Origin of the sequence: Nocardia sp. NPDC058658 (assembly GCF_042716665.1) — a bacterium.
Classification (GTDB): Bacteria; Actinomycetota; Actinomycetes; order Mycobacteriales; family Mycobacteriaceae; genus Nocardia.
In genome coordinates this window covers 1-114,760 of the sequence record NZ_JBHXRR010000006.1, presented here as the reverse complement: position 1 = coordinate 114,760, position 114,760 = coordinate 1, and the positions used below count along the sequence as shown (strand labels likewise).

Annotated in this window: 100 protein-coding genes (1 of these 100 cut by a window edge); 53 read left to right on the top strand and 47 right to left on the bottom strand. The window is 66.7% G+C overall.

What is annotated here, in order from left to right; genetic code table 11:
• Positions 1 to 808: the 3' portion of a class I SAM-dependent methyltransferase gene (locus ACFWUP_RS12250; protein WP_379233497.1), read on the top strand. 491 nt of this gene lie to the left of the window's left edge; 808 of the gene's 1,299 nt are visible here — the last part of the coding sequence; the start codon falls outside the window, past its left edge; the stop codon is at positions 806 to 808.
• A 14-nt stretch (positions 809 to 822) separates the two neighbouring features.
• Here the strand turns inward: ACFWUP_RS12250 and ACFWUP_RS12245 are convergent, their stop codons facing one another.
• Complete coding sequence (locus ACFWUP_RS12245) at positions 823 to 1,491, bottom strand: Uma2 family endonuclease (RefSeq protein ID WP_379233495.1); 669 nt, start codon at positions 1,489 to 1,491, stop codon at positions 823 to 825.
• A gap of 41 nt (positions 1,492 to 1,532) precedes the next feature.
• On the opposite strand from ACFWUP_RS12245, the gene ACFWUP_RS12240 reads away from it, so the two are divergent.
• The gene (locus ACFWUP_RS12240; RefSeq protein WP_379233493.1) at positions 1,533 to 1,727 is read left to right on the top strand and encodes a hypothetical protein; all 195 of its coding nucleotides are present in this window, start codon (positions 1,533 to 1,535) and stop codon (positions 1,725 to 1,727) included.
• 9 nt (positions 1,728 to 1,736) lie between these two features.
• On the opposite strand, the gene ACFWUP_RS12235 is transcribed toward ACFWUP_RS12240, so the two are convergent.
• Complete coding sequence (locus ACFWUP_RS12235; RefSeq protein ID WP_379233491.1) at positions 1,737 to 2,276, bottom strand: DUF1697 domain-containing protein; 540 nt, start codon at positions 2,274 to 2,276, stop codon at positions 1,737 to 1,739.
• Positions 2,277 to 2,330: 54 nt separating this feature from the next.
• Positions 2,331 to 3,077: an acyltransferase gene (locus tag ACFWUP_RS12230; protein ID WP_379233489.1), complete on the bottom strand. Its 747-nt coding sequence runs from the start codon at positions 3,075 to 3,077 to the stop codon at positions 2,331 to 2,333.
• Between the two features lie 121 nt (positions 3,078 to 3,198).
• Here ACFWUP_RS12230 and ACFWUP_RS12225 point away from each other — a divergent pair, with 121 nt between their 5' ends.
• Entirely contained in the window at positions 3,199 to 4,491 is a 1,293-nt protein-coding gene (locus ACFWUP_RS12225) for a PQQ-binding-like beta-propeller repeat protein (RefSeq protein WP_379233487.1), read from the top strand.
• 75 nt (positions 4,492 to 4,566) lie between these two features.
• Here ACFWUP_RS12225 and ACFWUP_RS12220 read toward each other — a convergent pair whose 3' ends face one another.
• On the bottom strand, positions 4,567 to 5,565 hold the full coding sequence (locus tag ACFWUP_RS12220) for a polysaccharide deacetylase family protein (protein WP_379233485.1): 999 nt from the start codon (positions 5,563 to 5,565) through the stop codon (positions 4,567 to 4,569).
• 213 nt (positions 5,566 to 5,778) lie between these two features.
• Between ACFWUP_RS12220 and ACFWUP_RS12215 the strand changes: the two genes are divergently transcribed.
• The gene (locus tag ACFWUP_RS12215) at positions 5,779 to 7,077 is read left to right on the top strand and encodes a putative glycoside hydrolase (protein WP_379233483.1); all 1,299 of its coding nucleotides are present in this window, start codon (positions 5,779 to 5,781) and stop codon (positions 7,075 to 7,077) included.
• A gap of 29 nt (positions 7,078 to 7,106) precedes the next feature.
• On the opposite strand, the gene zomB is transcribed toward ACFWUP_RS12215, so the two are convergent.
• The 5 genes from zomB to ACFWUP_RS12190 form a co-directional block, all read right to left on the bottom strand.
• A complete protein-coding gene (zomB, locus tag ACFWUP_RS12210; protein WP_379233482.1) occupies positions 7,107 to 8,909 on the bottom strand; it encodes a flagellar motor control protein ZomB in 1,803 nt (600 codons plus the stop codon).
• Positions 8,910 to 9,186: 277 nt separating this feature from the next.
• Positions 9,187 to 9,516 (bottom strand): hypothetical protein, encoded by a 330-nt coding sequence (locus ACFWUP_RS12205; RefSeq protein ID WP_379233480.1) that lies wholly within the window; start codon positions 9,514 to 9,516, stop codon positions 9,187 to 9,189.
• Between the two features lie 117 nt (positions 9,517 to 9,633).
• Positions 9,634 to 10,887 (bottom strand): glycosyltransferase family 4 protein, encoded by a 1,254-nt coding sequence (locus tag ACFWUP_RS12200; RefSeq protein WP_379233478.1) that lies wholly within the window; start codon positions 10,885 to 10,887, stop codon positions 9,634 to 9,636.
• Entirely contained in the window at positions 10,884 to 12,428 is a 1,545-nt protein-coding gene (locus ACFWUP_RS12195; protein WP_379233476.1) for a 1,4-alpha-glucan branching protein domain-containing protein, read from the bottom strand. Before ACFWUP_RS12195 ends, ACFWUP_RS12200 begins: the two co-directional genes overlap by 4 nt.
• The gene (locus tag ACFWUP_RS12190) at positions 12,425 to 13,213 is read right to left on the bottom strand and encodes a class I SAM-dependent methyltransferase (protein ID WP_379233474.1); all 789 of its coding nucleotides are present in this window, start codon (positions 13,211 to 13,213) and stop codon (positions 12,425 to 12,427) included. Before ACFWUP_RS12190 ends, ACFWUP_RS12195 begins: the two co-directional genes overlap by 4 nt.
• Positions 13,214 to 13,401: 188 nt before the next feature.
• On the opposite strand from ACFWUP_RS12190, the gene ACFWUP_RS12185 reads away from it, so the two are divergent.
• The 5 genes from ACFWUP_RS12185 to ACFWUP_RS12165 all read left to right on the top strand — a co-directional run bounded on the left by ACFWUP_RS12185 (position 13,402) and on the right by ACFWUP_RS12165 (position 18,453).
• A complete protein-coding gene (locus ACFWUP_RS12185; RefSeq protein WP_379233472.1) occupies positions 13,402 to 14,187 on the top strand; it encodes an electron transfer flavoprotein subunit beta/FixA family protein in 786 nt (261 codons plus the stop codon).
• Between the two features lie 42 nt (positions 14,188 to 14,229).
• Complete coding sequence (locus tag ACFWUP_RS12180) at positions 14,230 to 15,186, top strand: electron transfer flavoprotein subunit alpha/FixB family protein (RefSeq protein ID WP_379233470.1); 957 nt, start codon at positions 14,230 to 14,232, stop codon at positions 15,184 to 15,186.
• 102 nt (positions 15,187 to 15,288) lie between these two features.
• Positions 15,289 to 15,939, top strand: coding sequence for a Uma2 family endonuclease (locus ACFWUP_RS12175; protein WP_379233468.1), 651 nt, complete (start codon positions 15,289 to 15,291; stop codon positions 15,937 to 15,939).
• 235 nt (positions 15,940 to 16,174) lie between these two features.
• On the top strand, positions 16,175 to 17,431 hold the full coding sequence (locus ACFWUP_RS12170; RefSeq protein WP_379233466.1) for a hypothetical protein: 1,257 nt from the start codon (positions 16,175 to 16,177) through the stop codon (positions 17,429 to 17,431).
• Positions 17,432 to 17,466: 35 nt separating this feature from the next.
• Positions 17,467 to 18,453 carry an aminoglycoside phosphotransferase family protein gene (locus ACFWUP_RS12165; protein WP_379233464.1) on the top strand — a complete coding sequence of 329 codons (987 nt, stop codon included), beginning with the start codon at positions 17,467 to 17,469 and terminating at the stop codon, positions 18,451 to 18,453.
• A gap of 20 nt (positions 18,454 to 18,473) precedes the next feature.
• On the opposite strand, the gene ACFWUP_RS12160 is transcribed toward ACFWUP_RS12165, so the two are convergent.
• A complete protein-coding gene (locus ACFWUP_RS12160) occupies positions 18,474 to 19,328 on the bottom strand; it encodes a LysR family transcriptional regulator (protein ID WP_379233462.1) in 855 nt (284 codons plus the stop codon).
• A gap of 145 nt (positions 19,329 to 19,473) precedes the next feature.
• On the opposite strand from ACFWUP_RS12160, the gene ACFWUP_RS12155 reads away from it, so the two are divergent.
• The 3 genes from ACFWUP_RS12155 to ACFWUP_RS12145 all read left to right on the top strand — a co-directional run bounded on the left by ACFWUP_RS12155 (position 19,474) and on the right by ACFWUP_RS12145 (position 22,878).
• A complete protein-coding gene (locus ACFWUP_RS12155) occupies positions 19,474 to 20,856 on the top strand; it encodes an NAD(P)/FAD-dependent oxidoreductase (protein WP_379233460.1) in 1,383 nt (460 codons plus the stop codon).
• Between the two features lie 245 nt (positions 20,857 to 21,101).
• Complete coding sequence (locus ACFWUP_RS12150) at positions 21,102 to 21,920, top strand: GNAT family N-acetyltransferase (protein WP_379233458.1); 819 nt, start codon at positions 21,102 to 21,104, stop codon at positions 21,918 to 21,920.
• Between the two features lie 46 nt (positions 21,921 to 21,966).
• On the top strand, positions 21,967 to 22,878 hold the full coding sequence (locus ACFWUP_RS12145) for a lysophospholipid acyltransferase family protein (RefSeq protein ID WP_379233457.1): 912 nt from the start codon (positions 21,967 to 21,969) through the stop codon (positions 22,876 to 22,878).
• 148 nt (positions 22,879 to 23,026) lie between these two features.
• Here the strand turns inward: ACFWUP_RS12145 and ACFWUP_RS12140 are convergent, their stop codons facing one another.
• The 8 genes from ACFWUP_RS12140 to ACFWUP_RS12105 form a co-directional block, all read right to left on the bottom strand.
• Entirely contained in the window at positions 23,027 to 23,878 is an 852-nt protein-coding gene (locus ACFWUP_RS12140; RefSeq protein ID WP_379233455.1) for a 3-hydroxybutyryl-CoA dehydrogenase, read from the bottom strand.
• Between the two features lie 163 nt (positions 23,879 to 24,041).
• A complete protein-coding gene (locus ACFWUP_RS12135; protein WP_379233453.1) occupies positions 24,042 to 24,269 on the bottom strand; it encodes a hypothetical protein in 228 nt (75 codons plus the stop codon).
• A 116-nt stretch (positions 24,270 to 24,385) separates the two neighbouring features.
• Positions 24,386 to 25,237 (bottom strand): helix-turn-helix domain-containing protein, encoded by an 852-nt coding sequence (locus ACFWUP_RS12130; RefSeq protein WP_379233451.1) that lies wholly within the window; start codon positions 25,235 to 25,237, stop codon positions 24,386 to 24,388.
• A 112-nt stretch (positions 25,238 to 25,349) separates the two neighbouring features.
• Entirely contained in the window at positions 25,350 to 26,834 is a 1,485-nt protein-coding gene (locus ACFWUP_RS12125; protein ID WP_379233449.1) for an APC family permease, read from the bottom strand.
• A gap of 27 nt (positions 26,835 to 26,861) precedes the next feature.
• Complete coding sequence (locus ACFWUP_RS12120) at positions 26,862 to 27,935, bottom strand: Glu/Leu/Phe/Val dehydrogenase (RefSeq protein WP_379233447.1); 1,074 nt, start codon at positions 27,933 to 27,935, stop codon at positions 26,862 to 26,864.
• A 231-nt stretch (positions 27,936 to 28,166) separates the two neighbouring features.
• On the bottom strand, positions 28,167 to 31,619 hold the full coding sequence (locus ACFWUP_RS12115) for an indolepyruvate ferredoxin oxidoreductase family protein (protein ID WP_379233445.1): 3,453 nt from the start codon (positions 31,617 to 31,619) through the stop codon (positions 28,167 to 28,169).
• Positions 31,620 to 31,806: 187 nt separating this feature from the next.
• On the bottom strand, positions 31,807 to 32,292 hold the full coding sequence (locus tag ACFWUP_RS12110; RefSeq protein ID WP_379233443.1) for an Lrp/AsnC family transcriptional regulator: 486 nt from the start codon (positions 32,290 to 32,292) through the stop codon (positions 31,807 to 31,809).
• Positions 32,293 to 32,446: 154 nt separating this feature from the next.
• The gene (locus ACFWUP_RS12105) at positions 32,447 to 33,568 is read right to left on the bottom strand and encodes an amidohydrolase family protein (protein ID WP_379233441.1); all 1,122 of its coding nucleotides are present in this window, start codon (positions 33,566 to 33,568) and stop codon (positions 32,447 to 32,449) included.
• Positions 33,569 to 33,751: 183 nt separating this feature from the next.
• Between ACFWUP_RS12105 and sigJ the strand changes: the two genes are divergently transcribed.
• Complete coding sequence (gene sigJ, locus ACFWUP_RS12100; RefSeq protein WP_379233439.1) at positions 33,752 to 34,672, top strand: RNA polymerase sigma factor SigJ; 921 nt, start codon at positions 33,752 to 33,754, stop codon at positions 34,670 to 34,672.
• Positions 34,662 to 34,847: a hypothetical protein gene (locus ACFWUP_RS12095; RefSeq protein WP_379233437.1), complete on the top strand. Its 186-nt coding sequence runs from the start codon at positions 34,662 to 34,664 to the stop codon at positions 34,845 to 34,847. Before sigJ ends, ACFWUP_RS12095 begins: the two co-directional genes overlap by 11 nt.
• A gap of 4 nt (positions 34,848 to 34,851) precedes the next feature.
• On the opposite strand, the gene ACFWUP_RS12090 is transcribed toward ACFWUP_RS12095, so the two are convergent.
• Positions 34,852 to 35,430 (bottom strand): dihydrofolate reductase family protein, encoded by a 579-nt coding sequence (locus tag ACFWUP_RS12090; protein ID WP_379233435.1) that lies wholly within the window; start codon positions 35,428 to 35,430, stop codon positions 34,852 to 34,854.
• A gap of 128 nt (positions 35,431 to 35,558) precedes the next feature.
• On the opposite strand from ACFWUP_RS12090, the gene ACFWUP_RS12085 reads away from it, so the two are divergent.
• From ACFWUP_RS12085 to ACFWUP_RS12060, 6 genes are all read left to right on the top strand, one after another.
• Positions 35,559 to 36,374 (top strand): type II CAAX prenyl endopeptidase Rce1 family protein, encoded by an 816-nt coding sequence (locus tag ACFWUP_RS12085; protein WP_379233433.1) that lies wholly within the window; start codon positions 35,559 to 35,561, stop codon positions 36,372 to 36,374.
• Positions 36,375 to 36,538: 164 nt separating this feature from the next.
• Positions 36,539 to 37,762 (top strand): cysteine desulfurase family protein, encoded by a 1,224-nt coding sequence (locus ACFWUP_RS12080; protein ID WP_379233431.1) that lies wholly within the window; start codon positions 36,539 to 36,541, stop codon positions 37,760 to 37,762.
• Positions 37,759 to 38,874: a tRNA 2-thiouridine(34) synthase MnmA gene (gene mnmA, locus ACFWUP_RS12075; protein ID WP_379233429.1), complete on the top strand. Its 1,116-nt coding sequence runs from the start codon at positions 37,759 to 37,761 to the stop codon at positions 38,872 to 38,874. Before ACFWUP_RS12080 ends, mnmA begins: the two co-directional genes overlap by 4 nt.
• 199 nt (positions 38,875 to 39,073) lie before the next feature.
• Entirely contained in the window at positions 39,074 to 40,132 is a 1,059-nt protein-coding gene (locus ACFWUP_RS12070; RefSeq protein ID WP_379233427.1) for a methionine synthase, read from the top strand.
• A 144-nt stretch (positions 40,133 to 40,276) separates the two neighbouring features.
• Positions 40,277 to 42,352, top strand: a complete 2,076-nt coding sequence (ligA, locus tag ACFWUP_RS12065) for an NAD-dependent DNA ligase LigA (RefSeq protein WP_379233798.1) — start codon at positions 40,277 to 40,279, stop codon at positions 42,350 to 42,352.
• Between the two features lie 88 nt (positions 42,353 to 42,440).
• On the top strand, positions 42,441 to 44,192 hold the full coding sequence (locus ACFWUP_RS12060; RefSeq protein ID WP_379233425.1) for a protein kinase: 1,752 nt from the start codon (positions 42,441 to 42,443) through the stop codon (positions 44,190 to 44,192).
• Positions 44,193 to 44,207: 15 nt separating this feature from the next.
• On the opposite strand, the gene ACFWUP_RS12055 is transcribed toward ACFWUP_RS12060, so the two are convergent.
• Positions 44,208 to 44,561, bottom strand: a complete 354-nt coding sequence (locus tag ACFWUP_RS12055; RefSeq protein WP_379233423.1) for a hypothetical protein — start codon at positions 44,559 to 44,561, stop codon at positions 44,208 to 44,210.
• Positions 44,562 to 44,888: 327 nt separating this feature from the next.
• Between ACFWUP_RS12055 and ACFWUP_RS12050 the strand changes: the two genes are divergently transcribed.
• From ACFWUP_RS12050 to ACFWUP_RS12040, 3 genes are all read left to right on the top strand, one after another.
• Positions 44,889 to 46,064 carry an ATP/GTP-binding protein gene (locus ACFWUP_RS12050; protein ID WP_379233422.1) on the top strand — a complete coding sequence of 392 codons (1,176 nt, stop codon included), beginning with the start codon at positions 44,889 to 44,891 and terminating at the stop codon, positions 46,062 to 46,064.
• Between the two features lie 262 nt (positions 46,065 to 46,326).
• Complete coding sequence (locus tag ACFWUP_RS12045; RefSeq protein ID WP_379233420.1) at positions 46,327 to 46,671, top strand: hypothetical protein; 345 nt, start codon at positions 46,327 to 46,329, stop codon at positions 46,669 to 46,671.
• A 93-nt stretch (positions 46,672 to 46,764) separates the two neighbouring features.
• Positions 46,765 to 47,280, top strand: a complete 516-nt coding sequence (locus ACFWUP_RS12040; RefSeq protein WP_379233418.1) for a GNAT family N-acetyltransferase — start codon at positions 46,765 to 46,767, stop codon at positions 47,278 to 47,280.
• 36 nt (positions 47,281 to 47,316) lie between these two features.
• Here ACFWUP_RS12040 and ACFWUP_RS12035 read toward each other — a convergent pair whose 3' ends face one another.
• A complete protein-coding gene (locus ACFWUP_RS12035) occupies positions 47,317 to 47,967 on the bottom strand; it encodes an amino acid-binding protein (protein WP_379233416.1) in 651 nt (216 codons plus the stop codon).
• Between the two features lie 236 nt (positions 47,968 to 48,203).
• On the opposite strand from ACFWUP_RS12035, the gene gatC reads away from it, so the two are divergent.
• The 3 genes from gatC to ACFWUP_RS12020 all read left to right on the top strand — a co-directional run bounded on the left by gatC (position 48,204) and on the right by ACFWUP_RS12020 (position 51,880).
• Positions 48,204 to 48,497, top strand: coding sequence for an Asp-tRNA(Asn)/Glu-tRNA(Gln) amidotransferase subunit GatC (gene gatC / locus ACFWUP_RS12030; protein ID WP_379233414.1), 294 nt, complete (start codon positions 48,204 to 48,206; stop codon positions 48,495 to 48,497).
• A 151-nt stretch (positions 48,498 to 48,648) separates the two neighbouring features.
• Complete coding sequence (gatA, locus tag ACFWUP_RS12025) at positions 48,649 to 50,067, top strand: Asp-tRNA(Asn)/Glu-tRNA(Gln) amidotransferase subunit GatA (RefSeq protein WP_379233796.1); 1,419 nt, start codon at positions 48,649 to 48,651, stop codon at positions 50,065 to 50,067.
• Positions 50,068 to 50,251: 184 nt separating this feature from the next.
• The gene (locus ACFWUP_RS12020) at positions 50,252 to 51,880 is read left to right on the top strand and encodes a hypothetical protein (RefSeq protein WP_379233412.1); all 1,629 of its coding nucleotides are present in this window, start codon (positions 50,252 to 50,254) and stop codon (positions 51,878 to 51,880) included.
• A 51-nt stretch (positions 51,881 to 51,931) separates the two neighbouring features.
• Here the strand turns inward: ACFWUP_RS12020 and ACFWUP_RS12015 are convergent, their stop codons facing one another.
• Positions 51,932 to 52,366 carry an SRPBCC family protein gene (locus ACFWUP_RS12015; protein WP_379233410.1) on the bottom strand — a complete coding sequence of 145 codons (435 nt, stop codon included), beginning with the start codon at positions 52,364 to 52,366 and terminating at the stop codon, positions 51,932 to 51,934.
• Positions 52,367 to 52,406: 40 nt separating this feature from the next.
• Positions 52,407 to 53,162, bottom strand: a complete 756-nt coding sequence (locus ACFWUP_RS12010; RefSeq protein ID WP_379233408.1) for a hypothetical protein — start codon at positions 53,160 to 53,162, stop codon at positions 52,407 to 52,409.
• A gap of 167 nt (positions 53,163 to 53,329) precedes the next feature.
• On the opposite strand from ACFWUP_RS12010, the gene ACFWUP_RS12005 reads away from it, so the two are divergent.
• Positions 53,330 to 54,493: a sensor histidine kinase gene (locus tag ACFWUP_RS12005; protein WP_379233406.1), complete on the top strand. Its 1,164-nt coding sequence runs from the start codon at positions 53,330 to 53,332 to the stop codon at positions 54,491 to 54,493.
• Positions 54,494 to 54,722: 229 nt separating this feature from the next.
• The gene (locus tag ACFWUP_RS12000) at positions 54,723 to 55,388 is read left to right on the top strand and encodes a response regulator (protein WP_379233404.1); all 666 of its coding nucleotides are present in this window, start codon (positions 54,723 to 54,725) and stop codon (positions 55,386 to 55,388) included.
• Between the two features lie 10 nt (positions 55,389 to 55,398).
• Here ACFWUP_RS12000 and ACFWUP_RS11995 read toward each other — a convergent pair whose 3' ends face one another.
• Positions 55,399 to 56,295: a hypothetical protein gene (locus tag ACFWUP_RS11995; protein ID WP_379233402.1), complete on the bottom strand. Its 897-nt coding sequence runs from the start codon at positions 56,293 to 56,295 to the stop codon at positions 55,399 to 55,401.
• Between the two features lie 154 nt (positions 56,296 to 56,449).
• On the opposite strand from ACFWUP_RS11995, the gene ACFWUP_RS11990 reads away from it, so the two are divergent.
• Entirely contained in the window at positions 56,450 to 58,855 is a 2,406-nt protein-coding gene (locus tag ACFWUP_RS11990) for a protein kinase (protein ID WP_379233400.1), read from the top strand.
• Between the two features lie 276 nt (positions 58,856 to 59,131).
• On the opposite strand, the gene ACFWUP_RS11985 is transcribed toward ACFWUP_RS11990, so the two are convergent.
• Genes ACFWUP_RS11985 through ACFWUP_RS11975 form a run of 3 tightly spaced genes read right to left on the bottom strand, consistent with a single transcriptional unit; the run spans position 59,132 to position 62,695 of the window.
• The gene (locus tag ACFWUP_RS11985; RefSeq protein WP_379233398.1) at positions 59,132 to 61,624 is read right to left on the bottom strand and encodes an FtsX-like permease family protein; all 2,493 of its coding nucleotides are present in this window, start codon (positions 61,622 to 61,624) and stop codon (positions 59,132 to 59,134) included.
• Positions 61,621 to 62,343 (bottom strand): ABC transporter ATP-binding protein, encoded by a 723-nt coding sequence (locus tag ACFWUP_RS11980; RefSeq protein WP_379233396.1) that lies wholly within the window; start codon positions 62,341 to 62,343, stop codon positions 61,621 to 61,623. The genes ACFWUP_RS11985 and ACFWUP_RS11980 overlap by 4 nt, the downstream gene beginning before the upstream one ends.
• A gap of 28 nt (positions 62,344 to 62,371) precedes the next feature.
• Positions 62,372 to 62,695, bottom strand: coding sequence for a hypothetical protein (locus ACFWUP_RS11975; protein WP_379233394.1), 324 nt, complete (start codon positions 62,693 to 62,695; stop codon positions 62,372 to 62,374).
• Positions 62,696 to 62,851: 156 nt separating this feature from the next.
• On the opposite strand from ACFWUP_RS11975, the gene ACFWUP_RS11970 reads away from it, so the two are divergent.
• The 3 genes from ACFWUP_RS11970 to ACFWUP_RS11960 are packed head-to-tail and all read left to right on the top strand — an operon-like array spanning position 62,852 to position 68,041.
• Positions 62,852 to 64,171, top strand: a complete 1,320-nt coding sequence (locus tag ACFWUP_RS11970; RefSeq protein WP_379233392.1) for a sensor histidine kinase — start codon at positions 62,852 to 62,854, stop codon at positions 64,169 to 64,171.
• Entirely contained in the window at positions 64,168 to 64,857 is a 690-nt protein-coding gene (locus ACFWUP_RS11965; protein WP_379233390.1) for a response regulator, read from the top strand. The genes ACFWUP_RS11970 and ACFWUP_RS11965 overlap by 4 nt, the downstream gene beginning before the upstream one ends.
• A 43-nt stretch (positions 64,858 to 64,900) precedes the next feature.
• Complete coding sequence (locus tag ACFWUP_RS11960; RefSeq protein ID WP_379233388.1) at positions 64,901 to 68,041, top strand: protein kinase; 3,141 nt, start codon at positions 64,901 to 64,903, stop codon at positions 68,039 to 68,041.
• A 46-nt stretch (positions 68,042 to 68,087) separates the two neighbouring features.
• Here the strand turns inward: ACFWUP_RS11960 and ACFWUP_RS11955 are convergent, their stop codons facing one another.
• The 3 genes from ACFWUP_RS11955 to ACFWUP_RS11945 are packed head-to-tail and all read right to left on the bottom strand — an operon-like array spanning position 68,088 to position 71,611.
• A complete protein-coding gene (locus ACFWUP_RS11955) occupies positions 68,088 to 68,588 on the bottom strand; it encodes an NADPH-dependent FMN reductase (protein ID WP_379233386.1) in 501 nt (166 codons plus the stop codon).
• A gap of 12 nt (positions 68,589 to 68,600) precedes the next feature.
• On the bottom strand, positions 68,601 to 69,266 hold the full coding sequence (locus tag ACFWUP_RS11950; RefSeq protein ID WP_379233384.1) for a hypothetical protein: 666 nt from the start codon (positions 69,264 to 69,266) through the stop codon (positions 68,601 to 68,603).
• Between the two features lie 20 nt (positions 69,267 to 69,286).
• Entirely contained in the window at positions 69,287 to 71,611 is a 2,325-nt protein-coding gene (locus ACFWUP_RS11945; protein WP_379233382.1) for an FdhF/YdeP family oxidoreductase, read from the bottom strand.
• A 298-nt stretch (positions 71,612 to 71,909) separates the two neighbouring features.
• On the opposite strand from ACFWUP_RS11945, the gene ACFWUP_RS11940 reads away from it, so the two are divergent.
• From ACFWUP_RS11940 to gatB, 8 genes are all read left to right on the top strand, one after another.
• Positions 71,910 to 73,148, top strand: coding sequence for an FUSC family protein (locus tag ACFWUP_RS11940; RefSeq protein WP_379233380.1), 1,239 nt, complete (start codon positions 71,910 to 71,912; stop codon positions 73,146 to 73,148).
• 11 nt (positions 73,149 to 73,159) lie between these two features.
• The gene (locus tag ACFWUP_RS11935; protein ID WP_379233378.1) at positions 73,160 to 74,071 is read left to right on the top strand and encodes a LysR family transcriptional regulator; all 912 of its coding nucleotides are present in this window, start codon (positions 73,160 to 73,162) and stop codon (positions 74,069 to 74,071) included.
• Positions 74,072 to 74,117: 46 nt separating this feature from the next.
• Positions 74,118 to 74,753 carry a DUF1345 domain-containing protein gene (locus ACFWUP_RS11930; RefSeq protein WP_379233376.1) on the top strand — a complete coding sequence of 212 codons (636 nt, stop codon included), beginning with the start codon at positions 74,118 to 74,120 and terminating at the stop codon, positions 74,751 to 74,753.
• A gap of 77 nt (positions 74,754 to 74,830) precedes the next feature.
• Entirely contained in the window at positions 74,831 to 75,640 is an 810-nt protein-coding gene (fdhD, locus tag ACFWUP_RS11925) for a formate dehydrogenase accessory sulfurtransferase FdhD (RefSeq protein WP_379233375.1), read from the top strand.
• Between the two features lie 108 nt (positions 75,641 to 75,748).
• On the top strand, positions 75,749 to 76,633 hold the full coding sequence (locus ACFWUP_RS11920; protein ID WP_379233373.1) for a hypothetical protein: 885 nt from the start codon (positions 75,749 to 75,751) through the stop codon (positions 76,631 to 76,633).
• Between the two features lie 28 nt (positions 76,634 to 76,661).
• On the top strand, positions 76,662 to 77,696 hold the full coding sequence (locus ACFWUP_RS11915) for an ATP-dependent 6-phosphofructokinase (protein ID WP_379233371.1): 1,035 nt from the start codon (positions 76,662 to 76,664) through the stop codon (positions 77,694 to 77,696).
• A gap of 50 nt (positions 77,697 to 77,746) precedes the next feature.
• Complete coding sequence (locus ACFWUP_RS11910) at positions 77,747 to 79,123, top strand: alpha/beta hydrolase family protein (protein ID WP_379233369.1); 1,377 nt, start codon at positions 77,747 to 77,749, stop codon at positions 79,121 to 79,123.
• Between the two features lie 45 nt (positions 79,124 to 79,168).
• Positions 79,169 to 80,674, top strand: a complete 1,506-nt coding sequence (gene gatB / locus ACFWUP_RS11905) for an Asp-tRNA(Asn)/Glu-tRNA(Gln) amidotransferase subunit GatB (protein ID WP_379233367.1) — start codon at positions 79,169 to 79,171, stop codon at positions 80,672 to 80,674.
• A 92-nt stretch (positions 80,675 to 80,766) separates the two neighbouring features.
• On the opposite strand, the gene ACFWUP_RS11900 is transcribed toward gatB, so the two are convergent.
• Entirely contained in the window at positions 80,767 to 81,888 is a 1,122-nt protein-coding gene (locus ACFWUP_RS11900; protein ID WP_379233365.1) for a PQQ-dependent sugar dehydrogenase, read from the bottom strand.
• A 111-nt stretch (positions 81,889 to 81,999) separates the two neighbouring features.
• On the opposite strand from ACFWUP_RS11900, the gene ACFWUP_RS11895 reads away from it, so the two are divergent.
• Positions 82,000 to 82,848: a DoxX family protein gene (locus ACFWUP_RS11895; RefSeq protein WP_379233363.1), complete on the top strand. Its 849-nt coding sequence runs from the start codon at positions 82,000 to 82,002 to the stop codon at positions 82,846 to 82,848.
• Positions 82,849 to 82,958: 110 nt separating this feature from the next.
• Here ACFWUP_RS11895 and ACFWUP_RS11890 read toward each other — a convergent pair whose 3' ends face one another.
• A complete protein-coding gene (locus ACFWUP_RS11890) occupies positions 82,959 to 83,462 on the bottom strand; it encodes a MarR family winged helix-turn-helix transcriptional regulator (RefSeq protein WP_379233362.1) in 504 nt (167 codons plus the stop codon).
• A gap of 73 nt (positions 83,463 to 83,535) precedes the next feature.
• On the opposite strand from ACFWUP_RS11890, the gene ACFWUP_RS11885 reads away from it, so the two are divergent.
• Entirely contained in the window at positions 83,536 to 85,152 is a 1,617-nt protein-coding gene (locus ACFWUP_RS11885; RefSeq protein WP_379233360.1) for a DHA2 family efflux MFS transporter permease subunit, read from the top strand.
• A 57-nt stretch (positions 85,153 to 85,209) separates the two neighbouring features.
• Here ACFWUP_RS11885 and ACFWUP_RS11880 read toward each other — a convergent pair whose 3' ends face one another.
• The 3 genes from ACFWUP_RS11880 to ACFWUP_RS11870 all read right to left on the bottom strand — a co-directional run bounded on the left by ACFWUP_RS11880 (position 85,210) and on the right by ACFWUP_RS11870 (position 89,586).
• Positions 85,210 to 86,442, bottom strand: coding sequence for an esterase/lipase family protein (locus tag ACFWUP_RS11880; protein ID WP_379233358.1), 1,233 nt, complete (start codon positions 86,440 to 86,442; stop codon positions 85,210 to 85,212).
• Between the two features lie 263 nt (positions 86,443 to 86,705).
• Entirely contained in the window at positions 86,706 to 88,547 is a 1,842-nt protein-coding gene (gene ilvD, locus ACFWUP_RS11875; RefSeq protein ID WP_379233356.1) for a dihydroxy-acid dehydratase, read from the bottom strand.
• Positions 88,548 to 88,845: 298 nt separating this feature from the next.
• Positions 88,846 to 89,586, bottom strand: coding sequence for a PH domain-containing protein (locus ACFWUP_RS11870; protein ID WP_379233354.1), 741 nt, complete (start codon positions 89,584 to 89,586; stop codon positions 88,846 to 88,848).
• A 315-nt stretch (positions 89,587 to 89,901) separates the two neighbouring features.
• Between ACFWUP_RS11870 and ACFWUP_RS11865 the strand changes: the two genes are divergently transcribed.
• The 3 genes from ACFWUP_RS11865 to ilvC all read left to right on the top strand — a co-directional run bounded on the left by ACFWUP_RS11865 (position 89,902) and on the right by ilvC (position 93,407).
• On the top strand, positions 89,902 to 91,830 hold the full coding sequence (locus ACFWUP_RS11865) for an acetolactate synthase large subunit (protein WP_379233352.1): 1,929 nt from the start codon (positions 89,902 to 89,904) through the stop codon (positions 91,828 to 91,830).
• Positions 91,827 to 92,330: an acetolactate synthase small subunit gene (gene ilvN, locus ACFWUP_RS11860; protein ID WP_019048314.1), complete on the top strand. Its 504-nt coding sequence runs from the start codon at positions 91,827 to 91,829 to the stop codon at positions 92,328 to 92,330. Before ACFWUP_RS11865 ends, ilvN begins: the two co-directional genes overlap by 4 nt.
• A gap of 75 nt (positions 92,331 to 92,405) precedes the next feature.
• Entirely contained in the window at positions 92,406 to 93,407 is a 1,002-nt protein-coding gene (gene ilvC, locus ACFWUP_RS11855; protein ID WP_379233794.1) for a ketol-acid reductoisomerase, read from the top strand.
• An 81-nt stretch (positions 93,408 to 93,488) separates the two neighbouring features.
• Here ilvC and ACFWUP_RS11850 read toward each other — a convergent pair whose 3' ends face one another.
• Positions 93,489 to 94,097, bottom strand: a complete 609-nt coding sequence (locus tag ACFWUP_RS11850) for an RloB family protein (protein ID WP_379233350.1) — start codon at positions 94,095 to 94,097, stop codon at positions 93,489 to 93,491.
• Entirely contained in the window at positions 94,090 to 95,310 is a 1,221-nt protein-coding gene (locus ACFWUP_RS11845; RefSeq protein ID WP_379233348.1) for an ATP/GTP-binding protein, read from the bottom strand. The genes ACFWUP_RS11850 and ACFWUP_RS11845 overlap by 8 nt, the downstream gene beginning before the upstream one ends.
• A gap of 215 nt (positions 95,311 to 95,525) precedes the next feature.
• Between ACFWUP_RS11845 and ACFWUP_RS11840 the strand changes: the two genes are divergently transcribed.
• On the top strand, positions 95,526 to 96,884 hold the full coding sequence (locus tag ACFWUP_RS11840) for a DUF2252 domain-containing protein (protein WP_379233347.1): 1,359 nt from the start codon (positions 95,526 to 95,528) through the stop codon (positions 96,882 to 96,884).
• Here the strand turns inward: ACFWUP_RS11840 and ACFWUP_RS11835 are convergent.
• Positions 96,854 to 97,513 (bottom strand): hypothetical protein, encoded by a 660-nt coding sequence (locus tag ACFWUP_RS11835; RefSeq protein ID WP_379233345.1) that lies wholly within the window; start codon positions 97,511 to 97,513, stop codon positions 96,854 to 96,856. The two genes, ACFWUP_RS11840 and ACFWUP_RS11835, sit on opposite strands and share 31 nt — an antisense overlap.
• Before the next feature lie 109 nt (positions 97,514 to 97,622).
• Between ACFWUP_RS11835 and ACFWUP_RS11830 the strand changes: the two genes are divergently transcribed.
• From ACFWUP_RS11830 to ACFWUP_RS11820, 3 genes are read left to right on the top strand one after another with little or no spacing between them, the layout of a single operon-like run.
• Positions 97,623 to 98,426 carry a TetR/AcrR family transcriptional regulator gene (locus ACFWUP_RS11830; protein ID WP_379233343.1) on the top strand — a complete coding sequence of 268 codons (804 nt, stop codon included), beginning with the start codon at positions 97,623 to 97,625 and terminating at the stop codon, positions 98,424 to 98,426.
• Between the two features lie 23 nt (positions 98,427 to 98,449).
• Positions 98,450 to 99,334 carry an AAA family ATPase gene (locus ACFWUP_RS11825; RefSeq protein ID WP_379233341.1) on the top strand — a complete coding sequence of 295 codons (885 nt, stop codon included), beginning with the start codon at positions 98,450 to 98,452 and terminating at the stop codon, positions 99,332 to 99,334.
• 31 nt (positions 99,335 to 99,365) lie between these two features.
• The gene (locus ACFWUP_RS11820; RefSeq protein ID WP_379233339.1) at positions 99,366 to 100,754 is read left to right on the top strand and encodes a VWA domain-containing protein; all 1,389 of its coding nucleotides are present in this window, start codon (positions 99,366 to 99,368) and stop codon (positions 100,752 to 100,754) included.
• Between the two features lie 91 nt (positions 100,755 to 100,845).
• Here the strand turns inward: ACFWUP_RS11820 and ACFWUP_RS11815 are convergent, their stop codons facing one another.
• From ACFWUP_RS11815 to ACFWUP_RS11805, 3 genes are all read right to left on the bottom strand, one after another.
• On the bottom strand, positions 100,846 to 101,520 hold the full coding sequence (locus ACFWUP_RS11815) for a hypothetical protein (RefSeq protein ID WP_379233337.1): 675 nt from the start codon (positions 101,518 to 101,520) through the stop codon (positions 100,846 to 100,848).
• A 126-nt stretch (positions 101,521 to 101,646) separates the two neighbouring features.
• On the bottom strand, positions 101,647 to 102,084 hold the full coding sequence (locus ACFWUP_RS11810) for a nitroreductase family deazaflavin-dependent oxidoreductase (protein WP_379233335.1): 438 nt from the start codon (positions 102,082 to 102,084) through the stop codon (positions 101,647 to 101,649).
• Between the two features lie 29 nt (positions 102,085 to 102,113).
• Positions 102,114 to 102,569 (bottom strand): carboxymuconolactone decarboxylase family protein, encoded by a 456-nt coding sequence (locus ACFWUP_RS11805; RefSeq protein ID WP_379233334.1) that lies wholly within the window; start codon positions 102,567 to 102,569, stop codon positions 102,114 to 102,116.
• Between the two features lie 164 nt (positions 102,570 to 102,733).
• On the opposite strand from ACFWUP_RS11805, the gene ACFWUP_RS11800 reads away from it, so the two are divergent.
• Positions 102,734 to 105,214: a tetratricopeptide repeat protein gene (locus tag ACFWUP_RS11800; RefSeq protein WP_379233333.1), complete on the top strand. Its 2,481-nt coding sequence runs from the start codon at positions 102,734 to 102,736 to the stop codon at positions 105,212 to 105,214.
• Positions 105,215 to 105,270: 56 nt separating this feature from the next.
• Here ACFWUP_RS11800 and ACFWUP_RS11795 read toward each other — a convergent pair whose 3' ends face one another.
• A complete protein-coding gene (locus tag ACFWUP_RS11795; protein ID WP_379233332.1) occupies positions 105,271 to 105,795 on the bottom strand; it encodes a DinB family protein in 525 nt (174 codons plus the stop codon).
• A gap of 60 nt (positions 105,796 to 105,855) precedes the next feature.
• Here ACFWUP_RS11795 and ACFWUP_RS11790 point away from each other — a divergent pair, with 60 nt between their 5' ends.
• Positions 105,856 to 106,818 carry a helix-turn-helix transcriptional regulator gene (locus tag ACFWUP_RS11790; RefSeq protein WP_379233331.1) on the top strand — a complete coding sequence of 321 codons (963 nt, stop codon included), beginning with the start codon at positions 105,856 to 105,858 and terminating at the stop codon, positions 106,816 to 106,818.
• 23 nt (positions 106,819 to 106,841) lie between these two features.
• On the opposite strand, the gene ACFWUP_RS11785 is transcribed toward ACFWUP_RS11790, so the two are convergent.
• Positions 106,842 to 107,060 (bottom strand): hypothetical protein, encoded by a 219-nt coding sequence (locus tag ACFWUP_RS11785; protein WP_379233330.1) that lies wholly within the window; start codon positions 107,058 to 107,060, stop codon positions 106,842 to 106,844.
• Positions 107,061 to 107,944: 884 nt separating this feature from the next.
• Here ACFWUP_RS11785 and ACFWUP_RS11780 point away from each other — a divergent pair.
• Positions 107,945 to 108,322 carry a hypothetical protein gene (locus tag ACFWUP_RS11780; protein ID WP_379233329.1) on the top strand — a complete coding sequence of 126 codons (378 nt, stop codon included), beginning with the start codon at positions 107,945 to 107,947 and terminating at the stop codon, positions 108,320 to 108,322.
• Here ACFWUP_RS11780 and ACFWUP_RS11775 read toward each other — a convergent pair.
• Positions 108,319 to 109,590, bottom strand: coding sequence for a hypothetical protein (locus tag ACFWUP_RS11775; protein WP_379233328.1), 1,272 nt, complete (start codon positions 109,588 to 109,590; stop codon positions 108,319 to 108,321). The genes ACFWUP_RS11780 and ACFWUP_RS11775 overlap by 4 nt on opposite strands.
• Entirely contained in the window at positions 109,587 to 109,802 is a 216-nt protein-coding gene (locus ACFWUP_RS11770) for a hypothetical protein (RefSeq protein ID WP_379233327.1), read from the bottom strand. The genes ACFWUP_RS11775 and ACFWUP_RS11770 overlap by 4 nt, the downstream gene beginning before the upstream one ends.
• Before the next feature lie 1,688 nt (positions 109,803 to 111,490).
• Between ACFWUP_RS11770 and ACFWUP_RS11765 the strand changes: the two genes are divergently transcribed.
• Positions 111,491 to 112,570: an HNH endonuclease gene (locus tag ACFWUP_RS11765; RefSeq protein WP_379233326.1), complete on the top strand. Its 1,080-nt coding sequence runs from the start codon at positions 111,491 to 111,493 to the stop codon at positions 112,568 to 112,570.
• On the opposite strand, the gene ACFWUP_RS11760 is transcribed toward ACFWUP_RS11765, so the two are convergent.
• Both ACFWUP_RS11760 and ACFWUP_RS11755 read right to left on the bottom strand, forming a co-directional pair.
• Positions 112,528 to 113,583 (bottom strand): DNA cytosine methyltransferase, encoded by a 1,056-nt coding sequence (locus ACFWUP_RS11760; protein ID WP_379233325.1) that lies wholly within the window; start codon positions 113,581 to 113,583, stop codon positions 112,528 to 112,530. The two genes, ACFWUP_RS11765 and ACFWUP_RS11760, sit on opposite strands and share 43 nt — an antisense overlap.
• A gap of 988 nt (positions 113,584 to 114,571) precedes the next feature.
• Positions 114,572 to 114,760 (bottom strand): transposase family protein (locus ACFWUP_RS11755; RefSeq protein WP_379233324.1); only part of this gene is annotated, 189 nt, incomplete at its 5' end.

The following is a 114,760-nucleotide window of genomic DNA, read 5'->3' as shown; positions in this document are numbered from 1 at the left end:
CGAACCCACCGCCGGGCGCGATGCGTTCGACCGCCTGCGAGTCGGCCACCGAAACATCGTGCTGGCCAAGGCCGATGCCCTCACCCCGACCACCCGCGACACCGTGATCATCGCCGATCCCGCGCGCCGAGCAGCCGGCCGCCGCACCTACGACCCCGCGAAACTCCAACCCCCACTTCCGGATCTGCTCGCCGCCTACGCGGGCCGCGACATCGCCGTGAAATCTGCCCCCGGCCTGGATTTCGACCGTCTCGCCTGGGACGGCGAAGTCGAAATCGTCTCCCTCGACGGCGCCGTCCGCGAAGCCTGCCTCTGGTCCCCCGGCCTCACCACCCCCGCCGTCACCCGCCGCGCCACCGTTCTCGACTCCCGAGGCACCACAACAACTCTCACCGACGCCGCCCCCGACGACATCCCCGACCTCCCCCCGGGAGACTGGATCATCGACCCCGACGGAGCCGTAGTCCGAGCAGGCCTGGTCCGCCACTACGCCGCCAAACACGGCCTTTGGCAACTGGATCCCCGCATCGCCTACCTCACCGGCAACATCGTCCCCGCCGGCACCCGCGGCTTCCACATCGAAGACCGCTTCGAACTTCGAGAGAAAACCCTGCGCCAGGAACTCACCCGACGCGACTGCGGTGCGCTCGAGATTCTCATCCGCGGCGTCGACATTGACCCCGACGCACTACGCAAAAAACTCAAGCTACGCGGCACCCGCCCCTACAGCTTGGTCATCACCCGAATCGGCCGAACCGCAACAGTTTTCCTGTGTACCGCCCACGCGGCACAACCGACGATCCACTGACTGTTGCTGCGGTGTCAGAACGCCAGTTCTGTCCAGGGAATGTCGATCGGGAAAGGATGCGCGGTCTGCACGCCGGGGTGTTCATCGGCGAGCCATTCACCGGTCAGGATGTAGTTCGCCTTCCGCAACGGCGTAACCCCTTGGGGGAGATGGACTTCGTCGGTCGAGAGGGCGTAGGCGCGGACAACGGCGACGCGGCGCGGGTTCGGTGCGAGTTCGGCTTCCCAGTACCAGGGGATGCCACCTTCGGCGTAGCGGCGCTTCTTCGCTTCGATCGCTTTGGGTGTGTTCGCGGGGGACAGGACTTCGCCGGCGAGCAGTACATCATCAGCGTGGACCCAGTCGAATTCGTCGCGTAGGCAGCGGAAGATCATGAAATCCGGCGTGAGAAAGCTGGACCTGTCCGGCCGGAAGAAGACGTTCGTCTCCAGATCGACCTGCCAACAGACATCGGGATCGGCGGCCATGTGCGCGCGGGCCCGCCGCTCCAGCGCATTGGTGAATCGGCGACTGTACCGCTGGTGCTCAGCCGGCCCGTGCCGCAACATCACCTCGTCGGCGATCCACACCGGCACGCCGTCGCGGAGCTCGATCCGTTCGGCGATCTCCGCGGGCAACTGCTCGAGCTCGTCCCACGTCATGGTCGCGGGAAGCTCTGGGCGCTGAACACGCGGCGTCGACATGATCCAATGCTAGCCAGCCGAGCTGACAGAAAAGGTGTGCGATGACGGAATCGGAATTTCCCAGGGGGATCGGCAAGGTGGCCACCCGCGAGCTGACCTCGCACGGTTACACCACCTATTCCCACCTGACCGAGGTCAGTGCGAAGCAACTGCTGGCCATCCACGGCATCGGGCCCAAATCCATCCGCATCCTCGGCGAGGAGCTGGCGGCGCGTGGCCTCGCCTTTGCCGACTGAGCCGACGCCCTAACCTTCCATCTTCTTCACGACCCGCTGCACTGTGAGCCAGGTGCGGGTGGTGATGTCCTTGCCGTAGGTCTTTTCCAGGCTCGCCATGAAGTCGGGGGTTTTGCCGGAGCTGTTGTCTATGACGGTGAGGAAGGCGCGGGCCCTGCGGTCGTAGCCGATGACTCGGATGAGGGGGTCGTTGTCGAAGGCCTTGGTGTCGGCTTCGCGCATCGTCTTCTTGAAGAAGGTGACGGTGAGGTAGGAGCCGCGTTCGTGGGGGAGGCCTTCGAAGGGGTCGCGGTCGAGGAGGGCGCGCAGTTCGGGGTGGCTGCGGATGATGGTGCCGCCGGGGATGCCGAGTTCGGTGTTGAGTGCCTGCTGGATGCGGGCTTCCAGGTCGGCGGGGTCGTCGGCTGTGCGGAAGACGACGTTGCCGCTACTGAGTACCGAGGCGACCTTCTCGAAGCCGAGCCCCTCGAACACCCCGCGCAGTTTCTCGTTGCGCATGTTCGGGTTGGACGGCATGATCCCGCGCAGCAGCGCCGCATAGCTCTCCACGCTGCCGACCGTACCGACCGCCACCGACAGAAACCATCGTCGGCGGCAGCCGTGTCAGGACTTGGCGGCGGCGTTCTTCTTCCGCTCGATATCGGCCAGTGCCGCCATGTACGCCGCACGCTCCTCGGCGCTCGCATCCCAGGCGACCTTGCGGTTCTTCACGACCTTGGCAGGCGCGCCGACCGCGATGCTGTAGTCGGGTACATCCCCACGTACCACCGCGTGCGCGCCGAGCACGCACCCACGGCCCACCCTGGTGTCGCGGAGCACGGTCACCTTGGCGGCGATCCAGGTGTCGGGACCGATGCGGACCGGGCTCTTCACGATGCCCTGGTCCTTGATGGGCATGTTGATGTCGTCCATGCGGTGGTCGAAGTCGCAGATATAGCACCAGTCGGCGACCAGCGTGGACTCGCCGATCTCGATGTCGAGGTAGGTGTTGACGACGTTGTCCTTGCCGAACACCACCTTGTCGCCGATGCGCAGCGAGCCCTCGTGGCAGCGCAGGGCGTTGCCGTCGCCGATGTGGACCCAGCGTCCGATTTCCATGCGGGCGAATTCCGGGGTCGCGTGGATCTCCACATTGCGGCCGAGGAAGACCATTCCGCGCAGCACGATATGCGGGTTGGCCAGGCGGAACTTGGCCAAACGGTAGTAACGCACCAGGTACCAGGGGGTGTAGGCGCGGTTGGCGAGCACCCAGCGCAGCGAATCCCCGGTCAGGAATCGGGCCTGCTGCGGATCGCGGCGGCGTGAACCACGCCAGCGCGCGCTCAACGGCGCGCCCCACATGCTCGTCACGAACTAGTCTCCCGTCATGATCCGCCGGGCCAGCCCCGAGGATTCGGTCATCGGGTACACAGAGTACTTTCGCAAGGCACACTTACCGTGCCATACCCCGACTAAACAGGGAGATCAGCAGGTGCGAACTCGGACTCGCGTCGTCGCCTCGCTCGCTGCCGCCGGTGTGGTGGCGCTGGCCGGGTGCGGCACGGATGTGGACGACATCACCGTCGGGGCCGGAAAAGGTTGGCCCGCAACGCATCACGGCGGCACCAATGCGAGCAACAGCCCGGTGACGGGTGCGGACTCGGTGTCGTTGAGCTGGTCACGTCCGGTGGGTGGACCGATCGCCCAGCCGTTGACGATCGGCGCCGAAGGCCAGATGTTCGTCACCACCAGCACCGGCAACTGTGCGATCTTCTCGTTCCAGATGCTCACCGGCCGCAAACGCTTCTGCAACCCGCTCGGACCGTCGACGATCGACGCGCCGACCGTGATCGACGGGGTCACCAATGTCTACGTCGGTGACGACGGCGCGGTGAACTCCTTCAACTACCTCGGTCAGCCGCGCTGGCGCACGCCCGTTGCGGGTGTGCCGGTGGCGATCCAGTTCACCGGTGACGGCAATGTGCTGACGGTGACCCAGTCCGGCCAGGTCGACGTGCTCAGCCGCCAGACCGGTGGTCGTGAGGTGCCGACGGTGCAGTTGCTCGGCGAACCCGATTTCCTGCAGTACCCCGGCCTCACCCGCCCCGCTTCCGGTGACGGACTCGACGACTGCCAGGTCGGCGGGCCGCGCTGCGCCGTCGCCAATACCACCGCCGTCGACCCGTCGACCGGTCGTTTCTTCGTCACCGTCTGGGAGCCGGGCAAGCCCGCCGCCGCATTGCGCGCGATGCGCTACGCCGACGGCACCGTGACCCAGGAGTGGAACGCCGAGATCCTCACCGGCGGCAGCGCGACCAGCCCCGCCCTCTCCGCGGACGGCGACACCGTCTACATCGGCGACAACAGCAAGCGCCTGATCGCCCTGAATGCCGCCGACGGTGCTACCCGCTGGGTTCAGCCCCTGTCCTGGGCGCCCCGTGGCGGCATCTCCGTCTCCGGTGACCTGATCATCCCCGCGGGCGATGACGGTTACCTGACCGCCCTGCGTGACAGTAATGACAAGGCCGAAATCGTCTGGGAGCGAAAGGATCTCGCGCTCCGTGGCGCCCCTGCGCAAACCGCGGGCGATATCGGCTACACCGTTGCCGCGATCGGCGCCGGCCTCAACCTCATCACCTTCGACACGACCAACGGCAACACCATCGACTCCGATCCGCTGCCCGCCGCCACGGGAACCACCACGGGCACCTCGATCGGCCCCGAAGGTGAAGTCGTCGTCGCCACTCGCCTCGGCGAGATCTTCGCCTTCACGCCGGACGTCTGACGGGCGACAGCGCTCCTCGGACGGACTGACCTACGGGGTCGCGACAGCGCCGGATGGCCGCAGTGGAGGGTGGCGTCAGTACGGGTTGGCGCGGTCCAGCCAGTGTGCGTTGACTTCCGTCGCGTGCCGGCTGGGGAACGAGATGCGCGTCGGGTCGCCGTCGGCGGTGTAGCGCTGGTCGGGGTTGGCGGCGAGCCAGTCGAGCCAATGGGCCGAATCGAACGGGACCGCACCCCGGCCGGATCGGATGCGTGGCACTGCGCCGGGGTCGACCTTCCCGTACGGGCTGGGGGCCGGGTTGGAGCCCACCAGCATCACGGCGTCGAAGCGGTAGGACGTGCCGTCCCAGCTGCCCGCCGAGGCCAGCGTTTTGTCGCGGGGGTAGACGCCGAGCGGTAATGCCATGGTGCGCACGGTGATTCCGGCCGTGGTGACCGCGCGGATGTTCTGTACCAGTTCGCGTTGCACGCCGTCGGCGTCCAGGCTCGCGAGATTCGCGTGATCGGCTGTGTGCGCGCCGATTTCGTGACCGTTCGCCACCAGCCACGGTAGTGCGCGCGGGTCGCCGCCGAAGGGGTCGTTGTTGACGTAGAAGGTGGCCACCGGTCGGAAGTCCGGGTAGCGGGTGTCGAACTCGGCGAGAATGCCCGCAGCGCTGTCCGGTGCCACCGCGCCGGAATCGGTGAAGCTGAGTTGGCTGCGGGTGGAATCGTCGAAGGTGAGGACGACCGGGTGGGTACCTGCGGGTACATCCAGGTCGCCCGAAATGTATTGCGCGGCAGTCACCGGACGGTAGCCCTCGCGGTACAGCCGTTCCAGTTCGTCCCGGAATTCCTGTGGGGTCTGGTCGTATTCGCCTGCCGGGTCAGCTGCGATCTGGTGATACATCAGGACCGGGACGAATCCGAGTTCGTTGGCGGCGATCTCGGCCGGGTTCGGCAGTGCCGGTTTCGTTGTCGTCGCGGCGGGTGGTTCGGGCGGAGCAGGTGGGGATGTTGCCGTGCAGGCGGTGAGCGTTGCCGCGACCAAGAGCGCAGGGACGAGCCGGATCATCGAGTTCGAGCAGCCCGCCATCGGGCCAATATAACGCGCCCGCAAAGGTTTTCTCTTGATCTTGTCGATAACCGGCGACCGTGCGGGAACTGCGGGATAGTGGGCCCGACAACGGTAGTGGAAGTTGGTGTGGACGAGGTGAAGCTTTACGGGTCCGATAGGCGCGACTCGGCCGATGACGACCATCTCCGGGCGTTGGTTTTGCGGCTCCTGTCGGTCGATCGACGGCGATGGGTGGCAATCGCCGCCGGTGCCGTACTCGCAGTGGTGATGGCGGCGCTGTTGGCCGGATTCGCGCTGGGTAGATCCGCCGAGGTGGCTGCGGTGGACACCGTGCCGCTGACACTGCGGGTGACACCGCCTGAACCGGCCCGTTCGTATCGTGCGCCGATTGTGGTGCGGGGCAACGCTGTCGACGCGGTACGAGTCTCGATCGGCCCGACGACGGTATCCACCGGCCCGGACGGGGCCTTCGAGATCTCGGTGCCGTGGGCGCCCGCCGTCGAGGTCGTCGCGGTGGATGCCGCGGGCAATCAGAGCAGCAGCATCGTCGTCGCGGGAGTCGACCTGCCGCGGATGCGGGCCGTGCACGTCACCGCCCATGCTTGGTCACATGAAGGCTTGCGTGAAGCCGTTCTCGATCTCGCTCGCGAAGGTCGCATCGATACCGTGCAGCTCGATATCAAAGACGAGGACGGCGTCGTCGGCTACGACTCGCAGGTACCTCTCGCACGCGAATCCGGCGCGGCCACCGCAATTTACGATGCCAGCGCGGCCCTCGGACAGTTGCACGACATGGGTCTGCAGGTCGTCGGCCGTATCGTCGCGTTCCGCGATCCGACACTCGCCGACTGGGCCTGGCACAACGGTCGTCCCGACTGGGTTGTCCAAAACCCTTCCGGCCAGCCCTATTCCAGCCACTACGGCCCGATCGCCTTCACCAACTTCGCCAATCCACAAGTGCGGCAATACAACATCGATCTCGCGGTAGAAGCCGCACAGCTCGGCTTCGACGGCGTCATGTTCGACTACGTCCGCCGCCCCGACGGCAGCCTGACCAGCATGAATTTCGCCGGCCTCACCGGCACCCCCACCGAGGCGGTCGCGGCGTTCCTCGCCCAGAGCCGCTACCCGATTCACCAAGCAGGCGCACACGTGAGCGCCGCGGTCTACGGCATCGCCTCCACCCGCCCCGACGAAATCGCCCAGAACATCCCCCTGATGTCGCGCAGCGTCGACTTCGTAGCGCCGATGATCTACCCATCCCATTGGGGCCCAGGCGAATACGGCGTAGCCAACCCCAACGCCCAGCCCTACGACATCATCTTCCGCTCCCTACAGGACTTCGTGACGGCCACCGCGGGCACCGGCGCGAAAGTAGCCCCCTGGCTCCAGGACTTCAGCCTCGGCGTCACCTACGGCGACGCCGAACTCCGAGCCCAGATAGACGCCACCCGAGACGCGGGCATCGACAGCTTCTTCCTCTGGAACGCCGCCACCCGCTACCACGGCGGCGGCCTCCAACCTGCCTGACGCCCGTTGCCCACCTGCGGTCGTGGACACTAACTCGGTGTTTCGCCCACACCGCACCGCGCGATCTCGTGCTCCGGCACCCGGTCGATGCGATACGTTGCGTATTCCAGCGATCGTGAGATGTTGCGCAGGAACAGGTCAGCGGTGAGCGGGGCGCGGGTGGCGGCCAGCAGATCCCGCGTCCCGGGGCAACTCAGTGCGGTGCGGATCCGGGCCACCCAGCCTTCGTCGATGAACAGTGGCAGCAGCGGATGTTGGGCTGCCATACCCGCGTCGACGACAGCCCAGTCGGTGTCGAGGTTCTTGTCATGACCGATGCGGGCATCGGGAAACCGGAACGTGTGTGCGGCAAGCGGATACGCCAAACCCATCGGATCGACGACGCGGACCGACAGCGGCGTGTTCATGCCGATCATGCCGAGATTCATGAAGTACACGGTGTGCCCGGCGGCGCCGTCGGGACCGGTTGTCGGCGGCGGGACGACCTGCCAGGTCCACGTCGGCGAGTTGATCAGCAGTCCGCCGTTCGGGTTTCGCGCGATCTCGCTGATCATGGCCCGTATTCGCGGGTAGTCCAGGTAGTCCTCTGCGCGAATGGGGTGTTCGTGCCCGGTGGTCTGGATGTAGTAGAGCCGCTCGTCGGCAATGCCGGTGGGGGTGATCTTGTTGCTGGAGTCGATCGCGGTGACGTCGGCCGCGCACAGCGCCCAGCCGATGGTCACGGCGAAAGTGGCGGGCAGGATCAACTGCGGAATTTTCGAAACAACCGGTACAGCAACGGTTTTCAGTGGAAGGACCATCACCGGCAGTAACAGGCAGAAAAGCGGTGGCAGCAACATGCGGCCGTGCATGAAGTCGCCGCCGACACGGGTTTCGTAGATGGTGAGCAGGATGCCGCTGCCGAGCATGAGAGCGACCACTGCGGCAGGAGATCTCAGCCAACTGCGCAACTCGTGAAGACGTTCGCGCAGAGTGGGTTTCGTACCACAGGTGGTCGCGCTGTTTCGTGGCCACATGACCGTTGCTGCGATACCCAGCGCCATGAGCGGCACCCACAGCCAGTACGGGCCGACCAGATTCCACAGGTACACGAACCCCTGGTGCCATTTCGCACCACCCGCGTCTTTGGCGACCGCCGTATTCGGGTACGGCAGACCGTAATAGCCCATCCGCCAGATCTGGTACGCGACCGGAACACAACCCGCACTCACGACGATCAACACGCGATGGACCCACTGCCGACGTCCAGGATGAGGAGCGCAACAGAGCATCAGCAAGGCTGGCGCCCCGACCAGCGACATCTCCGGCCGGATCAGCGGCGCCAGACCCGCGACGAAAGACAGCACGAAAAGTGTTGTGGGGCGCACTGTCTCGGAACGGCCCCAATGGATCAGTAGCCACCACAGCACTGCCAGCCAGCAGATGACAAGGCTCGACTCCAACCCCGAGGTGGCGTAGTCGCGAGCCGGCGGAACGGCGATGTAGACGATCGCCCCGGCCGGAAGCAGCAACCGGGCACCGCTGCCCTCCCAGAGTCGCGCCGTGCCCGCCATCGCGAACACGACGGCCCCGACCGACAGGATCAGCGCGATGCCGAGCGCCACATATTCCAGCCGTGCCTGCGTCAGCCAGCCGAGAAACCACAGCAGATACGTCCACGCCGTACTGGTGTTCACCTCCACGCGTTCACCGACATTGAAGACCGGACCATTGCCCGCCAACAGGTTGCGCACCGTCCGCAACACGGTCAACCCATCGTCGGCGATCCAACGCCGCTCCCACCCCCCGACGGCGAAAAGCGAAGCGGTGAACAGAATTCCACTGACAAGCACCGCACGCGACAGTCCCCACGATGCCCGTACGCCCCCATTACCCACTGGCGAACCGTAGCGCGCGATCAGGCAAGCGTCTGCCCGCAATCATGGGGTCATCACGAGCGCCGACGCGGCCCTGGCGTCGCGGACCACTCGGCTGTTTTCCTTCGAGCTGACCTCGGCTGGTTTCGGAGCCGCCGGCACCCACTCGCGCAGCGGTTGCACCACCCCGCTGTAGAAGGAGCCGGTGGCCGTGGTGACGTTGGCCGGAGAATCCGGACTACCGCCGACGATGTCAGGCTTTTCCGGAGCGCTGGAACGCGGCCTGGCGGGTTGTGTCCAATGCCGTGCCGATGACGGTCCAGGAGTTACCCTCCGCGTGCGCATCCCGTACCGCATCCCGCAGTTCTGCCTCGGTTTCGGCGACCTTCTTCCGTGCGGCGATGATGCGGCGGAAGTGAGTTGCGTCGGTTGCGTGAGTGGTGGCCGGATCCAGCTGGTCGAGGCCGGTGTCGTCGTGACGGGGCGCAGCATCCGCCTTCGGCGAACGGGGGGCAGGGGTAGGCCGACCAGCCACCCGTCGTGGGGTGCGCTTGGCCGTGGTCTTCTTCTTGGTCGTCGGCATCGCAATCACCTCAGGTAGTCGTGGAACTTTCGTCTCAGCTGGTCTGCGTGGATGATCCGGTTCGGAACTCCGGCCGGAACAGCCACGAGTTCGAGTAGGCGCCCCGCCAGATCGGCGCTACTTCGGATCTCGTTCCGGGAGTGGGCGTTCCACGATGTCGGGGCGGCCGAGGGAGGTGCGGACTCGGCGTTTGGCGACGGTGTAGACCTGGGCGGTTTCGGCGGCTACCACGTCCCAGGCGAAGTCGGCGGTGAGGCGTTCGCGGGCGGTGAAGGCGCGGTCCTGGGCCGTGGCGGGGTCGTCGAGGACGGCGCGGGTGGCGTCGACCAGGCCGTCGATGTCGGCGGGGGCGAAGGAGGCGCCGGTGACGCCGTCGATGACCGCTTCGCCCAAACCGCCTGCGGTGGAGGCGATCAGGGGCACGCCGGCGGCGGCGGCTTCGAGGGCGACGATGCCGAAGGGTTCGTAGCGGCTCGGTAGGACGATGGCGTCGGCGCCGTGCAGCCAGCCGAGGAGTTCGTCGTGGCCGAGGCTGCCGACGAAGTGGACGGCGCGGGCCACGCGGTGGCTGCGGGCGCGTTCACGCAGCCACTCGAACTGGGTGCCGACGCCGGCGACGGTGAGAGTGGTGCCGGGGTGGGCGCGGCGGATGCGGGGGAGGGCGGCGATCGCGTCCTGCACGCCCTTCTCGTATTCGAGGCGGCCCACGTAGAGCAGGCGCGGCGGGCCCGAGCGCGGTGCGCGGGGGCGGAAGGTCCAGGAACCGACGTCGATGCCGTTGCGGATCACCGTGATCGGGGCCAGTTCGGGTCCGTAGAGCCGGTCGACTTCGTCCTGCATGGAGGTCGAGCAGGTGATGAGCTGATCGGATTCGTTGGTCAGCCACCATTCCACCGAGTGGACCTGCTTGTTGACCCGGCCCGACACCCAGCCGCTGTGGCGGCCGGCTTCGGTGGCGTGGATTGTCGAGACGAGCGGCGCGTCGTAGTACTCGGCCAGCGCGATCGAGGGGTGCGCGACGAGCCAGTCGTGCGCGTGCACCACATCAGGTGTCCAGCCTTCGCCCACGCCGGGCTTACCGAGCGCCACCCCGGCCCGCACCATCGCGTGCCCCATCGCGAGGGTCCAGGCGAGCATGTCCTCGCCGAAGTCGAAGCACGGCGGGTCCTCGGCCACCGCGACGACGAGCACGCCGTCGGCGATGTAGGAGTGCGTGGGGTGGGTGACCGAATCGGTCCCCGTCGGCCTGCGTGCCAGCACAACGACCTCGTGACCGGCCGCGGCCAGCTCGACGGCCAGGTGATGCACATGCCGCCCGAGCCCGCCGACCACGACCGGCGGGTACTCCCACGACACCATCAAAATCTTCATCGAATTCCTTCAGCGGCGGCCGACGGGACAGCGGTCGGCAACCGCCGCGCGTCCAGACCAGGGAAGAATCCGTCGGCCGCGTTCCATCCTGCCGCGAGTCGGGCCGCTTTGGCGAACTGGCCAGCGCCGATCGCCTCGGCGAGCTCGCGGACGGCGTGCGCGTGTTCGTGGGCGCGATCGCGGGCGTACCCGGCGGCGGAGTCCTTGCTCACCATGAACGCCCAGTCGCTGGAGACGGTGAGAATCGCCTCGCGCAGCAACTGGTCGGCGACCGGATCGCGCAGGGATCCGTCGCGGCGCACCTTGTCGAGAGTGTCGAGGGCGAGGCGCACGATGTCGGCGTTGAGCTCGACGAGGTCGGAAACCTGGTCGCCCGCCCAGACCCGCCAGTCCTTGCCCGAACCCCACGAGGAGTCGTTGAGCTGCACAGGTTCGCCGACGTAGCCGTTCTCGCGGGCATCGGCGAGGGTGCCCACGTTCACGCCCGCTTCGGGCAGCGCGCGCAGCACCTGCTCGAGCCACTGCGGGCCTTCGTGCCACCAGTGCCCGAACAGTTCGGTGTCGAACGCGGCCACCACGAGCGCGGGCCTGCCGATCCGCGCGGACTCCTCGATCAGCCGGGCCCGGACAGTCTCGACGAAGTCGGCGACGTCGCGGGTGACCGCTTCGGCCGCCAATTCGGGATCGTAAGGGGCCTTGTCAGGTCCGTCGACGGTCTTGCCGGTGACGCGGGAGGGTTTGAGGCCGGTCGCGTGGTCGTAGTGGTGGAAGTCGCGGTAGGCGCTCTGGCCGGGGTAGCCCTGTTTCGGCGACCAGACCCGGTAGCTCACGGCCAGGTCGCGCCCGAAGGCGACCACGTCGGCATCGCGCACAGGCCTGCCGAGGGAGGTGTCACCGCGCAGCGACGGTCCGTCGACCATGAAGTGGGTGATGCCGGCGGCGTCGTAGCCCTGTTCCATGCCGGGGGTGTAGCCGCATTCGGGCGCCCAGATGCCGGTCGGGGTGGTGCCCCAGCGCAGCTGCGCGTCGGCCAGGCCTTCGGTGAGCTGGAACTGGCGCATGCGTGGGTCGAGCAGCGGCTGGAAGGGGTGGGCGAGGGGGCCGCCGAGCAGTTCGATCGCGTCGGCGTCGATCAGCGAACGCCAGACGGGTGAACCGCCGTGCTGCCAGTTCTGTTCGAAATCGGCCAAAGCCGTTGCGGCAAGGCGATGTTCGTGACGGCCGAGCGCAATATTGCCCGACATCGACGCCTCGTCGGCGCGCAACTGCCAGTTGCCCAGCCAGTGATGCATGCCCGCGAGGCAGTGCGGATCGTCGAGCTGGGCGGCGAGCACCGGCGTGATGCCGAGGCTCAACAGGTGTGAACGCCCTTCGGCGGCAAGATTTTTCAGCACCCGGACCAGCGGCAGATACGACGCGGCCCAGGACTGGTAGAGCCATTCCTCGCCGACCGGCCAACGCCCGTGATGGGCGAGCCACGGCAAGTGGGAGTGCAGGACCAGTGTGAACTGGCCCGGCACGGCGGAGCGGGAGTCGGTCAACGCCTTGCCTTTTCGGCGATCGCGACCAGGTCCAGGCTCGCGTCGATATCGCCTTCGCGCAGGTCGAAATCGTGAATGGTCACGGCGGCGACGTCGGCGGTGAGGTCGGCGGGCCACGGCTCACCGGCCAGCGCGCGCTCGATCTGGGCCTCGATGAAGGACCCACCGTGCTTGGCGTCCAAGGCTTTGAGGCTCGCGCCGTGGTGCACGCCCAGCATCTCGGAGACGGTGAACCCGGCGTCGACGAGCAGTTCGGTCAACTCGGCCGCATTGAGTTCGCGAGTGTGGAACGGGTTGAGCGGGGTGTCGCGACCGGGGGAGAAGGTGATCCGATTCGGGGTGCTGATCAGCAGTACGCCGCCGGGACGCAGCACGCGCAGGCACTCGCGCAGGAACTGTCCCTGATCCCAAAGATGTTCGATGACTTGGAAATTCACCACGACATCGACGGATTCGTCATCGAGGGGCAGCGCGGCGAGGTTGCCCTGGATCATCTCCACGCGCGGGTAGCGCGCGCGAACATGGGCGACAGCGCCCTCGTCGTAGTCCAGACCGGTGACGCGCTGCGCGACGCCCGCGATCATGTCCGCGCCGTAGCCCTCGCCCGAGCCCGCCTCGAGCACGACCTTGCCGGTGCAGCGGTCGAGCAAGCGGGCGTAGGCGATCTCGTGCCGACGGAACCAGTAGTTCTCCTCGGCGATGCCGGGCACCGTCCGCTCGCCGGTCAACGGCAGTGGTTCATGTGTGGCGGCCACCGGTGCGGCAGGGATCACAGCCTCGCTCATTGCTCCGAGGTTACTGGTACCGCCGGTCCGCGCAGGAGTCAGGGACCTGTTGCGCAAATAGGTTACCCACGGGTAACTTAGCGTAGGGTAGTGTTCCGAACTGAGCTAGATATCTCACCTGGACGTACGGCGCCAGCTCGTGCGGCCCCACCACACACGTGTCCCCAGAAGGAGGTCGACGAAGACCGATGCCGAACATCGTCGTACTCATCAAGCAGGTCCCCGACACCTGGTCCGAGCGCAAGCTGACCGATGGTGACTACACCCTCGACCGGGAAGCCGCCGACGCGGTCCTCGACGAGATCAACGAGCGCGCCGTCGAGGAAGCGCTGCTGATCAAGGAGGCACAGGGCGGTGAGGTCACCGTGCTGGCCGCCGGTCCCGACCGCGCCAACGAGGCCATCCGCAAGGCGCTGTCCATGGGCGCCGACAAGGCCATCCACATCAACGACCCGGCCATCCACGGCTCCGACGCCGTGCAGACCGCCTACGTGCTGGCCGCCGCTCTCGGCCAGGTCGAGGGCGTCGAACTGGTCATCGCCGGTAACGAGGCCACCGACGGCCGCGCCGGTGCCGTGCCCGCGATCATCGCGGAGTACATCGGCATCCCGCAGCTGACCCACCTGCGCAAGCTCACCGTCGACGGCGACAAGATCACCGGCGAGCGGGAGACCGACGAGGGTGTCTTCAAGCTCGAGGCGTCGCTGCCCGCGATCGTCTCGGTCAACGAGAAGATCAACGAGCCGCGCTTCCCCTCCTTCAAGGGCATCATGGCCGCGAAGAAGAAGGAAGTTCTGGTCTTCACCCTGGCCGATCTGGGCGTCGACCCGGCGACCGTGGGTGTGGCCAACGCCGGCACCCAGGTCACCAGTGCCACCCCGAAGCCGGCTCGCACCGCGGGCGAGAAGATCGCGGACGAGGGCGAGGGCGGCAACCAGATCGCGTCCTACCTCATCGGTCAGAAGATCATCTGATCCGGCACCGAGACTGCTGCGATTTCCGAGGAGAAAGAACTAATGGCTGAAGTACTTGTGCTCGTTGAGCACGCCGACGGTGCTGTCAAGAAGGTCACCACCGAACTGCTCACCGCCGCCCGCGCACTGGGCGAGCCCGCCGCCGTCGTCACCGGCCCGGCCGGCACCGCCGACAAGCTGGCCGCCGCGCTGGCCGCCGCGGGCGCCGAGAAGATCTATGTCGCCGAGTCCGACGACATCGAAGGCTTCCTGGTCACCCCGAAGGTCGACGTGCTCGCCGGTCTGGCCGAGTCCGCCGCACCCGCCGCCGTGATCGTCGCCGCCACCGCCGAGGGCAAGGAGGTGTCGGGCCGCCTTGCCGCGCGCATCGGCTCCGGTCTGCTCGTCGACGTCATCGGCGTCAACGCCGACGGCTCCGCCGTGCACTCCATCTTCGGTGGCGCGTTCACCGTCGAGGCCAAGGCCACCGGCGACCTGCCGGTGATCTCGGTCCGTCCCGGCGCCATCGAGTCCGCTCCGCAGGCCGGTGCAGGCGAGCAGGTCGTCGTCGAGGTTCCGGCGCAGGAAGACGGCGTCGTGAAGGTCGTCTCGCGTGACCCGATCGTCGGTGGCGACCGCCCCGATCTCGCCGAGGCGAGCATCGTTGTCTCCGGTGGTCGCGGTGTCGGTTCCGCCGACAACTTCGCGGTCGTCGAGGCGCTGGCCGACTCGCTGGGTGCCGCTGTCGGCGCCTCGCGTGCCGCCGTCGACTCGGGCTACTACCCGGGCCAGTTCCAGGTGGGCCAGACCGGCAAGACCGTCTCCCCGCAGCTCTACATCGCCCTCGGCATCTCCGGCGCCATCCAGCACCGCGCCGGCATGCAGACCTCGAAGACCATCGTCGCTGTCAACAAGGACGAGGAAGCACCCATCTTCGAGATCGCCGACTACGGCATCGTGGGCGACCTGTTCAACGTCTCCCCGCAGCTGACCGAGGCCGTGAAGTCCCACAAGGGCTGATCTCCTCGCGGTTGAGTTGACCTCGGCCCGCGATTCCTGTTGCCGCTCACGCGCAGGCAGGTTTCGCGGGCCGTTGTCGTTGGTGGCGACTACGATGACGCTATGTCCCTACCCGGTGTCGAGCATCCTGGCCTGCCAGAATTCATGACGTGGGAAGAGTTGGAGCAACTTCCCGAGGACGTCGCTGATCAGATCGAGCTATGGGATGGGCGAGTTGTCTGGGTGCGTCGGGGGCCGGGCGAGCACCAGACAGCGACGCGCCGTCTAACCAACGAACTCGAACGGTGCGCCCGAGATGACATGTCCGCGCATCCCGAACGGTGCTGGCGAGGAAACCTCGAGACGAATGTCTTCTTCGGCCACGCCGGGAAATCCGACTTCGTCACCCCGGACTTTCTCGTGCACCGTTGCCTGCCGCCGGGCGCTGATGTTCGGGCTGGAGAGGTCGTGCTGGTCGGTGAAGTGCTGTCGCCGTCGAACACGCCCGCTGAGATGGAAGCGAAGAAGGCCCGCTACGCGAGCGCGGGAATCCCCTCGTATTGGGAAGTCGACCTGACGCCGGACCTCACCGGCATCGGTGCACTTCGCGTGTACATTCTCGAGGTCGGACACGCCGAACTCCCGCCCGGCGTGCGCCCCCTCCGCAACGCGAATTACCTCCTGGCGGGCGAGTGGACCCCTGACGCGCGCGCGGGAATCTCCTTCCCCTACCCGTTCCCCATCGAAATCCTCTGGCCCGCACTGGACTTCTGAGCAACGTGTCGCCTTGGCCGACGCGGGATCGGTGACGGTCTGATCGTTCTCGCTGCGGAATCGGCATCGGGTACGTCCGGACGGGTTCGAACTCGTCGAGAAGGGGTTCGTCCAGGGATCTTTCGCGGGCACGAGGGCTCGATCGCGGTGGCCGGACCGGCGATCGGCAGATCGCCGAAGTTCGTCCACACGGGTAGCGTGCGAGGCTGCGAGTTGGGGACAGTGAGGAGCGGTTGTGCTGCAGGCGGGGGCTGATTTCGCTGGGTACCAGGTGGAAGGCGTACTGGGGCAGGGCGGGATGGGAACGGTCTACCTCGCCAGGCATCCTCGGCTGCCGCGCAGCGTCGCGCTGAAACTGTTGAATCGCGAGTTCTCGGTCGATCAGGAACTGCAGCGGCGGTTCGAGCGGGAGGCCGATGTTGTCGCGCAGCTGGATCATCCCGAGTATCGTCGGGGTGTTGACTTCACCGCCACCCTCGCCTACGCCTCGCCCGAGCAGCTCTCCGGTGAGATCGTCGACCACCGCAGCGACCAGTACTCCCTGGCCTGCGCGCTGTTCGCGATGCATGCCGGGCACCCGCCCTACACCGCGACCAACCCCGGCCAGGTGGTCGCGGGCCATCTGTCGCAGCCGGTGCCGCGACTCACCACGGTCAGAACGGATCTGCCGCCCGCGGTCGACGGCGTCATCGCCCGCGCGATGGCCAAGCGCCGCGACGAGAGATTCGGCAGCGCAACGGAATTCACTGACGTACTGCGGGATGCGCTCGAGGGAAGGCATGTCGTCGCGCCGACCGTGCGTCAGCCGTGGACCGACCCCGCACACCCCGGGTCCCGGGCTCCGGTGAACACTCGCAGCGGCCATGGACGGACCCCGCCCAGCAGTGGCACAGCTCCGATGGACACCCGCAGCGGTCTGGCCCCTCGGGGTACGTACCGCAGCCCGCCCCGCAGGCGTATGGCTCCGGCGGACAGGCGCAGCCCGGGTGGGGACGCGCGGAATACGGTGTGCCGGTTGGGGACCCGCGGCTGCACCCGATGGCGGCAGGCGGTCCGTGGCAGCAGGCCCCGGTCGGCCGCCGCCTTCTTCGTCGGCATCGTGACATTGCTGTTCAGCCTGTCGACCGCGGCCTTCCTGATCTACGGCATCACCGAGACGCTCGACGAGATCGACCGGGGCAAGGATCCGAGCGGGTCGTTCATCGCGATCGCGATTCTCACGGTCGTCGTCGCGTTCACCGGCAGCGGCGCGGTGTTACTGCTCTGCGCGCGCACCGCCGGTCGTGTCATGTCGATCATCACGGCGGTACTCGTCGGGCTCTTCGCGCGGTTCGGGGTCATCGGGTCCGCGGTGGGCGAGGTCTATGCCGCGACCGCAGCCAGTGCCGCGGTGTTCGTCCTCTCGGCGGCGCTGGTCGGCTTCGCGGCATCATCGTCGACCGGGCGCTGGATCCGGTATCGCAAGGCGGTGCGCGCGAGTCGTCGGCGATGACCGGCGGTATACGCGTTGGTCCGTAGGGTGGGCTGATGTCGTCGGGGTCTGTGCCGGTGGTGTTGCCACCGTCGGTCGAGGAGACGGTTCGCGCGGTGTTCGGTGCGGCCGGGGCGCGGTGGATCGACGCGTTGCCCGAGGTGGTGGCCGGGTTGGCCGCGCGGTGGGGGCTGACGGAGTTCTCCGCGCCGTTCGGTGGCGGAACGCACGCTTATGTGGCGGCCGCGCGGCGCGTGGGCGGGGCATGGGTGGTGTTGAAGGTGCCGATGGTCGACGAGGAGAACGTCGCCGAGGCCACCGCACTGCACAGCTATGGCGGCGACGGTGCGGTGCGGCTGCTCGATTTCGACCCGGACAGCGGTGCGCTGCTGCTCGAATGGGCCCGTCCGGGCACGGAATTGCTCACGCAGCCGGGGTTCCCGAGCCTGGAGGGTCGGCCGGAGAACGCCGACAAGGTGGCGTTCGCCTGCGGGCTGTATCGCCGGCTGCGGCGCGTCCCGTCCGCGGTTCCCGCCGGTTTCCCGGAGCTACCCTCGGCCACCGATATCGCGGCCGGTCTCCGCGCACGGCTGGCCATCCCTGAACCCGCACTGGCCGAGTACATCTCACCGCTGCTAAGAGAACAGGTGGCACGCAAGTGTGCCGAGTTGAGCGAGCCTGCCGGTGAACTGCTGATCGTCAACCGCGACACCCATCTCGGCAATATCGTTGCCGCCGAACGGGAACCGTGGCTGCTGATCGATCCGAAACCCTGCCTCGGCGAGGCGGCCTTCGACGCGGGCTTCCTGATCATGATCCAGGTCCAGACGACTCCCACCCCCGAGCACGCGCGCGCCGTCGTGGTCACGACGGCGCGACATCTCGATGTCCCGGTCGACCGCGCGGGCGCCTGGGCTTTCCTGCGCGCGATCGAGGAGATCGTGTGGTCGGTCGAGGACGGTGACGACGAGACCCTGCCCCTGCACCTGGCGGTCGCGACGGCGCTGGCAGGCGACCCGTGGCGATCCGGCGACCCGAGGTGAACGGCCGGGACCGCCGCCGCTCACGGTCGGTGCAGGGCATCCAGCAGGGTCTGCACGATGGGATTCTCGCGGGCATCCTCGCGCAGGACGGCCGAGACCGGGATGCGTAGGCGGTGGTCGGTGAGGTCGAGGGTGAGTAAGCCCTTGGTGGGGCCTTCGTAGAGGATCGTCCAGGATTCGGGGCGGTTGAGGAGTTCCATGGTGGCGGTGTGGTCGGGGGGGATCGGGGGGCCGAAGGTGGGGCCGGTGGGGAGGTCGGCGAAGGCGGTTCGGATCATGGTGTGCAGGAGCACCTGTTCCTGTTCCGGCGGGAGCAGCAGCGGGTAGGGGCTGAGGTCGGCGAGGGTGACAGCGCCGCGTTCAGCTAGGGGGTGGTTGCTCGAGATCGCGATCACCAGGTCTTCGACCCACAGCTGTTCCACCGCCAGGCCCGGTTGGTCGATGCTGCCGCGGATCAGCGCCAGGTCGCAGTCGCCGTCGGCCACGGCGGTGATCCGCTGACGGAACGGTTTGATCACGTACTCGATCTCGGCGTCGGGATGGGCGGCGCGTGCGGCGGCGATCGCCGATAGGGAGGGCGCCGCGAAAGACATGTTGGCGGCCAAGCGAATTCGCGGTCCGGTGGTGCGCACGGCGGCGCGGATCGCCGATTCCAGGCTCAGCATCTGCTTGGCCAACGGCAGTAGCCGCAGGGTCGCGTCGGTGGGGACGACGGCGCGGGTGGTGCGCTCGAACAGTTGCGCGCCGAGGTCACGTTCGAGTCTCGCGATCTGATGGCTGATCGCGGATTGGGAGATGAAGCAGCGGTTGGCCGCGCGGCTGAAACTGAGCTCCTCGCAGACGGCCACGAAGTAGGCCAACTGTCGAAGTTCCACCAGGTACCTCCCATTGATTAGTTATACAGATAAGAGTCATCTTCATTATGCGCCCAGGCAGTGGAAACATCTACGTTCCGCATCGCGTTTACTCATAGGAAAGGGTTGATTACCGATCTAGAACGCGATCTTGGAGCGAGCGATCATGGAACACACAGATGTCGTCATCGTCGGCTCGGGCTTTGGTGGCCTGGCCGCAGCCAAACAACTGGCGAAGTCACACGTCAGTGTCGTACTGATCTCGAGCACGCCCGAGCACCTGTTCCAGCCGCTGCTGTATCAAGTGGCGACCGGCGTGCTCGCGCCGGAAGAGATCGCGCCGCCGATCAAGAACGTACTGCGCCGCCACCCGGAGATCGACGTCCGCCTCGGCAAGGTCACCGGCATCGACGCCGACAACGCCGTGCTCACCTACGAAACCGCCGAGGGCCCCCGCGAGATCGCCTACGCCTCGCTGATCGCCGCCACCGGCGCCAGCCAGAGCTACTTCGGCCGCGACGACTTCGCCGAGATGACCTACTCGCTCAAGACCATCGACGACGCCCAGCGCCTGCGCGACCAGATCGCCCACGTGTTCGCCCTGGCCGAGAACGCCGACGAGGTGACCAGGCACCGGCTGCTCAGCTTCGTGGTGGTCGGCGCGGGCGCGACCGGTGTCGAGGTCGCGGGCCAGATCAAGGAACTCGCGAAAAGGCACTTCCACCAGCAGGTTTCGGTAACCCTCGTAGAGGGCGCCGGTGAGGTGCTGCCGCCCTTCGGTGGTGGGCTCTCGGAATACGCGAAGCGCTCGCTCGTCGACAGCGGCGTCGAGGTGCTACTCGGCACCTTCGTCACTGACATCGACGAGGGCAAGGTGACGGTCAAGGACAAAGAGGGCATGGAGCGCCGGATCGCTGCCGAAACGGTGGTGTGGTCGGCGGGCGTGCAGGTGGGCGGCTTCGCGACGCTGCTGGCAGAGGCCACCGGCGCCGAGACCGATCGCGCGGGCCGCATCCTGATCAACCCCGACCTGACCGTCGGCGGCCACGCCGACATCTACGCCATCGGCGACATGACCTCGCTCAACGGCTACCCCGGCCAGTCGCCGGTCGCCATGCAGGAGGGTCGCCACGCCGCCGACATCATCCGTCGCAAGAAGGACGCGGGCACGCCGTTCGTCTACTGGGACAAGGGCTCGATGGCGGTGATCAGCCGCTTCAGCGCGGTGGTGAAGCTCAACGAGAAGATCACCTTCAAGGGCACCATCGCGTGGGCGATGTGGTTGGCCGTGCACCTGATGTACCTGGTCGGCTTCCGCAATCGCTTCGCGGCGGTGGCGGGCTGGCTGGTGGCGTTCATCGGCACCGCGCGTCCGGGCTTCGATGAGGCCGAGCGCACCGAGGCCGAGCGCGCGAAGGTCGAGCCGACGAAGGCTGAGCGTTCGAAGGTCGAGCGTCCGAAGGTCGAGCCGGCGAACGCTGAGCCGGCGAAGGTCGAGGCGGCGGATCGTACCGACGCGGCGACCGTCAAGGAGCACGTGCACGCCTGATCCACCCCGCGACGGCCCGCCGAGGAGGCGGGCCGTCGTCGTTTCCGCAACGCTCGAAATACACGCTCGCGAACCGGGTTCCGCGCCGAAAACGGCCGAGTCCCGCCAGAAACCCGCAGGTGAGCGAACGATGGGCAGCGGGTCGGTGAACGCCCGGTGTGACCCCCATCTCGTTCACCGAACGGGCATCGACACGACACCGATGTGTCGCTCCGATGCCAGCTCGGACTGGCTTCATCAGCAGTATGAACATTTCGTCCGTGTTGACCGCCCCGGCGCCGGACTCCGGGGTGGGGAAGTCTCGGTACTCCTTGGTCGTCGCATCCGACGCCGAGCACCGGGAAGCCGCGCAGCGACTGCGCTACCAGGTGTTCGCCTCCGAGCCCGGTTTCCAGATGCCAGAGAACGGCACCGGCCTCGACGCCGACAAGTTCGACGAGCACTGCGACCACCTGCTGGTTCGCGACGAATTCTCCGAACAGTTCGTCGGCTGCTACCGCATGCTGCCCCCGGACAAGGTCGACGCGGCGGGCGGCTACTACACCGCCACCGAGTTCGACCTGACCCAGCTCGATCCCACCGGCAACCGCATCGTCGAGATGGGCCGGGCCTGTGTGGTGCCCGATCACCGCAACGGTTCGGTGCTCACCCTCATGTGGGCGGGCATCCTGCACTACATCCAGCTCACCGGCTACGACTGGGTGATGGGCTGTGTGTCGGTGCCGATGCAGGATTCGCCCGAAGATCCCGCGGGCGTGAACGTGCGCGGCGTGCGTGACCAACTGCTCGGCCGGCACGCGTGTGACCCCGAGCGTCGCGTGCACCCGTACAACCCGGTCGTCGTCGACGGACTCACCCTCGACCAGATGACCCCGCCGAGCCGGCCCAAGATGCCGCCGCTGCTGCGCGGCTACCTGCGCCTGGGCGCCGAGATCTGCGGCGAACCCGCCCACGACCCCGATTTCGCCGTCGCCGACTTCGTCGCGCTGCTCGGCATGGAAACCATCAACACCCGGTACCTGGAGCGGCTGCAGAGCGCGGCCGCCAATTTCGACGGGAAGTAAAACCATGGTGTTCGACGCGCCGCTCGCTACTCACTCTCATTCGTGGATGCCGTCGAGCCCCTGTGGTTCCGGTTGCATCGAGCCGATCGACGAGGTCGGCACCGCAACGATGTTCGCCCGCCTGGCCGGTATCGCCGGTCTGGTACTCAGCTTCCCGGTGGTCACCGTGGCCACCCCGAAATCGCGACGCGAGCAGGTGCAGCGCCGCTACGCCAGGGCGGCACTGCGTTGCCTCGGGATGCGGTTGCGCATCATCGACAACCGCTCGCCCGAGCAGGTATCTGCGGAGGGCTTCGCCGACACGGGCACCCCGGTGATGATCGTGGCCGGGCACATCGGCTGGGCGGATGTGGTGGCGCTGGCCGCGGTGCAGCCGGTCAGCTTCGTGGCCAGGGCCGACATGGTCGAATGGCCGCTGCTGGGCAAGCTGGCCCAGCTCACCAGGGTCATCCCGATCGAGCGGGCGCGGCTGCGTGAACTGCCTGGCGTGGTCGGGCAGGTCGCTGATCGGCTGGCTTCGGGGAACCGGATCGTGGTCTTCCCGGAGGGCACCACCTGGTGCGGCCGGGCCTACGGTTCGATGCGGCCCGCGATGTTCCAGGCGGCCATCGACACGGTGACTCCGGTGCAGCCGGTGCGGTTGCGTTACCTGGACAGTGACGGGATGCCTTGCACCGTACCGGGTTTCGTGGGTGAGGATACCTTCGCCGATTCCGCGAAGCGGGTGCTGCGGAGTAGGGGCATGATCGCCGAGATCGTGCTGGAACCGCTCGAGCATCCCGGACTGGATCGCCGCGATCTGGCTCGGCGCTGTGCGACGGCGGTGCGTGGCACGGATCGGTCCCGTCACGGCGTCGCCGACACCCAGTGGATCGAAGCGGGCAATACCCGCGTGCAGGACCCCTCGATGGGGGAGCAGGAGCCGGTTCGCCGACCGGCCGGGGCTGCCGTCCGGTAGCCATCGACGCAACGGAAAACCGGAGGCCGTGTTCATGGCCTCCGGTTTTGTCGTTATGGGGTGGGGCCCCACGCTGAGCGCCCACTTTTCGCCCGAATGGTCGAAAATCGACGAAAAGTGCGATTAGTGGGCGCTCAGCGTGGTCACATCACTTCGCGTAGTCGTAGAACCCGCGTCCGGTCTTGCGGCCCAGTCGGCCCGCGTCGACCATCCGGCGCAGCAGTGCGGGCGGGGCCAGGTGCGGCTCGGCGAACTCGGCGTACAGCGACTCCGACGCCGCCAGGGCGATGTCGAGGCCGACGGTGTCGAGCAGGGTGAGCGGGCCCATCGGGTAGCCGCAGCCGCCCTTCATGGCCGCGTCGATGTCCTCGGCAGTGGCGTAGCCCGACTCGAGCATGCGGATCGCCGAACACAGGTACGGGATGAGCAGCGCGTTGACGATGAACCCGGAGCGGTCACCGGCCTGCACGGCCATCTTGCCGAGGGTGTTCTTCACGTAGTCGGTGACGGCCTCGGCCGCTTCGGGCGCGGTCACCAGGGTCGAGATGATCTCGACCAGCGGCATCACCGGCACGGGGTTGAAGAAGTGCACGCCGACCACGCGCTCGGGCCGCTCGGTGGCACCGGCCACCTTGATCACGGGGATCGAGGAGGTGTTGGTGGCGAGGATGCCCTCGGGCTTGACGATCTTGTCCAGCTTGCCGAAGATCTCGTACTTGAGCGACTCGATCTCCGGGGCGGCCTCGATCACCAGGTCACGATCGGCGAACTCGTCCATGTCCAGGGTCACGCGCACGCGCGCGAGCACCGCGTCGGCCTCGTCCTGGGTGATCTTGCCCTTGGTGACGGCCCGGCCGATCGAGGTGGCGATCCGGTTCTGCGCCGCCTCGGCGAACTCGGGCTTCGTCTCGAGCACGAGCACCGAGCTGCCCGCCTTGGCGCACACCTCCGCGATCCCCGCGCCCATCGTGCCGCCACCGATTACACCGATCAACTCCACTGGAGTACTCCCAACATCGCATTGCCTGGCTGTTGCGCCGATTATTTCACCCGAGCTGGCACTGAGTGCCACAGGCTGGCGGAACGTGGGATATCGCACCCGGCGCAGCCGAGGGCAGGCGATGCGTCGAAACCGATGCCGTTCGTGGCGGGCGGCGGGCTGGTCAGAAGGTGCAGTCGCCGGGCCGGCCCGCCCAGCCGCCCTTCAAGAAGGCCAGGACCGCGCAGAAGACGTCGGCCGACGTGGAGCCGACCACCGGTGTCACGGCCACCGGCGCGACGGTGATCGATGGCGAAAGAGGCTGCGCCGCAGCGGTGTGCGTGGTGACGAACGGTGACAGCACGACACCGGCCGACAGTGCGCCGACAGTGAGACGAGTGATCAGAGACATCGCGAAATTGCCTTTCTCGCAGGGGTCGGCCCGATGGTGTGGACCGACCGGACAAGCGTCCTGCCTGGAACCGGCGCGGCCAAGCCCACAGAATTGGCTAGCCAAAAATTGACCAGTCAGGCCGACGGAGGCACCGCCTGGCATCGCAGGGTGTGGCGGCGTAGGGCCGATTCGGTCGGTGAACCGGGCTCGACGACCAGGGCTGTGAAGGCCTGGTCGCGGCTTTCACCGGGTTGCATCGTTTCGAGGGCGAGCTCGAGCGGCCCCAGTTCAGGGTGATCCAGGCGCACCCGACGCGGCGGCCAGGTGCCGACCTCGTGCTCGTCCCACAGTGCGCGGAATTCCGCGCTGTGCTCGCGTAGCGAGCTCAGATGGGTGGCCAGCGCCGGGTCCCGGGGGTGGCGACTCCAGGCGATGCGGGTGAAAGCCACCTGACAGCGCGCGATGTCGAGCCAGTCGGCCGCGCAGAACATGGCGCGAAACGGCGAATCGAGAAAGATCAGATGCGTCCAGGTGCGCAGGGCGGGCGGTACGGCGGCGAAGTCGTACAGCACGGTCGCCGTCATCGCATTCCACGCGAGGACATTTCCGTAGCGGCCGGTGATGTAGGCGGGCACCTGGGTGATGGAATTCACCAGGTGCACCAGGTCCGTGCGAACCTCCGTGGGTCCTGAGCACGGCTCGTTGTGCGGCGGATGAACCAGGTTTCCCAGGTATTCGCGTTCATCGTCGGTGAGGCCGAGCGCGGCGGCGACCGCGTCGAGCACCTCGGCGGAGATGTTTCGGCTCTGTCCTTGTTCGAGGCGGACATAGTGCGTGACGCTGACCCCGGCCAACTGCGCGATCTCCTCCCGGCGCAGGCCGGGCACCCGCCGCCGATCGCCGTAGGTGGTCAGGCCGACCGCCTCGGGCCGCAACCGTGCTCGGCGCGACATGAGGAAGCTGGTCAACTCCGAGCGCCCGTCCATCCAGCGATCCTAACCAGCGGATTCGCCTGGCAAATCGTGGCTTTCGTTACGGATCACGCGCGAGGACCGGCGGTCTCGGGGGAGCGCCGGTCCTCGCGCGTGCACTGGACTATCAAACGGGTGTCAGCTCGGGTTCTGTGGGCTGTGTGCGGCCGAGGAGTGAGTGGCGGCGGCCGTAGGCGAAGTAGACGATGACACCGAGTGCCATCCAGATGACGAAGCGGACCCAGGTTTCGATCGAGAGGTTGACCATCAGCCACAGGCAGGCCAGGGCGCCGAGGATGGGGACCACCGGGACGAACGGGACGCGGAAGCCGCGCGGCAGGTCTGGGCGGGTGCGGCGCAGGACCAGTACACCGAGCGACACCAGGACGAAGGCGACCAGAGTGCCGATATTCACCATTTCTTCCAGGGTGCCGAAATCGACGAAGCCGGCCAGCAGGGCGCAGACCACGCCGACGAGCACGGTCAGGCGAACCGGGGTGCCCTTCTTGCCGGTCTTGGCGAGGCCGCGGGGGAGCAGGCCGTCGCGGGCCATGGCGAACAGCACCCGGGTCTGGCCGAGGAACATCACCATGACCACCGTGGACAGTCCGGCGAGGGCGCCGATGGCGATGATGTTCTTCACCCAGGTGTCGCCGTGGATGGCGAAAGCTGTTGCGAGCGTGGCGTTGCCGTCGGCGAGTTCGGTATAGGAGACCATGCCGGTGAGGACCACCGAGACCGCGATGTAGAGCACCGTCACGATCGCCAGCGAGCCCAGGATGCCGCGCGGGATGTCGCGCTGCGGGTTGCGGGTTTCCTCGGCGGTGGTGGCGACCACGTCGAAGCCGATGAAGGCGAAGAACACCAGGCTGGCCGCGGCGAGCAGCCCGTACCAGCCGTAGCTGGTGCCGCCGGAGCCGGTGACGAAGGCGAACAGCGACTGGTGCATTCCTTCGGCCTTCTCCGACGGTTGCGCCGGCGGAATGTAGGGCGTCAGGTTCGACGGCTTGAAGTAGGTCGCGCCGACCACCAGTACCAGCGCGATCACGCCCAGCTTGATCGCGACGGCGATGGCCGAGATCCGCGAGGACAGCTTGGTTCCGGTGGCGAGCAGCACGCCGACCACCGCGATGATCAGCACTGCGCCCCAGTCGAAGGTCACCGACCCGAGGTGCACCACCGGCGCCGACGACCCGAGCACCTCGCCGAGGTATTGCGACCAACCCTTGGCGACCACCGACACCGCGAGCGCGAACTCGAGGATCAGATCCCAGCCGATGATCCAGGCGATCACCTCACCGAAAGTGGCGTAGGCGAAGGTGTAGGCGCTGCCCGCCACCGGCACGGTCGAGGCGAATTCCGCGTAACACAGGGCCGTGAGCCCGCACGCGATCGCCGCGAAGACGAAGGCCAGCGAGACCGCCGGTCCGGCGACGGTGCCCGCGGTGCGCGCGGTGAGGGTGAAGATGCCCGCGCCGATCACCACGGCGACGCCGAAGATCGTCAGGTCTTTGGCCGTCAGATCCTTGCGGAGCTTGGCATCTGGGTCGTCGGTGTCGCGGATCGACTGCTCGACGGATTTCGTGCGGAACAAGCTGCTCTTGATCGCCACTGTTGGTGTCCTCTTCGAAACTCGGGCTCAGAGCGAGCGGGGGATGGCGTCGAGACGGCGCTCGGCGAAACGGTTTGCGGCGGCGCCGGTTCCGATGCCTTCGGCGGCGGCGATGATCTCGCGGCAGCGCTGGTAGATATCGACCACCTCGGCTTCGACCTCGGCCGGTGCGGCGGCGCGCAATTCACCGGCCACCTGGATGAGGCCGCCTGCATTGGCGACGAAGTCGGGCACCCAGGTGATGCCGCGGGCGGCGAGTGCCTGCTCGATGTCGGGCGTGGCGAGTTGGTTGTTGGCCGCGCCGCAGATCAGTTTCGCCTCGATGGTGGCGGCGCTGGCTTCGGTGAGGGTGGCGCCCATGGCGCAGGGGGCGTAGACGTCGACCGGTGCGGTGGCGACCGCCGACAGCAGCCGGACAGCGGGCTGTTCGACGGAGATACGGTGCAGCGCTGCGGAGTTCACATCGGTGACGCAGACCTCGGCGCCGTCGGCCAGCAGCAGTGCGGTGAGCTCGCTGCCCACCTTGCCGACGCCTTCGACGCCGACCGTGCGACCGGCCAGTGTCGGTGCACCCCAGACGGATTCGGCTCCGGCGCGCATCGCGTGGAAGACGCCGAGCGCGGTCAGCCGGGCACTGTCACCACTGCCGCCCGCGCCGACGCTGCGGCCGGTGACGTGGCGGGTGTGCCTGCCGATGACATCGAGGTCGTCGGTGTTGGTGCCCACGTCACCGGCGGTGATGTAGCGGCCGCCGAGGGTTTCGACGAAACGTGCGTAGGCGGCGAGCAGTTCCTCGCTCTTGAGAGTCGCCGGATCGCCGATGATCACGGCCTTGCCGCCGCCGAGGTCGACGCCCGCCGCAGCGGCCTTGTAGGTCATACCCCACGACAGTCGCAGCACGTCCTGCAGGGCGGCGGATTCGTCGGCGTAGGGGTAGAAGCGGGTGCCGCCGAGGGCTGGGCCGAGCGCGGTCGAGTGGATGGCGATGATCGCCTTCAGCCCTGACCTGTCGTCCTCGCAGAACACGACCTGTTCGTGGGCGCGGGCGCTGAGCTCGTGCGATCGTCCGAAGACTCCGGGCTCGGTGTGCGCAACGGTCACTGTCGATTCCTTTCGGGTTACCGCGCACCAGGGTTCTGCCCTGGGGCGCGATAGTGGTGCCGCGGGTTTCGCGGCGGTTCGGTTGTGCCGCTGGTGCGGCGATGTGGCGATACGGCGTTCTGGTTGCGCCACCGATGGTTCGGCAACAGCGCAGTCGGTGGCCGCGACGCGGGTGTGAGGGTTTCGGGCCATCGAGGCGAACTGGTTGTGCCTCAGGATCGGCGCCCTTGGTCAGTAGTCGATGCCGAGATCGCGTAGTCCGGCGCGGTACAGCTCGACGTTGGCGAGTTTGATGTCTTCGTAGCCGCGCACCACGTCGGGCAGTGCGGCGGCTGCGGTGGCGGTGTCGTAGTTCTCGGTGGTCAGGTCATCAGCCAGTCGGCACACCATGGCGGTGTAGTGGGCCAGCAGTTCGCGCTCGACCTTGCGGACGTGGGCGTAGCCGAAGGGGTCGAGTTTGGTACCGCGCAGGACCTTGGCCTTGGCAAGGACCTTCAGCGCCACATGCGATTTCGGCCTGAGCCCGATCTTCTTGTCGCGGCCGAGCGCACGCAGCATCGGTGGATGCAGCTTGTAGGTGAGCTTTTCGCCGCCGGGTACCTGGGCTCGCACATCGGCGAGGAAGTCCGGGTCGACCAGCAGTCGGGCCACCTCGTACTCGTCCTTGTAGGCGGTGAACTTGTACAGCCCGCGCGCCACCGCCTCGCTGAACTCGGTGCGCTCGGTGACGGCACGCTCTGCGGCCCAGACGGATTCGACGGTGTCGATGTAGCGGCGGGCCGCTGCGACGTTCTGGTAGCCGATCAGCTGACCCGCTCGCAGTTCCACGAGCAGACGTACTTCGCCCTCGAAGGTGTTGTGCGCCAGCAGTTCCGATGGCACGACAGGGGTTCGCCGTGCCGGCTTGTTGACCGCTGCGGCGAACGCGGCCGGATCGGCGATGGCGACCCGACCCCAGCGGAAGGCCGCGATGGTGGCGTCCACCGCGACACCGTTGATCCCGATGGCCTCCTCGATCGCGGCGACGGGCAGGCGCAGCCCGCCCGTCTGGACCGCTGCGCCGACGATCAGGAAGTTGGCCGCCGCGGTGTTGCCGAACAAGGTCTTGGCGGCGTCGAGCGCGTCGAAGTGGCTGATCGAATTCGTCGCCGTGGCAAGGCGATCCAGCAGGGTCTCGGTGGCGGGGTAGGCCACCGACTTGTCGTAGACCATGTCGCCGGTCGGGGTCTGGCTCGTCGACGCCACGGCCACGGTGCGGGCCGCGTCGCCGAACTGCAGGTACTTGGGATCGGTGGCGGTGAGCAGGTCCACAGCGAGCAGGCAGTCCGCGCTGCCCGGGGTGAGTCGGTTGGCGGGCTCCAATTGTGTTGCGGCGAAACGCAAGTGGGACAGCACGGGCCCGGCCTTCTGGCTCAGGCCGATCTGATCCAGACTTTCGACCGCGTATCCGGCGCGCAGGGCGGCAGTGGCGAGCACCTGGTTCACCGTCACGATGCCGGTGCCACCGATGCCGGCGATCAGCACGTTCTGCGTGCGCGGCGGTGCTTCCATCGCCGGATCGGCAACGGCGGGCGGCTCGATCATCTTGCGCCGCTGGGGTTTACCCGGATCCACCTCCACCGTCACGAACGACGGGCAGTCGCCGTCCAGGCAGCTGTAGTCGGTGTTGCACGAGGTCTGATCGATGCGGGTCTTGCGCCCGAACTCGGTCTCGACCGGCTGCACCGACAGGCAATTCGACTTGGCGCCGCAATCGCCGCAGCCCTCGCAGACGGCCTCGTTGATCACCACCCGGGTGTTGCGGACCGGCAGCGTCCCGCGCTTGCGCTGCCTGCGGGCGTCGGCGGCGCAGTGCTGGTCGTAGATCAGCACGGTCACGCCCTCGACCTCACGCAGCAGCCGCTGGGCCTCGTCGAGCCGGTCGCGATGCAGGAGCAGCGTGCCCTTGGCCAGCGCGCGCTTGTTGTGCCGCTTCGGTTCGTCGGCGCAGATGATGATCCGCTTGACACCCTCGGTGGTGAGTTTGTGGGTCAGCTGCGCGACGGTGAGCCCGCCCTCCACGTCCTGGGCGCCGGTCATCGCGACGACTTCGTTCCACAGCAGCTTGTAGGTGATGTTCACCCCGGCCGCGACGCAGGCCTGGATCGCCAGCTGCCCGGAGTGGAAGAAGGTGCCGTCGCCGATGTTCTGGAACAGGTGCCCTACATCGGTGAACGGTGCCTGCCCGATCCACTGGCTGCCCTCACCGCCCATCTGGGTGAGCCCGGTGACCGCGCTGTCGGTGCGCCCGGACAGGGTGACCAGGGTGTGGCAGCCGATGCCGCCGCCGCCGATCGAGCCGTCGGGCAGGGCGGTGGAGCGATTGTGCGGGCAGCCGCTGCAGAAATAGGGCGTCCGCTTGGCGGAAAGCACTTCGAGCGAAAGTGCCGGCGGGGCTGCTCGTTTCAGCTCGACGTGCGCACGCAGCACCCGGCGTAGCGGTGCCAGCAGTCGACCCGCGGTGAGTTCGCCGTCGACGGGCATCAGTCGTGCGCCGCGCGCATCCTGCTTGCCGAGCACGCGCGGCGCATCCGGTGTGCCGTAGAGGATTTCGCGAACCTGGGTTTCGATGAACGCGGTCTTGTCCTCGACGACGATCAACTCCTCGAGCCCGCGGGCGAACTCGGTGAGCGTGGTCGCGCCGAGCGGATACGGCATCCCGATGCGCAGCAAGCGAATTCCGGCCCGGTGCATGGCCGCGTCGTCGACACCGAGATCCAGCAATGCCTGGCGGACCGCATCGAAAGTGGTCCCGGTAGCAGCGATTCCGACCTTGGCCTCAGGCGGATCCACCTCGATCACGTCGAGGGCATTGGCCGCGCCGTAAGCGTGCACTATCGCCCAGCGCGGTCCGTAAAGGTCCGCTTCGGCGAGCACGCTGTCGGTCGGCGCCGCCATCGGACGCTGCCGATAGGTGAAAGGCATTCCCTCCCACTGGACTTCGGGCACCGTGACAGCGAGATCGGCCACGCCCGCGCCGACCGTCCACGTCCCGTCGGCCACATCGGCGACGATCTTCAACGCCACGACACAGCCCGAGGCCCGCGACAGCGCGATGCCCTGCATGCCGAGGGTGACGATCTCCTCGGCATTGCGCGGGAACAGCACCGGCACACCCATGGCTGCGAGGGAACGCTCACTCACCGCGGGCACCGTCGATGACTTCGAGGCCGGATCGTCGCCAACCAGCAGCAGCACGCCGCCGCGCGGGTTCACGCCGTACATGTTGGCGTGCCGGATGGCGTCGGTCGCGCGGTCGACGCCGGGGCCTTTGCCGTACCAGACCCCGATCACGCCGTCGTGGGTCGGCCGCCCAGCGGGCAGCTCGGCCTGACTGCCCCAGACCGAGGTGGCGGCGAGTTCCTCGTTGAACCCGGGGACGAAGGTGATGTCGTGCTCGGTGAGCACCGCGGGCATGCCGAGCAGCATCTTGTCCACCCCGCCCAGCGGGCTGCCCTGGTAACCGGAGACGAACGTGGCGACGCGGCGACCGGCGCGGATATCGCGCACGTGCTGTTCGACGAGCAACCGGGCGATGGCCTGGACACCGGTCAGCAGGACCGGGCCCGCGCCGGAGCGATAGCGGTCGGCGAGGTCATAAGGGGCGGCCGGCTGTTGGACGGTCGGACAAGCGACGGTGGTCATGGTGCCTCACCACACTTTCCACAACCCAGGTCGTGAGCTGCGCAACGAAGGAACTTGCTATCGGTGCTGCGCAATGTGCCGGGGAAGGGTGATCTATGTCAACAGTCAGCCGAAAAGTTGATCAGACTGCTCAAAAGTGACCTACGCCACTGGGACGAACGCGTCAATCTGCTCGAGGCGCGGAGACCTACGTCACATCGCGGGTGCTCGTCAGATGTTCGACCAGCGGCAGGCTGCGGTAGCCGATCGGGGTGGCCAGCGCGAGCATGGTCTCGGTGTGTTTCACGCCCTCGATGGCGTGCACCCGCTGGATGATCTCGAGGAGATCCTGCTGTGACTGCGCGGCGATGCGGACCAGCAGGTCGGCGCGGCCGGTGGTGGCGTGCACCTCGAGCACGTGCGGGAATCCGCGCAGTGTCTCGATGATCGGGTCCATCCTGTTCTGATCGAGCTCGATGCCGAGAAACGCGTGCACCGCGAAACCGATCGCCTGCACATCGATATCGGGCGGATAACCCCGTACGGCACCGGAGGCTTCGAGCCGCTTCATCCGCGCCTGCACGGTGTTGCGCGCGACCCCGAGCCGCTGCGCCAGCTCGAGAATCGGCGTTCGCGGATCCCGGGCCAGTTCGGCAAGCAGCGCGGCATCGAGCGCGTCGAACTTGATGGTCATGGATGGATCTTGACACGCCGACCAGACCGGTTACGTCACCGTGAAGTCGGCCTCGGTGCGCAGACCCGCCAGGACGTCGAGATGTGCTGTGCCTCGGCCGTGGTCGCGATCGCCCGGAACAGCGGCAGCGGCCACCGGGCGACCACGGCCGCGGTCACCGGCGAACCTGGCGCACGCCGCGCCGCCACACGTCCGCGATCGCGGAAGTGGCGGTGATATCGGTGGTCGGGTCTCCGTCGACGAGCAGCAGATCCGCCCGCAGGCCCGGTGCGATACGTCCACGATCGGTGAGCCCGAAGCGATCGGCGGTCCTGCTCGTCGCGGCCGTGAGCACTTCCAATGGACTCAACCCGATCTCGTTGAGCAGCAACAGTTCCCTATGCATACTCGCGCCGTGGGCGGGGATGTACGGGTTCGCGTCGGTGCCTGCGAGCAGCGGCACCCCGGCTCGATGCAGTGCCCGCGTCACCCGCATCGCGTCGGCGAACGACCCGGGCACCGCGCAGTCCGCGGTGATCTCACGCTGTCCGGTGACGGCCTCGAAATACACAAGCGTGCTCACCACGAACACGTCCTGCGCGGCGATCCGATCGACCAGATCGCCGGTGTGGGCGGTGAAGTCGGTCCACACGTGGGCCAGCCCGTCGACACCGGCATCGAGTGCGATCGTCACCTCGGCTTCGGTGATCGCGTGCGCGATGACCTGCAATCCCGCGTCATGGGCGTGGGTGGTCAGCGCCCGCGCGGTCTGTGCCGACAGCACCGGCAGGCTCGTGCTGTGCACGCTGCCGTCGTCGATGACGATCTTGAGATAGTCGGCGCCCTCGGCCAGCCTGGCCTGCACGAATTCAGCCGCTTGCTCGGGGCCGGAGATGGTGTCGAACGGCGCGAGACCGAGCGCGGCGATTTCCGGTGAGGCCAGCAGTTGACTCGGATGCCCGCCCGGCGCGTTGGCCAGGGTGCCCGCGCTGCGGAAATCGGCGACATCGTCACGCAGCTTCGCCGCCGTCCGCTGGGCGCTCAATACCGCTGGGAGACAGAACATGTCGAGCTCGGTCGTGACGCCGTAGGTGAGTGCGTCGGCCAGGTCACCGTCGAAGATGTGGGTGTGTGCGTCGATCAGTCCCGGCAGCAGGGTGCGATCGGTCCCGTCGATCTCCACGTCGGCGGGAGCATTGTCGGTGGCGATGATCCTGTCGTCATCGATGAGCACTGTGGTGCGGTCGGTGCGTCGCTCGCCGTCGAAGACGCGGACATTGCTGATTCTGGTGCGCATGAGAGCTCCTGATCGGGACGGGGAAAGGATTTCGTCGACAAGGAGCAAGCGGTGGCGGCGAAATGTGACGTCGCGGTGGTGACTTTGTGGGATGGATCACCCGATCCGGTTCCTTTGTCACACTTGTGTCGCCGCGGCCCTCTTCGTAGAAGCACCATCACCCTGCCGGACCGGAGGACTGCCATGATCGACGACATCGACAACGTGACCGAGACGTTCGTCAGCTACCGCGAGCTGCTGTTCTCGGTGGTCTACAACATGCTCGGCAGCGTCGCCGACACCGAAGACGTCTTGCAAGAGGTGTGGTTGGCATGGCAGGCCCGCGCTCGTGGCGCCGAGCCGATCGACAACGTCCGCGCCTACCTCACCCGGATCGCGGTGAACCAAGCGCTCGCCCGGCGGTCCGCATTGGCCCGGCGCCGGGAAGATTATGTGGGGCAATGGCTTCCGGAGCCGTTGCTCGACAGCGACGCCGCCGCCGATGACGGTGCGGCGAGCGTGGTGCGGACAGAGTCGTCATCGATGGCGATGCTGGTGGTCCTGGAATCGCTGACGCCGCTGGAGCGGGCGGTGTTCGTGCTCAACGAGGTCTTCGCCTACCCGCACACCGAGATCGCCGACATGGTCGACCGCTCACCCGCCGCCGTTCGCCAGATCGCCCATCGCGCCCGCGCCCACGTTCGGGCCCGCAGGCCACACACCCAGGTGGACCCGCGGATCCGCCGGGAGGTCACCGAGCGTTTCGTCGACGCCGCGATGGGCGGAGACCTCGAAAAGCTCCTCGCGGTCCTGGCGCCGGACGTCACCCTCTGGACCGATGGCGGCGGCGCCGGTGCCGCTACCTCCTTGCATCCGGTCCACGGGAGAACCGCTGTTGCCGAGGTGTTCATGTCCGTCGCGGCAGCCGGTCTCGACGGTTACCGGGTGGGCTGGCGCACGGTCAGCGGCGATCCGTGCGCGGTGGTCTTCGACGGTGACGCGCCATTGGCGGTCGTGGTCCTCGACGTCGCCGCCGACGACACCGTGATCGGGGTCTACTCGGTGACCAACCCCGCCAAACTGACCCGGGTGAACGCACGCCGGGACCGGCGGGGTGCGCGGTGATCGCGCAGCCGCTGCTGCCGAACACCTCGACCGGTCCCGCACCGCGGCCCTGCTCGGCAGGTCGGCCACGGTCTTTCCCAGCCACCACGGTGGATTCCTCGACGGCGAATTCGGCTATGCCGGGCAGCCCGCGGCTTTCGCGGTCAGGTTGCGCGAAGTACTCGGCACCGCTTGAGGATTCAGCCGTGCAAGGTCGGTCGGTAGACGAGTTCGAGAATGTTGCCGTCGAGGGTGCGGCTCTCGAGCAGTTCGAGGTCGAAGTCGGCGGCGTCACGGAAAATCGGGTCGGCACCGTTCAGGCCGGTGATCACCGGAAACAGCGTCACCTGCACCCGATCGACGAGCCCGGCGGCCATCAGGGCCCGGTTCATCGACAGGCTGCCGTGGGAGCGCAGCGGTACGTCGGACTCCTGCTTGAGCCGGGCGACGACGTCGACGGCGTCGCCGCGGGCGATGGTGCCGTCCGGCCAGTCGAGCGGGCCGTCGAGGGTGTTCGACACCACCGTGGCCGGGAGGTTGTGCATCCGCGTGACCCAGGGGTCGCGCACCTCCGGCACGTCGTCGGAGGCGAGCATGTCCGCGAACGCCCGATAGGTTCTGGGCCCGAGGACCATTCGCTGCTCCGGCTCGAGCATTCTCAGGCGGTGGTCGAGCAGTTCGGGGCCTTGCTTACCCCAGTACCCACCCCAGTCGCCACCGCTGACGCTGCCGTAGCCGTCGAGGCTGGAAAAGACGTCGAAGGTGTAGGTGGTTGCCATCGGGTGCTCCTCTGTCGTGTGCGGGTACATCTGTGCAGACGAGGTCACACGGGGAAACTCATCGCGCGGCGCTGAGCGAATATTCAGTTATTCTCCGAGTTCGCAGGAACACGAGATCGGAGCCGACCATGCCCCCGACACCACCCGTCGCCGCAGGTACTTCGCTGGGACCGAGTAGCTCACAGGGCTGGGCGGTGCGGGCGTGGAGCCTGCAGCTGATCGCGTACGTGTGCGCGTTCGGGTCATCGATCGTGGTGGCTGTGATCGCGTTGGTGAATCGTCGGATACCGGACCTCGGCGATACGGTGTCGACGCTGTATCAGTGGTCGCAATGGTTGATGTGGCCGATAGCTGCAGTGACGCTGTTCCTGGCGTGGCGGTGGCTGCGGCTCAGCGCGTCCGAACTGGGATTGCATCAGCCGCGACCGGTGCGGTGGGGCTGGGTCGGTGCGATCGCGGCCGCGTTCGCGGCGCAGTGGATCGCGAAAACGCTCACCGGATGGCTGCCCGGAGGGACCGGTACCTCGGCAGGCGAGGAATCGGTCGGCGTCGGCCAGGTGGTGGAGTGGTGCCTGCGGATGGGCGTGGTGGAGGAGACGCTGCTGCTGGCGTTACCCCTGGCGATCATGCACCGCCTACGCATGCCGTGGTGGGCCCAAATTCTCGTCCTGACCGCACTCAGGACACCGTTCCACCTCTACCAAGGCCCCGCGGTAATCGTGGAATGCCTGATCTGGATGGCACTGCTCTACTACACCTACACCAGGGTGAAACTGATCTGGCCGATCATCATCGCCCACATCATCGCCGACCTGTCCATCGCCGTCTTCCCCCTGGCACCCCGCCTGCTCACCACGGTTTTCCTCGCGGTAACCGGTGTAGTGGTGCTGGTGATGTGGTGGCGTGCGAAGACCCCGAGCTGGAACGAGAATTCGTCCGTCTGATCTCGACCTCCGACAGCCTTCGCCAGGCGCATCGCTGAAGGTCTGTCGGAATATCAACGGGGGTCGGCGGGTTGGAAGTCCTGGGCAACTTGTCGAAAAATCGTAGAAGGTAGGGGTGGACCCCGAAGATGACCAGGTCAGCGGTGGGATAGGCTTTGACGGTCATGAAGTCGGCTAATTCGGGTCCGGTCAACGGTGCGCCCAGGACGGTCTACCTCGATCATGCGGCGACCACTCCGATGTTGCCTGCCGCTGTCGAGGCGATGACGGCTGCCCTCGGGGCGGTCGGGAACGCGTCGTCGCTGCACGGGTCGGGTCGGGCGGCACGGCGTTCCCTGGAGGAGGCGCGCGAGTCGATCGCGGCTGATCTGGTGGCGCGGCCGTCGGAAGTGATCTTCACTTCCGGAGGGACCGAGAGCGACAATCTGGCGGTCAAGGGGATCTTCTGGGGGCGGCGGGCGGCTGATCCGCGGCGCACCAGGATCGTGACCAGCGCGGTCGAACATCACGCGGTGCTCGACGCGGTCGAGTGGCTGGAGAAGCACGAAGGCGCGCAGGTGAGCTGGTTGCCTGTCGATGCCGAGGGTGTTGTCTCGCCGCAGGTGCTGCGTGCGGAGTTGGCCGCGCATGCCGACGAGGTGGCGCTGGTCAGTGTGATGTGGGCCAACAACGAGGTCGGGACCATCGAACCGATCATCGAATTGGCCGCTGTCGCACAGGAATTCGATATCCCGATGCACAGCGATGCCATTCAGGCCGTGACGCAGATTCCGATCGATTTCGCCGCCAGTGGACTGGCCGCGCTCAGCGTCGCCGGACACAAGGTGGGCGGTCCGCACGGGATCGGGGTGTTGCTGCTGGGGCGCAACGTGCCGTGTGTGCCGCTGGTGCACGGCGGTGGACACGAGCGCGATCTGCGCTCGGGAACCTCGGATGTGGCCGCGGCGATCGGGCTGGCTGCCGCACTGCGTGACGCCGTCGGCGATCTGCCCGCGCGCGCTGAGCAGTTGCGGGTGCTGCGCGACAAACTGATCACCGGGGTCGAAGCGGCGGTGCCCGACGCGATGCTCAACGGTCCGGCGCAGCGACTACCCGGCAACGCCCACTTCACGTTCCCCGGCTGTGAGGGCGACTCGTTGCTCATGCTGCTCGACGCCGCCGGTGTCGAATGCTCCACCGGCTCGGCCTGCAACGCGGGCGTCGCCTCGCCCAGCCATGTGCTGATCGCGATGGGTGTGCAACCGTGGCAGGCGCGCAGTTCGCTGCGCTTCACCCTCGGTCACACGTCGACCGAGGCCGATGTCGAAACACTGTTGACCGTGCTCCCGCAGGTCATCGATCGGGCCAGGGCCGCAGGCCTGGCCGGCGCTAGAGGAGGTGCCCGATGAGAGTTCTCGCCGCGATGAGTGGTGGTGTCGATTCCGCGGTGGCCGCGGCGCGGGCCGTGGACGCCGGTCACGAGGTGGTCGGGGTGCATCTGGCACTGTCGGCCAACCCTGGCACGTTGCGGACCGGGTCGCGTGGTTGCTGCTCCAAGGAGGACGCGGGCGATGCGCGTCGCGCCGCCGATGTGCTCGGAATCCCGTTCTACGTCTGGGATTTCGCCGATCGGTTCAAGGAAGACGTGATCGACGATTTCGTCGCCGCGTACGCCGCGGGGGAGACCCCGAACCCGTGCCTGCGCTGCAACGAGAAGATCAAGTTCTCCGCGCTGGCCGACCGCGCTGCCGCCCTCGGCTTCGACGCTGTCGTCACCGGGCACTACGCCCGTCTCGAAGAGGGCGTGCTGCGTCGCGCCGTCGACGCCGACAAGGACCAGTCCTATGTGCTGGCGGTGCTCACCGCTGAGCAGCTGGCGCGGGCGATGTTCCCGGTCGGTGACACCCCGAAGCCGCGGATCCGCGAGGAGGCGGCCGAGCGTGGGCTGGCGGTGGCGAACAAGCCCGACAGCCACGACATCTGCTTCATCCCGTCCGGCGATACGCGCGCGTTCCTCGGCGCCAAGATCGGTATCCGCCCCGGCGCCCTTGTCGACTCCGACGGCACGGTGCTCGGTGAGCACGAGGGTGTGCACGGGTTCACCGTCGGCCAGCGCAAGGGGCTCGGGTTGAGCCACACCGCCGCCGATGGCAAGCCGCGCTATGTGACCGGGATCGATCCCGATTCGGGGACGGTCAAGGTCGGTTCGGTCGAAGACCTGCAGGTCGACGTCGTTTCCGCCGACCGGGCGATTTGGACTTCCGGTGTTCGGCCGACGAGTCCTGTCGAGTGCGTCGTGCAGGTTCGCGCGCACGGCGGCACCGCATCGGCAGTGGTCGAGCCTGAGGGTGACGGTTTCGTCGCCCGCCTGGGCGAGCCGCTCACCGGTGTCGCGAAGGGGCAGGCCATCGTGCTGTATCTCCCCGATGCCGACGGTGGCGACACCGTGATCGGCAGTGGAACCATCAACGGCACCGACCGCTCCGAAGCTATCGCGGACGCCGCCGACGCTTCGGCCTGATCGCCTGCGCGGAAGCGTTGCGCGGTGTGCTGGTCAGCGTCTTCTCGGACGACGTTTCGACGTGGTCGGTGTGTGGCCGTCGGGGCGGTGCGGGCAAGATGGCGAAGGCGGGTCCGGGCGTCGCACGGTCCGTGGAGCGTGATGTCCTCACCGGCCAGGTGGACGCTGGCGTGACGACGATTCGAAAGGTGTTGAGCGCGTGACACTCCCGCGAAGCGAGAACTCCCAGGAGCGCGCGTTGCTGGTCGGCGGCATCCCCACCGGCGTCGGCTCGTGGCCCGGCACCGACCCGCTCGAGGCCGCCGCCACGATCATCGGCGAACTCCCGGCCCTTCCGCACCTGGTCGAACTGCCCGAGCGAGGCATCGGCGCCGACATGATCGGCCGGGTCTCCGCCCTGCTGGTCGACCTCCGTTTCGATTCCACCACCCGCGGCTACCGGCTCGCCGACCGCCGGACCAACGTCTCGCGGCGCGCCCGCGACTTCCTGCAAGCCGACCTCGACGCACTCGAAGAGGCGTGGGAGACAGCAGGTTTGGCCGGGACCGGCCACGTGATCAAGATCCAGTCGGCAGGCCCGCTCACCCTCGCCGCGGAAGTCGAACTCCCCGGCGGCCACCGGATCCTGACCGATCATGGTGCGGTGCGCGATCTTTCGGAGTCCCTCGCCGAAGGCCTGTCCCGGCACGCCGCCGAGATCCGCAAACGATTGGGCGCCGAGGTGATCATCCAACTCGACGAACCCCAGATCGACACGGTCCTCGAGGGCGCGCTGCAGGGCCCGAGCATCCTGAACACCATCCGCGCCCTCCCGGAACCGGATGCCTTGCACATCCTCGACACCGTCATCAACGCCCAGTCGGCCCCGGTCCTGTTGCACACCTGCGCATCTCGCCCCCGGCTCACCACGCTGGGTCGTACGGCGGCGGCCGCGATCTCCTTCGATGCCTCGACGATCACCACCGCCGACCTCGACGCCCTCGGCGAGATCATCGACTCGGGCAAGAAGATCGCCCCCGGCCTCACCCCGACCGAACCGCCCGCCGAACCCATCACCTGGCGTGACGTCGCCGAGCCGGCCGCGCGCCTCATGGACCGCCTCGGTTTTCCTCGCACCACGCTGTCCACTCAGGTCCTGGTCACGCCGGCCTGCGGTCTCGCCGCGGCACCGCTGCCGTGGGCTCGCAAGGCTCTCGCGCTCAGCGCCGACGTTGCTCGGGCCTTCACCGAAGACCCCGAGTCGTGGGAACCACGCTGAGCGGTCATTCTTGCGAGAAACGGTAGCGATCGCGACCGATTGTGCGAAGAATGACCGCTCAGCGTGTTTGCCTCCGACGTGCAGTGACGGTCAGGAGCCTCCACTAATCTCGGCAGGGTGAGTGAGAGCGACAGCGCGGTATCCGTGAGTGCCACACCCGAGCAGCGGGTGCGGTGGCAGGAGCTTGCCGACGAGGTGCGCGAGCACCAGTTCCGCTACTACGTGCGGGACGCGCCGATCATCACCGACGGCGAGTTCGACACGTTGCTGCGCGAACTCCAAGCACTCGAGGACACACAGCCGGATCTGCGGACCCCCGATTCGCCCACCCAACTGGTCGGCGGCGGGTTCGCGACCGAGTTCACCGCGGTCGATCACCTCGAGCGAATGCTGTCGCTGGACAATGTGTTCGACTACGACGAGCTGCGCACCTGGGCGAGCCGGGTGGAAGCCGAAACCGGGTCCGACCTGCACTATCTGTGCGAGGTCAAGATCGACGGTGTCGCGCTGAACCTGGTGTACGAGAACGGCAAGCTGGTGCGAGGGGCGACGCGTGGGGACGGGCGAACGGGCGAGGATGTCACCCTCAACGCGCGCACCATCGAAGACATCCCCACCGAGCTCACCCCCACCGCGGAGTTCCCGATTCCGGAACTGCTCGAGGTGCGCGGCGAGGTGTATTTCCGGCTCGAGGATTTCGCGACGCTCAATGCCCAGATCGTCGCCGAGGGCAAACCGCCGTACGCCAATCCGCGCAACACCGCCGCCGGTTCGCTGCGTCAGAAGAATCCCGCGATCACCGCCCAACGCAGGTTGCGGATGATCTGCCACGGCTTCGGCCGCATCGAGGGGTACCGGCCCAGCTCCCAGCACGAGGCATATCGGGCACTCGCCGCGTGGGGGCTGCCGGTTTCGGAGCACACCCGCTTGGTGAAGGGCATCGACGCGGTCGTCGAGCGGGTCGCCTACTGGGGTGAACACCGCCACGACATCGAGCACGAGATCGACGGCCAGGTGATCAAGGTCGACGAGATGGCGTTGCAGCGCCGCCTCGGTTCCACCTCGCGTGCCCCGCGCTGGGCCATCGCCTACAAGTACCCGCCAGAAGAGGCGACGACCACCTTGCTGAATATCGAGGTGAACGTCGGCCGGACCGGTCGGGTGACGCCGTTCGCGGTGATGGCACCGGTCTCGATCGCGGGGTCCACGGTCTCGATGGCCACGCTGCACAACGCGTCCGAGGTGAAGCGCAAAGGTGTGCTGATCGGTGACACCGTCACCATCCGCAAGGCCGGTGATGTGATCCCCGAGGTGCTCGGCCCCGTCGTCGACGCGCGCACCGGCGCCGAACGCGAATTCGTCATGCCGACGCACTGCCCCGCATGCGCCACCGAACTCGCCCCGGCGAAGGAGGGCGACGCCGACATTCGCTGCCCCAACCAGCAGCACTGCCCGGCCCAGTTGCGCGAACGCGTCTTCCACCTGGCCGGTCGCGGCGCCTTCGATATCGAAGCCCTCGGCTACGAAGCGGCCAACGCCCTGCTCACCTCGGGTGCGATCACCGACGAAGGCGACCTGTTCGCCCTCGACGAGCAGGACCTCCTCGGCGTCCCCCTGTTCACCAAGCAGGACGGCGCACTCTCCGCCAACGGCGCCCGCCTGCTCGAAAACCTGAACGCCGCCAAGGACACTCCGCTGTGGCGGGTGCTCGTCGGCCTGTCCATCCGCCACGTCGGGCCGACCGCGGCCCGTGCGCTGGCCGCCGAATTCGCCAGCCTCGAACGCATCGAAGCGGCTACCGGAGAAGAACTTTCGGCCACCGACGGTGTCGGGCCGACCATCGCCGCCGCGGTCGTGGAGTGGTTCACCGTCGACTGGCATCGCGCGATCGTCGACAAGTGGCGTACGGCCGGGGTGCGGATGGAGGATGAACGCGACGAATCCATCGAACGCAACCTCGAAGGCTTGTCGATCGTCGTCACCGGTTCCCTGCAAACCTTCACCCGCGACGGCGCCAAGGAAGCGATCCTCGTGCGCGGCGGCAAGGCGGCGGGCTCGGTGTCGAAGAAGACCGCGTTCGTGGTGATCGGCGAAGCACCCGGCTCCAAGGCCGCCAAAGCGGAAGAACTCGGCGTTCAAATCCTCGACGAGGACGCGTTTCGGCTGTTGCTCGACGAGGGGCCGTCGGCCGTGCGCCCGGAATCGGTCGAGGAACAGTGACGCTGGTGAATCAGGAACGCGGACAGCGGGATCGGGTCGTCTGACTACACTGGCCGTATACCTGTTCGAGGAGAAGCATGGGGGCGGAGTGGTTCAGCTCGTAGAGGGCCAGACCTTCGCCGAATACACGATCGAGGGAACGCTCGGCAAGGGCGGCATGGGCAGTGTCTACCTGGCCCGACATCCCCGGCTCGAGCGTCGGATCGCGCTCAAACTGCTCGCTCCCGAGGTGTCGTCCGATGGCGACCTACGACGGCGGTTCGAGCAGGAAGCGCAGGCGATCGCCCGCCTGGACCATCCGAGCATCGTCGGTATCCACGATCGCGGGATGCACGAGGGGCAACTGTGGATCGCCATGCAGTACGTGCAGGGCACCGACGCGTCGGCCCTCGATCCACGCGATGTCGGGATGGCGCGGGCCTTACGGATCGTCGCGGAGACGGCGTCCGCGCTCGACTACGCGCACAGTCGCGCAGTCCTGCATCGCGACGTGAAACCCGCCAACATCCTGTTGTCCGCACCCGACACCGGCCGTGACGAGCGGGCGGTACTCACCGATTTCGGCATCGCCCGCCTGCTCGATGCCACCACCGAACTCACCGCCACCGGAATGTTCACCGCCACTGTGGCTTTCGCATCCCCCGAACAGCTCGGCGGCGCCCCGGTGGATCACCGTGCCGACCAATATTCTTTGGCCTGCACTCTTTTCGCGTTGCTCACCGGACGTCCCCCTTTCGCCGGGCGCAGCCCCGGTGAGGTCGTCGCCGCCCACTTGGCACAGCCGTTGCCCGCGCTGAGCAGACTGCGCAACGATGCCCCGCCGCAACTCGACGACGTGATCGCCCGCGCCACGGCCAAACGCCGCGAGGACCGTTTCGCCACCTGCGCCGACTTCTCCGCAGCGGCCGTCGCGGCCGTCGACGGGGCATCGATGGACGCCCGGCGCGCACCCACGCGGGTCGCGCCGCACGAGCAGGCGACGGCGTCCGCCCGGACCGTGCCGCGCGAATCGCTCGGGCCACGGCAACTGTCCGCGGCGATGGCGCGACCCGCACCGCCCGCGATGCGAGGTTCACGTCCTGCCCACCCGACGTCGTTCCCGCTGCCGCAGGACAGGGTCGCGCCGGGGGACCAGGCCGCGCGACAACCGTCCGCGCCACGCACCCCGCCTCGGGTACGCCCGGACGAACGGGTACGGCCGGACGAACGGGTACGGCCGGACGAACGGGAGCGGCCGGACGAACGGGTACGGCCGGACGAACGGGAGCGGCCGGATCGGTCGGTGTCGCGCTCCGCGTCGGTGTCCCGGGATTCGCGCGCGCCGCGTCAGGCCGGATCCGGAAGTGCCCAGCGAAACCCGGCCCGCCGCCCGACGCGGTCAGGTCGGGTGGTCATCGCACTGAGTTGCGCCGCGCTCGCCGGTGGCCTGTACGCGGCTTTCGGGGCGTACCGACTGTGGACGCAGATCCGCGCGAGGTCCGAAGGTTCGCCGTCGTACCAGATGACCGGTGGGTACGGCCCGCTGCCGGTCGAGCATCTCGCGGTGTTGACCCTGGGGGTGGCCGCCGTCGCGGTCCTGTTGTCGATCGGCGCGGCCGGACTGCTGGCGAGGAAGGGATTCGGCCGGTGGACGGTTGCCCTCGGCAGCGCCGGTCTGGTCGGGATCACGATCTTGCAGTCGCTGCAACTGCACTCGTGGGATCTGAAGTTCAAGATCCTGCGGGACACCACCATCTATCCGTACGTCCCCGACGTGCCCGGCGCCGTGGTCTACAGCATCGTGGCGATCACCGCCGTGACAACAGGCTTGATGGCGCTGTGGCGGCACCCGGGCCGGTGACCGGCCGCGCGACGGTCAGTTCGGGGTGACGGTGACGGTGTTGCCGATCTGGGTCTTGATATCGAACGACGCGCACTGCCCGTTGGTGAGTTCCTGGGTGCGCAGCGGCCGCTTCTTGATGTTGGTCCGAATCTCCACTGTCACATCGGTACCGGACATCGAGCACACCTTCGACACCGGACCATCGGTGTACGAAACCGAGCCCGCACCCTGACACGAGTTGGTCGAGTTTCCGAGGAACACCCGCGCGGTCCCGTTCGGGCACGGATCAGCCATCGCGCTCGGCGCACTGATCAGCGCCGCGGGAACCAACGCTCCCGCCGTGACCGCCGCAACGACAACTCCGCGAACCATCATCCGAACCGCCATAACACGCGCACCCATCCTCGTCGCCGAATCCCTGACGTGCGACCAACCAGCCACAGTGCTCAGCACCTTAATGTGTTCGCACCGAACCTGCCCGGTGGTTGGCCGTCTCCGGGTGCAGCCGAGGCAGGTTCGCCGCGATCTCAATGCCCGAACCGTCCCGCGACGGGCGTGCGCCATCGTGTCCCCGGCCGACTGCCCGCACCCCGCCGTAGAGTCCGCCGGCCGCTGAATCGGCGGACACGTCGGTCTGCCGCGTCGTAGGGGTCGGACGTCCCCTAGTCTTGCGAAGAATCTCGGAGAGGTGGACCTTTGCTGCGTAGTTTTCAGGTGACCAATCATGGATCGCTGGCCGAGGCTCAGCAGTTGCGCCTGACCAAGGGGGCCGGGCCGCTGGCGGTGCCGGTTACCGCCGTGCACGGGGTGGCGGCGTCCGGGAAGACGAGTCTGATCGACGCGCTCGGGCAGATGCGTGATGCCGTGCTGAATTCGGTGAGCGGGTGGGATCCGTACGCGGGCCCTGTGCGACGACCGCATCTCGGGTTCGCTGATCGCCCAACGGAATTCGTCGCGGGATTCGTCGCCGAAGGTGTGCCTTATACCTACGGGTTCCAGCTCGGCAATGCCGATGTGGTGGCGGAGTGGTTGTACACGCATCCGCGCTCGCGCAAGCGGATCGTGTTCGAGCGCAACGGTGACGAGGTGAAGATCGGGCCGATGTTCGAGGCGGCTCGGTACGGGGTGGCGGCGCTGGTGCCGTTGGTGCGGCCGAACGCGCTGCTGTTGAGTCTGGCTGGGCAGATGTATGCCGAGGCGCTGGTGCCCGCGTATCGGTGGTTCGCGGCGAATCTCACTGTGCAGCAAGGCGAAGTCGACGTCGATGCGCTCGCGCACGACCTCGGCAGCCACATCTCCCGCTCGCCCGACAACGCCGCGCGGCTGTTGATGTTGCTGCGCACCGCCGATCTCGGCATCGAGGATCTGCTCGTGGCCGAACACGATCCGATGTACGCCGACTACCTGCGTGACCTCGACACCGAAATCGGTGCGCTGGCAGGGCATCTCGACCACCCGGAGCAGATCCTGGTTGACCGTGAACTGAGCACCCTGCGCGCGGCCCGTGACGCGCTGTACCGGCGCATGGTCGACCGTCGCGGGGCCGGACTGAGCCTGGTCCACGAGGGCATCGACGTCCCGTTCGAGCTGGCCGACGAATCCACCGCCACCCGCTCGCTGCTGCGCGTACTGCCCGCCATGCTGGAAGCCCTCGACACCGGTCAGGTGCTCGCGGTCGACGATCTCGGCGCGGGCCTGCCGGTCGAAGAGACCGACCGCCTCGTCCAACTGTTCCAGAACCCCGAAACCAATGCCCGTGGCGCCCAACTGATCTACACCACCGCCAACCGCACCTTGATCGACCGTGGCAACGGTCGCTCCCAGCGCACCCGCACCGCGGTCTGGCAGCTGCGTCGCGAGCAGGGGGTCAGCGAGCTCACACCGCTGTAAGTGAGTCGCCGCGACAGGCGCGGCCAGGTCGTAGTGCAGGCACGAATCGCGGGATGCTCCGGGCCAGGTCGTCTCGTCGTAGTGCGGTCCGCGAATCGCGGGACGCTCCGGTCGTTCGCCGAGGCGCCGCTGGGCCTGAATCGCTCGCAGCGGGGCAGATGGGCACCGGACACTGGCGTAATCGACCAATCGGCGCCCTTGGAATCAGTTGTCTGACTCAACGGCGTCGAAGTGGTCGAAAATGCCGGGCTAGCATGGGCGCATGCTCGAAGTGGTGATGGCGGTTGTGCTGGTGACGATGCTGGTGGTGACAATCGGGGCCGTTTTCGCCGGACGCAACCGCAACCGCGGGGCGAACCCAGAGCAGGGGACGCTCGCCGTGAGCGGGGTGAGCCCGCTGCCCGAGATGACCGGCGAACACTACGTGACGATCACCGGCACCCTCACCGGCCCCACGGTCGCGGGCAAGGTCGTCTACCGCCGGTTCGCCTGGGACGCGGCCCACTGGCCCGCCATCGGCGACCACCTCACCGTCGCCTATTCACCCCGCGACCCGGACGACTGGTACCCCGACCACCCCGGCCAGCGCCCCTACCTGGGCTCCTGACCGCCGGGCCGCACCTCTCGACCGGTCCGGCCACACGGTGAGCATCACCGGGTGCGGTCGAGCTCACATCCGCGCGGGTGCGATCATGCCAGGATGCACGGCAACCGAGACCAGGCCACCGGACTGCAGATCCGTCCCGCTCACCCCGATGAGTACGACGCGATCGCCGCGCTGACCGTCGATGTGTACGTGGGGGACGGGTACGTCGCCGACGGGGACGACTACGTTGAGGAGCTCGCCGCCGTCGCACACCGGGCGGCCGAGGCCGAGGTTCTGGTCGCTGTCCACGAGGGCCAGGTTGTCGGCTCGCTGACCGTCGCCGAGCCCGGCACGACCTACGCGGAGATCGCCCGGCCCGGCGAACTCGAATTCCGGATGCTCGCGGTCTCGAAGCAGGCGCGTGGACTCGGGGTGGGCACGGCGCTGGTGCGCGCCGTCGTCGACCAGGCGAAATCAGGCGGCTACGAAGCGGTCGCGCTCACCACGATGTTCTCGATGGTCGACGCGCACCGCATCTACGAGCGACTCGGCTTTGTCGGTGTCCCGGAACGTGATTGGGCCACCCACGACGGGTTGCAACTGATGGTCATGCGCCTCGCGCTGAGCTGAACCCCGCCGATACGCAACAGGTTTCGGTGGCGACGATCAGTTCAGGACGGTCGCCACGATCCCGGCGAGGTAGCCGAGTCGCGCCACCTCCGAGGGGCGGAAGTCGGGCCCCCCGGGGCGTCCGAGCAGCAGGGCCCGGCCGGTGTTGCCCAGCGGTGCGGCGGCGAGTTTGGTGTCCATGTCGCGCCAGATCTCCGGCACCCAGGCGGCCTCACCGTCGAGCCACATCGGCTTCTCGATGGGCATCCACGGAGCCGAACCCGCTTGTGTCTCAGGCGCACTCGGGCTGCCGACGATGCGGTACGCACCGGCCGGACCCATCCCGATGATCGTGGACCAGCCGACCCGCAGCACGCGCGGGCAACCGTCGACGAGCACCTGGAGGCGGTCGTCGCGAGCGCTGGCGACCTGGTCGATCAGCTCGAGCTCACGGTGGGTGTCGAGCACGCCGGAGTACGGGCGAATGGAGTCGACGCTCACATCGCGCACCGATTCCGCGGCGGTGATGAGGGTGTCGGGCAGTGCGCCGGTGGGCACTTCGACGACGAGATCGTCGATGGCGAAGCCGGCGCCGCGTTCCACGACATCGAGCGAGAGTATGTCCGCGCCGACCCTCCCGAGGGCGAGTGCGAGGGAGCCGAGGCTTCCCGGTCGATCCGGAAGTTGCACGCGGAGCAGGTATGACACGTGCGTTCCTTTCCTTGCCGGCCGGGGCTGTTCGAGACGAATACCCGGTGAAGCAATACTTACACCCCTGAACGCGGGTTATCGACCCGAAGTATGACCCCTTCTGCGTGACATGCGCGAACTTTCGTGTGATGCGGGTGCGTCCTGAGGCGCCGAACAGCGTCTCGGTAGGCTGGGGTCCCCTCGTTGTTGCATACCTCAGCAACAGCGCTCACCTAGTCGAAAGGGGTCGCACGGTGCCTGAAATCTCCGGCGATGATGTCGCCCACCTGGCCCGGTTGTCCCGACTCACCCTGACTGACAACGAGCTTCAGCAGTTCGCAGGTCAGTTGGACTCGATCCTCAGCCATGTTCGGACGATTGCCGAGGTTGCCGACGACGAGCAGCGATCTGTACTGAACACGGTTGTCAACGTGACAAGGGAGGATCAAGTCATGCCTGGCTTCACTCCAGAAGAAGCCCTAGCGCAGGCACCAGCAGTCGAGGATCAGCGGTTCATGGTTCCGAGGATCCTCGGGGAGGCGGAGTAGAGTCGTGGTTTCCGGGACGTTTCACCTACCCACTCAAACCAGCTGCAGTTGATCGAACCGGGAGGACGCCGAGTAGACCTCCGGGCCTCGTGATGCAGCGAGGGCGAGACGTCGAGCCGATGTCTCGGTCCGCTAGTCTGAGTCGGTGACCATGCCCAGGACCGCCACGGCGCTTGCAGACGAACTGAACTCGGGACGACTCCGTAGCGTTGACCTCATTCGTGAAACGTTCAGTCGGATCGACGCGCAGGAGCACGCGGTTCGCGCGTTCATCTCACAGGTCGACCGCGACCTCCTCGAGCAGCAAGCGTTGCGGATCGATGCCGCTCGCGAGTCGGGTCAGGACGTTCCCGTTTTCGCTGGTGTGCCGATCGCGGTCAAGGACAACATTGCCGTGCAAGGACTCCCGCTGACGGCGGGCTCAAAAATTCTTGGCAATTACACCGCGCAGTATGACGCCACGGTTGCGAATCGCCTGAAACAGGCAGGGCTACTCATCGTTGGGAAGACCAACATGGATGAGTTCGGGTTCGGTAGCAGTACCGAGAATTCGGCATTCCATCCGACGGCCAACCCTGTGAACCTGGACTATGTTCCAGGCGGATCGAGCGGCGGATCGGCGGCGGCGGTATCGGCGGGTTTCGTACCTTGGGCATTGGGGACGGACACCGGGGGTTCCGTTCGGCAGCCCGCGGCCTTTTGTGGAGTGGTCGGGCACCGCCCCACCTATGGTGGCGTATCCCGCTCTGGAGTGATCGCCTTTGCATCATCCATGGACCAAGTCGGTCCGCTGTCGAATTCGGTCGAAGATGCCGCAGCCTTGATGGGAATTATCGGTGGTGCAGACGGTAAGGATTCGACGTCGATCCCGATTGATTTTTCCGAGGTTCAAAGTCCGGATTCAGTTCGTGTCGGCATTGCTGCAGAGTATTTGACAGATAGCTGTAGTGCAGACGTTCTTGCGGCGGTCGAATCGGTAACGTCCGCAGCCGAAACACTTGGATGGACAATACGAAATGTGTCGCTGCCGACAACCCGACATGCTTTGTCTGCATATTATGTCTTGGCTTCGGTTGAGGCGGCAAGCAATCTTGCTCGATACGATGGCGTGCGATATGGGTATCGCGAATTAGCAGCGGTTGACTGGGAAGAAATGGTTACACGAACTCGAACTGAAGGGTTTGGGTCTGAGGCAAAGCGTCGGATTATCCTTGGGACATTTGCATCCTCTGCGGGCTATCAGGACAAGTACTACCTGCAGGCGAAGTCGGTACGCCACAAACTCGCAGCGGAGGTCGATGCAGTGCACGACGAGGTTGATATCTTGATCTCGCCAGTATCGCCTACCACTGCGTGGAAACTGGGTGATTTGGTCACCGACCCGGTCCAGATGTATCTATCTGACGTATTCAGTGTCCCTGCTGCGCTGGCGGGTACGCCTGCTACCAGCATTCCTGTCGGTAGAAATGCAGCTGGTCTACCGCTCGCTGTGCAGATATCCGGCCGTCAGGGACGTGATGGCTTGGTGCTCGCTGCGGCGCGCAAATTGTCAGAGGCTTTGTCTTACTGACGGTTGACATCGGCATGAGTCTCCTGGCTAGGTACCCGCATCCTCAATTTGTCTTCCGGTAGAACCATAGCAATGCTAGTCGCACCAGTGTCGGGTACACTGGTCTTAATTGGCTAGAATATGGATTGCTGCCGGGGGGTCGACAGACGTACATCGCTCAGAAGTTGTATTTCAAATGTCGATAGTGAGCAAGATTGCTCTGGGCAAAATGAGGCAGCAAATGAACCCAGTTCAGACATCCGTGTGGCGTGGTCTCATGCCATTGATCCTTGTGACGCTGGCGGCCCTCTCGTGGGCATTCGTTCCGGTGTACTTTATAAAGTTTCATGCATTTACGCTTTCGCAAGCGGTGTACGCTACTGTATTGATCAACCTCAGCAAGGGTCTGCTTGCATTCGTCGTCATGATCGTTGTGGACTTCGGGAACTTTTCGAACCGCATAGCCCAGGTGAAGGCTGCTATGACGACGAAAAGGTCGCTTATTTTCATGCTGATGGATGGATTTTTTATGGCTGTCAGCAATCTATTGTTCCTACTGGCCATAGCCCAGGGAAATGGTGCTACGGTCGTGCTGCTGATCAACAGTTGGCCGGTTTTCGCATCGTTCATGTTGCTCAGGATGGTGCCACGCTTTCACCAGGTAACGGGTATCCGGCTCTCGGGGGCATTCTTGGCCGTACTGGGACTCGTTGTTATTGTTGTCGGTAGTCAGGGGGGATCAAACCCTGGGCTCGCGCTGATCTTTGCCTTCCTGGGCGCGCTGGGCCAAGGCCTGACTGTAGTGTCGCACCAACTTTTCCTGAATTCGACTGGTTCGGACTTGCGGGCCCAGCCGACGTGGCAGAGCATCCGGAGCCTTGTCGCTGCTGTTTTCGCTGCTGTTGCGATGGCAGTGATGTATATCTTTGGCAGTTTTTCACTTAACGCTGTAAGTATGCCAGAGCTCACTGACCTAGCGATGGCAGGATTTTTTTGGGCGGCATCGGGAATCCTGTTCCACATGGGGGTAGCAAAAACGGACAACGCATTCGCAACTGTCCCGTGGCTTCTCGCGCCGTTGATGTCTGCACTGCTGGTCGCGAATCAAACGGGGGAGCCGGTGCCGACGAGCGTTGTTGTCGGCGGGGTTATCGTGCTCGCTGCAAATGCGCTACTCGGTTTGACAATCGAGCCTTTGATGAATGTAGCGATACTAATGATGGTCGCCACAATCTGCGCGATTGCAATATTTACAATTAACGGAAGGAATCAAGACGAATATTATACCATTGTCCAGACTTTAGGTTCATTCTTTGCGATCAGCTACGGATTTACGGCAACCCGGCTGCACGCGCAACGAAATGCAATGAGGTTGTTGGAGATAAAATGGCGAACGTATCGGCGAGCTGAAGTTCATAATCTCACCCTACCGTTGGGTATGCGTACCTCCGCTCCAAGTCTCGCGGAATCGGTTTCATTCCTAGCTGATCGTGCAAGCATCTCATTTATGAAGAAAAACATGTTTCCGATTTCCGAAGTGCTGATGGTTACCATTCTTGGGATGGGCACTTGCATAGCGTGTGTAATTTTTCGTCCGAATAACAGCACCGCTGATCTGGTCTGCTTTCTGATTACGTCCGCTGTTATGTTTGCGGTTGTGTTGCTGTGGGCAGGATTTGTGGACAATGAGGATAGTTTGGGTGGCGCCCCCGTTAATGAGCCGGGTCCTCGTAGTCCGGGCGAAGCCATCTTTGGATACATCTCCGGATTTGTCGCCTACGCGGCAATCATTGCAGCTGCGCTGACAGGTCCGACGGGCTGGCCGAAGTTGTGACTCAAGCCCGCTGGGCGCCTTGTTCCCGAGCTGTTGCGGAAGGCCGCAGCTTTATATACCGGTGGCGTGCTTGCCGACGCCCGCTGTCATCGCGCCGAACCCCGCGCGCAGGTCCTTACCGAGGGCCAGGTTCACCACGGGGCTCAGCCAGCCTGCGAGGGTGAAGCGGGACTCGTAGCGGCAGCGGTCGGGGCCGAGGGGGACGACGGTGTGCGAGCGCAGGCTGTGCAGTGCGCCCAGCGGCACCGGCTTCATGGTGTAGCTGAACTCCACACCGGGCGTGTGGGTGCGGATCCACTCCCGCTGGGGGCGGCGGTTGCTGCCCAGTTGGACCCGCATGTCGATGGTCGAGCCGGGTTCCAGGGTGCTCGACGCCTCGTAGCAGAAGGTGTTCCACTCGCCGTAGCGCTCGAAATCCGTGAGCACCTCCCACACCTTCGCGGCGGGTGCGTCGATCTCGATCGTTTCGTCGATGACTAGAGACATGCGTGAAAACTAGGACATGTTCTAGTTTTCGGCAACCGGATCAAGCGAACCGGCGACGGAACTTGCGTAGGGCGTCGATGATCACGGCGGAGGCCGCGGTCACCGCGAACAAGCCGAGGACCGTGCGGGCCAGGGGCCACAGGTTGGGGCGGTCGGCCGGGTCGGTCTGGGCGAAGACGTTCTCGACCACCGGGGCGGCGTACTCCTGGCGGCGCGAGTTCACGTCCACGGCGGTGAAGGCGATATCGGCCATCACGCTGCAGCGGGCGCGAGAGAACTCGTCGTCGCGCAGCTCGCAGGAGGCGTGGATGCGCCGGTTCAGTGCCGCGTCCACCGAGCGCCGCGCCCAGGCGCCGAGGGGCTCGTCGACCCGCTCGGCGTAGCGCAGCACGTCGTAGCCCAGGTCGTGCGCCTTGCAGGCCGACTCGAACTCGGCGGGCAGCGTCACCGGTGAGGAGCAGCCGCCGTTCGGGTTCACCAGCAGGCCGTCCTGCGGGGCGGGGTCGTAGCCGAACTTGAAGCCGAAGTCGCGGGGGATGAGCGAGGTGGCGTCCGGGCTGTCGTCGACGAGCGCGCGCACCGCCTCGGCGGCGGCGACATTCTCCGTTCCGCTGGGCGTGGTGCCCATGGCGCCGGGCGCCGACATGACGACGGCCGCGGCCATGGCCAACCCGGCTGTGCACAGCGCGACACCGCTACGACGGCGGTGTTGCGCGGGAGCGGGGGACGGCGCGGAGGCGGAATCTGCGGTACGGGCCGCGGAAGCGGCGGGCACCGGGCGAAGCGGGGTGTTCATGGCCTCCGACGGTAAAGAGCGGGTCTCGCGGCGGGCATCCCGCTGCGGACTTGTTTATCGGGGCGCGCGGGTGGCAGACCCGGCGCCGGGGTCACACCAGGGTAGGGGGTCGCATTCGGTTCGTGGGTATGAGGTCCGCTGACCGGACGGTTCGTACTCTCGTTGTCATGACCGCACCACTGCCCACCGCCGGGCGACGAGTATCCGCGCAGACCTGGTTCGACTTCACAACGGTGCTGGTCGCGCTGGTTTTGTACAGCATCGCGTGGCCGACGCTGTTCGTCACCCATTCGGTGTCGCCGGTGGTCGCGCCGCTGTTGGCGGCGCTGGCGGTGTTCCCGATTCTGCTGGTGCGGGTCAACCCGGCGATGGGATGGGCGATCTCCGCGGGGGCCGCGCTGCTGTTCTCGGTCGGCATGGCACCGACCGAGGGCAACGACCTGCCCTTCCAAGTGGTGCACATCATCGTGCTGTTCGTGCTGCTGTTCGCGGTGGCGCTGCGGGCCTCGGTGCCGATCGTGGTCGTCGCGTGGGCGGCCACCTCGATGCTGTTCGCGACAACCATGCCGGGCTCGGGGACGGGTCCGCTGTGGGGCTGGGCGATGGGGTTCGGCGGGCTGGCGCTGTTCGGCTATCTCGTGCGGATACTGCTGGCCTCGCGGCGCAAGCTCGAAAAGCAGGAGGAGGTGACCGAACTCGAGCGCGCGCGTCGGGCGATCCTCGAGGAGAAGGCGCGCATCGCCCGTGACCTGCACGATGTGGTCGCCCACCACATGTCCATGGTGGTGGTGCAGGCGCAGACCGCGCCCTACCGGATCGCCGATCTCGACCCGGCCGCGAGCGCCGAATTCGAATCCATCGGCGCCACCGCCCGGACCGCGCTCAACGAGATCCGGGGCATGCTCGGGGTGCTGCGCAGCGACGGTCAACTCCCCGAACACGCGCCACAGCCGCGCGCGGCGGACGTGCCCGCGCTGTGCGAGTCGGCCGCGCGGGCGGGGCTGCCTGTGGAGTGGAGTGTGAGCGGCGATCTGGGATCGGTGCCGGATACGACCGGACTGGTGATGTACCGGGTCGTGCAGGAGTCGCTGGCCAACTGCGCGCGGCACGCGCCGGGGGCGGCGGTGCACGTGGCGGTGGCGGTGGATCCGGGGGTGGTGAGCGTGAGTGTGCACAATGCGGCGACCGCCACGGTGGCGCTGCCGAGTGCGGGCGGTGGGCACGGCATCGATGGGATGCGCACCCGGGTCGGTGCGGTCGGTGGTGAACTCACCGCGTCGCCCACTCCCAGTGGGGGATTCGAGGTCTCGGCGATGTTGCCGACGCTCTAGCGGGTTGACACCGGCGTAATCACGCACAACGACGCTCGAGAATCAGTTTTCTGACTGAATCGAGGCAGATTGTGCGATTACGCCGGGCGAACGTTCGTGCTCAGGCGTAGCTCCGGCCGTGCGCAGCGGGGAACGCATCGCGTCGGCGCGCATTAGGCGTACCTCCGCCTTCGCTCCGGCCGTGCGCAGCTGAGGAACGCTTCGCGTCGGCGCCTATTAGGGTGGTCGAGTGGCTATTACCGTGTTGATCGCCGACGACCAGGCGATGGTTCGCCAGGGGTTCGGGGCCCTGTTGGGCGCGCAGACCGATATCAGCGTCGTCGGTGACGCACCCGACGGGAAAGTCGCGGTGGCCGAGGCCAAGCGGTTGCGGCCCGATGTGGTGCTGATGGATGTGCGGATGCCGGAGATGAACGGTCTCGATGCCGCGCGTGCGATTCTGACCGCGAATTTCGATCCGCCGGTGCGGGTGCTCATGCTCACCACCTTCGATATCGACGACTATGTCTACGAGGCGCTGAGCATCGGTGCTAGTGGGTTCCTGCTCAAGGACGCGCCCGCCGAGGAACTGGTGCGGGCGGTGCGGGTGGTCGCCGACGGGCAGGCGTTGCTCGCCCCGACCATCACTCGCAGGTTGATCGCCGACGTCACCCGCAGGCGCAATACGGTGCGCGCCACCCCTGCGCCCGCGCTCGGCACGCTCACCCCGCGCGAACGCGAGGTGCTGGAACTGGTGGCGAAGGGGTTGTCCAACACCGAGATCGCCGCGGCACTGTTCGTGGCCGAGCAGACCGTGAAAACCCATGTCTCCAAGGTGTTCTCGAAGCTCGGGCTGCGCGATCGCGCCCAGGCGGTGGTCCTCGCGTATGAATCCGGCCTGGTCGTTCCCGGCTGAGCCGGTGCGCTCAGCGCGGGCAGACCCCGCCGCGCAGGTTCGGCAGGTGCCGCGACAGCAGCAGCGCCATCCGGTCGAGCAGTGCGGTGGTGTCGTCGAACGAACCCGAATCGGCTTGTGCCGCAAGGGCTACCGCGAGTTGTCCGCTGCCGACGGGCACGAGTCCGAACTGGCGCACCGTGTAGACCCCGGTGACGTCGTCCGGGCCCCAGCCGCCCTTGAACTCCGTGTTGTCGAGCAGGCCGAGCCCCCAGCCCTGTTCTTCGGTGATCTCGCCCATCAGCGCGGTGACGACCTCGCTGTTGGGCAGGCACGGCAGCCGCGACGCGAATCGCACCTGGTTCGCCAGCGACCACTCGGTGCCGCCGAAGGCGGTGGTGTCGAGTTCGGTTCGGGTGGAGCCCTTTCCGGGGGCGGCGTCGCCCGCCTCGTCGAGGACCTGCTGCACGGCGTCGGCGGCTTCCGGTGCGTCACCGAGGGATTCCCAGAGGCCTTCGGCGGCGTCGTTGTCCGACACTGTGATCGCGGCCTGCACCATCTCGAAGATCGACTGGTCGGAGTCGTGGCGCAACGCCGCGACCGCCAGCGGGATCTTGATCGTGGACCAGGCGATGCCGGTGGACCAGTCGCCGTAGATCGTCATCCGGCCGCCGCCGACCGGCATCAACGCCATGCCGACCTGTCCCGGCAGCTTCGACTGCAGCAGCGTGAATTCCGCGGCCAGCGAATCGGGCAGTCCGATGGACAGGCCGGGGTGCCAGGCGTCTTCGCTGTTGACGGTGACCGTGGGCGCGCTCACCGCCGTCGGGGTGCCCGGCGTGGCGCACGAGGTGGACAGTGCGGCGGACGCCAGCACCCCACAGAGCAGCAGCCTGCGACAGGCGGCCGCCGTTCCGGTCGTCTTCACCACCGAATCCTCCCCACCACCCACTGCGCGTGCTCCGGCGGTGCAAACTTCTCGTCGAGCGCGTCCGGAAACTCCCGGACGACTGTTAGTAAGTTTCACCGATTTTCGGCGAGAATTCGAATGAGCGTGGTCACACGGTCGGAAGGGGGTCGTTGTGCACGACATCGGTGAGGTGTTCGCCGGGTTCACCATCGAGGCGATGCTGGGTCAGGGCGGTATGGGCACGGTGTATCTGGCCCGGCATCCGCGCCTGGATCGGCTGACCGCGCTCAAGCTGCTCAATCGGGATCTGTTCGCCGACGAGCGGGTTCGGGCCCGGTTCGAACGGGAGGCCGATCTGGCCGCCGGGCTCGACCATCCGGGGATCGTCACCGTGTTCGACCGGGGGACCGAGGGTGAGCAACTCTGGATCAGCATGCAGTACGTCGACGGGATCGACGCCGCGACTGTCGATCCGATGGCGTTGCCGCCGGAGCGGGCCGTGCAGATCATCGAAGGTGTCGCCGACGCACTGGATTACGCGCACAGCAGGGGAGTGCTGCACCGAGATGTGAAGCCCGCCAACATCTTGCTGGCTCGGTCCAGCGGTGGGCAGGGCGAGCGGGTGTTCCTCACCGACTTCGGGATCGCCCGCCTTCGCGCGGACTCCACCCACCTGACGCAGCAGGGAATGTTCACCGCGACACTGGCTTACGCGTCGCCGGAGCAGATGACGGGCGCCGAACTCGACCACCGTTCCGACCAGTACTCCCTGGCGTGTTCGCTGTACTGGTTGTTCACCGGGGTGGCACCGTTCGACTCCGCCGACCCGAACGAGATCATCCGCGGCACCCTCTACGGCCCGCCGCCACCGTTGGCACTGCGCCGTGCGGGCCTGCCGCCGATCATGGACGCGGTGTTGGCGGCGGCGATGGCGAAACATCCTGCGGCCCGGTTCGATTCGTGTGCGGCGTTTGCCAATGCGGCGCGGCAGGCGCTGACTTCGAAGACGCCACCGGTCCTTCCACGGCCGCCGGTGAATCCGGCCCCCGCTTACTACCCGCCTGCGCCGCAACAGCCGGGATCAGGCGCGCCCTTCGCGCAGCCCGGCATGATGCCACCGGGGTACCAGGCCCCGCCCGTACAGCCTGTGCCGCAACCGCATTGGCAACCACCGTCCCGGCCGTTCGGAGCGGTTCCGCCTGCGCCGCAGCGCCCGGCTGCCGGTGCGCAATCGCCCGGGGTTCCCGCTGCGAATGCGCCTTCCTCGAATGATGTGATCGGCGGTCCGCCTGCCGAACCGTCAGCACCCGTGGATTCGGCGAGCTCCGCCGAAGGTTCCCCGGCCGCACCCGATGCCGGAATGCCTTCCAGCCCGGTATCTCTGGACAAACCCGCGGTGGAGCGCTCCCTCGGTGCGGAGGCAGACGCCGACGAGGTATCGGCCACGGCGGCGACCGATGTGCTGGCGACGCGCGATGCGGAGGAGCTGGAAGCGGCGAACGCGGTCGCGCTGACCGAGGTGACGTCGATCCAGGGACCACCGAACGCGGCCCCAGCGGGACCTGTGCCGCTACAGGGTGCGGCTGGGCAGCCCGGTCGGCCGGGCGCGGCGGAGCCGGGCGGTGCGGGGCAGCAAGGCGCGGTGGTCCAGTCGAGCAGTGCGGTCCAGCAGGGCAGCGCGGTCCAGCAGGGTGTGGTTCAGCCGGGCGGTGCGGGGCAGCAGGGTGTGGTTCAGCCGGGCGGTGCGGGGCAGCTGGGGGGTGTGGTTCAGCCGGGCGGTGCGGGGCAGCTGGGGGGTGTGGTTCAGCCGGGCAATCTCGGGCAGCAACCGGGTTCGGTGCAGCAGGGTGGGGTGCCGCCGGGGCATCGGGGGCACTGGGCGCCGTATTGGCCGGTGCCTCGGCGGGTGTCGGGGATGCAGCGGTTCGGGTGGGTTGTGTTGGTGGCGTTGGTGTTGGTGCTGATCTCGCTTGTGGTCGCGTTGGTTGTGGTGGTGTTGCCGGACGACGAGGGCGATCTCGATGCCGAGGGTGGCGCGAAAGTGTCGTCGAGTTCGGTGGCGGAGGTCGCGGATTCGTTCGCGGAGAGTCGGCGGGTTTTTCCGACGTTGGTTCCCCAGGGCGATGACGGTGAAGGGGTGGGGTATCGCGGAGCGCGGTGCATGGGGGTGCGCGCTGTCAGCGAGTTGGCGTGGAAAGAGCCTGCGCTGCAGTGGACTCCGATCACCACCGCGTGGCAGTGCGACCGCGTGGACCACCAGGCCGGTGCCGTGAGTTACCTGGTACTCGAGTACGGGAACGCGGGGCAGGCACGATCGGTGGTGGAGGCGTTGCCGGGCGCAGTGCGTGATGCGGGCGACAAGGACGGGGTGCCGTACTCGGTGCAGCGCTGGGCCGTCGGCGACCCGGGCAGCGCGCGAACGCAGACCGCGTACCAGGTCGTGAGCTTCCCCGACGACGACGATCGCGCGAATTACCTTGTCGCGGTGAGCCGCCGGGGCAGCAGCGGTGTCAACGGCGCCCCACGCCCCTCGGCGCAGGACGAGGTCATCGCCTGGTGGGAGGACGTCCCGCTCTGACCCGCCGCGCCCGGCCACACAACATTCGGCCGTCGGTCCAGCCGCGCAGTGCGTGGTGGGAGGGCGTCCCGGTCTGAGCGGCTGCGCCTGGCCGCAGAACATTCAGCCGTCGGTCCAGCCGCGCAGTGCGCGGTGGAAGCAGCTCTCGTATTCGCCGCAGGCACAACGCGACCCTGGCTCTCCAAGGGATGACCGCCACATCGATCTCGCCGCCGCAGCGGTTGGGCGGGTACACCCCCCGACCGCTGCGGCGACGAATCTCCAGCCCAACGGACCTCAGTCCACGGCCAACGCTGCCACGATCGGCATCCTGGACGCGCGCAGGGCGGGCGGGATCGACCCCAGCAGCGCCAGGCCGAGGGCGACCGCGCCGTAGAGCGCGATCAGCGGGCTCGGGCGGTAGACGATGTCGATGGTCATCGCGTGACCGATCGCCACGGTGGCCAGGTACTGCACCGCGATGCCGACGACGAGTCCGATTGCCGCGCCGATGAATCCGATGCCGGCGGCTTCGGCGAGCACCGAGCGCAGGAGGAACTTGCGGTTGGTGCCCATGGCGCGTAGCACCCCCAGTTCCCTGCGCCGCTCCAGGACCGACAGCATCAGCGTGTTCAGCAACGCTACCGTCGCCACCAGCACGACGATCCACAGGATCATGTTGCTCATCGCCGCACCCTGCTGCACGCTCGAGGAAATCGCGGCGACCATGGTGGTGCCGGTGTCGACATGGATTTCCTGGGGAACCATCGCGCGCACCGCGGCTTGAACCGCGGCGGGGTCTGCCCCGGGCGCGTACTGGACCGACAGAATCGTTTCGCCCGGCCGCTGATACCACTCCCGCATCTGGTCGAGGTTCATCATCACCACCCCGGACACGGCGGTGAAATACGGAATCACCTGCAGCACAGTTGATTTACGCTCACCGGATGGTGTGGGCATGGTGATCTCGTCGCCTGCGGTGAGTGACAGCGAGCGGGCGACATCGCGGGTGATCACCACCCCTTCGCGTCGCTCCATCTGATCGATCACCGCCGGGTCCACCGCGCCGAGGCGGGTGTCGGACGTGCTCGGCGGATACCCCTGCAGCATCACCCGGCCGCTGCCGATCGTCGCGAAGGCCATCTGGGCGGGGTTGACCCGCTCGACACCGGGCACCGTCGCGACCCGTTCGGCCAACCCGGCGGGCAGGACGGGACCGGTCGGGAACTGTTCGACCGGGCTCGGACTCACGTAAAGGTCGGTGTCGCCCAAACTTTGGAACGAATCGGTGGCCGACTTCACCATGTTGCCCGACGCCCCACCGAGCGCGACCACCGCCGCGACCCCGATCATCACCGTCATCGCGGTGGCCCACACCCGCCGCGGCGCGCGCTCGAGCGAGGTGGCTCCGAGTGCGCCCGGCGCGCCGAACCAGCGGGCGATCGCCGCGGATCCGCGCACGATCGGACCGGTGGCGGCGAAACACAGGAACACCGTCGCGGTGAACGAGGTCGTGATCGCGCCCAGCGACAGCCGCCCGAGATCGAGGAAGGCGATCACCACGGCCGTCGCGGCGAGTACCAGCCCCGCGGCCAGCGCCACCCAGCGCAGCACGGTGCCGGTGGCCGCGGCATCGCTGGCCTCCACCGGTGCCAGCGCCTCGACCGGGGCCACCTTGTACACCTGTCGCGCGGCGATCGAGGCGGCCAGCACCGTGGCCACCACGCACGCGGTAATCGCCACGGGGATGGCGTAATTCGGCACCTGGAACTCGGTGCGCGCCTCGACCGACTGCACGATCGCGGCGGGCAGCCTGCCGATCGCGAACCGGCCCATCAGCGCACCGATCCCGGCACCGATCGCCCCGCCGATCAGCCCGAGCAGTGCCGCCTCGGCGAGCAGATCCCGCACCATCGGCGCGCGCTTGCCGCCGATCGCCCGCAACAGCGACAGCGTCGGCCTACGTTGCGCCACAGCCATACTCATCGCGTTGTAGATCAGGAACGCCGACACGATCAGCGCCGCCGCCGACGACATCAGCGTGGAATACCGCATGATCTGGATCGCGCCACCGGCCTGCGCGGTGCGCAGACTCGGTTCGGCCACCACCGCGCGCCCGTCCACGGCTTCGGTGAGCGCGGTCCGTAGCGCGCCCACATCGGTGCCGGGTGCCACCACGATCTGCACCGAATCGAGCTTGCCGACCCGGTCGGTGAGCAACTGGATCAGCGGCAGCGGACCCGCCACCAGATGGCCGCCGTTGAGCCGATCGGTCGCCTCGGAGTCGAGGACGGCGGCCACGGTCGCCGTGCCTGCCCCGATCCGCACCGGGTCGCCTTCGCGCAGGCCCATGGCGGGGCCGACCAGCACGCCGCGCTCGGTGGTGATCAGCTTGGTGGTGTACTGCGACATCGGCCCGGCCAGATCACTGCCGAGCGCGGCGCTCGTCTGGTCGGTGCCGATCAGCAGCGCCCGGTCGGGGCCCGCGCCCAGGGTGCTGCGCAACATCGGCACCGCCGTCGCCACCCCCGGTGTGGCGGCGATCCGGGGGAGCAGTGACTGTTCGAAGCCCGCGTCGGTGATGCCGGTGATCTCGAGCTCGGCCTTGCCCGCCAGGCCCTTGGTGAGCTTGTCGACCGACCCGGTGACCGAGCCGGAGATACTCAGCACCGCCACGATCAGTGCCGCCGACACCCCCATCACCGCACCGGACATCAGGGTCCGGCCGGGATGGCGGAGCAGTTCCCCGAAGTTGAACAGCCGCAATCGATCCCATGCCGCGGCGATCATGCGTCGACCCGGGTGGCGGACAGCTCGTCGGCGCCGATCTGCCCGTCGCGCAACGTGATCACCCGGTCGCAGTAGTCGATCGAGTTCATGTCGTGGGTGACCATCACGACCGAATTGCCCTGCGCCGTAATGTCACCCAGCAGGGCGAGGATCGCGGCACCGGTCTTGGAGTCGAGGTTGCCGGTCGGCTCGTCGGCCAGGATCAGCGGCGGATCCATGATCAGCGCCCGCGCCACCGCCACCCGCTGCATCTGCCCACCGGACAGTTCCGCGGGCCGGTGCTGGGCCCGATCGCCGAGCCCGACCAGGTCCAGCAGTTCCAGCGCGCGCGGCTTGGCCTTGCGTAATCCGGTGCCGTCCAACAGTTTCGGGACGGCCACGTTCTCCCATGCCGACAAGGTGGGCAGCAGGTTGAAGAACTGGAAGACGAACCCCACCTGTTCGAGCCGGAACGCGGCCTGCTTGTCTTCGTCGAGATCACCGATCTCGCTGCCGCGGAAGCGAATCGACCCGGAATCGGGGCGGTCGAGTGCCCCGAGCAGGTGCAGCAGGGTGCTCTTGCCCGAACCCGACGGTCCGATGATCGAGGTGAACTGGCCCGCCTCGATCCGCATGCTCACCTCGTCGAGCGCACGCACGTCCTGATCACCGACCCGATACTGCTTGACCACCCGGGTCAGCTCCAGCATCGGCTGCTGCGACGATTCTATGTCCGGCATATCGTTGTCCCCCAAAATTTTTCGTCGCTCAGCGCGCGAGCGCGCGGTCGCGGGTAGTGTGCCCGATCGCCGGACGCGCGTCGAGAAGCGCACGGAGCGCGGGCTGTTCGGCGGCCAGCTCGAGATAGGCCTCCACCGGGGTGCGGCCGTCGATCTCGGCCAGCTCCAGTTTGACGTGCAGATGGTTGTCCCAGCGGTTGGTCAGTGCCAGGAGCAGTCCCTCGACGCCACCGAAGAGCTGGTCGAGCTCTCCGAGGCCGTCGAACAACGCGGGGTCGTGCGGGTCGATCGCGGCCCTGGCGAGCACGGTGTGCACGATCTCGGTGCGGTGGTGCAGGTCGGTCCAGGTCATGGGCTTCACCTTCCGTGAGCGGGTGATCCAAACGCTACGGCCGGCGAAAGGCCGAATCGTCGTGCCGGGGACCCGACTTGTTCTCCTACCTGGGTAGGAGATCGGACCCGTTTCCGGGACGATGCTCGCCCGGCGCGTGGCGACTAGCCTTACACCATGGATGTGAGCCACGCCATCCCCGCGAAGACGCCGGGTCGGCAGAGCCGCCTGCAGCGGTTGTCCGCCCGGACGATGAGCGGTGGCAGACGGTTCGTGGCGACCGTGCGCGAGCGCCTCGAAGCGTTGCCCTACGACTATCCGCCTGCCGTGATCATCGGGGCCGACCTCGCGCTGCTGGTGGTCACCGGTGCGGCGGTGATCCAGCGGCACTCCTACTTCCCCAACCCGCTGCCGCTGATCGCGATGGCGGCAGCATTCCTGCCGATCCCGCTGTACGCGCTCTTCGGCGTGAGCCCGCACCCCATGCTGCTGAAGTCGAGCGCCCTGCTCTCGTGTGGGCTGTTCCTGCTGCAGCCGACGAGTAACGACTTCGCGCCGTTCGTGCTGGTGATCGTCGCCGGTGAGGTAGCCGCGATCGCCTCGCGCGGAATCTCCATCGGATTCGCCGCGGTCGCGTTCGCTGAACTGCTCGCGTTCGACCTCGCGGGGCACCTGCACTGGGGGGTGTCGGGGCAGCGGCTGCAAGGGCTCCCGATGTATGCCATCGGCATACTGCTCGGCACATTCTGCGGCGTGATGCTGCAGTACCAGCGTCGATTCCTCTACCAGGAGCGCGAGAATCAAGCCATCCGCTCCGGCCAGGCGGCCGACGAGGAACGCCGCCGGATCGCCCGCGAGGTCCACGATGTGATCGCCCATTCCCTCTCGATCACCCTGCTGCACCTGACCGCCGCCCGGCGCGCGCTGCAAACCGACGACGACCCCGCCGAGGCGGTGGAAGCGCTCGTCGAGGCCGAACGACTCGGCCGCCAGGCCATGGCCGATATCAGGAGAACGGTCGGCATGCTCGATGCCGGACCGGCGCTCACGGCCCCCGAACCCGGCGCGGGCGATATCGAAGAACTCGTCGGCGACTTCCGCCGCGCCGGACTCACCGTCGACTACACCCGCACCGGCGAGCTGGCCACCGTCACCGGCGCCATCGGCCACGCGCTGTACCGGATCGGCCAGGAATCACTGGCCAATGTCATCAAACACGCGCCGGGCACCGCCGCCACGGTCCGCCTCGACGTGACGGCCGAGGCGGCGATGCTGGTCGTGTCGAATCCGTTGCCGTTCGGGCCCGCGCCGCGCCGCGACACCGGAATGGGCTTGCGCGGCATGCGTAAACGCACCGAACTGCTCGGTGGGAAGATCACCGCGGGCAACGGCGACGACGGCTGGACCGTGCGCGTCGGCTTCCCGTTGAAATCGGGCTCGTGCATGTCGAGCGTGCTGCCGAGCAAGCTCTGGAGCAGAACCCAGGAGGAACCGTGACGACCGCTTCGCCGATCGAGCAGGTGGTGACCGTGCTGGTGGTCGACGATCAGGAACTCGTGCGCGGTGGACTGCGCCGGATCCTGCGCCGTCGCGACGGGTTCGCCATCAACGAATGCGCCGACGGCGACGAGGTGGCGGCCGCGATCGCCGCGCAACGACCCGATGTGGTGCTGATGGATCTGCGGATGAAACGGGTCGGCGGCATCGATGCGACCCGGTTGCTGCGCGCCCGCCCCGATGCTCCGCCGGTGCTCGTGCTCACCACCTTCGACGACGATCAGTTGCTCTCCGGAGCGTTGCGCGCGGGCGCCGCGGGGTTCCTGCTCAAGGATTCGCCCGCAGAGGACCTGATCCGCGCGGTGCGGACAGTAGCGGGCGGCGGCGCGTGGCTCGACCCGTCGGTGACCGGACGGGTGCTCACCGCGTACAGAACAGTGAAACCGGTCGGTACCCGCACCGATCGCCGACTCGGCGATCTCACCGCCCGCGAGTACGAAGTGCTCGAATTGATCGCCTCGGGCCGGGTCAACAGCGAGATCGCCGCCGAACTCGGTATCTCCGAAGTGACGGTGAAAAGCCACGTCGGACACATATTCGGCAAGCTCGACCTGCGCGATCGGGCCGCCGCGATCGTGTTCGCGTTTGACCATGGCGTGGTGACACCGGGAGAATCTTCCTACTGAGAAGCAGGTCCACGGGCCTGCCAGAAGTGGGAGGCGGACGCTGGTGCAGGCACCTGGGTCACGGACGGGGAGCAGATTCGGCCCGTACGAGTTGCGGTCGTTGCTGGGTAAAGGCGGGATGGGCGAGGTCTACGAGGCCTACGACACCGGCAAAGATCGAGTGGTCGCTCTGAAGTTGCTGGCGCCCGAACTCGCGCAGGACCCGGCCTATCAGGTCCGGTTCCGCCGTGAGTCCCAGGCCGCGGCGAAGCTGGCCGAACCGCACGTCATCCCGATTCACGACTGGGGTGTGATCGACGGGGTCCTCTTCATCGACATGCGCCTGGTGCCCGGCTCCGATCTGCGGACCGTGCTGCGCGGGGGCGGGCCGATGAGCCCGGAACGCGCGGTCGCCGTCGTCGAGCAGATCGCCGCCGCGCTGGACGCCGCGCACGCCGGTGGGCTGGTGCATCGCGATGTGAAGCCCGCCAACATCCTGGTCACGCCCGCCGATTTCGCCTACCTCGCGGACTTCGGTATCGCGCACACCGAAGGTGACAGCGCGGTGACCCAGGCCGGGATGGCGGTCGGCTCCTACATCTACATGGCGCCGGAACGCTTCGACGTCGGCCCGATCACCCATCGCGCCGACGTCTACTCGCTGGCCTGTGTGCTGCACGAATGCCTCACCGGCGCTTCGCCTTTCCCCGCGGCGAGCATGAGTGTGCTCGTGCGGGCGCACCTGTCCGAGTCCCCGCCACGGCCGAGTGAGTTACTGCACGGGATTCCGGGCGCGCTCGACGACGTCATCGGGACGGGCATGGCCAAGGACCCTGGCGATCGATATGCGACGGCCGGTGCGCTGGCTGTCGCTGCTCGCCGGGCGCTGGGCTCGCCGATTCGGGAAGGTGCCGCACCGGGTGGTTTCGCGTCGTACGAGGGTGCCCGACGCGTCCCCGGTGGACATGATGCGACGCCGGGCTCTTCGCCGGGTGCCACGTTGCGCGGGCCCGCTGGTGCTCCGGGCCGTGCGCCCGCTGGTTCTCCGGCCGGTGCGCCGGGTGCCGGGCGCGGGTTCGCCGCCGCAGCCGGATTTGCCGCCGGTGCGGGCCGTGGTGCTGCCGGGGTACCGCCGGGTGCCGAGCGGGGTGTGCCTGCAGGCCCCGGTGTCGAGCGCGGTGTACCTGCGGGACCTGGTGCCGAGCGGGGAGTACCCGCAGGGCCTGGTGCCGACCGTGGTGTTCCTGCGGCCGGTGTGGGGCGTGCTGCGCCCGTCGGTAGGAAGGGGGCCCAGGGCTCCGACGGGCCGGAGAACGCCGAGCAGCCGCCGACACCGACGGGGGAGTTCCGGGTGATCGGCGCGGTGACCGCGACCGGTGGCGTGGAGACATCGCGCAGCCAGTCCACCGCGACCGGTGCCCAGCCGACCTTGATCATCCGCCCGCCCGAGGCGCGTGCGGGTGGTGCCGACACCACCGGATTCCGCCGCGTTCCGGCCGAGGGCACCGGCGAGATCTCGGTCCCCGCGGTGATCCAGCCGACCGGCCCCGCCGAAATCCGGCCCGCCGACGCCTACTTCACCCCCCTGCCGACGTCCGAGGAGCCGGAGGTGGCCCCCGAGCCCCCACCGGCCTACACCCCCGACCAGGGCCTCCCGAGGATGCGCCCGTTCCCCGACGCGCACCTCTACGACGGAGCCGACCCCGGCGAAACCTCATCCCCCCTCCTGCAACCGCAGCGCCCCCCGTCGGCCACCCCGTACCCGGCCCCCACCGGCCCGCACCACGATCCCCGCCGGGCAGCGCCCACCCAGCGCTATTCCGGCGAACACCCGATGCCGGCCGCGAACACCCCGCCGACAGGGCAATACGCCCCGCCGACGGAGCAGTACAACCCACCGGCCTCGAACCCCAACCCCCGATTCCCGGCGCCAGGGCCGGAATCCGGTTCGAACCCGAACCCGCGTTTCCCCGCACCGGAACCCAGTCCGGGCCCGCGCGCCCCCCTCGCGGCTCCGCCCCAGTGGTTCGGCGACGACCAGGCCGATCCGGCCGCGTTCGGTCCGCCGACCGAGCAATACGCCGACCCCGCGTCGCCTCCGGGCTTCGCGCCTCCGACGCAGAAGTTCGGCGGCGATCTCGACGATCCGCGTGACCGTTTCGGTGGTCCCGCCGATCGTTTCGATGATGAGGCAGACGACCGGTTCGGTGGTCCCGGACAGTTCGGTGACGACGCGGGCGACCGGTTCGGTCCGACCGGACAGTTCGGTGACGACCGCGCGAACCCGGGCGACCGGTTCGATGCACCGGCGCAGTTCGACGATCCCCAACGTTTCGCCGCCACACAGCATTACGGCGGCGCGCCCGACGACCAGTTCAGCCCGGCGACCGAGCAGTACGACCCCGCCGAGATCCAACGGTCCGCACCGACCCAGCACTACGGTGCCGACGAACCGGACCCGCAGCGCTCCCAGCCGACACACCAATACCGTGGCGGCGCGGCACCTTTCGGCGCCCATCAGGCCCCGCCGGACGATCCGGCGCGGGCAGCCGCGACCCGGCGGTACTCGGGTCAGGAGAACGCGTACTCCAACTACGACGAACCGCCGAGCGCCTACGGCGATCACGCCTACCGTGAGCAGCCCTACAACCCCGGTTACGGTCCCGAACCCGCGTACGGTCCCGACCCTGCCTACGGTCCCGATCCGGCGTGGGCGCAGCAGGATTCAGACCGCAAGCGGTCGGTTCTGCTCCCGGTTCTCGTCGGCGTCCTCGCCATGGTGGTGGTGGCGATCGGCGGTGCGATCGGCTGGCGCGTGATGTCGGCCGGATCCGACGAAACCTCCACGGCCGCAGCGACTTCGCAGGCGCCTGCCGGTACCGGTGTGCCCGCGGGCACCACCCCGCGCGCGACCACCGCCGCGCCGACCACCTCAGCGGGGCCGGTCACCTTGCCCGCGGGTGCGCAACCGTGCGAATCCGGTTCCACCACGGGCGCTTACAGCAAGGTCGCCGTCGGCACCACGGTCACCAGCTGTGGTTTCGCCGAGGCGGTCCGGCAGGCCTACGCCGCGGGCGGAACCGGTGCGCGCCCCGTGGTGGCCACGAGCCCGGTCACCGGCACCACCTACACGATGAACTGCGCCCCGGAAGGCAAGCTCGTCACCTGCACCGGCGGCGAGAACGCCGTGGTCTACGTCTACTGAGACAACAACGGCCGCGGCCCCTTTCGCACAAGGGGCCGCGGCCGTTTCAGCTCGCCGAAGCCACCGCTACGACTGTGTCTCCGAGCCGGTTCAGCGTGTCCGGATCACTCCATGACCCGGTGATCGACACCCCGTCGGCCACCACATTCGCGCCGACCTCACGCAACCGATCGGCGAGGTCCTGGTTGATCACCTCGCCGGGCCCCACCGTGATCACCGCCACGGGCTTGCCTCCGACGGTCGGTGCCGATTCCGGACCCGCCAGCCAGGCGATCACACTCGCGGCCAGTGGCGGCACCGTCTCGCCCTCGGCCGCGAACAGCAGCACCCCGTCGGCTTCCAGGGTGGAGCGGCGCAGCTGATTGGCGATCAGCGGGCGCCCGTCCTCGGTGTCGATCGCGACGCTGTAGGTGGGCAGGGTGTCGAGTTCGGCCAGGCTCACCACGTCGACATTGTTGCGGATCGCGACCCGCTGAGCCTCGGTCGCCAACTGTTGAGCCGTGGAATTCTCACCGGTATCGGCGACGAGCGCGAGCAGATATGACATCCGTTGTCCCTTCTACTTCGCGTTCGCGGCGATCTGCTGGGCCGCCGATTCGATCGCGGCATCGTTGGCGGCACTGAGATCGATCACGCCGACACCGGTAATCCGCTGGGCGAGTGGGGGATTGATCTCCTTCAGCCGTTTCACGAAATCATCGGCCACATCGGAATTGCCCCTGCCGTGCCCGAGCAGCACGAAATTCTCGGTGCCGATTTCCTCGATCAACGCCACCGCGAGATCGTCGAAATACTTGATGAACACCTGCGGGTCGTCGTGGCCGGTGTGGTGCTCGACCGTGCGGATGTGGTGGGCGACCTTGTCGTGATTGGTCACGTCGTGTTCGGTATCGGCGACGGTGGGGGTGGCGAGGTCGAAATGCAGCACCCGCGCCTTCTCGCTGTCCATCGCGACCACGAACATATCGCCGGAACCCTTGAGTTCCGGTGTGTCCTTCAGCAATTGACGCGCATGCTCGATATCGCCGATCGACACCCGGCCGTCGTGCTGACGGTGGAACACCTCGCGGTGCCCGTTCATCTTCACCGCCAGCCGATCGCCGTGCTCCTGCTCCACCTCGTCGGCGATGTCCTCCCACATCGTGATGAACTGCTTCCATTCGATATCGGTCGGCGCCGGGTGCCCCTTGATCGAAGCCAGAGTCTTTCGCGTGTGCTGGTTCATAACCTCTCCTCAACGAAAAGTCAGCTCGACGGTGTGACGGTCACTTTCACGCTCTTCATCAATGGCTGGTCGCTCTCGGTGCTGTAATCGCCGATCGCGCACAGCACATTCATCTCCGGCATGTACCCGGCCGCGCAGCCCACCGGAATGTCGTAGGGGACAACCTTGTACTTGTACAGCGACCGCTTCGACCCGTCCCTTGCGGTGCTGGTGATATCGACCTCGTCGAACTCCTTCAAACCGCGGTCGTGCATATCGGCGGAGTTCATGAAGATCAGCGTGCGCAGGTTCTTCACGCCGCGATAGCGGTCGTTGTTGGTGTAGATGGTGGTGTTCCACTGGTCCTGCGACCGTTGGGTGGCGAGAGTGAGCACGCCGGGCGGGTTGGTGGTGTCGGGCAGTGTCGCCGCCGAGAACTCCGCCTTCGCCGACGGGGTGAGGAAGATGAGTTCGCGCGCGGGCTGACGGATCCGGAAGCCGAGACCGAGTCGCACCCGCCGGTTGTAGTCCTCGAAACCGTCGAGCACCTTCGACATGGTGTCGCGGATGCGGTCGTAGTCCTCGACGTAGTACTCCCACGGCGTCTTCGTCTCGGGCAGTGCGGCTTTGGCGATGCCGGCCAGAATCGCGGGCTCCGACAGCAGATGCGGCGAGGCGGGTTTTTTCATGCCCCGCGACAGGTGCACCACGGCCATCCCGTTCTCCATCGAGATCACCTGCGGCCCACTGCGCTGATGATCGTGTTCGGTGCGCGCGAGGCACGGCAGGATCAACGCCTTCTTGCCGTGGATGACGTGGCTGCGATTGAGCTTGGTGGAGACGATGACGGTGAAGTCGGTCTTCTGGAACGCCTCGAAGGTGTAGGCGCTGTCGGGTGCGGCCTGCACGAAGTTGCCGCCCATGCTCATAAAGAACTTGAGCTTGCCCTTCTGCATCGCCTCGATGGTGGCGACTACGTCGTAGCCGTTGGCGCGCGGCACGTCGATCTCACAGACCTTGGCCAGCCGGTCGAGGAATTCGGCGGGCGGATTGTTGTCGATGCCGCAGGTGCGGTTGCCCTGCACATTGCTGTGCCCGCGCACCGGCGAGGGGCCCGCGCCTTCGCGACCGAGGTTGCCGCGCATGAGCAGTAGGTTCACGATCTCGCGGATCGTCTCCACGCCGTGCTCGTGCTGGGTGATGCCGAGGCACCAGCTGATGATGCTGCGGTCGGAGTCGCAGTAGATGCGGGCGGCCTTGCGGATCTCGGCCTCGCTCAGCCCGGACTGGGTCTGGATATCGGCCCAGGTGGTCGCCTCGACCTCGCGCACGTAGTCGTCGAAACCGACGGTGTAGCGCTCGATGAACTCGTGGTCCAGGGCCTTCTCGTTGGTGGCGGACTCCTCGAGTACCGCCTTGGCCATGCCCCGGATCAGCGCGAAGTCCCCGCCGATGCGCACCTGCAGGTTGAGGGTGCCGGTCTTGGTCGGGTGGAAGGTGCCCATCGCGACGAAGTCGTGCGGGATGATCGTCTTGGTCGCACCCGCCTCGATCAGCGGGTTGACGTGCACCACCTGCGCTCCGCGCTTATAGGCCTTGGCCAGCGCGGTCAGCATGCGCGGTGCGTTCGACGCGGCGTTGATACCCATCACGAACAGCGCGTCGGCCTTGTCCCAGTCCTCGAGGTCGCAGGTGCCCTTGCCGGTACCGAGCGAGGCCTGCAGACCGCGGCCACTGGCTTCGTGGCACATGTTCGAACAGTCGGGCAGATTGTTGGTGCCGTACTCGCGCACCATCAACTGGTAGAGGAACGTGGCCTCGTTGCCCAGGCGCCCCGAGGTGTAGAACGAGGCCTCGTTCGGGTCGGACAGTTCGCGCAGCGCCTTGCCGGTCATCTCGAACGCGTCGGCCCAGCTGATCGGCACATAGTGGTCGGTCTCGGGGTCGTAGACCATCGGCTCGGTGAGCCTGCCCTGGTCCTCGAGGTCGTAGGAACTCCAGGTGGCCAGCTCGGTGACGGTGTGCTGGGCGAAGAACTCCGGGGTGCACCGCTTGTGCGTCATCTCCCAGGTGACGTGCTTGATGCCGTTCTCGCACACGTCGAGCAGCAGGCCGTCGGTCGCGTCGGGCCAGGCACAGCCGGGGCAGTCGAAGCCGTGCACCTGATGGTTCATCTTGAGAATGGCTTTGGTGCCGATGAACGGCTCGTGTTCCTTGAGCACCATGAACTTGCTGACCGCGATCGCCGCACCCCACCCCGCGGCCGGGTGCTTATAGGGGGCATTCACCGCAGGCACCGCCGCCCGGTCGGCTGCTTCGCTCGGGCCTCGATCGGGATCCCAGATGGTGTGCGGACCGTCAGCCATGTCAAATCTTCCCTTCGCGATGAATTGCGGGTCGAGAAAGATACGAGCTCTGTCCAGTGTCTCGCTTGGATTCTCTACCGTCGAGATCACGGAAGGGCGTAGCTCACTGTCGTCGTGTCGCCAGACCGCGTCCAAGACCGATTTCCGACCGGTCGATCGGTCGCGCTTATCACCGCCGGTACAGCCACTTCTGTGTCGGTGCGACCGGGATCACCGCAGGTTGACGGCCTGCGCGCCGATGATGCACCCTTGATCATCGGCCCTACGGGCATGTCCCGCGACCGACTTCGGAGGAACCTTGCGCACCACGAGAACAGGGGCGCGCCGGCTCTGCCGACGGTTCGTCACCGAGATCGATCACCTGCCCGCCGCCCGCGTGTTCATCGGGCTCGCGATCCCGGGCCTCGCGCTGATCGCGCTGGGGCGCACCGACCTGCTCATCTACGCGGTCTTCGGTTCCTTCACCGGCATGTACGGCTTCGCCGAAGCGCCGCGACAACGGCTGATCCACCAGAGCGAAGCGGCGGTGATGCTCGTCGGCGGTGTCGGTGCGGGCATTCTGCTCGCCCGCATGCACGCCCATCCTGCGGTGCTGGTGTCGGCGGTCGCGGTGTTCGCGGCCGTGGCCTCGCCGATCACCGACCGCCTCGGTTTACGGCCGGAAGGGCCGTTCTTCGGGATCTTCGCGTTCGGCGCCATCGCCATGGTGGCAGGCGTTCAGCGCGATCCGATCCTGGCCCTGATGCTGTGCGCGGGAACGGCGGGGCTGTGCGTGGTGGTCGGCTATGTCGAGTCCGCACAGCGAGTCCGGCGCGGCGGCTGCAAGGACCCGGTTCCGATCGCACCGCATCGGACCGGCCGGGTCTCCTACGTGCAGGCCGGTCGCTATGCGATGGCGATCTCGATCTCCGGCGGGATCGGGGTGCTCCTCGGTGTCGGACATGCCAATTGGGCGATGGCGGGCGCCGCGGTACCTCTCGCCGCCTACAGTTCGCGCGACCGGATCACCCGTGGCGTGCACCGGATCACCGGCACCTTCATCGGACTCGCCGTCACCGCACCGCTGCTGCTGCCGGGCTGGAGTCCGGCGATGCTCGGCCTGGTCATCATCGCGCTGCTCTACCCGACCGAGCTGTTCATGGCACGGCACTACGCGGTCGCCCTCGGCTTCTTCACCCCGCTGATCATGGGAATGACCGAACTCGCCGACCCGACCGACCCGCTCACCATGCTCACCGAACGCGGCGTCGACACGGTGATCGGAGTCGCGGTGGGAATCGCTGTCGCGCTGCTCATTCGTGAACCGGCAACCGCCGTGTTACCCGCCGACGAGACGCAGGTATGCGAAACGTTGCATACTGTCGGCATGGCTGAAGACAACGAGTGGTACTACTGCATCAAGCACCACAAGGCCGAACAGGGCAAGGCCTGCTGGTACGGCGACCGGATGGGCCCCTACCCCGACCAGGCCACCGCCGAGCAGGCCCTCGAGATCGCGAAGGCGCGCAACAAAGCGGCCGACGACCAGGACGACTGACCGACATCTGAATGCTGTTCCGTCAGCTCGAATACTTCGTCGCACTCGCCCGAGAACGTCATTTCGCCCGGGCGGCGAAGGCCTGTTACGTCTCCCAGCCCGCGCTGTCGGAGGCGATCCGCAAACTCGAAAATGAACTCGGCGTGCCGCTGGTACGCCGGGCCCGCACCTTCGAAGGACTCACTCCCGAGGGCGAGCGGCTGGTGCTGTGGGCGCGGCGGATCATCGCCGACCGTGAGGCCCTCGAACACGAGGTGCGGGCGCTGCAGACCGGTCTCACCGGCGAGCTGCGGATCGGCGTGGTGCCCGCGGCATCGAGCACGGTCGCGCTGCTCACCGACCCGTTCTGCACCGAACATCCGTTGATGCGGGTGCGGATCGAAACGAGTCTGCGCTCCCTCGACATCGTCGAACGGATCCGCCGGTTCGAACTCGACGCGGGCATCGTCTACGTGCAGGGCGTCGACACCACCGGGCTCACCCTCACCCCGCTCTACGCCGAACGCCACGTCCTCGTCGCGGGATCGGCGCTGGTCGCGGGCCGCACGGCGATCTCATGGGCCGACGCGCTGGAATTGCCGATGTGTCTGCTGCCGCAGGGCATGCGCGGTCGCCAGCTCATCGACGACGCGCTGGCGACACTCGGTCTCACGGCGACTCCGCAACTGGAGAGCGATTCGGTGGCAACGCTGCTCGAGCACGCGCGCACCGGGCGCTGGGCGTGCATCGTGCCGCAACCGTGGGTCGCGGCGCTGGGGCCCACGGCCGACGTCCGGGTGTTCGAACTCGCCGACCCGGTGGTCACCGCGCAGATCGTGCTCGTCACCGCGGCGGTCGAACCGGGATCGGTGCTCACCACCGCGCTCATCGGCACCGCGCGGGCCACCGACTTCGCTCTCGCGCCGCGCCCGGTCACAGGGTGATCTAATTCAGCTATAACTCGGCAACTGTTGAGTAGGGTGCACTTCCATGAGCACTCGGTTGCTGCTGTCGGCCGTCACCCGCCTCGCCGGGTCGGTGGTACTCGGCATCGTGGTCGGTGTGATCGTCGGCATAGCGCACGAGTTGCCGCTGGGAATTCTGTCCGGAATCGCCATGGCCGCAACGGTTTTCGTCATCACCGGCTGGATGGTGCTGTGGCCGATGAGCCCCACCGAAACCCAGCGGGAGGCTCGGCGCGAAGACTTCCAGCCGTTCATCGAGGAACTCTCGGTGGTGTCGGCCGCGCTGGGCGGGCTCGTCGGCATCGTCGTCGTGCTGGTCCTTCGGCACTCCAACGCGACCAATGTCGCCGCGGCCGTCGCACTCGGCGGGGTGTTCATGGCGTGGGCGTCGGTGCATCTGATGTACGCCGCGCGCTACGCCTACATCTACTATCAGCCGCCCGGCGGTGGGATCGACTTCAACATCTCCGAGCAGCCTGACTACCGTGACTTCTTCTACTTCAGCTACAACCTCGGCATGACCTACCAGGTCTCCGACACCAACGTCTCCAATGAGAAGATCCGCGCCATCGTCCTTCGACACTGCCTGCTGTCCTACATCTTCGGCACCGTCATCCTGGCCACGACGATCAACCTCGTCGCCGGTCTCGCGACGAATTGACGCGGTGATCGCTTCCGCCGATCGACCGATCGGCAACCGGTGTTGATCGCAGCCCTCACAGTGAGCAGAGTCATGGGATGAGCAGAGTCACCGCACGGCGCAAGACGATCCGCCTTTCCCCGACCGGGCGGATCCAGCGACCCGACACGCTCGCCGTCGAAGAACCCCTCGAGATCCGGGTCGACGGGCAATCGCTCACCGTCACCATGCGCACCCCTGGCAGCGATATCGACCTCGTGCACGGCTTCCTGTTCGGTGAGGACATCATCGGTTCGGCCGACGACATCGTCACCGCCCGCTACTGCGCGGGCACCGACGACGAAGGCCGCAACACCTACAACGTGCTCGACCTGCGCCTGCGCACCCCGGTGCCGATCCACGCCCGCAACTTCCTCACGACCGGCGCCTGCGGACTCTGCGGCAAGTCCGCCCTCGACGAAGTGCGCACCCACACCCGCTACCCGATTCCGCACGAGTCCGCCTCGATCAGCACCACCACCCTCGCCGAACTGCCGAAACATCTGCGCGCAGGCCAGAAACTGTTCGAAGCCACGGGCGGGCTGCACGCGGCGGGGCTGTTCACCACCGACGGCACGCTGCTCGCCCTGCGCGAGGACATCGGCAGGCACAACGCCGTCGACAAGGTGATCGGCTGGGCGGTGCGCGAGAATCGGGTGCCCGCACACGATCTGGTGCTCGTGGTGAGCAGTCGCGCGTCGTTCGAACTGGCGCAGAAGGCGGTGATGGCCGGCATCCCGATCCTGGCGGCGGTGTCGGCGCCGAGCTCGCTCGCGGTGGACCTGGCGGCCGAGAGCGACCTCACGCTGGTGGGGTTCCTGCGTGGCGAGTCGATGAATATCTACACCGGCGAACACCGTCTGACCTGAGGTTCAGCGTTCGAAGTGGGCGATCGGCATATGTCGCAGTACGGTAACGGTACGGGTCGCCAGCACCGAACGCCCCGGGGGAGTTTACAAACAAAAATGCTTCACATTATGAACAATGAACGACGCCACCGCGTCCGGGTGGCGCTGGCGGTTCTGCTCGGCGCGACCGTGCTCGCCACCGCGGGCTGCGGCACCGAGCCGAAAGCCGCCGCACCGCGGGTGACCACCACGGTTCCCGCCGCGAATACCGGCGTCGGCGGCGGCAGCGTCTCCATCGCGCTGCCCGGCAGCCTGGCCGCCGATTTCACCCAGCTCCAGCAGGGTTTCCACGGCAGCGCGGGGCTGGCGATCATGCCGGTGGGCGGCAAGAAGATGGTCACCTTCGGCAACTGGACCACCGGGCCCGCCTGGTCGACGATCAAAGTGCCACTGGCGATCGCGGCCCTGCGCAACAGCGCTGCCTACTCGACATCGGCCTCGGCCGCCATCACCGCCTCCGACAACGGCGCCGCCGACACCCTGTGGGCCTCGCTCGGCAGCGGCGCCGACGCGGCCACGGCGGTGGAGGGCGTGCTGCGCGAAGGCGGCGACACCCGCACCACGGTGCCGACCACGCGCACCCGCGCCGACGCCTCGGTGTACGGCCAGGCCGAATGGTCCCTCGCCGACCAGGTGCGCTTCGCCTCGCAGTTGCCGTGCATCCCGCAGAGCGAGCGCGTGGTCGGGCTGATGCAGCAGATCATCGTCAGCCACCACTGGGGTCTCGGCGTGTTCGGCAGTGCCGAGTTCAAGGGCGGCTGGGGTCCCGACCCCGGCGGCAAGTACCTGGTCCGCCAGTTCGGCCTGATCGATTCGCCGACGGGCCGGATCGCGATCGCCCTCGCCGCGCAACCGGATTCGGGCAGTTTCGCCGACGGCATGGCGATGCTCGACAAGATGGCGACGCTGATCTCGTCGCACCTGAGCGAGCTGGCCGGAGGTCACTGCCCCTGATCCGAGCCGGTGCGGCAAGATGAACGGCATGCGCATCGGAGTCTTGACCGGAGGCGGGGATTGTCCAGGTCTGAACGCGGTGATCCGGGCGGTGGTCCGCACCGCGAACGGCCGCTACGGCGACGCCATCGTCGGGTTCGAGGACGGCTGGCGCGGCCTGCTGGAGGATCGAAAGATCCGCATCCACAACGACGATCGCACCGACCGCCTGCTCACCAAGGGCGGCACCATGCTCGGCACCGCGCGCACCAACCCCGAGGTGCTGCGCGCGGGCCTGCCCCGGATCATGCAGACCCTCGACGACAACGGCATCGAAGCGCTGATCCCGATCGGCGGTGAAGGCACACTCACCGCGGCGAGCTGGCTGTCCGACGAGGGGGTGCCGGTGGTCGGCGTGCCCAAGACCATCGACAACGACATCGACTGCACCGATGTGACATTCGGCCACGACACCGCCCTGTCGATCGCCACCGAGGCCATCGACCGCCTGCACACCACCGCCGAATCCCACCAGCGCGTGATGCTGGTGGAGGTGATGGGCCGCCACGCGGGCTGGATCGCGCTGAATTCCGGCATCGCCGCCGGTGCCCATCTCACCCTGGTGCCCGAGGAACCGTTCGACGTGGCGCAGGTGTGCGCGATGATCAAGAGCCGCTTCCAGCGCGGTGACAAGAGCTTCATCTGTGTGGTCGCCGAGGGCGCCCACCCGGCCGAAGATTCCGGATTCGCGTTGCGCGAGGGCGGAATCGACGAGTTCGGGCACGAGCGGTTCACCGGGGTCGCCCAGCAGCTCGGCTCGGAGATCGAACGCCGTATCGGCAAGGAGGTCCGCACCACGGTGCTCGGCCACATCCAGCGCGGCGGCAGCCCGACCCCGTACGACCGGATTCTGGCCACGCGATTCGGGGTGCACGCGGCCGAGGCGGTGCACGCCGGGCATTTCGGTCAGATGGTGGCCCTGCACGGCACCAGGATCGGGCTGGTTCCGCTGTCGGAGGCGACCAAGCAGCTCAAACGTGTTCCGCCCGAACGGCTCAGTGAGGCCTCGGCCTTCTTCGGCTGAGATCGGGTCGGTTCGCCGAATTTGTCGGTGGGCGTCGGTACCGTGGGTTCATGCGTACCGGTCGAGTGATCGTTTCGGTTCTTGTCGTCGTCGCCGCGCTGGTGGCGGGGTGTTCGTCCACGGACGAGCCTGCCGGTCCCGTGGTGGCCGGGCCGTGGCACGGCGAGTTGCGTACACCGGGGGCGCCGATCGGGATCGGGGTGACTTTCACCGAGAACGGGTCGGCCACCATCGACATCCCGATCCAAGGGATTCGTGGCGCGGCATTGAAAGATGTTCGGACCGAACCGGATCGGGTGGAGTTCGCGATGCCCGACGTGCCCGGCGACCCGGGCTTCCATGGCAAGCTCGACGGGGAACGGATCGTCGGCGACTGGACGCAGTTCGGTGAGAAGCTACCGCTCACCTTCGACCGCGGCGTGATCGAGAGCGTCGCCCGCCCGCAGGACCCGAAACCGCCCTACCCGTACCGCAGCGAGGACGTCACCTACCGCAACGGTGACATCACCATCGCGGGCACCCTCACCGAACCCGAAGGCAGCGGCCCGTTTCCGGCGATGCTGATGATCACCGGCAGTGGTCCGCAGGATCGCAACGAAGAGTTGTCGGGTCATCGGCCCTTCCAGCTGCTGGCCGACACGTTCACCCGCGCGGGTTACGCGGTGTTGCGCACCGACGATCGCGGGGTCGGCGGGACCAGCGGCGTGCTCGACGACGCCACCTATCCCGATCTCGCCGCCGACGCGGCTGCGGGCGTGGCCTTCCTGCGTGGCCGTCCGGAGATCGATCCGGCGCGGGTCGGGCTGTTCGGACACAGCGAGGGCGGATACCTCGCGCCGCTGGTCGCCGCGAAGCCGGACAGCAATATCGCGTTCGCCGTGCTGATGGCAGGCCCCTCGGTGCTCGGCGCCGACGTCCTGATCGAGCAGAACAAGGTGGTGATGGCCGCGGCAGGCGCCTCGCAGGAGGAAATCGACGCGCAGGTGCGCTATCTCACCGAATGGTCGGCACTGCTGCGTGCGGGCGATACCGCGGGTGCCAAGGCCTACTCCCAGCAGCACAACGACTCCCTGCCCGAGGGTGAGCGCGCGCCGCAGGCGGCGGTCGATTCGCTGAACACCCCGTACATGAGCGCGCTGATCACCTACGACCCGAAACCGGCGCTGGAAGCCTTACGTATTCCGGTCCTCGCCTTCTTCGGCGGCACCGACCAACAGGTGATCGCCACCCAGAACGAGCCGCCGATGCGGGCCACCCTGACCGGTGACCCCGACGCCACTGTGCACACCTTTCCCGGGCTCAACCACCTGATGCAGCCCTCGGAAAGCGGCAAACCCAGCGAATATCCGACCATCGAAACCACCATCGACCCGGCGGTGCTCACCTACGTCACCGACTGGCTCACCCAGCGCATCCCGCCGCGCTAGGACCACCGGACGAAGGCGTCGTGGGGCTTACATAGACTGCTTGCCATGAGTGCACCCACGGTCGAGTTGATGGATTACGCCGATGTCATCTCCCGGTACGAGCCGGTGCTCGGCATGGAGGTCCACGTCGAGTTGTCCACGGCGACCAAGATGTTCTGCGGTTGCCCCACCGAGTTCGGCGCCGAACCCAATACCCAGGTGTGCCCGGTATGCCTCGGCCTGCCCGGCTCGCTGCCCGTGGTGAACGAGAAGGCCATCGAATCGGCCATCCGGATCGGTCTCGCGCTGAACTGTTCGATCACCCCGTGGGGCCGGTTCGCGCGCAAGAACTACTTCTACCCGGACCAGCCGAAGAACTACCAGATCAGCCAATACGACGAGCCGATCGCCACCGAGGGCTACCTCGACGTGACCCTCGACGACGGGTCCATCTTCCGCGTCGAGATCGAGCGCGCGCACATGGAGGAGGACACCGGCAAGTCCCTGCACGTCGGTGGCGCGACCGGTCGCATCCACGGCGCCAGCCACTCGCTGCTCGACTTCAACCGCGCGGGCGTGCCGCTGATCGAGATCGTCACCAAGACCATCACCGGCGCCGGTGAGCGCGCCCCCGAGGTGGCTCGCGCGTATGTCACCGCGCTGCGCGAGGTGCTGCGTTCGCTCAACGTCTCCGATGTGAAGATGGAGCAGGGTTCGCTGCGCTGCGACGCCAACGTGTCCCTGATGCCGATCGGCGCCAAGGAATTCGGCACCCGCACCGAGACCAAGAACGTGAACTCGCTCAAGAGCGTCGAGGTCGCGGTGCGCTACGAGATGCGCCGCCAGGCCGCCGTACTCACCGCAGGCGGCGAGATCATCCAGGAGACCCGCCACTTCCAGGAAGCCGACGGGTCCACCGCCGCCGGTCGCCGCAAGGAAACCGCCGAGGACTACCGCTACTTCCCCGAGCCCGACCTCGAGCCGGTCGCTCCGGCCGCCGAGTGGGTCGAGGATCTGCGCGCCACCATCCCCGAGTACCCGTGGCTGGTGCGCGCCCGCATCCAGGCCGACTGGGGACTGTCCGACGAGGTCATGCGCGACCTGGTCAACGCCGGCGCCCTCGACCTGATCATCGCCACCGTCGAGGCCGGTGCCCCCGCCAACGAGGCTCGCTCGTGGTGGGTCGCCTACCTGACCGAGAAGGCCAAGGCCCGCGATGTGGCTCTGGCCGACCTGCCGATCACGCCGGCCCAGGTCGCCGCGGTGATCGCCCTGGTGGAAGCCAAGACCGTCAACAACAAGGTCGCCAAGCAGGTCGTCGACTTCGTCCTCGAGGGTGAGGGCGAGCCCGCCGCCATCGTCGAAGCCAAGGGCCTCGGCATGGTCAGCGACGACTCGGCCCTGCAGACCGAGGTCGAGAAGGCACTCGCCGCCAACCCGGATATCGCCGAGAAGATCCGATCCGGCAAGGTCCAGGCCGCGGGCAAGATCGTCGGCGACGTCATGAAGGCCACCCGCGGCCAGGCCGACGCGGCCCGCGTCCGCGACCTGGTCATCGCTGCATGTAGCTAGTGCAAGTCGGCCCGGTCGACATGTCGTAAGACGCGAAAACCCCGCCGCCCGTTCTGCTTTCGCAGAGCGGGCGGCGGGGTTTTCGCGTCCCTTTAGTCCGGGCCGCCCGCTCCGCCCTGGGGCGGTGGGATGCGAACGACCCGGTCGTCGAATTCGCCCGGCTCGCCGTCGGTTTTGTTGGTGGTGGTGACCCAGATGCTGCCGTCGGAGCCTGCGGTGGCGCCGAGGAGCTTGCCGTATTTGTCCTGGGCGATCATGGTCGGCGCGGTGGTGACGGCGAAGGTGTTGGGGTCGGCGGCTACCGCGGCCAGCGCTTTGCCTTCGCCGAGTGCGATGCCGACACCGTCGCCGGTGGCCGTGCAGCCGCCGACGCCGGGACGATCGGGCCAGGTCCACGAGACGGTGAGCGTGCCGTCGGGGCTCAGGTGCTGGAGGCGGTCCTCGGCGGCGGTGCGGTCGGTGACCCACATGCCGTTCTTGCCGTCGCGGCAGATGTCACCGGCCGACCCGAGGCCCGACGCCACCACCTGCGGGGTGTTCGTGCCCGACGACGGCGATTCCAGGCGAAGGAGTTTGCCGCCGAGGGAACCGGGATCGGCTGCGGCGCCGGGGTTTCCGGCATCACCGGTGAGCACCATCAGCTGGGTGGGTGTCGCCCATTCCAGCGCGCCACGATTGCCGTTGGCGCCCTTGGGGATTCCGGTGAGGATCGGCTTGGGCGCGCCGTCCGCGGACAGGCGGACGACCCGGTTGTCACTGCCGGTGGTGATGTAGGCGTACATCAGCCCGTCCTCACCGAAGGTGGGGGAGAGCACGATATCGGAGATGCCGCCGTCGGCCGATCCGTCGACGGGCACGCTGGTGATCTCCACCGGTGCGGGCTGCGGTGTGCTCGAGTCGACCGCCGTCACCTGCAGGATCCGCCCGGTCTTTCGCTCCGCGACCAACGCGCTGTCGCCCATCGCGATCAGTCCGGCGCCCGATTCCATGCAGGTGGCGATCACGTTGGGATCGGGATCGATGCACGGCCCGGTCGGGCGCGGCGGCCGCGACGGGTCTTCCTGTGGCTTCTTCGGATCAGCACCGGACCCGCCCAGTTGCGGTTCGGTGGTGAACGGACTCGACGCCGACTCGTCGAAACGGGCGCACCCTGCCAGCACAACGATGCCGAGGACCACCCCGACTGCCACGCGTCCCGCGATTCCCGAACTCATATCCCAGACGTTACCGGCACCGGTGCCGGCCGGGCACGCCCGTCACGCCGATTGACACGCCCGTCGCGGGGAACGGCAGCACGCCGCCACAGCACGTCCTAAGGTGAGTCCGTGACCGATAAGCCGAATGACAGTTCCGAGGCCGATGGTTCGACGCAGTCCGGGCAGGGCGCGTCGGCGGCAGGTCGCGCGGCGACCAGCCCGTTCGATTCGCCGACCGGGCAGATGCGCAAGACAGACCCGAAGGACATTCCGCGCACCGACGACGATCTCGGTCTCGACCCCGGTGACGAAGTACCCGCCGCCGGTGCGGGCAAAACCGGCAGTGGCGACGCCGACAAAGATTACGGGTACGCGACGATTCCGCCCGCGGCCGCCACCTCCGCGGAAGCTGTTCGCCTGCAGCGCCGCAACCGCGAACCGCGCCGCGGCACCCTCGATCTCGGCCTGTTCGTCCTGCGCCTGGTGGTGGGCTACACCTTCATCTACCACGGCCTGCAGAAGCTCACCGGCTGGTTCCACGGACCCGGCCTCGACGGCACAAAGACCATGATGGAAAGCGGCGGCTGGGACTACCCGTCGCTGGCGACCGCCCTGGTGATCGCAGGCGAACTCGGCGGCGGCATCCTGCTCGTGATCGGCCTGGCCACCCCGCTCGCCGCGGGCGCCGTGCTGGCCACGATCCTGAGCGCGTGGATGTGGAAGCAGGGCATGGTCCCCGGCTTCCAGTACAACGCGGGCACCCCTACCGGCGTCGAACTCGACAGCGTCCTCGCGGGTGCCGCCCTGGCGATCATCCTCACCGGCCCCGGCCGCTGGTCCTTCGACCGCACCCGAGGCTGGGCCACCCGCCCCGCCTACGGCTCCTTCGTGGTGGTGCTGCTGGCGATCGCCGCCGCCATCGTCACCTTCTGGTTCCTCCACGGCGGCAATCCGCTTCAGGGCGTTGGACCCTTCTGATCCGCCTCTCCGCGTAATCGAGCCAGGCTCAGGCGCACATCTGGTTCGGTACGCGGCCGGTGGAGAGGTGGGTGGGGAGTTAGCTGGTACCCGGCGAGTTACCCATGTGCCTACGAGATCAGTGGCTGCGGCGGAGTGGGCTCAGCCAAGTGGGCGGTCATTGTGGTTTGTAGATCGGCTACGAACGACTCGAACCGCCGCAGTTCCTCGGGGGAGTACTTGCTCATGACCGCGTCCACCTTGGTGCCGAGCGGACCGAAGAACTCGTCGGCGAGGGTGTGGATGCGCGGGGTGCTGCGCAGGGTGATGACGCGACGGTCGTCGTGTTCCCTGCTGCGCACGATATGGCCGGCTTGTTCCAGGCGGTTCAGCAGTGCGGTGGTCGCGCTGTTGGACAACGAGATTCGTTCACTGAGTCGCGCCGGTGACAGCGTGCCGCCGCGTTCCTCGGCGGTGAGGATCTCGATCAGCGCCTCGGCGTCGGTGGAGTGCAACCCGAGCCACGTCGCGAACCGGCGGGTGAACTCCCGATAGTTCGCGCCGTACGCACGCAGACCCTCGTCGAGTCGTTCGTGCTGGGCCCGGCCGTGCTGGCTCATAGGTTCCTTTCGCATCGTTTGACATCCTATTGCCCAGAATATACTTTGACCATGGAATTATTCCATCATGGAAATAGGAGTGTGTGCGATGAGTCAAGAGTCGTCCCTTCGCCGATGGCTCGGCTTGATCGCCATTGCCCTCGGCGTCGCGCTGATCGTGGTCGACACCACGATCGTGAACGTGATCATCCCGTCGATCATCGGTGACCTGAACACGGGTTCCACTGAGGCGCAATGGATTCAGGAGTCCTACGCGATCGTGTTCGCGGCGCTGCTGCTGGTGGTCGGCCGGGTCGCCGACATGGTCGGGGCGCGCCGGGTGTTCGTGGCGGGCGTCGTGGTGTTCGGCGCGACCAGCATCCTGGCCGGGCTCGCCCCGAACGGCGAGCTGCTCGTCATCGCCCGATTCCTGCAGGGTGCGGGCGCCGCGATGATCCTGCCGACCTCGCTGGCCCTGCTCAACGCGACCTTCACGGGTAAAGCCCGTGGTCAGGCGTTCGCGGTGTGGGGTTCCACCATCGGCGCGGCCGCCGCACTGGGCCCGCTGCTCGGTGGCTGGCTGGCCGAACACGTGACGTGGCGCTGGGCTTTCGGCATCAATGTGCCCCTGGCGGTGCTGATCGTGGTCGGCGTGATGGCGTGCATCGCACCGTCGCCGAAGGTCGCCGGACGTCTCGATGTGGTCGGCTCGATCCTGTCGGTGCTGGGCCTCGGACTGCTCGCCTTCGGACTTGTCGAGGGCCGCACCTACGGCTGGATCACGACCACGCACCCGATGGGGATCGCCGGATTCACCTGGGACAGTGGGCCTTCGCCAGTTCTGGTCGCGCTCGTGCTGAGCGTGCTGGCACTCGGTGGGTTCGTCCTGCGGCAGGTGCTGCTGCGTCGTGGCGGCAATGCCGACAAGGCGCTGATGGACCTGAGCCTGTTCTCCCTCGCCTCGTTCCGCAACGGCAATATCGCCACGCTGATCATCGGCCTCGGTGAGTTCGGTGTCGTCGCGGTGCTGCCGCTGTGGATGCAGTTCACCCTCGGCTACAGCGCGCTCCAGGCCGGTCTCGCCCTGGTGCCGATCGCCATCGGTAGCTTCATCGCCAGCGGTGCCAGCTTCGGCATGGCGGGCAAGGCATCCCCGCTGAACATGGTCCGCCTCGGCCTCGCCCTCGAAGTGGTCGGCCTGGCCGCCCTCGGCCTCTTCGCCGCCATCGACAGCTCCTGGTGGGCGATCGCGCTGGTCCTGTGCGTGTACGGCGTCGGCGTCGGTTTCGCCACCGCCCAGGTGACCAACGTCGTCCTCGCCGACATCCCCGAAGCCGACAACGGCCAGGCCTCCGGTATCCAGAGCGCCTTCCGTCAACTGGGTTCGGCCCTCGGCATCGCCCTGCTCACCACGGTCTTCTTCACCACGTTGAGCTCCAACGTCGACAAGGACCTGACGGCAACAGGCATGCCTTCCGCTCAATCCCAGCAGTACGCCGATGCCATCACCGGCAGCGCGGGCGCGGCGATCGAAGGCTTTGCCGCCCAACCGGATACGCAAGAAGTAGCCACCGCGGGCCGCTCCGCCATGACCACCGGCGTCAACCTCGCCGCCTACCTGGCCGCGGGATTCGTCCTCCTCGGTCTCGTGGCCACCGCCCTGATCCCCTCGCGAACCGGTCGTGACGAGACATCGACGCCGACAGAGCGACCCGCGCTCGTCTGACAACAGGGAAGCGCCGCCGGTCGGACCTTGCATGGCGACCGGCGGCGTCCGTCACGGCTACAGCGATCCACCACCCCCGATCAGCCAGGGGTTGAACGTGCAGTTCAGGTGTGGGTTCTGGATCGGGTCGAGGGCGTTCAACGCGATCGAGAGGGCGCGCGGCGAATACGTCATCGTCATGTGGTCGGAGAGGTCCTGCTCGCAGCCGTCCTGCAGGGTGATGTTGCGGACCGTCGCACCGGGGCCCGCGTCGAGGAAGGTGAGCTGCCACGGATTGGTGATCTCGTCGTAGCGGGTGGCGACGACCGTGTAGTCGACACCGGCGATGGTGTCGCCGTCGCGGTTCAGATCCTTGATGAACTGTGAACCGACTGTCTGCTGGATACCGGCGTGACCGACGAGGATCTCGACCGGACCGAGCACATCGATACCGAGGTTGTTCACGGCCCGCCCGAGCGAGCCGATGCCGTTGAGAGTGGTGCCGTGGTGGGTGGCGCCGAAGGTGATCAGCTTCTGGGTCTTGGCCGCGCCGCCTTCGAATTTGGTGTACCAGTTCGCCATCGTGCCGCCCTGGGAATGGCCGATGAGGTCGACCTCGTCACTGCCGGTCGCCGCGAGTACCCGGTCGACGAAAGTCGACAACTGCTTCGCCGAATCCTGGATGTACCCGGTGGCTTGGATATTGGGCAGGAGCGAGCCGAGCCCGCCGCCTTCGAGCATGTTGGAGCGACCGTAGTTGAAGGTGAAGGTGCAGAATCCGGCGTCGGTGATCTGCTGACTCATCCCGGCGTAGTCGGCGTAGGCGTCGAGCCAGGTGGCGTGCACGAGGATCACCGGGCGTGGGTGGGCCGCTGTGGGTTTGCAGTTCCAGTCGTTGGTACCGGGCGGGGCCGCGTCGGGATGCAGGAAGCTGTAGGCGAAGGCGGGAAGGAACGCGGTCATGGCCGGTCCCCACTCGGTGGTGTCCTTGGCGTAGCCGCCCGAGGAGCCGCTGCTCGACCCCGAATCGGAATAGCAGTCGCCCGACCCGTTGCCCGATCCGGCGCCGGAGCCGGAGGTGCAGGCGGACCCGGTGCCGCCCAGGCCGCCGTCGGTGCCCCAGACGATGGCTTTGCCGCGGGTCCCGCCGTTGATGTAGTCGGCGAGCTGTTGCAGCTGCTGCTGGGCGTTCGGTTCTGCGTAAGGGCTCGGGTCGGCGGTGGCCGGTGTCGCGCCGAGCGCGACGGCCAGCGCCGCGATGCCGGTCAGGACGGCTGCGTGCAGGGTGTGTCTGAATCGTGGACGGTTCATCGGAGTCGCTTCCTCGTCGTCGTGGTGTCCAGTTTTTAACCTTGAGGTCAAGAACTGGCGCCAACCTATCGCCGAGACGCGACCGATCGCCGGATCATGATGCGGTTCAAGGAGAGTCACCACAACATCGGTGGAGCATGATGACGCCGAACATCACGCCGGGCCTGATCGCGAGAACATCGGGGTGGGCCGACGAAAACGCCGCCGGTCGCATCAGCGACCGGCGGCGTGCCCGAGTCTGGAAGAGGTTCGCGCAGCGGCGGTTACGGCACTTTGCGGACCGCGCCCTTGTCGGCCGACGTGGCCAGTGCCGCGTAGGCGCGCAGGGCGGTGGTGACCGTGCGGTCGCGGTTGAGCGGCTGCCACGGGCGCTCCGAGGCTTCCATCTTCGCGCGGCGTTCGGCCAGAACCTCGTCGGAGACAAGGACTTCCAGCGCACGGGTGTGGACGTCGATGCGGATGCGGTCGCCGTTCTCGACCAGGCCGATGACACCACCGGAGGCGGCTTCGGGGGAGACGTGGCCGATCGACAGACCCGAAGTGCCACCCGAGAAGCGGCCGTCGGTGATCAGCGCGCACACCTTGCCGAGGCCGAGGCCCTTGAGGAACGAAGTCGGGTGCAGCATTTCCTGCATGCCAGGCCCGCCGGCGGGGCCTTCGTAGCGGACGACGACCACGTCGCCGGGCTGGATCTTCTTGCCAAGGATCATCGACACCGCTTCCTCCTGGGACTCGACCACCACGGCCGGGCCTTCGAAGGTGAACAGGTCTTCGTCGATGCCCGCGGTCTTGAGGATCGCGCCGTCGGGGGCGATGTTGCCGCGCAGCACGCACAGCCCGCCTTCGACGGTGTAGGCGTTGGCGACGTCGCGGATGCAGCCGCCGGCGGCGTCGGTGTCGAGGGAGGACCAGCGGTTGCTGGTGGAGAACGGTTCGACGGTGCGCACGCCACCCGGCGCCGCGTGGAAGAGCTCGATGGCCTCGTCAGAAGCCTTGCCCGAGCGGATATCCCACTCGTCGAGGAACTCCTCGAACGAGGCGGTGTGCACGGTGGTCACGTCGGTTTCCAGCAGCTCGCCGCGACGCAGCTCACCGAGGATGGCGGGGATGCCACCGGCGCGGTGCACGTCTTCCATGTGGTAATCCGAGTTCGGCGACACCTTCGACAGGCACGGCACCTTGCGGCTGATGTCGTCGATGTCCTGCAGATCGAAGTCGATCTCGCCTTCCTGGGCGGCGGCGAGGGTGTGCAGCACGGTGTTGGTCGAGCCGCCCATGGCGACGTCGAGGGCCATCGCATTGCGGAAAGCCTTGGCGTTGGCCACGTTTCGCGGCAGCACCGAGGCGTCGTCGTCCTGGTACCAGCGCTTGGCGATATCGACGATCACCGTGCCCGCCCGCTCGAACAGCGCACGACGCGCCGAATGCGTGGCCAGGGTGGAGCCGTTGCCCGGCAGTGCCAGACCCAGCGCCTCGGTGAGGCAGTTCATCGAGTTGGCGGTGAACATGCCCGAACACGAACCACACGTCGGGCACGCGGCCTGTTCGACCTCGCTCAGGCCCTCCTCCGACACCACCTGGCTCGCGCTCGCGGAGATCGCGGTGATCAGGTCGGTCGGCGCCTGCGCGACACCGTCGACGACCACGGCCTTACCGGCCTCCATCGGCCCACCGGAGACGAACACGGCGGGGATGTTGAGGCGCATCGCGGCGTTGAGCATGCCGGGGGTGATCTTGTCGCAGTTGGAGATGCAGACCAGCGCGTCGGCGGTGTGGGCGTTGGCCATGTACTCCACGGAGTCGGCGATGATCTCGCGCGAGGGCAGCGAGTAGAGCATGCCGCCGTGACCCATGGCGATACCGTCGTCGACGGCGATGGTGTGGAACTCGCGCGGCACGCCACCGGCGGCGCGCACGGCCTCGGCGACGATGTCGCCCATGTTCTTGAGGTGCACGTGCCCCGGAACGAACTGCGTGTACGAGTTCGCGATCGCGATGATCGGCTTGCCGAAATCGGAATCGGTCATGCCGGTCGCGCGCCAGAGCGAGCGCGCGCCCGCGGCATTGCGGCCGATGGTGGTGGTGCGTGAACGAAGCGGTGGCATGGAAGTCCTCGTGATGTCGCTGGGTGCGGCCGAAGCGTGCGCGCAGGGGGCTGACCTGCGCCGCACGTGCGTGGGCGCGGTGCGTCCGGCAACCCGTCACGTTACTCCGGCGGGCGGTGGTCGCGTCGCGCCGGTGGTGCGTGCTGGGGTGATGAAACCGGGGCTCGAGGCGGGAGTGTCGCTCTCGGGGGTGTCGCCGCAGTGGTGGCCGTCGGCGCGGGGGTGCCCGGTCGCTGTCAGCTTACCGGTACAACCGCCCTCGCCGGCGTGCTGATTCCCACAGTGACGGAGCCGACGGTTACTGCTCGGACTCCGGCTGGGGCGCTGCCGTCGCGTCGGCTTCGGCTTTCGCCGCGGCGCGCTCAGCGGCAACACGCTCGGCCTCGGCCGCTTCCGCGGCGGCGAACACATCGGGCAGCTTCCCGTCGGACGCCTCGATCAGCTCGCGCAACCGGTCGTAACCGACGGCAGGCAGCTTCACCTCGGATTCGTCGTCGAGCCGCGCCCGCACATAGCCACGCTTGGGAATCACGATCCCGTCGACCCGCGCCCAGTCCAGGTGCTTATTGCCGACCATCGTGCTCAGGTCGAGGCCGGACTCGGACACCGTCGTGTGCGTGCGAACCACCCACCACACCGCGATCACCGGCGCGAGCAGCAGCGGCCACAGCAGCGCGGGCCACCCCACGAACGGGAAGAACACACAGAACGCCAACACCAGCACGCCGATGTAGGCCAGCCGGGGAACGCCGATCACGTGCACACCGGGCGTCGGTGTGTTCGTTTTGCGCGGCACCAGCAACCAGACGATCGCCGCGGCGGGCACGATCGCCCCGATCCGCACCCCGAGCGACCAGTCCTGCACCGTCCCGACGACAACGAAGATCAGGTACGCCAGTACCACCGCGCCGATGGCGGCGAGCCGTCCCGGCGAAGCCGAGCGCAGGCCACCGGGTCGCGACGGGCGACCCGTATCGGCTCCTTCGTCGGTGGTGTGGGACGATTCAACCGGTGGCACGGACTGATGCGGTGAGGACACCCTCCCATCCTCGCATCTCGGTACACGGACCCACGCAACCACTCGAGTCCCACAGAATGGGACCGGAGCGGGAAGCCTGTTTGACTCGACGCACTACGCGCGCCTAACGTCGTATGCGTGATTCGAAACGAGCTCGTAATCGGCCGGCGCGTCCAGCGTCGAGCCTGACTAGGTAGTCGATACGTCAGCTCGCGTTTGCGACGCGCCACCCTCGAACAGCCACGTGCTGGGCGGGGGCTTTTTTGTGTTCGGGCGAATGCCAGTGGCCCTGAAGGGCCAGTCCGAGTCAGAACGAGACAGTGAGGAACGAAGACGGTGAGTGCACCAACCGCACGACCCGGGCCATCGGCCCGCAGGTCAGCGCCTTCAGCTACCCCTGGTAGCCCGGCGACCAACCCCGCCCGTCGTCAGGTCGCGCCCGAGCGCGTGACCGGCGCTCAGTCGGTGGTCCGGTCGCTCGAAGAGCTCGACGTCGACACGGTATTCGGCATTCCCGGCGGCGCGGTGCTCCCTGTCTACGACCCGCTGTTCGACTCCAAGAAGGTCCGCCACGTCCTGGTCCGTCACGAGCAGGGCGCCGGTCACGCGGCGACCGGTTACGCGCAGGCCTCGGGCAAGGTCGGTGTGTGTATGGCCACATCCGGCCCCGGCGCCACCAACCTGGTGACCCCGCTGGCCGATGCCCAGATGGACTCGGTCCCGATCGTGGCGATCACCGGACAGGTCCCGTCGACCCTGGTCGGTACCGACGCGTTCCAGGAAGCCGACATCTCCGGCATCACCATGCCGATCACCAAGCACAACTTCCTGGTGAAGGACGCCGCCGAGATCCCGCGCACCCTGGCCGAGGCGTTCTACCTCGCCGCCTCCGGTCGCCCCGGCGCGGTCCTGGTCGACATCACCAAGGACGCCCTGCAGGCCCAGACCACGTTCTCGTGGCCGCCGGAGATGCGTCTGCCCGGCTACCGCCCGGTCACCAAGCCGCACGGCAAGCAGGTGCGTGAGGCCGCGCGACTGATCCTCGAGTCCAAGCAGCCCGTGCTCTACGTCGGCGGCGGTGTGATCAAGTCCGACGCCTCGGCAGAACTGCTGGAACTGGCCGAACTCACCGGGATCCCGGTGGTCACCACCCTGATGGCGCGTGGCGCGTTCCCCGACAGCCACACCCTCAACATGGGCATGCCCGGCATGCACGGCACCGTCGGCGCGGTGGCCGCGCTGCAGAAGTCGGACCTGCTGATCACCCTCGGCGCCCGTTTCGACGACCGTGTCACCGGTCAGCTGGACTCCTTCGCCCCCGACGCGAAGGTCATCCACGCCGACATCGACCCGGCCGAGATCGGCAAGAACCGCCACGCCGACGTCCCGATCGTGGGCGACGCGCGTGAGGTGATCGTCGAACTGATCGAAACCCTCAAGGCCGACCCGCAGACCGGCGACGCCCCGCTGCTGAACCTCACCGAATGGTGGACCTACCTCAGCGGCATCCGTGAGAACTACCCGCTGGGCTGGAAGACCCCCAGCGACGGCTCGGTCTCGCCGGAATACGTCATCGAGACCCTCGGCCGCCTCGCGGGTCCCGAGGCCGTCTACTGCGCGGGCGTCGGCCAGCACCAGATGTGGGCCGCGCAGTTCATCAAGTACGAGAACCCGCGCACCTGGCTCAACTCCGGGGGCCTCGGCACCATGGGTTACGCGGTGCCCGCGGCCATGGGCGCCAAGATGGGCGCGCCGCACAAGGAAGTCTGGGCTGTCGATGGTGACGGCTGCTTCCAGATGACCAACCAGGAGCTGGCCACCTGCGCGATCGAGGGCGTGCCGATCAAGGTCGCCCTGATCAACAACGGCAACCTGGGCATGGTCCGCCAGTGGCAGACCCTGTTCTACGAACAGCGCTACTCCAACACCGATCTCGGCACGCACTCGCTGCGCATCCCCGATTTCGTGAAGCTGGCGGAGGCGCTGGGTTGCGTCGGCATCCGGGTGGAGAAGGAGTCCGAGGTCGAGGACGCGATCCGGCAGGCCCAGGCGATCACCGACCGCCCGGTCGTCATCGACTTCATCGTCGGCAAGGACGCCCAGGTCTGGCCGATGGTCGCCTCGGGCACCAGCAACGACGAGATCATGTTCGCCCGCGGCATCCGTCCGCTCTTCGACGAGGACGAGTCGGTTTCCGAACCGGCCGTCATCCACGAGGCGATGGAACGCGAGCAGGCCGCAATCGAGAAGGGCACCGACGAATGAGCACGACCCATACGCTGAGCGTCCTGGTCGAGGACAAGCCCGGCGTGCTGGCCCGTGTCGCGAGCCTGTTCTCGCGCCGCGGCTTCAATATCGAATCCCTCGCTGTCGGTGGCACCGAGATCCCCGAGATCTCGCGCATGACGATCGTGGTCACCGTCGACGATCTGCCCCTCGAGCAGGTCACCAAGCAGCTCAACAAGCTGATCAACGTCATCAAGATCGTGGAGCAGGACGCCGACGCCTCGGTGGCCCGCGAGCTGATCCTGGTGAAGGTGCGTGCCGACGCGTCGGTGCGCACGCAGGTGATCGAGGCCGTGCAGTTGTTCCGCGCCAAGGTGATCGACGTCTCGCCCGACGCGCTGACCATCGAGGCCACCGGCACCCGTTCCAAGCTCGACGCGCTGCTGCGCATGGTCGAGCCGTACGGCATCCGCGAGATCGTGCAGTCGGGAGTCGTGGCCGTCGGCCGCGGGCCCAAGTCGATCACCGCGACCCGCTGAGCCGACCTCAGCAACCTCCGCGATAACTTTTCCTCACCATCATTTTCAGAAGGGACCAATCAAGTGGCAGTCGAGATGTTCTACGACGACGACGCTGACCTGTCGATCATCCAGGGCCGCAAGGTCGCCGTGATCGGTTACGGCAGCCAGGGCCACGCGCACTCGCTGAGCCTGCGCGACTCCGGCGTCGACGTCCGCGTCGGCCTGGCCGAGGGTTCGAAGTCTCGCCCGAAGGCCGAAGAGGCCGGTCTGACCGTCGGCACCCCCGCCGAGGTCTCCGAGTGGGCCGACGTGATCATGGTGCTGGCCCCCGACACCGCCCAGGCGTCGATCTTCACCAACGACATCGAGCCCCACCTGAAGGACGGCGACGCGCTGTTCTTCGGCCACGGCCTCAACATCCACTTCGGTCTGATCAAGGCTCCGGCCAACGTCACCGTCGCGATGGTCGCGCCCAAGGGCCCCGGCCACCTGGTGCGTCGTCAGTACGTCGACGGCAAGGGCGTGCCCGCGCTCATCGCCGTGGACCAGGACCCGACCGGCGAGGGCCAGGCCCTGGCGCTGTCCTACGCCAAGGCCATCGGTGGTGCCCGCGCCGGCGTCATCAAGACCACCTTCAAGGAAGAGACCGAGACCGACCTGTTCGGTGAGCAGGCTGTGCTCTGCGGTGGCACCGAAGAGCTGGTCAAGACCGGCTTCGAGGTCATGGTCGAGGCCGGCTACGCCCCCGAAATGGCGTACTTCGAGGTCCTGCACGAGCTCAAGCTGATCGTCGACCTCATGTACGAGGGTGGCATCGCCCGCATGAACTACTCGGTCTCCGACACCGCCGAGTTCGGTGGCTACCTGTCGGGCCCGCGCGTCATCGACGCCGGCACCAAGGAGCGCATGAAGGCGATCCTGACCGACATCCAGGACGGCACCTTCGTCAAGCGCCTCGTCGCCAACGTCGAGAACGGCAACACCGAACTCGAGGGTCTGCGCAAGGCCAACGCCGAGCACCCCATCGAGGTCACCGGCGCCAAGCTGCGCGGCCTGATGAGCTGGGTCGACCGCCCGATCACCGAAACCGCGTAAGTTTCTGATCCCCGAAAGGCCCGTCCGTTCGGGCGGGCCTTTCGGCGTTCTGTTTCGACTGTCGTACGGAATCCAAGTCGGCTACGGTGTCGCATCCCTGATCTTCCTGGTCAGCCGCCAAACCGTCGAGGACGGGTTGGTCATGTGACTGCGGCCCGATGGATCGATTGTGTGCGCGCGATGCTCGGCATCCTGCAGCCCGTCTACGAAATCAACGAAGCGAGTGGCGCTTTCACTCCATTTGGGCCGCAACTCTTGGAGCCGCTTCTTCGCTTCAGATGCGCTCTGGAACGGACGCCGACAGTCCATGATGTGCAGAATAAGCCATGCTTCGAAGCTCGGGCAGGACAGCGCCACCTCGACGCCGGACCCGATCATTTTCATTTGGATCCTCTCGACGAGTTGAAAGTCGAGCTCTGTGTCCACCACACACCAGACCTGCTCATACGCGGAACCGGAGCGTTTCGCTTCCTGAGAGCGTTCTATCGCTGCCTCGATGATCGCCACATGATCACGCCCGGGCGTATTGACATCGAGTTGAGGTCCGTTGCGGCTGCGCATACCGGTAAAATAGTTCTTTTCGGTTTCGCCTTCGCAGAGAATCAGGAAGCTACTACGCTCGTTCCTTTTTCGAACGGCAGTCCGGCGGTTGAGGTCCGTTGATTTTCCGATCTTCGACGATCTAGGCATCCTGAGGGCGCTGCTCCTTGTTGCGGGCGGCGAGGGCGGCGACGAACATCTCGTCCCGGACGATCGGCACGGCACCGTAACGGCCGGCGAGGTAGCGGCGTTCGCGGTTGTCTTCCTTTCGGGGTTTGAAGGCTGTTATCGGAAATAGTTCTGTTTCGCCACAATCGTTCTTCTGGGTGAACCATATGTGGTCACGTCGCAATACCTCGGTGCCCTGAATGTGTCCGAAAAGTGCCGAATCGTGACTGGAGAATATCAACTGAGCACCTGTGCGGTTTGTTTCCGGATTGCGGAACAAGCCGATTATCTGTGACGAGAGGAAGGAATGCAGACTGCGATCTATCTCGTCTACGATCAAGACCGAACCGCTTGACAGTGCGTTGAGTGCGAGCACGCTGAGTTCCATCAATGACTGCGTACCGAGCGATTGGTCACGAAATTCGAGGGGGTAGGTCGCGCCCGCCTCGCCACGGTGGAGAAGCTGCATGAATTTTCGCTTCGGACTGTTGGCGAGTGCGGCTCGACGCGCTTTGCGCGCTGCCCACTCGTCATCGCTTTCCTCGATGAGCGAAACCGCGTCGATACCGGTGTCAGCTGCGCGAAGAATAGTTGTCATCACATCGAGATCGCGGGTCCCGAGTCTTCTGCTCAGTTGCTCGAAGTATATCCCTGTCGGAAGTGTCTGTAGCGCGAAGGATGTGCGGATTCTCCGGAACCAGTCAAATGTAGATTGTGTCTCGGATAGTTTGAATCTTCCGGCTACGGACAGGAACAACACATTCGATTCCAGATCGTCCGCGTACTTGCGCAGCTGCGCGGTCGTGGACTCTCCCCATTCGAATACGTTGCCTTCACGATGAAATACAACTCGCTTACGTCGGTGCGGATACGTATGTAGCCACTCCTCAACAATTCCGATATCGTCGACCGTGAAGCCGTATGAGTGCTGTACGTTATCTATCAGGATGTCGACGACGTATGACGATGTCTCGAGATGGGAATTCATATCGAGGGCGAATGGGTATCGGGTCACCCCTACCGGGTCGTCACTATCTCGAAGTGAGCCTCGTACGAGGTCTCGCATGTAGCTGATCGCGTGAAGAACGTTGGATTTTCCTGAGGCGTTCGCGCCGAATATCCCGGCGATCGGGACCGCGAGCCAGCTGGCGGGGTCCTCCGGGTGGTCGTCGGGGTAGGACGGCGTCAGCAGCAACTGCTGCTCCTCGCGGAGAGACTTGTGATTCGAAGTGCGAAAACTCAGTAACATTTGGCCTCTAACCTCCTCTCGGGTCGGCACACATAGCATCCTATGCGGAACTTTCACGCAGGTGAGCTGCTAGTGGTTGATTCGTAACACTTAGGTGTGTGGATGCCTCCCGCAGTGGGTCGGTCCTTGCCGTACCGCCGTGTTAGCGCGAGACTTGCTCGATGACGACGGTTGAGGATTTCGATCGGCAGGCAGCGCAGGACGGGAAAACGGCTCGGAAGCGAGTATCCCGCTCTGAGCTGGGGGAATGGAAGGCGGAGCCGGGGCGCGAAGACCCGGTGGGGATTCTGGTGAAACAGAATGCCAAGCGGGTGCCGGAGTTGGTGCCGATCCGGATGGCGCGAATGGCGGTGTCGCCGTTCACGTTTCTGCGTGGGGCCGCGGCGGTGATGGCGTACGACCTGGGTTGTCAGCGCGATACCGGGCTGATCACGCAGCTCTGCGGTGACGCGCACCTGGCGAATTTCGGGCTGTTCGGCACCCCGGAACGCAACCTCGTCTTCGACGTCAACGACTTCGACGAGACCCTGCCCGGCCCGTTCGAGTGGGATGTCAAACGCCTGGTAGCCAGTGTCGCGGTGGCGGGGTTGGTCAACGGCTGTTCGGAGAAGCGGGCGGCGTCGGCGGCCGAGGCGACCGCGCGCGGCTACCGGGAGGCCATCGAGGTGCTCGCCCAGCAGGACAGTCTCGACATCTGGTACGACCGCGTCGACGCCGACCAGGTCCTCACGCTGATCACGAAGAAGAAGGGGCGCAAGGAGGCCGAGAAGACGATCGCCGCGGCCCGCAAGCGCACCAGCCTGCAGGCGCTGGACAAACTCACCGAGTCCGACGCCGACGGCATTCCCCGGATCAAGAGTCAGCCGCCGCTGTTGATGCCGATCGACACTTCGGATGTGAAGCTCGTCAAATCCGTGCTCGGCCAGTACCGCCGCAGCCTGCCCGACCATATGCGGGTGTTGATCGACCGGTATGTGATGGTGGATGCCGCGGTGAAGGTGGTGGGCGTCGGCAGCGTCGGGACGCGATGCTTCATCGTGCTGCTGATGGACAAGGAGTCCGGCACCCCACTGTTCCTGCAGGTGAAGGAGGCCGATATCTCGGTGCTCGCGCCGTACCAGAAGCCGAGCCGCTACCAGCAGCAGGGACATCGCGTGGTCGCGGGCCAGCGGCTGATGCAGGCGGCCAGCGACATCTTCCTCGGCTGGGCCACCGGTCCCGCGGGCGTGGACTTCTACTGGCGCCAGTTCCGCGACATGAAGGGCTCGGTCAATATCGAGGACCTGTCCCACCACCAGCTCGCCAACTACGGCGCGCTGTGTGGCGGCGTGCTGGCCCGCGCCCACTGCCGCTCCGGCGACCCGATCGCCATCGACACCTATATCGGCAGCAGCGACAAGTTCGACGAGGCGCTGAGCGATTTCGCGATGTCGTATTCGGATCAGAACGCGGCCGACTACCGCCTGCTCGTCGCCGCGATCGAGGACGGTCAGGTGGAAGTGGCCGACAACCCGTACTGAGCGGTGTCGCGCGCCGACCGGTACAGCGCGATCCCGATGGCGAACAACCACAGCATGGTGAGCCCGCCGACGGTCGCGGTGGTGCCCCACCCGTTCGCCGCGTAGAAGTTGGCCGGGGTGTTCCCGAAGAACAGTGACGGGACGAACGCGAAGTTCACCGCCGCGAGCGCCCAGCTGCTCACGAGGCACCAGCGGGGGAGCACTCGCGCGGCCGCGACGGCGAACGCCACCAGGGACAGCCCTTCCAGCAGCCGCGCGATAGTCCCGTACAGGACGTAGGTCCCGGTGACGGTGATGGTGGGGTCGATCGGTTCGGGCGCGGCGATCACCGCCCCGATCTCGAGTCCGGTCGACACCAGAACGACAGTGAGCCAGGCGATTCCGGCCGTGGCCGCCAGCGACCCGAACCATTCCCGTTCCGGGTCGCGCTGCTTCACCAGGTAGGCGAACCCGCTCATGAACACGATGAACAGCGTGGTCCCGATCAGCCCGAGCAGGCATCGAGTGAGCACATTCGCATCCGGAGGCGCTCCGGCGTAGACGAAATACAGCGGCAGCTCGATCAGCGTGCACCCTGCGCCGAGAAACGCGGCCGCACCGGCGATCTGATGAATCCTGTTGATGTCCATGGTTATTCGCCCCTTACCCCCGAACGCTCCCGCCCGGCCGGATTAAGTATATGTCTTAAACTATAAGCACTATGCTAACCTTTGGGAACCCCGATCGAATGAGGAACTTGTGACAAGAGATCGGCCCGAACAACCTGGACGTCTCAATCTCTCCGACCTGTCGGCGAAGGACCTCGCGGCCCTGCGTCGGCAGGTCGAAGCCGACGGATTCGACCAACCGTCGGCCGCTCGCGCGCGCGTCGGCCGCCCGGCCGAACTGGACGTGGATCGCATCGTGAGCACCGCCGTCGCACTGGCCGACCGCGACGGTCTCGCCGGCGCTTCCTTGACGAAAGTCGCTGCGGCCCTGCATGTCACACCGATGTCGCTCTACCGCTATGTCAAGTCCAAGGACGGGCTCACCGACCTGATGGCCGACGCCGCCTACGGCCCTCCCCGTGCTGTCGACTCCCAGTGGCGCCCCGCGCTGCGCGGCTGGGCCGACGCGCAACTCGACGTGTTCACCCGCCATCCGTGGCTGGCCCAGATCCCCATCAGCGGCCCGCCGCGCGGTCTCAACGCCATCGCCTGGATGGACGCGGGCCTGGCCGCCCTGCGCGATACACCCCTGAGCTGGGGCGCCAAGATCGGCGTGATCACCGTGCTCGGCGGCTACGTCCGCCAGGCTTTCGTCACCGGCCGCCACCTGGCCGAGCGTCGCCTCGTGGAGCAATTCGACGAAGCGGAATCACTGCGGGCCTATCAGCGAGAAGTCTCGGCGCAGCTGGATGCGGACCGCTTTCCCGAGGTCGCGCGGCTGTTCGCCGACCAGGCCTTCGCCGACGTGCCGCCCGACGAGGAGTCCGCCGGCGCCGATTTCGCCTTCGGCCTCGACCTGATCCTCGACGGCGTCGCCGCCACGATCGGCCGCTGACGCCGCGTCTATACTGGTTACCGATGAGTAATATCTTCGTCTCGGTGGACCAGGTAACCGACCGCCTCACGGCCGCGGGCTACCTGCCTTCCCTCGACATCGCCACTGCGGTCTTCCTTGCCGACCGCCTCGGAAAGCCCCTCCTGATCGAGGGGCCCGCGGGCGTCGGTAAGACCGAACTGGCCAAGGCCGTCGCCGCTGCGACCAGCGCCGAACTCATCCGTCTACAGTGCTACGAGGGCGTCGACGAGGCACGCGCCCTCTACGAGTGGAATCACGCCAAGCAGCTGCTCCGCATCACCGCCACCTCCGGCGAGGACTGGGACAGCACCCGCGACCACGTCTTCACCGAGGAGTTCCTGCTCGCCCGCCCCCTGCTGGCCGCCATCCGCAACCCCGACCCCACGGTCCTGCTCATCGACGAACTCGACAAGGCCGACGTCGAACTCGAGGGCCTGCTGCTGGAGGTGCTCGGCGATTTCCAGGTGAGCATCCCCGAACTGGGCACCGTGAAAGCGCTGCGCAAACCCTTCGTCATCCTCACCTCCAACGCACACCGCGACCTGTCCGAAGCGCTGAAGCGCCGCTGCCTGTATCTCCATATCGACTATCCGACAGCGGAATTGGAGAAGGCGATCGTCGCACTGAAGGTCCCCGAACTGGATGCGTCGCTGGCCGAACCGGTGGTGGCGACGGTGGGTGCGCTGCGGCAGCTCTCCCTGCGCAAGGCGCCATCGATTTCCGAAACCGTCGACTGGGCAAAGACTTTGGTGGCACTGGGGACTCGCACGCTGACCGGCTCCGTTGTCCGTTCGACACTCGGAGTCCTGCTGAAGTACCAGTCCGATCATCGGGTGGCCATCGAGCGGCTGGGCCTCGACGAACAAGACGACAGCGTGACCCGATGAGCCTGCGGCACACCAGCGCGGTGAATCACCGATGACACAAAGCGCCCCAACGCAGTCCGACCTCACGCCGACGAGCGCCCGCCTCGTGGATTTCGTCACCCTGCTGCGCGAGCACAACATTCACGCCGGTCCCAGCGAAACCATCGACGCCGCAGCCGCAATCGTGGCCCTCGACACCACCGACCCCCGCATCCTGCGCTCCGGCCTCGCCGCCTGCCTGCTCCGCCGCAACGGTCAGCGCAAGGTCTTCGACCAGCTCTTCGACCTGTACTTCCTCGGCGTCGAGCTGCCGTCCCCGAGCCCGAGCGAGAGCCCCGAGGACCTGCGTGAGCGCCTGATCGCCACCCTCGTGCAGGGCGAAGACACCGCCGAACTGGCCCGCGAGGCACTCAACACCTTCGGCGCCTACGGCGGTGCGGGGGAAACCGCGAGCCGGGTCACCCAGGCTTCCGGTGCGGGCTGGTCGTCGTATCTGACCATGAAATCTCTACGCCCGGACGAGATCTCCGAGCAGGTCGCCCAAACCATGGGCGGCGCAGGCCAGTTCGACACGGCAGTGCGCACCATCGAGGCCCGCCGCCGCGTCGACCAGTTCCGCACCAACGTGCAAACCGAGGCCCGCCTGCGGTCGGCCGAACTGCGCGGCACCGACTACATCGCCCGCCGTGGCGTCGAGAACTCGGCGGACCGAACGGATTTCCTCGGTGCCCGCGAACAGGACCTCGCCGAGATGCGCCGCCTCGTCCACCCCCTCGCCCGCAAACTCGCGACCCGGCTGGCGGTGCGTCGCAAGAAGGCCGTGCGCGGCCAGATCGATCTTCGCCGGACCCTGCGCCGTTCGATGGCCACGGGCGGTGTTCCCGTCGACCCCGTGCTGCGCGCCCGCAAACGCGGCCGCCCCGATCTCGTTGTGCTGGCAGATGTTTCGGGCTCGGTCAGCGGGTTCGCCGAATTCACCCTGCAGTTGGTGCAGGCCCTGCAGGACCAGTTCAGCAAGGTCCGCAGCTTCGGTTTCGTCGATACCTGCGCCGAGATCACCCAGTACTTCACCCCCGGCGAACCCCCGCCGCCCGGCTTCGCCCGCGATATCGTCCGCGACGGCGGCGTCGCCCGATTCGGGTCCAGCAACTACGGCGAGGTCCTGCAGGGTTTCGTCGACCACTACCTCGACGCCGTCGGCCCGCGCACCTGCGTGCTGATCCTCGGTGACGCCCGCACCAACCGCACCGACCCGAATCTCGCTGCCCTGCAAGCCATCACCGAGCGTGCGAAGGCGGTGTACTGGCTCAATCCCGAACCCGCGCGCTCGTGGTCGACCGGCGACTCGGCCGCCGAGGACTACACCGACATCGTCACCATGCACGAATGCCGCAATGTCGCCCAGCTCGCTGAAGTGATCGGCCGCCTGCTCCCCGCCTGACTTGCGTAATCGACCACTCGGCCCCCCCAGAATCAGTTTTCTGATTCCGGTGCGACGAATTGGTCGTTTACGCCGGGTGTGGTCATCCGATTCACCGGTACTGTGTGGTCCCCGCTGATCCGCGCGAGTTGCTGACGAGTTTCGCGAAGCACTCGTCGACGGGGATCGCCCTGGCATCACACCAGGCGTTGGCCGAGTCCGGGTCGCTGTAGGTGGTTCCGGCCAAGGTTATCCACCAACCCTGCAGGTCGAAGGTGGCCCAGTCGTCACTCCAGACCAGCCGCGCCCCCGGATATTGTGCGCGTATCCGTTGGTGTTGGGCGAGGATCTCGGCGCTGGTCCAGTTCACCATCTGCCCGTCGACGTCGGGCGCGACCAAACCCGGCTGTTTGGCCGAAAGCTGGGGCACCCACCGGTTGGCTATCCCTGAGCTGACGAACGGTTGGTCGGCAGCGGCTTGGGCGCGCAAACTATCGAGCGCACCGGCTCGAGGATCGGCCGGGACGGGCGCGGGCTCCGGGCCCGGCGCAGGGGCGGGCCCGCCGGGCACCGTCACCGGCGCGGAGGCCGCGATGGTGGCGGCGGTGGGGTTCGGGGCGGCTGTAGTCGAGTTGCGGTCGCGTTGCACGACGATGATGCCCGCCGCGATCACGCCGACCCCCAAGGCCGCGACAACCACCAGCACGCCCAGAATCCATGGCCACGGTGACGGCCGTTGCGGCGGTGGCATGGCCTGCTGGTATCCGGGATAACCGGGGTAACCCATGTTCGCCTCCGCTCTGAGCAGCGGCCGAACGGGACACATCAGGCGCTCGGTCGCCCGTGCCTGCTGAGTAGTCTATGACCGCTCAGCAGGCAGTTCGGGTTCCGTTGCGCAACCGACATGCGCGGATCAGGTGGTGCTCAGCCGCACGACGGCGTATTCGCGGCCCGCTTTGGCCTGGTACTTGTCGTAGCGCGGCTGGGCGGCGGCGATCTGATCCCACGCTGTTGTCCGCTCGGCACCGTCGAGCACCTGCGGGGTCACCGCGACGGTGTCGCTGCCGGGTAGCTGGACCGTCGCCTGGTCGGGGTTCGTCATCAGGTTGAGGAACCAGTCAGGGTGTCCGTTCTTGCCGCCGGAGGCGACGAGCAGCCAGGACCCGTCGTCGCCGGGGAACCAGCTGATCGGGGTGTCGCGCGGCTGCCCGCTGCGGCGGCCGACCGTGTGCAGGATCAGGACATCCATGCCCATGAAGGTGCCGTTGCCGCCGCGGATCTTGCGGTTCATCCGGTTGTTCATCCGGTGCTGCATCCAACGGGAGAATCCGGTGTGCTGCTGGGTGGTCATTTCGGTCAGTCCTTTCGGGTGAGGGGGCTTCAGCCCCAGGCGCCTGCGATCTGGCGAGTGGTGGCGTTGAGCCGGTTGAACATGTTGGTCACGCCGATCATCAGCACGATCGAGGCGAGCTGCTTCTCGTCGAAGTAGCTGGCCGCGTTGTCCCAGATCTCGTCGGTGACGGCGTCGGGACGGTCGGCCATGCGGGTCGCGGCTTCGGCGAGTTCGAGGGCGGCGCGCTCTTCGTCGCTGAAGAACGGGGTCTCGCGCCAGGCGACGACGGTGGCGAGGCGCTCTTCGCTGACGCCTGCCTTGCGGGCGGTGGTGGTGCCGCCGAACACGCAGGCCGCGCAGCCGTTGATCTGGCTGACCCGCAGGTGCACCAGCTCGAGCAGTTCGCTGTCCACACCACCGGTTTCCACTGCCTTGAGCACCTGCTGGATGGGGCCCATCGCGTCGGTGAGGATCATGGCCGGGTTCTTCATCCGAGACTGCATTTCGTTCTCCTTGTTCGTTGCTTGCGGTGTGAACCAATAACAGCCCGTGGCGCGCCGGAAGAGAATGGCTGTGGGACACTGTGGGACAGTCGAAAACGGCTGTGACCACGGTCTTGTCGGTCGCGAGAAAGCTGTTTCGGGCCGGGACAACGGAGTGAATCGCAGTGGTTGTGCAACAGCAGACGGCACGGGCGTATCCGCAGGACGAGCTCGCCTCGCGCCTGCGCCTGATCCAGGAACTGTCCGGCCGGGGTGTGCGTGCCCTGGCCCGCGACACCGGTCTGAGCTCGTCGTCGCTCTCGCGCTATCTCAGCGGCCAGACGGTGCCGCCGTGGCCCGCCGTCCTGGAGCTGTGTCGCCTGGTCAAACGCGACCCGCGCCCGCTGCGGCCGCTGTGGGAGCGCGCCAACAACCCGCTGCCCGCCCCGCCGAAGACCAGCCGCCAGCCCGCCCCGCCGAGCCCACCGGCCGACGCGCCACCCCCGCCGCGCAACGACCTGCCTCGCGACGTCCCCGACTTCACCGGCCGCGAACAGGCACTGGCCGATGTGCTGGCGGCGGTTCGCACCGACCGCGTGGTCGCCATCGACGGCATGGCGGGAGTCGGTAAAACCTCCCTCGCCGTGCACGCCGCACATCAGCTCACCGCCGAATTCCCGGACGCCCAAGTGTATTTGGACCTGCACGGCTTCACCGACGGTCGCCAACCGCTCGACCCCGATGCCGCCATTCGCGCGCTGCTCGCCGCCCTGCAGGTGCCGTCGGAGAAGGTGCCCCAGGACGGGGGAGTCGAACTGCGAGCGGCCGTGTGGCGTTCGGAGCTGGCACGCCTGCGCGCTGTCGTTGTGCTCGACAATGTCGCCGACGCCGCGCAGGTCAGCCACCTGTTGCCCGGTGCGGGGGAGTCGGTCGCGATCATCACCAGCCGCAACCGGCTGCTCGAACTCGACGAGGTCGTGCCGGTGACCCTCGACGTGCTCACGGCCGAGGAGAGTGCCGAACTGCTGGCGCGCGCCAGCGGCGACGCGCGCACCGGCAGGCTGGCGAAGGAACCCGACCAGACCGCTGAAGTGCTGCGCCTGTGCGGCAACCTACCGCTGGCCTTGCGGCTGGCCGCCGCCCGGCTCCGGCATCGACCGGGTTGGTCGATCGGCATCCTCGTCGAGCGAATGGCCGAGGGCGCCAGCGAATTCGACACCGCGTTCGGCATGTCGGTCCGCCAGCTCAACCGCGACCAGCGCCGCCTGTTCCGCCTCCTCGGCCTGATCCCCGGCTCGACGTTCACCGACTACGTCGCCGCCGCCGTCGCCGATGTGCCGCTGCGCACCTCCCGCACCATGCTCGAAGACCTCCTCGACGCCCACCTCGTCGACCAACCGGCCGACGGCCGCTACCGCCTCCACGACCTGGTCCGCCAACACGCCCGCCAGGCCACCGTCGAACACGACACCCCCGCCGACCGCGACCGCGCCCTGCACCGCATCCTCGACTACTACGTGCACACCGCGGCCGCCGCCGACGCCGCCATGCCGTTCCTGTCACCCACCCGCGCCGTCTCCGCGGGTCCACCCCCCGCCGAACTCCCGCACTTCCCCGGCCGCGACGCCGCGTTCTTCTGGTACGTCACCGAATACACCAACCTGATGTCGGTCTTCTACGCCGCCGTCGAAGCAGGCGCCGACACCCACGTCTGCGAACTCCCGCGCTTCATGCGCACCTTCTTCGCCCGCCGCTGCGGCACCACCCACCTCAACGCCCTCTTCGAGCAATCCCTCACCGCCGCACAGAATCTCGGCGACCCACGCCAACTCGCCGAAGCCCACAGCGACCTCGGTTTCGCCCGCTACAACGCGGGCCGCATGACCGAAGCTGCCGCCGCCTACGCCGCCGCCGCACCCTTGGTCGCCGAGGCAGGCGACCCATTACCCCGCGCCGAACTGACAATGCGCTGCGCCCAATTACGTTGGGACGAAGGCAATATCGAAGAACCCCTGGAACTGTTCCGCCAGGCCCGCGACCTCTACACCACCAGCGGCTGCCCCACCAGCGCCGCCGACGCGATAGCAGGCGAAGCCTGGGCGATGCTCCAACTGGGCCACCGCGCCGAGGCCGCCCAACTGGCCCGAGAAGCCCTCGCCATCCACCCGTCCCAACAGGCCCAGATCGCCCTGGGGGTAGCGATCGCCGCCGACGAGCCCGAAGAAGCTCTCTCCCACCTGAATACAGCCCTGACCCTGGCCCGCGAAGACGGTCACAAACACAACGAAGCCTGGTGCCTGAACTGCCGAGGTGTGGCCCTGCGCGAAATGGGCCGCTACGAAGAAGCCCTGTCCAGTCACCGTGAAGCCTTCACCCTCCTCGACGCCCTCTTCGAAGACCACTGGAAGATCCACTTCCTCAACAGCTACGCCGAAACCTGCCGCCTCGCAGGGTTTTCGGAGGAAGCCCTTCGCCTCTATCGCGAAACACTCACCCTCGCACCCGAACTCGGCCACCGGTTCGAAGAAGCAAAGGCCCACCAGGGGATAGCCGACGTCCTCGAACCAACAGACCCGGCCGCCGCCACCGAACACCGCACAGCCGCCGAGGCCCTGCGCGCCGACATCGCCCCATCGACGTCGAAAATTGCGGAGGCGCGCCAATAATCGCAGCCAGGTGCGATTATTGACGCGCTGTTGCGATTATCGTCGCCCGATGGCTGTCAGCCCATCGACTTCGACCCGTCCAGGGATTCCCGGATGATATCGGCGTGCCCGGAGTGCTGGGCGGTCTCGGTCATGATGTGCATCAGGGTGCGGCGCGCGGTCCAGCGACCGCCGGGCTCGAACCACGGGGCCTCGGGCAGCGGCTGGCTGGCGTTCAGGTCGGGGAGTGTGCGCACGAGTTCGTCGGTGCGCGCCGCGACCTGGTCGTATTCGGCCAGGATGCCGGCGAGGGTTTCGCCGGGCAACATCTGAAAGTTCTCGCCCCACTGCGCGAGCTGTTCTTCGGTCATCGACTCGAAGTCCGGGGCGTCAGCGGGTCCGTTGAGGATGAAACCCGCCCAATTCGCTTCTACCGCAGCGACATGCTTGATCAGCCCGCCCAAGCACAGCTCGCTCGCGGTGGTCCGCAACCCTGCCTGCTCGTCGGTGAGGTCGCGGACGGTGAAGCGCAGAAAGTGCCGGTGCTTGGCCAGCATCTCGAGGATGTCGGTGCGTTCGGTGTCGATCTGTGTGGAAGTCATAAACCCAAGGTAGAACCCATTGCGGCCAGTTTCTGTCCGCAATTGCGGGATACTTGAAATATGGCCGACACGAGCGCACGCACCCTCCGTCTGCTGTCGCTGCTGCAGACTCACCGCTACTGGCCCGGCACGGAACTCGCTGAGCGCCTGCGTGTTTCGGCCAGAACCCTGCGCCGCGACATCGACCGCCTGCGCGAACTCGGCTACCCCGTCGACGCCCGCCCCGGCGTAGACGGCGGCTACCAGCTGGCCGCGGGCGCCGCCCTCCCGCCGCTGGTCCTCGACGACGACGAAGCCGTAGCCATCACCGTCTGCCTCCAAGCCGGCTCCCAGGGCGCGGGCGACGGCCTCGCCGAACCATCCATCCGTGCCCTCGGCAAGCTGGTCACCGTCCTACCCGCCCGCCTACGCCGCCGCGTCGACGCCCTGCGCGCCATGACCGAATCCACCGCCTGGACCGCCGTCCCCCTCTCCGACGTCGACCCCGCCGTCCTCACCGACCTGGCCATGACCTGCCGCCGCGAAGAACGCCTCACCTTCACCTACACCGCCGCCGACGCCCGAACCAGCACCCGAGAAGTAGAACCCCACCGCCTCGTCTCCCTCGGCCGCCGCTGGTACCTCGTCGCTTACGACCTCACCCGCCACGACTGGCGCACCTTCCGGGTAGACCGCCTCACCGCCGCCGCGACCACCGGCACCCGCTTCCGCCCCCGCACCCTCCCCGCCCCCGACGCCGCCACCTTCGTCCGCAACGCCATCGGCGCCCGCCGCTCCGGCTACACCGTCACCGCCGAAATAGAAGCCCCCGCCACCGACGTCCACACCCGAGTAGGCCGCTGGTGCACCATCACCGCCCTCCCCGCCAACCGCACCCAGATAGAAATGACCGTCGACGACCTCCACTGGCCGATCCTGCTACTGGGCCGGGTGGAAGCAGACTTCCGGGTTCTCGGACCACCGGAACTGGTTGCGCAACTGCGGGATTGGGGGGACCGGTTCAGCCGCGCCGGGACACAGTGATGATCGGCGCCATCGGTTGCGAATCAGTCGACGCTGCCGAAAACGCCGCGCGGCAGCACATGATGCAGCCACTTGCGCAGAGGATCGTGGCCGAGATGCAGGCCGTTGTCATCGTGCCATCCTCGATCGACGAATTCGAGGGAAGCGGAGGCCGTTTCGGTCTGGGCCGAGGCGGTGCCCGCGACGCCGACCAGTGGAGTGGCGATGATCGCCGCGGCCACAGCGAGACGAGTGAGGGTCATCGGTGGATCCTTTCGAGCTGAAACGTGCCCCCACTCTCGCGCATTCGCCGCCGATTGTCGCGTCTGGATTGCTCGAGATATCCGCTATCGGGGCCGATACTCATCCTGTGGGCGCTGGTTCGGATAGCCCCAATGTCCTTGCGGCGATGCATAACCAGGCATTCCGGGATGCTGCACGGGCGGGATTCCCTGAGGCTGCAGCCCCCGCATCGGCACTCCGGGACCCCACGCTGGTTGTCGATTCCCGCTGCACCACCGTCGAGTTGACGGCACAACGGCGAGCACCAATGTCGCGATGGGAAACATGAGCATGAGCACCGAAACCGCAGTCGGCAGGCTGGTTTCCGCCATTGCCAGGATCCCGTCCACGCTTGTGTGTCTGAGTGCGATTTGGACGGATCCACTGCCGAGATCACCCCCATACCTGGCCATCTGGCCAAGTAGCGTAGCCACCCACACCACGTACGCACCGACCACCCCGATGCACCCCAGCACCACCAGCGTCGGCCCAACCCGGTGCCGCCGGAAAAGTAGTCCGGCCCCCGCAAGCAGCAAGACCGCGGCGACAACCTCGGCGATCAACGCCAACGCCATCAGAACCGAAGCCCACTCGGGAGCCAGCCCCCACCAGAACAATGCTTCTGCCTGGACCATCATCTGTACGGCAGATATCACCCCGCCGAATCCGGCGAGCCCACCGAGACCCGCCAACACCCCCGCGACAATCGCCGTCCCCCCGGTGGCCGGTCGCTGATCGGCAACCCCGTACATGGTGTTCCTCCTCGATAGACGCCGAATGCACCCCACTCTCCCGCACGCAGCCGCGATTGTCGCGCCCTTCCACCAGCCGTGCACCGTCCGCCCCAGCGCGATATACCTATCGCATGAATCTCTCCCAGCTGAGCTCGGCGATCGAGGCAGCTGTCTCCCAACACCTCAACGAACTCGGCCGAGCGCACGGACTGCTCCCGCTGACCTGGTACGTCGCCCCGTCGGTGACCGACGACGACCACATGGAGGCAATCCTGTCCGTCGAAGGCCAAGTCGGCAGCCACCTTTCGCAGCATCCAGGCTGGATCGTGGACCAATGGGCCAACGCCCTCGGTCTGCGCCCGGTGCACTTCCCCACAGCGGGAGTCCACGCGATGGAAGGCCTCATCGAGCCCGCCCCCGACGAGTACCGAGTCGAGATCCGAGTCTGGGGCGTCGTAGACCCAGCCGCCCTGCACGCCCAAAGAGATTGGGGCAGATGGCAGGCCTAGCCCCGATACCGCCCCTGCTGCCGCCGCTGATAGAACAGCAGATCCACTTCCACCGGCTCCACCAACGCCGTGATCTCGGCCAACCGGGTGTCGTACCGAAGCTCGGTGATGCACCGATGCAGATAAGCCCGCCGCTCCGGCCCCAACTGCGCCCAGATCGCCCCGAACCGCGACTGCCCCCGCTCCCCGGACACCGCGACCAGATCGAGTAACGCAGGCCAGCAACCAGTTTCGGTCGCCCGAGCGGGCAATTCCGACACCGCGGACTCCGACAGCAAAGCCAGCGCGTACCCCACCGCGCCCCGAACATCGTCATCCATCCGCGCCATCAACGTGAACAGCCCACGCCAACTCTCCGCGTCGGCCCGCCCATCCATCGGCGCGACCAGATCGACCCCCACATCCGGATCCCTGAATACCGGATTGCCCACCAACGTCCACAGCCCCAAAGGCGTGAGATACCCGGTCAGCGTGAGGAATTCGGGCACCGCACCGAGCGCGAGCGCATTGCGCACCAACCGCGCCACATCAGCGGGCTGCGCACTCCCGAACAGAATGTCGCCCACCCGCCGGATCACATCGGGTGCACATCGCGAAAACACCGACAGCGCAGCATGTTGCAGATCAGGCGACCCTCTCAGCACCGTCTGCGTCATCTGCGGAATCCGCCGATGCGGCCCGTCGAGCAACTGACGAACGACCGCGCTGAGCACGTCCACGTCGTAGGAGAACGCCGCCGAGAAGATCAACCCCGCATCATCGCGCACCCCGGCTTCCACCGCGGCGATCATTTCCGTTGTGGCACAAGACAAGAACGGACCGGCCGTCACGTAATCACGCCGTCGCAACAACTCGTTGACAATCGCGACGATCGGCCCCGGCGCCATCTGATCGGCCAACTGCTCGATGGCCCGCGGATCCAGATACGGCGCACAATCGGCCGCATACCCCGCCTGCAACATCGTCAACGTCTCGGCAGCCTTACCCGGATGATCCAACCCCACCGACCCCGCCGCCCGCCCCGTCATCATCGGCGGAACCAGCTTCTGCACCAACGGAATAGAGATCGTCAACGGAATGAACGGCACCAGCGCACTGATCCGCCGAAACGTCTCCGTGTGCTGATCGAACAACACCCCCGAGATCTGCTGCTGCAACGCGTGCAACCGATCGGCCCCCAGATACCGCAGGTGATCCAACCGCTGCGGATGAACATGCAACGTCCGAGCCAACAGAATCAACTGCGCCCGCGTAGTGAGATCCGTCATCTGCCGCCGAACATGATCTTCTTCGTCACCTTGCGCAACGGCCGCGGCAACGCGGACACCATCGAGTCGATGGACTTGTCCAACGCCGCAGCCTCGAACGTACTCGCGCCCCTCATCAACTCGAACAGATCCCGAGCCTCATCAGCCGGCAACTGCTCCAACGCAGGCAACGTATACGGCAAGCCCCCATCCTGGTCCCCTCTGACAGACATGCGGCAGCTCCTGAATACGCGATCCTCTACCCCGAGGGTCCCCCCTCCCACCGCCCCGCGCGACAACTTCACCGAATCACTGTGCACGGCAACGAAAACCACCCCCGAAGTACATGTGAACAGCCGTGGCATTTATCGCTGGTGTGTGGACACACCAGGCCTGTGTGCACTGTCAAACAAGCGAATGCGCGATTACATGACCTCGGTTGTTTGCTCTCCCGGTCCGTAGCTGGTACTCGGCCCTTCGAACCCCGCTGGGAGTGGGGGAAGCGAAGGGAGACAGGGGCACCCCGGTACCGCAAAGTACGGGTGCACCCTTGACGCGAGGTCCGCCGGTCGGGTCGCCGCTACGGTCGATTCGGTTGTGCACGCCCGCCGGGCATTACTCGGCAAGGGCCGGGACTGGGATTCTGCACAGGGTCAGGAACGCCCAGGGAACCCCTGGTATCCATGCCACCAACCACGGTGTAGCCGTCCGAGTCCGCCTTTACCGGCCGACCCTGTGTCATCGGAATGGCTGCAGCGGCCCCTCTGACGGGCGACGACTGCGCGGGTGAGGCGCATCACCCGCACAACTCGCCCGGGCGCACAGCGGCAAGGGGGAGATTGGCGGAGATGCCAGAATCATCGGTAGGCTGCTGCCCACGGCGTTGAGTCTGCTGAACCCAGATTCTCGCCCAGGGCCTCGGCGGTGTTGACGCACCTCCGGGGCCTGACTTGTGCGCCGACCGTACCATAGCCGTCGGCTATCCAAGAAACGTCGTCAAATCCTGAGACCACCGATCCTGGTCTGAGACAGCCTTTTTCCACCCTTTGGGCGGAGGCCAGGGCACACCCCACCCGGCCAGCGAAGCCTGAGTGAACCCACCCTTCGGCGTCTGGTTGGCCACGATCTCATCCGGACAGACATACCGCGTCGGCACCCATTCGGTCATGGCGTCAAGTATGCCCAGGTCAAGATGTCGGAGCCGAACAGGGTATGTATCCCTGCGATTCAGTATCTGATCAGCAACGCCGCTGCCCGATCGGATGGCTCCAAGTAGTTCATTTGTTATGCATCGGATCGCGTGTCAGAGATGAGGGTGCCGACGCCAGGGACCTGCGTCGACGGAACGACGGAAGGACGCCGTGAACACCGCTGGGGCTGCGCAATTCGCCGACGAGGACACCCTTGTTGCGGGTCCTGAGCAGAACAAGTAGATGGTCCTCGCGCACCCGTCGGCGGTTGAGGTTCTGCGGACCTCGGTGTTGAACTGTCGATGCGTCGATTCGACCGACAAATGGGCGGATCGTGGCCGTTCGATCCTCGCGTAGACGTAGCGGACGATCATGGCTGCCGAGATCTAGGCTGTCGATGAATCGACGCTGCGGTGTATCTGCCGACGTGGCAGGTAAGAATCGCGAAGGAGCTTTGCCAGTTCGTCGAGAGAATCAACAAGTGGTGCGGCTATACTGCCGATAGCGAATCTGGTTGGAGCGGTACCAATTTCGCCCGTGGACGACCTGAGGGGGTGGCGTGTCGCCGTCACTGAGGGCGTGGGCGGATAACTCGTGGAACCCGCGTTGGTGAGGACGGAGTACGTGGAGTGCATATAGGATTTCGGCCATCAGGTGGCCGCGGGGAATATGAAGTCGTTGGCGCTCACTCCGAGTACACGGCCGCAAGTCTGGAAGGTTGGTCCTTTTTCATGCGCTGGCCGGATGGAGAAGTGCGCGACACAGGATTGCGTGTGGAGCCTGGAGATAGCAAAAAACCGAGATTGCGGTCGGATTTCTCTCCACCAATTCAAATTGGCCGAATTGTTTCGTCAATGCTTATGCTTCCGGATCCGATTCGCGAGAAAGGGAAAACTAACCAAGATTCCCCTGTAGTTCGAGAAAAGAAATATGTTGTTAGCCAAGTTGGTTTCGCACCCGACAGTGAATTCTCGTCTATTCCGGAGCGTGTGACATTTGTCCCGTCATGGATTGAAGTTGCCAACCGCGGCGGCAAAGAAGCGATTGGAGTTGAAGCTCGATGGCGCCGTATTGAACAGGTCTATGATGCCGCCGACAGACTTTCACTTGGGCTGGGGGCTCTGGTTCTCAAGCATCGGCAAATATTGATGGACGGGAATCCGATCAAGTCAACGCTCGCGAAATCGGTAGCGTCTATCATTAGAGAGCTCGCCAGTGATCCATCCGTGAGGTACATCGAGGGTTATGATCCATTGCCCGCACTTGAGCAGATTTTGGATATCCAACCGAGCAACAGGCCCACGCTGCCGCCGCCCAATGAACTGGCGGAGGATGCTCCTGAAATTAGTGCTAGATCTGCACATGAGTACAGGCTCGCGAAGGCGCGTGGATCGTCAGGACGGAGGTTCAGCGATGCTGTACGAACGGCATACCGCAACCAATGCGCATTCTGCGGCGCGGAATTCGGTGGCGTGGAAGGAATTCTCTCTGGCATAGACGCAGCCCATGTCTTGGCATGGAGCAAGCATGATCTAGACGTCGTGAGAAACGGCATTGCGCTGTGCAAGCTTCACCACTGGGCGTTTGATGCAGGAGTCATGGTGGTCGAGCATAGGGACGGAGAATATTTTATCCGATTCACTCAGCTTGCACAGCGACTAAACCAGCTGAGCCGGGATCAGCTGGGAGTCGACAGAATGCCAATTCCAGTCGAGCGGCTCCCCTCTGACCCGACGCAGCATCCTAGTCCTCAGTACCTTCAGTTGGTCTACGCGGATCTAGGTGTCTCGTTCGGTGAGGATTCGGAGTAAGCCAACAGTTGCTCGCCCATGATGTTCACGATTCGTTGCCCTATCCACTCGGCCACGGGTACCGAGACTGCGTTGCCGCAGGCATGATATCGAGCTGAGTCGAGTGTGTTCTCATTGGAGATTTCGTGCGTTGGGATCGTCCAGTTGTCTGGGAATCCCTGCAATCGCTCTGTCTCTAGGGGTGTCAAACGGCGAACACGACCCTCCGGGTATGAGACATAGTTTCGCGACCAATCGGTGCCAGTATGGCGTGCCGATTCCGCGTAGAGGCAGTGAGCCAACTTCTTTACGAACCCTTGCTTAGAATTTCCAACGCTGATCGCAAAGGGGGAAACAGATTTCGTCCCATTCGGTCGGCTCTTCTCAGAATCCCGGTCGCCGCATTCGGGCTCAAAAAGTACCTTTCCGGGACCGCTCGGGTCTCCAAGAGATCCGACAATGAAGACTCTTGTGCGACTTTGGGGGATGCCGAAGTATCGACTGTCAAGTACTCGCCACGCGACATGATACCCGATGTCGGCCAACGTCCGTAAGATGATTGCGAAATCCCGGCCTTCGTGGGAAGAGAGGAGTGCCGCAACGTTTTCGAGGACAATAACCGGGGGGCGACGTTTGTCAATAAGTTCAGCAAAGTCGTAAAAGAGGCCTGACTGCTTTCCTTTGAGTCCACTTCGTGGTCCCATACGGGCAAGGCTAACGTCTTGGCAAGGGAATCCGCCTGCCCAGATTTCCGCTTCCGGGATGTCATCGTAATCTACCCCCTGAATATCTTGTGCGCGAGGAACTTCTGGCCAGTGTTTTTCGAGAATGTCAAGGCAGAATTCCTTCTTTTCACACTGCCAAACAGTTTCAATGCCTGCATTCTCGAATCCATAGTCAAAGCCGCCTATTCCTGCGAAAAAGCTCGCGAGGCGGAGCTTGCGGTTGGCGGAGTTGGCCGGACGGAGTAGGACCTCCTTGGAGTGCCCTGTGGTGGCTTCTGTTAAGGATCGCACCTTCGGGTTGTTGTCCACCGCTACTGTGCTCCTTTCAGTGTCTGAGTACGTTCATCGCAACCGTACGTCGACCCACTGACAAGGCTGACGCGACTACGTTAGGACGTGCGTCATGGTATCGGTTACAACTTCCCGTAGGGACGTAGCGACACACAAGCACCGCTGAGTGCACCACGAGCGAGTCAAACTAGCATGGGGCACCTTCAGGGCGGAAGGTAGGGCCACGATCTCCCTGGCTACTGATTGAGACCTCGCTGGCTTGACATGCGGACTCCTTGTACTGACCAGCTGCTGACTGTGCGGGTGGTTCTGGTGCCGTCGTAATGACCTGGCACAACTCGGCAGTCGTCATGTAGGGGGCAAGGTCCGGTCAGTGGGTGCCATGGGTGAAGTCAAACCGTTCAAGTTCGTCAGAGCTTTCCCGATCGAGCCGGTCGTAGTGGGCGGGAAACCGGAGTCCTTGGCTGCGTGGAGTGCTCGATACGGAGCCACTGCCACTGCCCGCGCCGAAGCGACGGCTGCGTGGCCAGCGAAACAACTCTGCTGAAGTCGATGATCCGACCTGTCGGATACATTCGAGTCCGGCAGGCCGAGTCGCCGCTTGCGCCCGGGACCTACCGGCGTTGGCCGCGGTATTGACGTGCGACGGATCCAAGCTGCATGGAACGGTGGCGCGGGTCACTGTCCCGGCCGACGGTGAGGCAGGGTTGCGGCGGAGTTCGTAGGTGCTGGCTCGTCGTAGGTACGGCACCGATCGCGCTGTGGCGGCGGCTGAGTGCTGTGGAGCGATCGCACCCAAACCGACTGCAGGGCGACTCCCCAATTCCCCATCATCATCGTCGATTTCGAGAAGCAGTTGCCCCGGTGACGTTGTCTGGCCTCGGGACCAGCACAGATCTCGACGTCACCATTCTGGGGTCAATGCTGCTGCACCTCAATGAGAAGAAGACATTGATCACTGAAGTGTTGCAGCGTGAGGGAATTCGGCGCCTACAAGGAGCCTTTTTCATCCTGCCGACGCGGCTTGACGCTCGCGATCCTGGAGAACGCCGATTGCCTTCACAAGCCGGGTGGATTTGTCCGGGCAGCACCGCAGCTTACGCAGGATCTTCCATACTTTGAGCTGGGCGAATGCCCGCTCGCCGCGGCCGCGTAGCCGGGCGTGAGCGCGGTTGGCTTGCTTCTGGGAGGCGGG

What these genes read in the sequence shown, in the direction of transcription:
- ACFWUP_RS12245 (WP_379233495.1), bottom strand. Translation starts at nt 1,491, where the DNA reads ATGTCGACGCCGCGTGTTCAGCGCCCAGAGCTTCCCGCGACCATGACG.
- ACFWUP_RS12240 (WP_379233493.1), top strand. Translation starts at nt 1,533, where the DNA reads ATGACGGAATCGGAATTTCCCAGGGGGATCGGCAAGGTGGCCACCCGC.
- ACFWUP_RS12220 (WP_379233485.1), bottom strand. Translation starts at nt 5,565, where the DNA reads ATGGCGGGCTGCTCGAACTCGATGATCCGGCTCGTCCCTGCGCTCTTG.
- ACFWUP_RS12205 (WP_379233480.1), bottom strand. Translation starts at nt 9,516, where the DNA reads ATGCCGACGACCAAGAAGAAGACCACGGCCAAGCGCACCCCACGACGG.
- ACFWUP_RS12200 (WP_379233478.1), bottom strand. Translation starts at nt 10,887, where the DNA reads ATGAAGATTTTGATGGTGTCGTGGGAGTACCCGCCGGTCGTGGTCGGC.
- ACFWUP_RS12190 (WP_379233474.1), bottom strand. Translation starts at nt 13,213, where the DNA reads ATGAGCGAGGCTGTGATCCCTGCCGCACCGGTGGCCGCCACACATGAA.
- ACFWUP_RS12185 (WP_379233472.1), top strand. Translation starts at nt 13,402, where the DNA reads ATGCCGAACATCGTCGTACTCATCAAGCAGGTCCCCGACACCTGGTCC.
- ACFWUP_RS12180 (WP_379233470.1), top strand. Translation starts at nt 14,230, where the DNA reads ATGGCTGAAGTACTTGTGCTCGTTGAGCACGCCGACGGTGCTGTCAAG.
- ACFWUP_RS12175 (WP_379233468.1), top strand. Translation starts at nt 15,289, where the DNA reads ATGTCCCTACCCGGTGTCGAGCATCCTGGCCTGCCAGAATTCATGACG.
- ACFWUP_RS12165 (WP_379233464.1), top strand. Translation starts at nt 17,467, where the DNA reads ATGTCGTCGGGGTCTGTGCCGGTGGTGTTGCCACCGTCGGTCGAGGAG.
- ACFWUP_RS12155 (WP_379233460.1), top strand. Translation starts at nt 19,474, where the DNA reads ATGGAACACACAGATGTCGTCATCGTCGGCTCGGGCTTTGGTGGCCTG.
- ACFWUP_RS12150 (WP_379233458.1), top strand. Translation starts at nt 21,102, where the DNA reads ATGAACATTTCGTCCGTGTTGACCGCCCCGGCGCCGGACTCCGGGGTG.
- ACFWUP_RS12145 (WP_379233457.1), top strand. Translation starts at nt 21,967, where the DNA reads ATGCCGTCGAGCCCCTGTGGTTCCGGTTGCATCGAGCCGATCGACGAG.
- ACFWUP_RS12135 (WP_379233453.1), bottom strand. Translation starts at nt 24,269, where the DNA reads ATGTCTCTGATCACTCGTCTCACTGTCGGCGCACTGTCGGCCGGTGTC.
- ACFWUP_RS12130 (WP_379233451.1), bottom strand. Translation starts at nt 25,237, where the DNA reads ATGGACGGGCGCTCGGAGTTGACCAGCTTCCTCATGTCGCGCCGAGCA.
- ACFWUP_RS12115 (WP_379233445.1), bottom strand. Translation starts at nt 31,619, where the DNA reads ATGACCACCGTCGCTTGTCCGACCGTCCAACAGCCGGCCGCCCCTTAT.
- ACFWUP_RS12110 (WP_379233443.1), bottom strand. Translation starts at nt 32,292, where the DNA reads ATGACCATCAAGTTCGACGCGCTCGATGCCGCGCTGCTTGCCGAACTG.
- ACFWUP_RS12105 (WP_379233441.1), bottom strand. Translation starts at nt 33,568, where the DNA reads ATGCGCACCAGAATCAGCAATGTCCGCGTCTTCGACGGCGAGCGACGC.
- sigJ (WP_379233439.1), top strand. Translation starts at nt 33,752, where the DNA reads ATGATCGACGACATCGACAACGTGACCGAGACGTTCGTCAGCTACCGC.
- ACFWUP_RS12090 (WP_379233435.1), bottom strand. Translation starts at nt 35,430, where the DNA reads ATGGCAACCACCTACACCTTCGACGTCTTTTCCAGCCTCGACGGCTAC.
- ACFWUP_RS12085 (WP_379233433.1), top strand. Translation starts at nt 35,559, where the DNA reads ATGCCCCCGACACCACCCGTCGCCGCAGGTACTTCGCTGGGACCGAGT.
- ACFWUP_RS12080 (WP_379233431.1), top strand. Translation starts at nt 36,539, where the DNA reads ATGAAGTCGGCTAATTCGGGTCCGGTCAACGGTGCGCCCAGGACGGTC.
- mnmA (WP_379233429.1), top strand. Translation starts at nt 37,759, where the DNA reads ATGAGAGTTCTCGCCGCGATGAGTGGTGGTGTCGATTCCGCGGTGGCC.
- ACFWUP_RS12055 (WP_379233423.1), bottom strand. Translation starts at nt 44,561, where the DNA reads ATGGCGGTTCGGATGATGGTTCGCGGAGTTGTCGTTGCGGCGGTCACG.
- ACFWUP_RS12045 (WP_379233420.1), top strand. Translation starts at nt 46,327, where the DNA reads ATGCTCGAAGTGGTGATGGCGGTTGTGCTGGTGACGATGCTGGTGGTG.
- ACFWUP_RS12040 (WP_379233418.1), top strand. Translation starts at nt 46,765, where the DNA reads ATGCACGGCAACCGAGACCAGGCCACCGGACTGCAGATCCGTCCCGCT.
- gatA (WP_379233796.1), top strand. Translation starts at nt 48,649, where the DNA reads ATGCCCAGGACCGCCACGGCGCTTGCAGACGAACTGAACTCGGGACGA.
- ACFWUP_RS12015 (WP_379233410.1), bottom strand. Translation starts at nt 52,366, where the DNA reads ATGTCTCTAGTCATCGACGAAACGATCGAGATCGACGCACCCGCCGCG.
- ACFWUP_RS12010 (WP_379233408.1), bottom strand. Translation starts at nt 53,162, where the DNA reads ATGAACACCCCGCTTCGCCCGGTGCCCGCCGCTTCCGCGGCCCGTACC.
- ACFWUP_RS12005 (WP_379233406.1), top strand. Translation starts at nt 53,330, where the DNA reads ATGACCGCACCACTGCCCACCGCCGGGCGACGAGTATCCGCGCAGACC.
- ACFWUP_RS11985 (WP_379233398.1), bottom strand. Translation starts at nt 61,624, where the DNA reads ATGATCGCCGCGGCATGGGATCGATTGCGGCTGTTCAACTTCGGGGAA.
- ACFWUP_RS11980 (WP_379233396.1), bottom strand. Translation starts at nt 62,343, where the DNA reads ATGCCGGACATAGAATCGTCGCAGCAGCCGATGCTGGAGCTGACCCGG.
- ACFWUP_RS11975 (WP_379233394.1), bottom strand. Translation starts at nt 62,695, where the DNA reads ATGACCTGGACCGACCTGCACCACCGCACCGAGATCGTGCACACCGTG.
- ACFWUP_RS11970 (WP_379233392.1), top strand. Translation starts at nt 62,852, where the DNA reads ATGGATGTGAGCCACGCCATCCCCGCGAAGACGCCGGGTCGGCAGAGC.
- ACFWUP_RS11955 (WP_379233386.1), bottom strand. Translation starts at nt 68,588, where the DNA reads ATGTCATATCTGCTCGCGCTCGTCGCCGATACCGGTGAGAATTCCACG.
- ACFWUP_RS11950 (WP_379233384.1), bottom strand. Translation starts at nt 69,266, where the DNA reads ATGAACCAGCACACGCGAAAGACTCTGGCTTCGATCAAGGGGCACCCG.
- ACFWUP_RS11945 (WP_379233382.1), bottom strand. Translation starts at nt 71,611, where the DNA reads ATGGCTGACGGTCCGCACACCATCTGGGATCCCGATCGAGGCCCGAGC.
- ACFWUP_RS11935 (WP_379233378.1), top strand. Translation starts at nt 73,160, where the DNA reads ATGCTGTTCCGTCAGCTCGAATACTTCGTCGCACTCGCCCGAGAACGT.
- ACFWUP_RS11930 (WP_379233376.1), top strand. Translation starts at nt 74,118, where the DNA reads ATGAGCACTCGGTTGCTGCTGTCGGCCGTCACCCGCCTCGCCGGGTCG.
- fdhD (WP_379233375.1), top strand. Translation starts at nt 74,831, where the DNA reads ATGAGCAGAGTCACCGCACGGCGCAAGACGATCCGCCTTTCCCCGACC.
- ACFWUP_RS11920 (WP_379233373.1), top strand. Translation starts at nt 75,749, where the DNA reads ATGAACAATGAACGACGCCACCGCGTCCGGGTGGCGCTGGCGGTTCTG.
- ACFWUP_RS11915 (WP_379233371.1), top strand. Translation starts at nt 76,662, where the DNA reads ATGCGCATCGGAGTCTTGACCGGAGGCGGGGATTGTCCAGGTCTGAAC.
- ACFWUP_RS11910 (WP_379233369.1), top strand. Translation starts at nt 77,747, where the DNA reads ATGCGTACCGGTCGAGTGATCGTTTCGGTTCTTGTCGTCGTCGCCGCG.
- gatB (WP_379233367.1), top strand. Translation starts at nt 79,169, where the DNA reads ATGAGTGCACCCACGGTCGAGTTGATGGATTACGCCGATGTCATCTCC.
- ACFWUP_RS11900 (WP_379233365.1), bottom strand. Translation starts at nt 81,888, where the DNA reads ATGAGTTCGGGAATCGCGGGACGCGTGGCAGTCGGGGTGGTCCTCGGC.
- ACFWUP_RS11890 (WP_379233362.1), bottom strand. Translation starts at nt 83,462, where the DNA reads ATGCGAAAGGAACCTATGAGCCAGCACGGCCGGGCCCAGCACGAACGA.
- ACFWUP_RS11885 (WP_379233360.1), top strand. Translation starts at nt 83,536, where the DNA reads ATGAGTCAAGAGTCGTCCCTTCGCCGATGGCTCGGCTTGATCGCCATT.
- ACFWUP_RS11880 (WP_379233358.1), bottom strand. Translation starts at nt 86,442, where the DNA reads ATGAACCGTCCACGATTCAGACACACCCTGCACGCAGCCGTCCTGACC.
- ilvD (WP_379233356.1), bottom strand. Translation starts at nt 88,547, where the DNA reads ATGCCACCGCTTCGTTCACGCACCACCACCATCGGCCGCAATGCCGCG.
- ilvN (WP_019048314.1), top strand. Translation starts at nt 91,827, where the DNA reads ATGAGCACGACCCATACGCTGAGCGTCCTGGTCGAGGACAAGCCCGGC.
- ilvC (WP_379233794.1), top strand. Translation starts at nt 92,406, where the DNA reads ATGTTCTACGACGACGACGCTGACCTGTCGATCATCCAGGGCCGCAAG.
- ACFWUP_RS11850 (WP_379233350.1), bottom strand. Translation starts at nt 94,097, where the DNA reads ATGCCTAGATCGTCGAAGATCGGAAAATCAACGGACCTCAACCGCCGG.
- ACFWUP_RS11840 (WP_379233347.1), top strand. Translation starts at nt 95,526, where the DNA reads ATGACGACGGTTGAGGATTTCGATCGGCAGGCAGCGCAGGACGGGAAA.
- ACFWUP_RS11835 (WP_379233345.1), bottom strand. Translation starts at nt 97,513, where the DNA reads ATGGACATCAACAGGATTCATCAGATCGCCGGTGCGGCCGCGTTTCTC.
- ACFWUP_RS11825 (WP_379233341.1), top strand. Translation starts at nt 98,450, where the DNA reads ATGAGTAATATCTTCGTCTCGGTGGACCAGGTAACCGACCGCCTCACG.
- ACFWUP_RS11820 (WP_379233339.1), top strand. Translation starts at nt 99,366, where the DNA reads ATGACACAAAGCGCCCCAACGCAGTCCGACCTCACGCCGACGAGCGCC.
- ACFWUP_RS11815 (WP_379233337.1), bottom strand. Translation starts at nt 101,520, where the DNA reads ATGGGTTACCCCGGTTATCCCGGATACCAGCAGGCCATGCCACCGCCG.
- ACFWUP_RS11810 (WP_379233335.1), bottom strand. Translation starts at nt 102,084, where the DNA reads ATGACCACCCAGCAGCACACCGGATTCTCCCGTTGGATGCAGCACCGG.
- ACFWUP_RS11805 (WP_379233334.1), bottom strand. Translation starts at nt 102,569, where the DNA reads ATGCAGTCTCGGATGAAGAACCCGGCCATGATCCTCACCGACGCGATG.
- ACFWUP_RS11795 (WP_379233332.1), bottom strand. Translation starts at nt 105,795, where the DNA reads ATGACTTCCACACAGATCGACACCGAACGCACCGACATCCTCGAGATG.
- ACFWUP_RS11790 (WP_379233331.1), top strand. Translation starts at nt 105,856, where the DNA reads ATGGCCGACACGAGCGCACGCACCCTCCGTCTGCTGTCGCTGCTGCAG.
- ACFWUP_RS11785 (WP_379233330.1), bottom strand. Translation starts at nt 107,060, where the DNA reads ATGACCCTCACTCGTCTCGCTGTGGCCGCGGCGATCATCGCCACTCCA.
- ACFWUP_RS11780 (WP_379233329.1), top strand. Translation starts at nt 107,945, where the DNA reads ATGAATCTCTCCCAGCTGAGCTCGGCGATCGAGGCAGCTGTCTCCCAA.
- ACFWUP_RS11775 (WP_379233328.1), bottom strand. Translation starts at nt 109,590, where the DNA reads ATGACGGATCTCACTACGCGGGCGCAGTTGATTCTGTTGGCTCGGACG.
- ACFWUP_RS11770 (WP_379233327.1), bottom strand. Translation starts at nt 109,802, where the DNA reads ATGTCTGTCAGAGGGGACCAGGATGGGGGCTTGCCGTATACGTTGCCT.
- ACFWUP_RS11765 (WP_379233326.1), top strand. Translation starts at nt 111,491, where the DNA reads ATGCGCTGGCCGGATGGAGAAGTGCGCGACACAGGATTGCGTGTGGAG.